The 115,343-nt window shown below is 44.7% G+C and carries 79 protein-coding genes and 3 tRNA genes (1 of these 82 running past the window's edge); 27 read left to right on the top strand and 55 right to left on the bottom strand.

What is annotated here, in order from left to right:
* The 3 genes from priA to DXN04_RS24785 form a co-directional block, all read right to left on the bottom strand.
* Nucleotides 1-1,741, bottom strand: partial view of a replication restart helicase PriA gene (gene priA, locus DXN04_RS24795; RefSeq protein ID WP_116856101.1) — the 5' portion only. The gene continues 707 nt to the left of window position 1, outside the view; 1,741 of the gene's 2,448 nt are visible here — the first part of the coding sequence; its start codon is at nt 1,739-1,741; the stop codon falls past the left edge of the window.
* Complete coding sequence (locus DXN04_RS24790; protein ID WP_116856100.1) at nt 1,738-2,481, bottom strand: lysophospholipid acyltransferase family protein; 744 nt, start codon at nt 2,479-2,481, stop codon at nt 1,738-1,740. Before DXN04_RS24790 ends, priA begins: the two co-directional genes overlap by 4 nt.
* Before the next feature lie 139 nt (nt 2,482-2,620).
* Nucleotides 2,621-3,058: a DUF4258 domain-containing protein gene (locus DXN04_RS24785; protein ID WP_116856099.1), complete on the bottom strand. Its 438-nt coding sequence runs from the start codon at nt 3,056-3,058 to the stop codon at nt 2,621-2,623.
* A 311-nt stretch (nt 3,059-3,369) separates the two neighbouring features.
* Here DXN04_RS24785 and mtaB point away from each other — a divergent pair, with 311 nt between their 5' ends.
* From mtaB to DXN04_RS24770, 3 genes are all read left to right on the top strand, one after another.
* Nucleotides 3,370-4,647: a tRNA (N(6)-L-threonylcarbamoyladenosine(37)-C(2))-methylthiotransferase MtaB gene (gene mtaB / locus DXN04_RS24780; RefSeq protein ID WP_116856098.1), complete on the top strand. Its 1,278-nt coding sequence runs from the start codon at nt 3,370-3,372 to the stop codon at nt 4,645-4,647.
* Nucleotides 4,648-4,767: 120 nt separating this feature from the next.
* A tRNA-Val gene (locus tag DXN04_RS24775) sits at nt 4,768-4,842 on the top strand.
* 34 nt (nt 4,843-4,876) lie between these two features.
* A tRNA-Val gene (locus DXN04_RS24770) sits at nt 4,877-4,951 on the top strand.
* A 52-nt stretch (nt 4,952-5,003) separates the two neighbouring features.
* Here the strand turns inward: DXN04_RS24770 and DXN04_RS24765 are convergent.
* Both DXN04_RS24765 and DXN04_RS24760 read right to left on the bottom strand, forming a co-directional pair.
* Nucleotides 5,004-5,930 (bottom strand): S1C family serine protease, encoded by a 927-nt coding sequence (locus DXN04_RS24765; protein ID WP_116856097.1) that lies wholly within the window; start codon nt 5,928-5,930, stop codon nt 5,004-5,006.
* A gap of 127 nt (nt 5,931-6,057) precedes the next feature.
* Nucleotides 6,058-6,543 (bottom strand): hypothetical protein, encoded by a 486-nt coding sequence (locus DXN04_RS24760; RefSeq protein ID WP_116856096.1) that lies wholly within the window; start codon nt 6,541-6,543, stop codon nt 6,058-6,060.
* 281 nt (nt 6,544-6,824) lie between these two features.
* Here DXN04_RS24760 and DXN04_RS24755 point away from each other — a divergent pair, with 281 nt between their 5' ends.
* Nucleotides 6,825-7,259, top strand: coding sequence for a hypothetical protein (locus tag DXN04_RS24755; RefSeq protein WP_116856095.1), 435 nt, complete (start codon nt 6,825-6,827; stop codon nt 7,257-7,259).
* Here DXN04_RS24755 and DXN04_RS24750 read toward each other — a convergent pair.
* Nucleotides 7,203-9,356 carry a cation:proton antiporter gene (locus tag DXN04_RS24750; RefSeq protein ID WP_116856094.1) on the bottom strand — a complete coding sequence of 718 codons (2,154 nt, stop codon included), beginning with the start codon at nt 9,354-9,356 and terminating at the stop codon, nt 7,203-7,205. The two genes, DXN04_RS24755 and DXN04_RS24750, sit on opposite strands and share 57 nt — an antisense overlap.
* Before the next feature lie 131 nt (nt 9,357-9,487).
* Here DXN04_RS24750 and DXN04_RS24745 point away from each other — a divergent pair, with 131 nt between their 5' ends.
* The 3 genes from DXN04_RS24745 (at nt 9,488) to DXN04_RS24735 (ending at nt 11,406) form a co-directional block, all read left to right on the top strand.
* Entirely contained in the window at nt 9,488-9,796 is a 309-nt protein-coding gene (locus DXN04_RS24745; protein WP_072361060.1) for an ATP-dependent Clp protease adaptor ClpS, read from the top strand.
* Nucleotides 9,796-10,434, top strand: a complete 639-nt coding sequence (aat, locus tag DXN04_RS24740) for a leucyl/phenylalanyl-tRNA--protein transferase (RefSeq protein WP_116856093.1) — start codon at nt 9,796-9,798, stop codon at nt 10,432-10,434. The genes DXN04_RS24745 and aat overlap by 1 nt, the downstream gene beginning before the upstream one ends.
* A gap of 204 nt (nt 10,435-10,638) precedes the next feature.
* Nucleotides 10,639-11,406 carry a hypothetical protein gene (locus DXN04_RS24735; protein ID WP_116856092.1) on the top strand — a complete coding sequence of 256 codons (768 nt, stop codon included), beginning with the start codon at nt 10,639-10,641 and terminating at the stop codon, nt 11,404-11,406.
* Nucleotides 11,407-11,425: 19 nt separating this feature from the next.
* On the opposite strand, the gene DXN04_RS24730 is transcribed toward DXN04_RS24735, so the two are convergent.
* Both DXN04_RS24730 and DXN04_RS24725 read right to left on the bottom strand, forming a co-directional pair.
* The gene (locus tag DXN04_RS24730; RefSeq protein ID WP_116856091.1) at nt 11,426-12,514 is read right to left on the bottom strand and encodes a hypothetical protein; all 1,089 of its coding nucleotides are present in this window, start codon (nt 12,512-12,514) and stop codon (nt 11,426-11,428) included.
* A 357-nt stretch (nt 12,515-12,871) separates the two neighbouring features.
* The gene (locus DXN04_RS24725; protein ID WP_116856090.1) at nt 12,872-13,789 is read right to left on the bottom strand and encodes a hypothetical protein; all 918 of its coding nucleotides are present in this window, start codon (nt 13,787-13,789) and stop codon (nt 12,872-12,874) included.
* Nucleotides 13,790-14,000: 211 nt separating this feature from the next.
* On the opposite strand from DXN04_RS24725, the gene DXN04_RS24720 reads away from it, so the two are divergent.
* Nucleotides 14,001-14,660, top strand: coding sequence for a metal-dependent transcriptional regulator (locus DXN04_RS24720; protein WP_116856089.1), 660 nt, complete (start codon nt 14,001-14,003; stop codon nt 14,658-14,660).
* 9 nt (nt 14,661-14,669) lie between these two features.
* Entirely contained in the window at nt 14,670-16,547 is a 1,878-nt protein-coding gene (locus tag DXN04_RS24715; RefSeq protein WP_116856088.1) for an Nramp family divalent metal transporter, read from the top strand.
* Between the two features lie 148 nt (nt 16,548-16,695).
* Here DXN04_RS24715 and DXN04_RS24710 read toward each other — a convergent pair whose 3' ends face one another.
* The 5 genes from DXN04_RS24710 to DXN04_RS24690 form a co-directional block, all read right to left on the bottom strand.
* On the bottom strand, nt 16,696-17,436 hold the full coding sequence (locus DXN04_RS24710) for a LytR/AlgR family response regulator transcription factor (RefSeq protein WP_116856087.1): 741 nt from the start codon (nt 17,434-17,436) through the stop codon (nt 16,696-16,698).
* Nucleotides 17,414-18,475 (bottom strand): sensor histidine kinase, encoded by a 1,062-nt coding sequence (locus tag DXN04_RS24705; RefSeq protein WP_116856086.1) that lies wholly within the window; start codon nt 18,473-18,475, stop codon nt 17,414-17,416. The genes DXN04_RS24710 and DXN04_RS24705 overlap by 23 nt, the downstream gene beginning before the upstream one ends.
* A 46-nt stretch (nt 18,476-18,521) precedes the next feature.
* Nucleotides 18,522-18,872, bottom strand: a complete 351-nt coding sequence (locus DXN04_RS24700; RefSeq protein ID WP_116856085.1) for a DUF4288 domain-containing protein — start codon at nt 18,870-18,872, stop codon at nt 18,522-18,524.
* Between the two features lie 17 nt (nt 18,873-18,889).
* Nucleotides 18,890-19,645 carry a LiaF transmembrane domain-containing protein gene (locus DXN04_RS24695; protein WP_116856084.1) on the bottom strand — a complete coding sequence of 252 codons (756 nt, stop codon included), beginning with the start codon at nt 19,643-19,645 and terminating at the stop codon, nt 18,890-18,892.
* Between the two features lie 156 nt (nt 19,646-19,801).
* Nucleotides 19,802-20,503: an SGNH/GDSL hydrolase family protein gene (locus DXN04_RS24690; protein WP_116856083.1), complete on the bottom strand. Its 702-nt coding sequence runs from the start codon at nt 20,501-20,503 to the stop codon at nt 19,802-19,804.
* A gap of 132 nt (nt 20,504-20,635) precedes the next feature.
* Here DXN04_RS24690 and icd point away from each other — a divergent pair, with 132 nt between their 5' ends.
* Together icd and DXN04_RS24680 are read left to right on the top strand one after the other, a co-directional pair.
* Nucleotides 20,636-21,901: an NADP-dependent isocitrate dehydrogenase gene (gene icd / locus DXN04_RS24685; protein ID WP_116856082.1), complete on the top strand. Its 1,266-nt coding sequence runs from the start codon at nt 20,636-20,638 to the stop codon at nt 21,899-21,901.
* Between the two features lie 256 nt (nt 21,902-22,157).
* Nucleotides 22,158-23,390, top strand: a complete 1,233-nt coding sequence (locus tag DXN04_RS24680) for an NADP-dependent isocitrate dehydrogenase (protein ID WP_116856081.1) — start codon at nt 22,158-22,160, stop codon at nt 23,388-23,390.
* Between the two features lie 131 nt (nt 23,391-23,521).
* Here the strand turns inward: DXN04_RS24680 and DXN04_RS24675 are convergent, their stop codons facing one another.
* The 4 genes from DXN04_RS24675 to DXN04_RS24660 all read right to left on the bottom strand — a co-directional run bounded on the left by DXN04_RS24675 (nt 23,522) and on the right by DXN04_RS24660 (nt 28,939).
* The gene (locus DXN04_RS24675; protein ID WP_116856080.1) at nt 23,522-25,180 is read right to left on the bottom strand and encodes a L,D-transpeptidase family protein; all 1,659 of its coding nucleotides are present in this window, start codon (nt 25,178-25,180) and stop codon (nt 23,522-23,524) included.
* A 544-nt stretch (nt 25,181-25,724) separates the two neighbouring features.
* Nucleotides 25,725-25,940: a hypothetical protein gene (locus DXN04_RS24670; RefSeq protein WP_116856079.1), complete on the bottom strand. Its 216-nt coding sequence runs from the start codon at nt 25,938-25,940 to the stop codon at nt 25,725-25,727.
* 148 nt (nt 25,941-26,088) lie between these two features.
* A complete protein-coding gene (locus DXN04_RS24665; protein ID WP_147320057.1) occupies nt 26,089-28,056 on the bottom strand; it encodes a putative porin in 1,968 nt (655 codons plus the stop codon).
* 61 nt (nt 28,057-28,117) lie between these two features.
* Nucleotides 28,118-28,939 carry a purine-nucleoside phosphorylase gene (locus DXN04_RS24660; protein ID WP_116856077.1) on the bottom strand — a complete coding sequence of 274 codons (822 nt, stop codon included), beginning with the start codon at nt 28,937-28,939 and terminating at the stop codon, nt 28,118-28,120.
* A 284-nt stretch (nt 28,940-29,223) separates the two neighbouring features.
* Here DXN04_RS24660 and sucC point away from each other — a divergent pair, with 284 nt between their 5' ends.
* Together sucC and DXN04_RS24650 are read left to right on the top strand one after the other, a co-directional pair.
* Entirely contained in the window at nt 29,224-30,438 is a 1,215-nt protein-coding gene (gene sucC, locus DXN04_RS24655) for an ADP-forming succinate--CoA ligase subunit beta (protein ID WP_116856076.1), read from the top strand.
* 432 nt (nt 30,439-30,870) lie between these two features.
* The gene (locus tag DXN04_RS24650) at nt 30,871-31,869 is read left to right on the top strand and encodes a DUF4407 domain-containing protein (RefSeq protein ID WP_116856075.1); all 999 of its coding nucleotides are present in this window, start codon (nt 30,871-30,873) and stop codon (nt 31,867-31,869) included.
* Here the strand turns inward: DXN04_RS24650 and DXN04_RS24645 are convergent.
* The 5 genes from DXN04_RS24645 to DXN04_RS24625 form a co-directional block, all read right to left on the bottom strand.
* A complete protein-coding gene (locus tag DXN04_RS24645) occupies nt 31,866-32,486 on the bottom strand; it encodes a SprT-like domain-containing protein (protein ID WP_116856074.1) in 621 nt (206 codons plus the stop codon). The genes DXN04_RS24650 and DXN04_RS24645 overlap by 4 nt on opposite strands.
* A gap of 5 nt (nt 32,487-32,491) precedes the next feature.
* Nucleotides 32,492-32,878: a hypothetical protein gene (locus tag DXN04_RS24640; protein ID WP_116856073.1), complete on the bottom strand. Its 387-nt coding sequence runs from the start codon at nt 32,876-32,878 to the stop codon at nt 32,492-32,494.
* Nucleotides 32,871-33,101, bottom strand: a complete 231-nt coding sequence (locus DXN04_RS35880; RefSeq protein WP_116856072.1) for an AtpZ/AtpI family protein — start codon at nt 33,099-33,101, stop codon at nt 32,871-32,873. Before DXN04_RS35880 ends, DXN04_RS24640 begins: the two co-directional genes overlap by 8 nt.
* Nucleotides 33,058-33,504 carry a bactofilin family protein gene (locus DXN04_RS24630; RefSeq protein WP_116856071.1) on the bottom strand — a complete coding sequence of 149 codons (447 nt, stop codon included), beginning with the start codon at nt 33,502-33,504 and terminating at the stop codon, nt 33,058-33,060. The genes DXN04_RS35880 and DXN04_RS24630 overlap by 44 nt, the downstream gene beginning before the upstream one ends.
* A gap of 166 nt (nt 33,505-33,670) precedes the next feature.
* Nucleotides 33,671-34,075 carry a hypothetical protein gene (locus tag DXN04_RS24625; protein ID WP_116856070.1) on the bottom strand — a complete coding sequence of 135 codons (405 nt, stop codon included), beginning with the start codon at nt 34,073-34,075 and terminating at the stop codon, nt 33,671-33,673.
* Between the two features lie 263 nt (nt 34,076-34,338).
* Here DXN04_RS24625 and porW point away from each other — a divergent pair, with 263 nt between their 5' ends.
* On the top strand, nt 34,339-37,428 hold the full coding sequence (porW, locus tag DXN04_RS24615) for a type IX secretion system periplasmic lipoprotein PorW/SprE (protein ID WP_116856068.1): 3,090 nt from the start codon (nt 34,339-34,341) through the stop codon (nt 37,426-37,428).
* Nucleotides 37,429-37,620: 192 nt separating this feature from the next.
* Complete coding sequence (locus tag DXN04_RS24610) at nt 37,621-39,987, top strand: transglycosylase domain-containing protein (protein WP_116856067.1); 2,367 nt, start codon at nt 37,621-37,623, stop codon at nt 39,985-39,987.
* A 44-nt stretch (nt 39,988-40,031) separates the two neighbouring features.
* Here DXN04_RS24610 and DXN04_RS24605 read toward each other — a convergent pair whose 3' ends face one another.
* From DXN04_RS24605 to DXN04_RS24595, 3 genes are all read right to left on the bottom strand, one after another.
* Entirely contained in the window at nt 40,032-40,958 is a 927-nt protein-coding gene (locus tag DXN04_RS24605; protein ID WP_116856066.1) for a M20/M25/M40 family metallo-hydrolase, read from the bottom strand.
* A gap of 293 nt (nt 40,959-41,251) precedes the next feature.
* Nucleotides 41,252-41,707, bottom strand: a complete 456-nt coding sequence (locus DXN04_RS24600) for a cysteine peptidase family C39 domain-containing protein (protein WP_158569136.1) — start codon at nt 41,705-41,707, stop codon at nt 41,252-41,254.
* A gap of 130 nt (nt 41,708-41,837) precedes the next feature.
* A complete protein-coding gene (locus tag DXN04_RS24595; protein ID WP_116856064.1) occupies nt 41,838-43,016 on the bottom strand; it encodes a lanthionine synthetase LanC family protein in 1,179 nt (392 codons plus the stop codon).
* A 472-nt stretch (nt 43,017-43,488) separates the two neighbouring features.
* Here DXN04_RS24595 and DXN04_RS34890 point away from each other — a divergent pair, with 472 nt between their 5' ends.
* The 4 genes from DXN04_RS34890 (at nt 43,489) to DXN04_RS24580 (ending at nt 47,089) form a co-directional block, all read left to right on the top strand.
* Nucleotides 43,489-43,659 carry a hypothetical protein gene (locus tag DXN04_RS34890; RefSeq protein ID WP_158569135.1) on the top strand — a complete coding sequence of 57 codons (171 nt, stop codon included), beginning with the start codon at nt 43,489-43,491 and terminating at the stop codon, nt 43,657-43,659.
* Between the two features lie 278 nt (nt 43,660-43,937).
* Complete coding sequence (locus tag DXN04_RS24590) at nt 43,938-45,272, top strand: S41 family peptidase (RefSeq protein ID WP_158569134.1); 1,335 nt, start codon at nt 43,938-43,940, stop codon at nt 45,270-45,272.
* Between the two features lie 31 nt (nt 45,273-45,303).
* On the top strand, nt 45,304-46,374 hold the full coding sequence (locus tag DXN04_RS24585; protein ID WP_147320056.1) for a sensor histidine kinase: 1,071 nt from the start codon (nt 45,304-45,306) through the stop codon (nt 46,372-46,374).
* Nucleotides 46,352-47,089 carry a LytR/AlgR family response regulator transcription factor gene (locus DXN04_RS24580; RefSeq protein WP_116856061.1) on the top strand — a complete coding sequence of 246 codons (738 nt, stop codon included), beginning with the start codon at nt 46,352-46,354 and terminating at the stop codon, nt 47,087-47,089. The genes DXN04_RS24585 and DXN04_RS24580 overlap by 23 nt, the downstream gene beginning before the upstream one ends.
* 155 nt (nt 47,090-47,244) lie before the next feature.
* On the opposite strand, the gene DXN04_RS24575 is transcribed toward DXN04_RS24580, so the two are convergent.
* From DXN04_RS24575 to DXN04_RS24565, 3 genes are all read right to left on the bottom strand, one after another.
* A complete protein-coding gene (locus DXN04_RS24575) occupies nt 47,245-49,644 on the bottom strand; it encodes an outer membrane beta-barrel family protein (protein WP_116856060.1) in 2,400 nt (799 codons plus the stop codon).
* 177 nt (nt 49,645-49,821) lie between these two features.
* On the bottom strand, nt 49,822-51,660 hold the full coding sequence (yidC, locus tag DXN04_RS24570; RefSeq protein WP_116856059.1) for a membrane protein insertase YidC: 1,839 nt from the start codon (nt 51,658-51,660) through the stop codon (nt 49,822-49,824).
* Between the two features lie 138 nt (nt 51,661-51,798).
* Nucleotides 51,799-53,445: a CTP synthase gene (locus DXN04_RS24565; RefSeq protein ID WP_116856058.1), complete on the bottom strand. Its 1,647-nt coding sequence runs from the start codon at nt 53,443-53,445 to the stop codon at nt 51,799-51,801.
* A gap of 349 nt (nt 53,446-53,794) precedes the next feature.
* Between DXN04_RS24565 and DXN04_RS24560 the strand changes: the two genes are divergently transcribed.
* Complete coding sequence (locus tag DXN04_RS24560; protein WP_116856057.1) at nt 53,795-54,310, top strand: acyl-CoA thioesterase; 516 nt, start codon at nt 53,795-53,797, stop codon at nt 54,308-54,310.
* Here DXN04_RS24560 and DXN04_RS24555 read toward each other — a convergent pair.
* The 4 genes from DXN04_RS24555 to DXN04_RS24540 all read right to left on the bottom strand — a co-directional run bounded on the left by DXN04_RS24555 (nt 54,307) and on the right by DXN04_RS24540 (nt 59,656).
* Nucleotides 54,307-54,951 carry an HD domain-containing protein gene (locus DXN04_RS24555; RefSeq protein ID WP_116856056.1) on the bottom strand — a complete coding sequence of 215 codons (645 nt, stop codon included), beginning with the start codon at nt 54,949-54,951 and terminating at the stop codon, nt 54,307-54,309. The genes DXN04_RS24560 and DXN04_RS24555 overlap by 4 nt on opposite strands.
* A 1,076-nt stretch (nt 54,952-56,027) precedes the next feature.
* A complete protein-coding gene (locus DXN04_RS24550; protein WP_116856055.1) occupies nt 56,028-56,609 on the bottom strand; it encodes a precorrin-2 dehydrogenase/sirohydrochlorin ferrochelatase family protein in 582 nt (193 codons plus the stop codon).
* A gap of 21 nt (nt 56,610-56,630) precedes the next feature.
* A complete protein-coding gene (gene cobA / locus DXN04_RS24545; RefSeq protein WP_116856054.1) occupies nt 56,631-57,407 on the bottom strand; it encodes a uroporphyrinogen-III C-methyltransferase in 777 nt (258 codons plus the stop codon).
* 131 nt (nt 57,408-57,538) lie between these two features.
* Nucleotides 57,539-59,656, bottom strand: coding sequence for a HEPN domain-containing protein (locus tag DXN04_RS24540; RefSeq protein ID WP_116856053.1), 2,118 nt, complete (start codon nt 59,654-59,656; stop codon nt 57,539-57,541).
* Nucleotides 59,657-59,954: 298 nt separating this feature from the next.
* Between DXN04_RS24540 and hxpB the strand changes: the two genes are divergently transcribed.
* The gene (gene hxpB / locus DXN04_RS24535) at nt 59,955-60,608 is read left to right on the top strand and encodes a hexitol phosphatase HxpB (protein ID WP_116856052.1); all 654 of its coding nucleotides are present in this window, start codon (nt 59,955-59,957) and stop codon (nt 60,606-60,608) included.
* A 36-nt stretch (nt 60,609-60,644) separates the two neighbouring features.
* Here hxpB and DXN04_RS24530 read toward each other — a convergent pair whose 3' ends face one another.
* The 3 genes from DXN04_RS24530 to rpsA form a co-directional block, all read right to left on the bottom strand.
* Nucleotides 60,645-61,529 (bottom strand): DUF6999 family protein, encoded by an 885-nt coding sequence (locus DXN04_RS24530; protein ID WP_116856051.1) that lies wholly within the window; start codon nt 61,527-61,529, stop codon nt 60,645-60,647.
* A 1-nt stretch (nt 61,530) separates the two neighbouring features.
* Nucleotides 61,531-63,399, bottom strand: a complete 1,869-nt coding sequence (locus DXN04_RS24525; protein WP_116856050.1) for a beta-ketoacyl-ACP synthase III — start codon at nt 63,397-63,399, stop codon at nt 61,531-61,533.
* A gap of 72 nt (nt 63,400-63,471) precedes the next feature.
* Nucleotides 63,472-65,367: a 30S ribosomal protein S1 gene (gene rpsA / locus DXN04_RS24520; RefSeq protein ID WP_116856049.1), complete on the bottom strand. Its 1,896-nt coding sequence runs from the start codon at nt 65,365-65,367 to the stop codon at nt 63,472-63,474.
* 253 nt (nt 65,368-65,620) lie between these two features.
* Between rpsA and DXN04_RS24515 the strand changes: the two genes are divergently transcribed.
* Together DXN04_RS24515 and DXN04_RS24510 are read left to right on the top strand one after the other, a co-directional pair.
* Complete coding sequence (locus tag DXN04_RS24515; protein WP_116856048.1) at nt 65,621-66,505, top strand: rhomboid family intramembrane serine protease; 885 nt, start codon at nt 65,621-65,623, stop codon at nt 66,503-66,505.
* A gap of 68 nt (nt 66,506-66,573) precedes the next feature.
* Nucleotides 66,574-67,800 carry a 4-hydroxy-3-methylbut-2-enyl diphosphate reductase gene (locus DXN04_RS24510; protein ID WP_116856047.1) on the top strand — a complete coding sequence of 409 codons (1,227 nt, stop codon included), beginning with the start codon at nt 66,574-66,576 and terminating at the stop codon, nt 67,798-67,800.
* 191 nt (nt 67,801-67,991) lie between these two features.
* Here the strand turns inward: DXN04_RS24510 and DXN04_RS24505 are convergent, their stop codons facing one another.
* The 15 genes from DXN04_RS24505 to DXN04_RS24435 form a co-directional block, all read right to left on the bottom strand.
* On the bottom strand, nt 67,992-68,756 hold the full coding sequence (locus DXN04_RS24505) for a LytR/AlgR family response regulator transcription factor (RefSeq protein ID WP_116856046.1): 765 nt from the start codon (nt 68,754-68,756) through the stop codon (nt 67,992-67,994).
* Nucleotides 68,757-68,774: 18 nt separating this feature from the next.
* Nucleotides 68,775-70,727, bottom strand: a complete 1,953-nt coding sequence (locus DXN04_RS24500; RefSeq protein WP_116856045.1) for a tetratricopeptide repeat-containing sensor histidine kinase — start codon at nt 70,725-70,727, stop codon at nt 68,775-68,777.
* Nucleotides 70,728-71,277: 550 nt separating this feature from the next.
* The gene (gene cmk / locus DXN04_RS24495) at nt 71,278-71,964 is read right to left on the bottom strand and encodes a (d)CMP kinase (RefSeq protein ID WP_116856044.1); all 687 of its coding nucleotides are present in this window, start codon (nt 71,962-71,964) and stop codon (nt 71,278-71,280) included.
* 88 nt (nt 71,965-72,052) lie between these two features.
* Nucleotides 72,053-75,889 (bottom strand): beta strand repeat-containing protein, encoded by a 3,837-nt coding sequence (locus tag DXN04_RS24490; RefSeq protein WP_147320055.1) that lies wholly within the window; start codon nt 75,887-75,889, stop codon nt 72,053-72,055.
* A 137-nt stretch (nt 75,890-76,026) separates the two neighbouring features.
* Nucleotides 76,027-77,592 carry a T9SS type A sorting domain-containing protein gene (locus DXN04_RS24485; RefSeq protein WP_116856042.1) on the bottom strand — a complete coding sequence of 522 codons (1,566 nt, stop codon included), beginning with the start codon at nt 77,590-77,592 and terminating at the stop codon, nt 76,027-76,029.
* Between the two features lie 15 nt (nt 77,593-77,607).
* Nucleotides 77,608-80,193 carry a hypothetical protein gene (locus tag DXN04_RS24480; protein WP_147320054.1) on the bottom strand — a complete coding sequence of 862 codons (2,586 nt, stop codon included), beginning with the start codon at nt 80,191-80,193 and terminating at the stop codon, nt 77,608-77,610.
* Between the two features lie 86 nt (nt 80,194-80,279).
* Nucleotides 80,280-82,121, bottom strand: coding sequence for a hypothetical protein (locus tag DXN04_RS24475; RefSeq protein WP_147320053.1), 1,842 nt, complete (start codon nt 82,119-82,121; stop codon nt 80,280-80,282).
* Nucleotides 82,122-82,716: 595 nt separating this feature from the next.
* Nucleotides 82,717-84,741 carry an autotransporter outer membrane beta-barrel domain-containing protein gene (locus DXN04_RS24470; RefSeq protein WP_116856039.1) on the bottom strand — a complete coding sequence of 675 codons (2,025 nt, stop codon included), beginning with the start codon at nt 84,739-84,741 and terminating at the stop codon, nt 82,717-82,719.
* A gap of 28 nt (nt 84,742-84,769) precedes the next feature.
* On the bottom strand, nt 84,770-85,567 hold the full coding sequence (locus tag DXN04_RS24465) for a hypothetical protein (protein WP_147320052.1): 798 nt from the start codon (nt 85,565-85,567) through the stop codon (nt 84,770-84,772).
* 43 nt (nt 85,568-85,610) lie between these two features.
* The gene (locus DXN04_RS24460) at nt 85,611-94,277 is read right to left on the bottom strand and encodes an RHS repeat domain-containing protein (protein ID WP_116856037.1); all 8,667 of its coding nucleotides are present in this window, start codon (nt 94,275-94,277) and stop codon (nt 85,611-85,613) included.
* A gap of 22 nt (nt 94,278-94,299) precedes the next feature.
* The gene (locus DXN04_RS24455) at nt 94,300-94,995 is read right to left on the bottom strand and encodes a hypothetical protein (RefSeq protein WP_116856036.1); all 696 of its coding nucleotides are present in this window, start codon (nt 94,993-94,995) and stop codon (nt 94,300-94,302) included.
* Between the two features lie 2 nt (nt 94,996-94,997).
* Entirely contained in the window at nt 94,998-101,441 is a 6,444-nt protein-coding gene (locus DXN04_RS24450; protein ID WP_147320051.1) for a hypothetical protein, read from the bottom strand.
* 10 nt (nt 101,442-101,451) lie between these two features.
* Nucleotides 101,452-102,012, bottom strand: a complete 561-nt coding sequence (locus DXN04_RS24445) for a hypothetical protein (protein WP_116856034.1) — start codon at nt 102,010-102,012, stop codon at nt 101,452-101,454.
* Nucleotides 102,013-102,027: 15 nt separating this feature from the next.
* Nucleotides 102,028-103,110, bottom strand: a complete 1,083-nt coding sequence (locus DXN04_RS24440) for a hypothetical protein (RefSeq protein WP_116856033.1) — start codon at nt 103,108-103,110, stop codon at nt 102,028-102,030.
* A gap of 8 nt (nt 103,111-103,118) precedes the next feature.
* Complete coding sequence (locus tag DXN04_RS24435; protein WP_116856032.1) at nt 103,119-105,425, bottom strand: hypothetical protein; 2,307 nt, start codon at nt 105,423-105,425, stop codon at nt 103,119-103,121.
* A gap of 224 nt (nt 105,426-105,649) precedes the next feature.
* Here DXN04_RS24435 and DXN04_RS24430 point away from each other — a divergent pair, with 224 nt between their 5' ends.
* Nucleotides 105,650-105,922, top strand: a complete 273-nt coding sequence (locus tag DXN04_RS24430) for a DUF4242 domain-containing protein (protein ID WP_116856031.1) — start codon at nt 105,650-105,652, stop codon at nt 105,920-105,922.
* A gap of 209 nt (nt 105,923-106,131) precedes the next feature.
* Here the strand turns inward: DXN04_RS24430 and DXN04_RS24425 are convergent, their stop codons facing one another.
* The gene (locus DXN04_RS24425; RefSeq protein ID WP_116856030.1) at nt 106,132-108,663 is read right to left on the bottom strand and encodes an ATP-dependent Clp protease ATP-binding subunit; all 2,532 of its coding nucleotides are present in this window, start codon (nt 108,661-108,663) and stop codon (nt 106,132-106,134) included.
* Between the two features lie 196 nt (nt 108,664-108,859).
* Here DXN04_RS24425 and DXN04_RS24420 point away from each other — a divergent pair, with 196 nt between their 5' ends.
* Nucleotides 108,860-109,234 (top strand): STAS domain-containing protein, encoded by a 375-nt coding sequence (locus tag DXN04_RS24420; protein ID WP_116856029.1) that lies wholly within the window; start codon nt 108,860-108,862, stop codon nt 109,232-109,234.
* A 98-nt stretch (nt 109,235-109,332) separates the two neighbouring features.
* Entirely contained in the window at nt 109,333-110,241 is a 909-nt protein-coding gene (locus tag DXN04_RS24415) for a ribonuclease Z (protein ID WP_116856028.1), read from the top strand.
* Nucleotides 110,242-110,302: 61 nt separating this feature from the next.
* Here the strand turns inward: DXN04_RS24415 and dapA are convergent, their stop codons facing one another.
* Together dapA and DXN04_RS24405 are read right to left on the bottom strand one after the other, a co-directional pair.
* Nucleotides 110,303-111,181, bottom strand: coding sequence for a 4-hydroxy-tetrahydrodipicolinate synthase (gene dapA, locus DXN04_RS24410; RefSeq protein WP_116856384.1), 879 nt, complete (start codon nt 111,179-111,181; stop codon nt 110,303-110,305).
* 118 nt (nt 111,182-111,299) lie between these two features.
* Entirely contained in the window at nt 111,300-112,253 is a 954-nt protein-coding gene (locus DXN04_RS24405) for an acetyl-CoA carboxylase carboxyltransferase subunit alpha (protein WP_116856027.1), read from the bottom strand.
* A 235-nt stretch (nt 112,254-112,488) separates the two neighbouring features.
* Between DXN04_RS24405 and DXN04_RS24400 the strand changes: the two genes are divergently transcribed.
* Nucleotides 112,489-112,562 (top strand) — tRNA-Asp (locus DXN04_RS24400).
* Nucleotides 112,563-112,765: 203 nt separating this feature from the next.
* Here the strand turns inward: DXN04_RS24400 and DXN04_RS24395 are convergent.
* A complete protein-coding gene (locus DXN04_RS24395; protein WP_116856026.1) occupies nt 112,766-113,635 on the bottom strand; it encodes an S-4TM family putative pore-forming effector in 870 nt (289 codons plus the stop codon).
* A gap of 1 nt (nt 113,636) precedes the next feature.
* A complete protein-coding gene (locus DXN04_RS24390) occupies nt 113,637-114,641 on the bottom strand; it encodes a nucleotidyltransferase (RefSeq protein WP_116856025.1) in 1,005 nt (334 codons plus the stop codon).
* Nucleotides 114,642-115,343 lie beyond the last annotated feature (702 nt).

The raw sequence follows: 115,343 nt of genomic DNA, 5'->3' as shown, positions 1-115,343 counted from the left end.
TTTCAATCTTTTCCGTTCCAAAACTCTTCGTTACCAGCGACTGACTGCCACAGGCTGCACAGGTATGCACGTAAGGATAACGGGTACCGCAGTAATGACAGGTCAGCTGATCCTGGTGCCTGTGATAGGTAAGCGATACATCACAATTCTTACAGGTCGGAATCCAGCCACAGGTAGTACACATCATGAATGGGGCATACCCTCTCCTGTTCTGGAACAGGATCACCTGTTTACCCTGTGCGATGGTACTATGCACCGCCTGAATCAACTGCGGTGAAAAGTTTTCCTGCATCTGTTTTTCTGCCTGCACCTTCTTTACATCTACAATCTCGATCTCCGGCATTTCGAGTCCGCCAAAGCGTTCGCTCAGCTCCACCAATCCATACTTGCCCTGGGTGGCATTAAAATACGACTCCAGCGAAGGAGTGGCAGAACCTAACAAAACCTTTGCTTTAAAAAGACCGGCATAGTAAATAGCTGCATCCCTGGCATGATAACGGGGAGCAGGATCCTGCTGTTTATAAGAGGGATCATGCTCTTCGTCGAGAATGATCAGGCCCAGGTCATGGAAAGGCAGGAGCAGGCTGGAACGCGCGCCCAACAGGATGCTCAGCTCACCACTCTTTACTTTGTGCCATATTTCTACCCGCTCATTGTTATTGAAACGGGAGTGATAAATACCGATTTTATTCCCAAAATGCTTTTGCAGCCGGCGTACAATCTGCGCAGTGAGTGCAATCTCCGGCAGCAGGTAGAGTACCTGCTTGCCATTGGCAATGTACTCTTCAATCAGCTTGATGTACAACTGCGTTTTACCGCTGGAGGTGACACCATGCAATAGCGTAACCGGTTTCTGTTCAAAGCTGCTTCTTATATCCTGCAGGGCTTTATCCTGTGCAGGACTCAAAGTGAAATCTATCTGTACATCTACCTTGCCGCCACCGGGCACGCGGTCTACCACTCTCTTTTCAATCCACACGATTTCCTTATCCACCAGGCCTTTCAGTTGGGCGGCAGAGGCACCTGATTTTTTGAGCAGTTCGCTTTGCAGCACACTTCCCTGTGTCTTTACCAGGTGCAGGTAAGCCAGCAGCAATTCCATTTGCTTGGGGGCTTTGCCCATTGTATTGAAAAGGTTAGCCAGTTCTTCCTCTGCTTCGTAGCGGGCATGGAGCTGAACGTAGTTTTCCTTTTTTTCTTTATATACTTCTTTCAGCTCTTCGTAGATCAGCAGTACCTGCTTTTCGATCAGTTTTTTGATCACAGACAGTACTTCCAGCTTGTCGAGAATGAGCTGCACTTCTTCAATACGGAGTTCTTTGCGGATGTGCAGTGCTTCTGCAATCAGGTATTCATCATCATCCAGGTCCGTGAAATCATCGCCATAGGCTTCGTTGAAGAGCAGGACCGTTTCGCTGGAGAGTTTGAGGTGTGCAGGCAGGGCGGCATTGAGCACTTCCCCTTCACTACACATATAGTAGGCTGCCAGCCATTCCCAGAAGGAAAGCTGGGTAGGATACACTACCGGGTCTTTGTCCAGAAGGTCCAGCAATGGTTTTGTTTTGTAATCAGGCGGGGCCAGTTCGTGAATGGCTTTTACCACACCGGCATACTTCTTCTGGCGGCCTAACTGCACAGCCACGCGGCTGCCCACTTTCAGCGTGTCCAGCATATGATCAGGTACTGCATAAGTGTAATTCTTAGGCAGTGCTAATGGAAGTATGACATCGGCAAATTTCATCGGTAACTTAACAATTCTTTTTCCATGATATCAAACACCTGTTGTTTCAGCGCCGGCAGATCTTCCATGGTCATACCTGCTACACTCACAGGCGGCAGGTATACAATGCGGCAGCGGCCAGGGTTGAGGTGCTGAACTTTAGAACGAGGCAGGCGGTCCTTACAATCCAGGTATAATACAGGTTGCAGGGCGGTCTGGGTCTCAATCGCTATGCGGAAAGCCCCGTTATGAAAAGATGTGAGGGGCTTATCAGTATCGTTGGTAGTACCTTCAGGAAAGATGAGGATAGACACCCCTTCCCTGATGGTAGCAATGAGTTCGCGCACGCTCCGGGAGCGGGCTTTTGCATCAGAACGGTCTACAGGTACAACGGCATGCTTATAGATAAAACCAAACAGGGGTATTTTCTGCATTTCGATTTTGCCCAGGGGGCGGAAAGGCAGACGCATAACACCAACTGCCAGCGCAGCATCGAGGTAGGTACTGTGATTTACGACATAGATGAAAGGAGTCTTGTCTTTACGATCGTATTTATAGATTCTTTTGACAAAGATCCCTACGGCAGGGAACCAGGTGCGTGACCAGAACCACAGGAAATAGTAGATTACATTTCCACCTCTGATTCTACCTAAAAAGGAGGCAAGGAAGATAAATGGAAGTATGAGTAACATGACCCCTACAAAGATAATTGAGGCATACAGGATATACACCCATTGAATTGGTTTTAGCAAAAGCTTCATGATATTTGCCTGTCGTTTTTTCTCAGATGCAAGCCTGAAAATTACAGTTAATTGTGTAAAGATGGAGAATTTTTATTTTATGATAATGCCTGCGGCAGGTAAGAAACTTAGCGCCGTCACAAATATAAGCGGGTGATAATCAGCGGCAATCACACTGCCATTCCTTATCCAGGTCGATACAGGTCACGACTTTGGTTTCTCCATTGCAGGGAGCAAACACGATTCGGAGGTGTTGGCCATCGTCCGAGTATCCTTCCAGTGCATAGGTAGGACAAGGCAGATCCCGTGGATTTGACTTTTCAGTATTGATTTGTCCCCTTTCGAGAATTTCCGCCACTTCCTGTTCGGTGATCTGGCGGCAATCCATGCGGCAGCGGGCATGTTTCGTGTAGGTAAGGCGTGCATGCCTGTCAAGATTGGATGGGTCATTGACCGGGTTCGGTAATGTTCGCTCCACGGTTCCTGGCCTGTTTACCGGTGTGCGGTGTAACGGACCTCTCCACCATTGCTGCTGCCAGGCTAAGAGTAGTAGCAGCGCCAGCAACAACATTGGAATATACTTACCTTTTGATCTCATAGTGTCTCACAGTTGCTTAAAGATTGCATCTTTGAAAGGCAAGCTATACATTTTTAGCAATATATCCCTAAAAATTACCACTTATCCGTCCTGGAATCATCCCCTTTTCTTTCGAAAATTTACCTGGATAGCGTCCTTCTCCAAGTCTCATAAAAAGGAATTACCTTTGCGGGTTCGGTAGCAGGCCGTTCCGGTTCCTACCCTTTATAAACTCATTTTGGATTTTATTTAATTAAATGCCCCCGTTGAATGCTGATGTCTGCGAATGGCTTTTAAAATTAAAGATGAGTGACCAATAAGTTAATAAAACGATGACAACAGCTAAAACAGTAGCTTTCCATACACTCGGCTGTAAGCTGAACTTCTCCGAGACCTCTTCCCTGAGCAGGTTGCTGGAGCAGGATGGCTTTGTGCAGACAGATTTTGAGGGCCAGGCAGATGTGTATGTGATCAATACCTGCTCTGTAACAGAAAATGCCGATAAAGAGTGCCGTTACCTGGTACGCCGCATTCAGCGCAGGGCACCAGAAAGCCGCGTGGTGATCACCGGTTGCTATGCGCAGCTTAAACCAAAAGAAATTGCTGAGATCGAAGGGGTAGACCTCGTACTGGGGGCTGCTGAAAAATTCAACCTGGTAGAGCACCTGAAGAACCTGACCAAGGGCGACAGCGCAACGATCTGCAGCTGCGACATTGAGCAGGTGAATACTTTCCATGCTTCTTATTCCATGAACGACCGTACCCGTACCTTCCTGAAGGTGCAGGATGGTTGTGATTATACCTGTTCATTCTGTACCATCCCGATGGCGAGGGGGAAGAGTCGCAGTGATTCAATTACCAATGTGCTGGAGCAGGTAAGGGAAATCGCTGAGAGCGATGTACGTGAAATTGTGCTGACCGGTATTAACCTGGGTGACTTTGGCAAAGGCCTGCAGGGCGGTAAGAAAAGAGAGGAGACATTTTTTGAGCTGATCACTGAGCTGGATAAAGTAGAAGGTATAGACCGTTACCGGATCTCTTCCATAGAACCGAACCTGCTGAGCAATGAGATTATCGAATTCGTGGCAAACAGTCAGCGATTCATGCCGCACTTCCATATTCCATTACAGAGTGGCAGTAATGATATACTGGGTATGATGCGCCGCCGGTATCGGAGGGAGCTGTATGCAGAGAAGGTGGCACTGATCAAACAGTTCATGCCGCATTGTAGTATAGGGGTTGACGTGATAGTGGGTTTTCCGGGCGAAACGGATGCACATTTCCAGGAGACGCATGACTTTTTACATGCACTGGATGTGTCTTATTTCCATGTATTTACCTACTCGGAGAGAGCGAATACGGCAGCGCTGGAAATCCAGCCTGTAGTGCCTGTACAGGTGCGTAATGAGCGGAATAAGATCCTGCGTAACCTGAGTCATAAGAAGGCAGGCTATTTTGCAACGCAGCATGAAGGTGAAACGAGAAAAGTGTTGTTCGAAAAATATCATAAGGATGGTATGATGGAAGGATATACGGACAATTATATCAAGGTAACAACACCTGTAAGAGAGGAATGGGCAAATAATATTGTTGACTGGAAACTGAGGTAAGTAGCGGCTTTCAGAGGATTGCGAAGAAAAATTTCAGCAATTTTTTAAAAAAAATTTGGCGAAATAAAACAATTTTCTACCTTTGCAATCCTCTCAGACGAGAGAGACACAAAAACAAAAGGGAGTTTAGCTCAGCTGGTTCAGAGCATCTGCCTTACAAGCAGAGGGTCGATGGTTCGAATCCGTCAACTCCCACCTCTTCAAAAGTTCTTTCACATTACCATTAATTGGGAGTTTAGCTCAGCTGGTTCAGAGCATCTGCCTTACAAGCAGAGGGTCGATGGTTCGAATCCGTCAACTCCCACAAAAAGCCTTAGCAAATTGCTAAGGCTTTTTTGTTTTTGGGACAGGTGTTTTTAATCTCCCTTCTCCACCGGTGTCACCCTCAGCTCCTTCATCTCACTCCCCCTTATCACTTTCAAAAACTGCCACTGTCCAATCTTCTCTTCCGTCATCATTTTAAAAAACTGATCCGCCGTCTCCACCATCCTGTCTGCAAATCCTACAATGAGATCTCCATCCATCACACCTGCCTTCGCCGCAGGACTACTTCGCTCCACCTGCGTCACAAACAAGGCCTGCCTGTTCTTCACTTCATGCATTGCTCTCAACCTCGGCACCAGGTCCACCTGCTGCATGGCTACACCGATATAAGCCCGCTTCACTTTCCCAAAACGAATGAGTTGATTTGCGATCGATTTGGCCGTGTTTATACTAATAGCGAAGCATAATCCCTGTGCACCGTTAATAATGGCTGTATTGACTCCTATGACCGCGCCATCGCCATTGATCAGGGGGCCTCCTGAATTACCCGGATTGAGCGCAGCATCTGTTTGAATCATGCTATCCATCATCAGTCCATCAGCCCCTCTTAAAGAGCGCCCTAATGCACTGATCACACCAGCTGTCACCGTATGCTGAAAACCCAGGGGATTCCCAATTGCAATAACGAGTTGCCCGATCCGCAATTCATCGGAATCTCCGAATGGTACTGTGGTTAATTCTCCTGCCTCTATTTTTAACACTGCCAGATCAGTTGCAGCATCCTGTCCTGCAAGATAAGCGGGGTAAGTCCTCCCGTCCTGCAACATTACTTTCAGACGGGTGGCACCTTTTACGACATGACTATTCGTAAACAGATACCCATCTGAAGAAAAGATAAAACCGGAACCTGAGCCACCCACGACATCACCGCGGGGACTGCGCTCCAGTCTTTCGATTTTTACCACCGCCGGACTTACTTTTTCCACGGCGTCGATAATTACCTGAGAATATGTGTCCATGCCAGGAGGAGATCAAATATCTTACCCTTGGGAAATTGGGGACAAGGTGACAGGGGGCTGGGGGTAATGACTGACAAATCAGGTCAGGCTTTCTTTTATTGTGGCTTTTTTACAGGTGAGGGTTCGTCTACCAGAGTTTCCACCATGGTTTTTTAATCGCTGCGGGGATTGGGTCCTTTTCATTTTTGCCATCATGATTCCCCGGCGCATCGGGATCTTCATCATCCAGGTATACGGCTTTCCCGGTTTCCAGCCAGGTTTCATCATAAAACTCGCCGTCATCCCCCTGTACTTTTGCCTGTAAAATATTGGCTATCCGGATCATCTTGGCAATCGTCTCCTCATCCGGGTATTTCGACCCAATGCTTCCCTGTCCATAATCAAACCAGATGGGGTGCTCCGTATCCTGGTAAAAATGGGTGAGCCAGTGGCAATATCCCGGGCTATCATTTCTTACCGTCTTCCCATCCGGCAAAGTAATTTCATAGGCATCTTTCAGTTCCAGCTCCTCATCCAGGTCGATATAAGCCCTCCATTCTTCCAGGGAGATATTGCTGGTTTCCTCCCATTCGGCATAGCTTTTTTTCCTGATAATGTGTAAATAGTATCCCATAGGTCGATAATTAAGATTCTATATAAATATAACTCTAAAAGGGCACTATAAGGTCACTATAAGGGCACCTCAATATCGATGGGATATACAGGTGCCCTTATAGTGACCTTATGGTAATGGTAAAATGACAAAGAAGCATTGAGGCTGGCTTGTAAAAAGGATAGTACTTTATACCATTCAACCCCCACTTATTGCTTCGCCAAAAACATTTATCGCTTCGTCAACGATTATTTTCAAACTGCCTGCTCTTATCCCATAATATTGTCTGCAAAAACAAGCTGATGGCAATCGTAAAAGACAACATCCTTCTCCAGCTGGTCGAAGGCAGCCTGGGCGACATGATCACTATCTACGTCCGGAACGGACAAATCATCATGGCAAAAAAAAGAGGACCTTCCACCTTCCCTCCCAGTTTCGCGCAATTATTAGCTCGTCTGAAAATGAAAATCGCCGTAGCACTGGCAAAAGAGATGATAAAAGACCCGGAGGTTAAAGCCGCTTTTGCAGCCCAGGCGGGTCCCGGGCAAAATGCGTTTAATATGGCGGTAAAGCATGCGTTTAGTCTGCCTATCGTTCAGGAAGCGGAGCTACCACCGCCTAAAAAAAATACCCCGCCTCCACAAAGAGACGGGGCTAAAGATCTATTCACCCAGGAAAACTCACTTCTTCCTGAAAATCTTCTTCATGGCTTTACCCAGTTTCGAGAGATTGGCTAGTTGCTCCTGGATAGGACGTAAGGTCAAATCTTCCGGCTGGATACCTGCCTCGATATATTCGATTTCTGTCTGCTCAGGATAGATCAGGATCAGGTTGTTATTGGTAAAATGCTTTGAAATTCTGGATGCCAGTCCTTCGAGTGAAGGACGATAGGACAGTGTGCCTTTGCGTGCCGCTACTACTACCAGCAGATCATTCCGGGTGGTCTCATAGGACAATGCCGGCAGGTCTACCAGGTCATGCCAGAGTTTGAAACCAATATCCACGGTCTGTTTCAGGTTACGCACCAGGTCTTCTGTAAATTTCTGTGTGGCACCTTCACAGTAAATCATCAGCTTACCCCCTACCTGTTTGCTGAGCAGAAACAGTTTTTCCATATAATGTGCAAATCCTAATTCATACTCGGCATTGCGTGGCAATACCAGCAGGATGCGGCGTGTGGTATTGAGCGGGAATGAGAAATCACATACATACAGGTTCTCCCATACGCTTTGCAATACATTGTCGAGCGTGGAACCGAAGATGGAGCCAAAAAGTCTTTCCGTGGCGCTGGTCTTATCAGTCCAGCCTATGATCACATCGGTAATACCCAGTTCTTTCGAAGCGCGGGCAATACCATCAGATACGTTCAGGTCAATACGTGTCACCACCTGTACCTTGCTTTCGGTCGCTGCGGCATGGGCCACTACGGCTTCCATCATCCTGTTGGTTTGGGTCATGCGTTCCTTCGCCTCTTCATCGTCCTGCACCACGGCCAGCGGGTATACCGGTGTCTTGGCATTCGGATCTTTGATCATGACAGCAAAATCCAGCATCGCTTCCATCTTGCTTGGATTGGCGATAGGAATGAGCATACGTTCGGTCACCACTTCTGCTTCCGGTTGCTTGTCGGATTCAATGATGGCGAGTTTGCGACCGGCACTTTCCGTCACGAAACTACCTACCAAACAGGTAATCAGGATGAGGATCACGGTACCGTTCAGCACATTTTCGTTGATGATGCCCATATTGAATCCGATGAGGATCACGGCAATGGTCGCTGCGGCATGGGCGCTACTCAGGCCAAAGATCACATGCCGCTGCGGCAGGGTATACTTAAACACGAGCTGGGTAAAGGTGGCTGCCAGGTATTTACTGACCAGGGCCATCACGGTGAGCACACCTGCTATGAGCAGTGCTTCGGGGCCTTTAAGCAGTACTCTCAGGTCCACCAGCATGCCTACACTGATCAGGAAAAACGGAATGAACAATGCATTGCCTGTAAATTCGATCCTGTTCATGAGCGGGGAGGTATGCGGGATGAGCTGGTTCAGGGCGAGTCCGGCGAGGAAGGCACCGATAATTCCTTCAACGCCTGCCAGTTCGGCCAGGAAAGCAGCAAGGAATACCATGCCCAGTACGAAGATGAAATGTGATGTCTTATCATCTTTGATTTTCTTAAAGAACCAGCGGCCGATCATGGGGAAGATCCAGAGCACGATGGCTGCAAATACGATCAGGCTCACACTGAGTCTGACCCAAAAATGCAGGTTTAGGTTGCCCGCAGCGGCCCCGGTAATGATGGCCAGGATCACCAGTACGGCGGTATCCGTAATGATGGTACCACCTACTGCCACGGTTACAGCTTCATTCCTGGTAATACCCAGTCTGCTGGCCAGCGGGTAGGCTACGAGTGTATGCGTAGCGAACATACTGGAAACCAGCAGGGTAGCCATAAAATTGAAGTGCAGCAGGTAAGTACAAACGATGTATCCTAAAATGAGGGGTATAAAAAATGTAAATGCTCCAAAAATAAGGCTGCGGTGCTGGTTTTTACGGAATTCGGTCATGTCCAGTTCCAGGCCTGCCAGGAACATAATGTAGAGGAGTCCGGCCTTGCCGAACAGGTCTATACTTCCCTTCTCAATTATTTTAAATCCATGATCACCAATGAGCATGCCTGCAATGATCAATCCTATGATGCTGGGAATCCTGAATTTGCGCAGGATGATGGGTGCCAATAGGATGATGAACAGTACCAGGGCAAAAATAGGTACCGGATCTTTGAGAGGTAAACTGATATCAATCAATAATTTAGTGCCATTCATTCCTATCATAGTTCCTGTTTTCGATGTTCACAATAATAATGATAATCAGTGAGATTGTTATCCCGGATAAAATGGGGTGGAGTTTAATTTAAAATCACGATTCTAAGCTGTATTTTTGTGCAAATTATATAATTCCGGATATGAGCCAGCGTCAGCAAACAGGCACACACACCAAAGAGTGGGAAGATGTGTTGGTAGCAGAGGATGAACAATTTCCATACAGCCTCATCGTGTGGAACGATGAAGTAAATACGTTTGACTGGGTGATCCAGTCCCTGATGGAAGTATGCGGTCATTCGCAGGAACAGGCTGAGCAATGTGCGTTGATTATACATCACAATGGCAAGTATGCTGTGAAGCAGGGTGAATTTACGGACCTGCGTCCGATGTGTGAAGCATTGCTGGACAGAGGGATTAGTGCCACTTTAGAAGAAGCTGTAGAAAGTTAATGCCTGTCTTTTACCTCACAGAAGAGTTAGTTTTTCCTCCCGTCAATTTAGCAGATGAAGATGGTCTCCTTGCGTACGGGGGCGATCTTTCTATTGAACGATTATTGCTGGCATACCAGGAAGGGATTTTCCCGTGGTATAATGAGCCGCCTATTTTATGGTGGAGTCCGGATCCTCGTTTTGTATTATTTCCTGAAGAGTTAAAGTTGAGTGCCAGCATGAAGCAGGTACTGAAGAAGGGGATTTTTCAGATAACCTTTGATGAAGATTTTGCGGGCGTGATAGCGGGGTGTAAGGAGTCGCCAAGGAAGGGGCAGGATGGGACGTGGATAACATCGGAGGTAGAGGAGGCGTATATAGCGTTGCATAAGGCGGGGTATGCGCATTCGGTGGAGTGCTGGCAGGACGGTGAGTTGGTGGGGGGATTTTATGGGGTGATGCTGGGGGATTGTTTTTTTGGAGAGTCGATGTTTGCGAGGGTGAGTAATGCATCGAAGGCGGCGTTTGTGACGTTTGTGCAGAAGGCGGTGGTGTTGGGATTGAGGGTAATTGATTGCCAGGTGTATACAGAGCATTTGGCGAGTTTGGGAGCGAGGTTTATAGGGAGAGAGGAGTTTTTGGGGATTATAAGGGGGTGAGGGGTGTAAAGGTTCAAAACCTGTTGGCTAAACATTCAAAATACGGCATGACGAAGCTGTTATTACAAGATTAAAATTATTGGGAACATTTAACTACGCATTAACCATCTTTTAAGGGAAAAATATTTCCTTGCATGCAAAGCAGATCAAAGGATCAAAAGCACAACCCCAACTAATTACTTCTCACCGCGTTAATTCCAAAATATGAAAGGCTTTATTTGTTCCGTATTCCTGACATTTCTCTTCATCATTAGTTATGGCCAATACGGTGCAAATAAGGGTATCCAGGTTCGGATTGTCCCGATCCCAAAACTTGCAGACAGCCTGGGAAATATTAACGATTATACTACTCCTTTAAGTAGAAAAATAACGGATGTAAATAAAGCACTTAATCAACAGACCTTATCCCTGGTAGAAGAATGGAAAAAAACGGAACTGAGTATTAAAGAAGAAGTGCAAAAAAGAGGGCCTCATAAAATGCGGATATTAAAAAAAATACCATCAGAAAAACTAGAAGAATTAGAGAGAACTTTTCAGGAGAAATTTGTAAAAATCCAAAACAACAAGACACCTGCATATATTGATTCATTGTGCATCAGGCTTGATTATATAAATGGGAAGACCTTGCAAAATTCGGTCGTACATACCCAGGATCTGAGGAAGGATCTGAGTATTCTTGCGAATGATTTTGACAAAGCAGATGCTATGCAACACTTTCTTCAGCAAAGAAAGCAGCTACTCGGAAAATCTTTAAAAGGGAGTATTAATGATACTGCCACCCTCGTGGCATTGGGAGAACAACTAGGCAGGTACCATGAAACAGTTGTTAAGTTAAAACAGCAATTCACCCATCTGCTTGCAATAGAAATAAGGGTTAATAATATATTGGAGCAGGATGTAAATTATCGCTCCTTTATGCAGGAAAAGGTTTTGCTGGGAGACAATTATGGAATTTATGGCAGGATAAGATGAATTAATATGACACCCAAAATTACTTAATAAACCCGGGCTTTTTAGTATCGAAACTATCAATTACACACCTTCCGCCGCGGGAGGAATCGCCGTGCTGCCAGCCTGTCCTTTGAACATGGATAATTTTGTTGTCAAGCTTCATTACCAGCACTCTCAAAATTAAATTCTCCGTCAACACCCCGGCTTCATGCTGATTAGGATAGTTAAAATCCAAAGATCTGCCATGCCCCAATAATTCGTGCCCTGTGATGGTAATAGTACCCGGTATAGGATTATACACCATAGAATCGCCCTCTGCATAGTAATAGTCAAGTACATTCAAGGCAGGTTCATTACTATCTACTATAACAGAATAGGTGCCGGTGGTTGTTTGGATGGTAACGCCAGCGCCTCTTAGGGTTCTGCCAAATGCATCTCCCGGAATACAATGACAGGGATAAGTCTGTATCGTATTTTCCAAATCCATTCCTCCTACATTTAAGCTTTTTCTAAATAGTATTTGCGCTTCCCTTGAGACGCCCTTATTTCCTTTGACATATTCTACCTTATGCTCATAATTTGAATTTATTGTGCCTACTGCTATCTCTAATAAGATTCGTTCATCCTCACTCAATTTTTTCCCCTTTATGGCTTCTGCCAAAGCCGTACTATCTATTAACTTAAAAGCCTTTTTATTCAGTGTTAACAATTTTCTAAATTCAGAAAAATTATCATTCGAAAATATAAATTTAAAATCCCGCAATGCCTTTTTTGCGTCTTTTAATCTCTTTCCAACAATCCCTCTCCCATTCCCGGGTTTGAAGCCTGCCGAATCAATTGCTACACTATTATGCGTACTTATAACTAAATATGGAGCTGCCGCCGGATCACTGATCCTGGCAGTTTCTGGCAGAATAGATGCTGAAGAGTAAGTTACCGGTGGATGCATAGATGCCAGGCGAAATGATATCAGGGATAACATTGCAACAAAAGCGTATTTCATTTTTTTAGAATTGGAATAAACAAAAGGGTTAAACAGCTGATTCGAATTCATAGTACGCGCGCTTACCTGGGCTGGGGGATCAGTTGCTAAATTCATTCCGCCCATAGGGAGATGGGTATTAGCCATAAAGTATCCTTTGGGCAAAGCTCCAGGATTAGTCTTCGAATAATACGAGGTTGAATATCCCCACCGGAAATCTGCTCACGAACCTGTGAATCAAATCATAGTTAATTAGAGTAGGTAAGTATTGCGGCTTTAGGAAAACAATAATCTCTAAGGTGATAACTGCTGATGTTATATGCCCCGTTCAGTAAATATGCTATTGATCGTAAATATATGTATTCACACTGTTAGTCTGGCCGCAGTGGCAATCCCTGACACAGGTGCAAATTCAGGCCCTGATGATCAAGCCTTTTTAAACAATAAAAAAGGGTCGGAAATAAATTCCAACCCTTATTATTCCAATCTATTTTATTCCAAAAACTATTTCTTTTTTGTAAATCCTCCTTCGAATAAACAACGTACACCTCTGTAAGCACCACAACCACCCATTTCTTTCATTGTCAGTTTACCTGAAGAGAACTGGAATGCGATACCGCATTCTGTATCCTTGTCGTTGAATTCACCTTTGTTTGCACTGGTGAAACGTCCTGTACCTGAAATTTCTCCTTTACAACCAGATTCTTTGGTGAAGGAAATAAAGAACAGGAAAGACTTTGGATCCTTTCCATCGCGGATGGACACGATGCTGGATTCGCCGGATGTATAATCGGCGGAGAATTTATTTTTCTTAGGGAGTGTATCTATCGGATTGAAGATCTGCCCAGGAATTGTTTCGCCGGTAGAGTTGGTCATCACCAGGGAGGTTTTACCATTTGGTTCTACAGAGTAGAAGTTTTCGGTAGTAGCGGTATGCCCCGGTGTTACTTCTGTCTCGGTAGTGATCTTCAGCATTTCTTTGCTGTCGAGGGAGAAGTATTCCTTTTTATTTCCTTTGGCACCTATTTTGGCTACCTGAATGCGGTCCAGGTAATGATCTTTTTTATCAAATACGCAGAGGTAAGCAGCGGTATTATTTTTGTCGGCTGCTTTTATGACCAGGTAGTTGATCTTATCGCCCGTGAGGGAGGCTAATGGATAATAGCTCACCTTGCCGGAAGGGAAGTCTGCTTTCGCCAGGGTATCGACCAGGAACCGGTTGATAAGGGCGGTGTCGATAGCGGAGGAATCACCTGATGCATTGCTGAGGGCATCAGGGGTCAGTTTGTAAGGTAATTTGCTGTCAGCAAATGACTGACGGAATTCTTTAAAAGTGATGGCATCAGAGCCTGATTTTTTACCCCCGGATTTGCAGGAGGCGAAAAGACCAAGTGCTAATGCTGCTATCAACAGCTTATTCATGCGTATTTGCTTGTTTATTATGTCCGAAAAGTTAAAGAAAATATTGATATGAACAAAAGTGAAGGGCAAATTTGGGATTTTTTATCGACTATTTAGGGAATTTTAGGACTTATATATGTAATATATCGCAATTGAAAGGGCTGCAGGCAAAGCACCACTTGCATTATTCTAATAAATTATTTAGATTTACCTAAATTTTATTTTTAGTAACATGAATTTGTCGATCGCAGAGGAGAACTACATCAAATCAATTTATAAATTAGAAGAAGGACAGGAAGCTGTGAGCACCAATGCGTTGGCCTATGAGCTGGATACCAAGCCGGCATCGGTGACCGACATGGCAAAGAAGCTAAAAGAAAAGAAACTCATTGCTTACGAGAAATACCAGGGCATCAACCTCACCAGCGAAGGGAAAAAAGCCGCCCTGCAAATTATACGCCGGCACCGGCTCTGGGAATGTTTCCTGGTAGAAAAACTCAGTTTCAGCTGGGAAGAAGTGCATGAACTGGCCGAAGAACTGGAGCATGTACGCAGCGAAAAACTCACCAACCGGCTCAGCGAATTCCTGGGCAACCCGCAGATAGATCCTCATGGAGACCCCATTCCCGATGCACAGGGCAAAATGGGTAAACCCAGGGTACAGACCAGCCTGCACAAGTCGAAAGCCAACAGACTCGAAGTCATGGCTGTCTCGGACAAATCTACTGCCCTGCTCGAATTCCTGAATACGAAAGGGGTACGCTTAGGCACCCAACTGGATGTCATTGAGCGATATGAATTTGACAACTCAATTGAGATTAAGATAAAGAACCAGCCAGCCTTTACCATCAGTGAACAGGTGGCAAAAAGTATTATGGTAAAGCCGATTTAAGCTAATTTTATGAACCATCAGCACACGTCCCTTGGCGAAGTACATCAGAGTGTAGACACTACCATAGCCAGCCCGAGCCGCTGGAAAAAAATGCTTGCCTTCTTTGGACCTGCCTACCTTGTGAGCGTAGGTTATATGGACCCGGGGAACTGGGCCACCGACCTTGCCGGCGGCAGTCAATACGGGTATACCCTGCTTTGGGTATTGCTCATGAGTAACCTCATGGCATTGCTACTCCAATCACTCAGCGCAAGACTAGGAATTGTACGCGGGCGCGACCTCGCACAGGCCAACAGGGAAACCTATCCCCCGGGGGTCAACTTCATCTTATATATCCTGGCAGAAATCGCCATTGCAGCTACTGACCTGGCAGAAGTGCTGGGGATGGCGATCGGGATCCAGTTGCTAACCGGGCTGCCCCTGCAGTGGGGTGTGAGCATTACTGTGTTCGATACCTTTCTGCTGCTTGTACTACAACGCTATGGCATCCGGAAAATGGAAGCCTTTATTATAGCCCTGGTGGCGATTGTAGGGATCTCTTTTCTCACCGAACTGATTATGGCAAAGCCTGTAATGAGTGAAGTGGTGACAGGTTTTGTACCACGGATCCCGGATAATACAGCCCTGTATATCGCCATTGGGATCATTGGTGCGACAGTGATGCCGCATAACCTGTATCTCCATTCTGCATTGGTGCAAACGAGGAAGATCAGGCAGGATGAAGCGGGGATAAGGCAAGCGCTGAAATTAAATTTTATTGATAGTGCCGTTGCATTGAATCTGGCGTTCTTTGTAAACGCTGCTATCCTGATCCTGGCAGCTGCCGTGTTCTTTAAATCGGGCAGGAACAATATTGCTGAGATCCAGGATGCGCATCAGTTGCTCGAAGGACTGTTAAGCAATAAATGGGCACCCATTTTATTTGCAGTGGCTTTGATTGCAGCAGGACAAAGTTCTACAGTGACAGGCACCCTGGCCGGCCAGATTGTGATGGAGGGATATTTAAAACTCCGTATCAATCCATGGCTGAGAAGGTTGCTGACAAGATTGCTCGCCATTGTACCTGCACTGCTGGTGATACAAATAGCGGGTGCTGATAAGGTGGGAGAATTACTGGTGTTCAGCCAGGTGTTGCTGAGTTTACAGTTGGGCTTCGCGGTGATTCCATTGATCCATTTTGTGAGTGATAAAACCACGATGGGGAAATTTGCGGTGAATGTGCCGGTGAAGATCCTCAGCTGGGTGATCACAGCGGTGCTGGTGTACCTGAATACCCGCATGGTGTTTACAGAAGCCATGCATTATATGGAAGACGGTGGTTCGATCTGGGTGGATATCCTTATTACGGTGCTGGGTGTGGGATTTGTGGTGTTGTTATTTATTACCGTGTTTTATCCGCTGGCCACTAAGTACGGTGCAAAGCGTACGGCAAATATACATCCTGCAGCTGCAGTGTCTTTAGAGAATATTAAGATACCGGTATATAACAGGATTGCGCTGGCGCTTGATTTTAGCAGGGATGATGAGGCGATTATTGCCAATGCTATCGCTCATGGAAATGAGCATACAAGGTATTTGTTGATTCATATTGTGGAGAGTGCTTCCGCGAGGTATTTGGGAAGAGAGTCCGATGACCTGGAAACGAGGAAGGACAAGGAGCAGATGGATACCTATGTGAGGCTGATGAAGAATAAAAATCTCCATGCGGAAGGGTTCCTGGGGTACAGGCACAGGGCAGAGGAGATTGTGCGGATTGTGAAGGCGGAGAAGGCGGATTTTTTAGTGTTGGGCGGACATGGGCATACGGGGATTAAGGATTGGATTTACGGAGAAACGACTAACCAGGTGAGGCATAAAGTGAAGATACCTGTGTTGGTGGTGCAGTAAATAAAAACGGATTGCGAACTACGTACTACGATGAAAAAAGGCAATCGTAATACATAATTCGCAATCCATTTAATATTTTAGTGAGCCTGCTTAGCTATTGGATGCCGTGGCCTGCGGCCAGCTTTTTAAATACTACGAAATCCGAAAGCTATAAGCCCAGCGCTGATTTTAATTTTGGATACCCCGTTTTACTCACCGGCACCTTTGCCCCACTCTTCAGCATGGCCAGGTGATTCTCTTTCTCGTAAGGTTCTATCCTTGTCACCTGGTTTACATTCAGGATATAAGAACGGTGCACCCTGGCAAACTGCTGCATGTCCAGCGTTTTCTCAAAAAAGCCCATCGTCTTATTTTTCAGAAAGGCTCCTTCCTGTGTCACTATCTTCACATAATCATCTGCTGCTTCGAGATAATGTATATCCTGTACGGGTATGATCTTAATCTTTCCATTGATCTTCACCACTACCCTATTGCTCTGCAAGGGTGAGCTGGCGGCTGTTTCCAGCAATGCGTCTGTCTGCACGGGTGCCGTGTCCTGTCGTTTATCCAGCCATTTCTGCAAGGCTTTGTCAAAGCGTTCTTTTGAAAACGGCTTCAACAAATAATCTGTTGCATTCACTTCAAATGCCCTGATGGCATGTTCTTCAAAAGCAGTTGTAAAGATAACGGCAGGCAATTCTTCTACCAGTTCCAGCATTTCAAATCCATTGATCTTCGGCATCTGCACATCCAGGAATATAATATCGGGCTGGTGTTGCTGGATGGCTTTTAATCCTTCAAACCCATCGTTGCATTCCTGCAAAATCCGGATCTGTGTATAAGTTCCGAGGTATTCTTTTACGATCTCCCTGGCCAGTGGTTCATCATCAATTATTACTGCTTTTATCATAGAGTTGCGGCACTTTAATCAGTGTTGTGTAAATATTCGCTTTTGCTTCCGTTTCCAACAGGTCCTGTCTTGCAAAGAGCAGGTACAATCGCCGGCGGATAGAGGTTAATCCAAATCCAGTACCGGTCGGCTTCTGCTGCAGGTCAGCATCGTATGGATTCTGCACCTGTATGTAAAGCAGGTCGTCTTTTGCCCATGCCTGTATGGTGATGGTGATCGCCTCCGTGGTATCATACAATCCATACTTGATGGCGTTTTCGACTACGGGCTGCAGGAGCATGGGTGGAATCATCATCTTCTCTACTTCCTGGCCCGCTATTACTTCTGTACTTAACCGGTGGCCAAAACGCACCTTTTCTATGTCCAGGTACCATTGCAAGTATTGCAGTTCTTCCGGCAGCAGGATCCATTGCTGATCTTCTCTCTTCAGGGTACCTCTCAGGAAATCGCTGAGCTTTATTACCATCTCTCTTGCCTGCTGCGGGCGCAATGCGATCAGGGCATTGATAGAGTTCAGGCTGTTGAATAAAAAATGCGGTTGCAGCTGTTGCCTGAGCTTATATAATTCTGCTTCGCGTGCTAATCTTTCGGTGGCCTGTTTCCTGGAGATCTCCTGCCGCTGTTCTTCCAGGTCATACCAGTAAAGGCTTTTGAACGCTACACCTGTGATGAGTAACCAACCAAACAGGAACCTCACCGGCATTGCAAAATGCATCCATTCCAGATAAGGTAAGTTGTCCTGAAAGGTGTATTGCAGTGCCCATGTACTCAGCGAAATCCAGATCAGGGTCTGTGAGGTGGAAAAGCAGAGTACGAAGAAGACCTTTCTTTTTTGTGGCCTGTAATAGGCCAGTGTATAACTGATGGTCAATGCTGCCAGTGCCAGAAATCCAATGTGGATACCGCTGTCTACCCAGGCAATGGAATCCGGAAAATGGAACCAGAACTGCAGAAGCACGGCCTGCACGATCAATGATACATATCCTGTGGCAGCGAAGGACCAGCGAAACGATTTATCTGAAATGAGTTGACTTGCCAATTTTTAATTTTGTTAGTAGGTACATTCTATTGTGAAAATGTTACATTCAGTTAGCATGTACATCTACCGCTCCGTTCAACTGCGCTGCTCTAACCTGCAACCACGAGATATAAGCGTTTGGGTCTTCGGGTTCTTCTATTTTTGAGTACAATTCCATTCCATCATCCAGGGTGTTCAGGCTATTGATTTCGGGTACGTTGATAAAGCGCCATTCTACCAGTTCCTGTTTTTGGTTCTTAAAAGAATATTGCTCCTGCTTTCCGAGTTCACACGCTCTGTTAAAAGCTTCCTGTTTGCTGTTGGCACTGATCAGACGCAGTTGTTCATCGAACTGCGGTGTATGAGTGCCTTTGCCAGTGATGATCTGATATACGATCTTGGCTACAAACCATTGCATAATTTTAATATTTAGAATCAGCTATAACTTTTAATCTCAATGCCGCCGAAGATGCAGCTGCCTTTGATAAGGAGTACCTTGTCAGGGTTACTGCCCAGGAGTTCGATGGGGCGTTTATCTTCTACACCACCGAAGATACTGTTGGTTATAATTTTCACTTCCCAGTTGGAAGGTACTACCAGTTCTACTCCTCCGAATATACATTGGCAATTGAGTTCTATTGCACCATTAAAATCGGCCTGCAAAAGGTTTACATCGCAGCCACCGAAGATGGTAGAGATGCGGCCACCTTTGAATTTCTTTGATACGATGAGGCGGTTTTCGCCACTGAAAAGGATCTGTGCATTGATAAAATCTTCATCTACCGGGAATAGGTCAGGAATCACTTTGGCCTCCGTATCATCCCCGATACCCAGTGATTTCGGGTTACTACCAGGCCGGAATATGATAAAGAGTAAACCGACGATGATTAAGAGTGCAGGCCAGATAAAACGATCGATATCGAATGGCAGGTAAAAATATTCCCTGATGATAAAGACTGTACCTACTGCCATCATGATGAGGCCTGCCACGTTTTTACATTCACTCCTTAACCAGAGGATACCGCCTATAACGATGATCAGCATTTGCCAGGATATTAACCAGGAGGGCAGGTGCAGATCCATATCCAGGTTGTGTAATAAGAGGAATACGCCTACCAGCAGAATTACAACGCCTCTCATGGCTCCGTTCTTTTCGTGTCTTCTCCGTCTGTACGAATCTTTATTTTGCATTGTTTGTTTTCATTTACGATACAAACTTAGAAAGGAATGCCGGGTTAGGAAAGGGGGTTTAGGTTAAAATTGGGGAGATGCCGGTAAGCGGCATGAAAAGGTCGGTGAAATATTTGTTGGAAGGTTGCCAGCCTGCAGGCCGGCAACCAAAATCATTTAATAAGCTGGTGGCGGTGCCAGCATAGCTTTGAGGATAATAGACAGTTTTGCCGCCCACATGCCCATTTCCTGGCCGGAGTAATGCAACTGATCTTTTGCCAGCAGGTGCTCCGGATCCTGCATCACCTCGCGGGTATCGGCAGTGATATCCAGGTATTTTACCTTATGTTTCTTTGCAATCGCTTTATTGGCTTCGTTGTACAGGTCTATCTGCCCTGCTATGTCATCCCGGTCACGGCCTTCGGCATACGGGGTCACGCCCCAGTCAGGCACGGAGAGGACTACTACCCGGTTAGCTTTTCCGCCGGCATAGGCAATGGCCCTTTCCAGGAGTTTGGTAAACCAGGGTTTATAGCTTTCTACCGGAAAGCCCCTATACTGATCGTTCACTCCTATCAGCAGGGTTACGATATCGTAGGTTTCGTTGATAGGGTTTGCTGTCAGCTCATCGTTGAGTTCGATGGTAGTCCAGCCGGTTTTGGCCACTATTTTGGGGTCAGCCACCTGTATTCCACTGTTTTTCAGAATCTTAACGGTCTGAACAGGGAAACGGTCGTTTTCCCCTACCCCTTCACCAATGGTATAACTATCGCCCAGGGCTAAGTATGTATACACGGTAGTATCGTTTGGAGTCGTCATGGGTTTTGCTTTAAGCTGTAAGGTGAGGAACAAAAAGCAAATTAAAAATAATTTGTACATAGGGATAGTTTTTAAACTGTTAGCGGGTTCCTGTTGAAGAATCGCTGGTTTAACATTCTGTTTCGGTCATTAATTAGTACCTTTGCGCTCGAATATTTTACAAAATTACGAACACGTAAAGAAACTAGTTTTATGCCGGCAGAAAAAATATCAATGACCAATGGCCAGTTATCGGTTCCTGACAATCCCATTATTCCTTTTATTGAAGGTGATGGTATCGGGCCGGATATCTGGGCTGCCAGCGTGCGTGTATTTGACGCCGCTGTCGAAAAGGCCTATGGTGGAAAAAGAAAGATAGAATGGAAAGAGGTACTGGCGGGAGAAAAAGCCTTCCAGCAGACGGGTGAATGGCTGCCGAAAGCAACGCTGGAAGCCTTCAAAGAATATCTGGTTTCTATCAAAGGACCGCTGTCTACCCCGGTAGGTGGTGGTATCCGTTCACTGAACGTAGCAATGCGCCAGGAACTGGATCTGTATGCCTGCGTACGTCCTGTACGTTGGTTCGACAAGGTGCCTTCTCCGGTTAAGCACCCTGAGAAAGTAGACATGGTCATTTTCCGCGAAAACACGGAAGATATCTATGCCGGTATCGAATATATGTATGGTACACCAGAAGCTGAAAAGCTGCTGAAGTTCCTGCAGGAAGAAATGGGTGTAAAGAAAATCCGTTTCCCTGAAACTTCTTCCCTGGGTATCAAGCCGGTTTCCAAAGAAGGTACTGAGCGCCTGGTACGTGCAGCTCTCAAGTATGCACTGGAAAAGAAACTGCCTTCCCTGACACTGGTTCACAAAGGTAACATCATGAAATTCACCGAAGGTGGTTTCAAAAACTGGGGTTATGAACTGGCTGTACGTGAATTTGGCGAGCAGGTTTATACCTGGGAACAATGGGAAGCTACCAAGAAAGAGAAAGGTGAAGAAGAAGCTAACAAAGAACTGGCTGTAGCCACTGCACATAAGAAACTGATCGTTAAAGATGTGATCGCTGACAACTTCCTGCAGCAGATTCTGCTGGCACCACAGGATTACTCAGTGGTAGCTACCCTGAACCTGAATGGTGACTACATTTCTGATGCCCTGGCAGCAGCTGTAGGTGGTATCGGTATCGCACCAGGTGCGAATATCAACTACCTGACCGGTCATGCAGTGTTCGAAGCTACACACGGTACCGCACCTCGTTTTGCTAATACCAATACCATGAACCCCAGCTCTGTGATCCTGAGTGGTGTAATGATGCTGGAATACATGGGCTGGAATGAAGCTGCTAACATGATCGTACAAGGTCTGAGCACAGCTATCGCGCGTAAGCGTGTAACCATCGACTTCTACAAATTGATGGACGATGCAACCCTGGTGAAAACCAGCGAGTTTGCGGATGAAGTGATTAAGCACCTGTAACAAAGGTCAGTTTATAAGTTTTTAAGGGGCTGGCTAAGAGGCGATGAGCTTTTTAGCCGGCCCTTGGTGACTATTGGAAAGTGTTTAATGCGGCTTTGGGGCTTCGCTTAAATGCCTACAGGTAAAGGAGTTATTATAAGCGTTGACTGTACTTAAACTTAACACAACACTCCCTTACATCGAAAAACTTGTAAATTGTTCCCACTTATTGTATATTTCGCGATTACTCGTAACTATTTAAAAATCAAACCCGAAAATGGCAGAAAAAATTAAAGTCACAAATCCTGTCGTAGAACTCGATGGAGATGAGATGACCAGGATCATCTGGAAATTTATTAAAGACAAACTGATACTTCCTTATCTTGACGTTGAAATTAAATACTTCGATCTTGGCATGGAGCACCGTGATGCGACCAATGACCAGGTTACTATAGATGCTGCGAACGCGATCAGAGAGGTGGGTGTAGGTATTAAATGTGCTACCATCACTCCTGACGAGGCTCGTGTAAAAGAGTTCAATCTGAAACAGATGTGGAAGTCACCAAACGGTACTATCCGTAACATCCTGGATGGTACAGTTTTCCGTGAGCCAATCGTTACTTCAAACGTACCACGCCTGGTTCCTAACTGGACTGCTCCTATCTGCATCGGCCGTCACGCTTTTGGTGACCAGTACCGTGCTACTGACTTCGTTGTAAAAGGTAAGGGTAAACTGACTATCAAGTTTGAAGGTGAAAATGGTGAAGTAATCGAGCATGAAGTGTACAACTTCAAAGGCGATGGCGTAGCGCTGGCTATGTACAACACCGACGAATCTATCAAGGGCTTTGCACGTGCATGTTTCAACCAGGCACTGATCAAGAAATGGCCTTTGTACCTGAGTACCAAGAACACCATCCTGAAGAAATATGATGGTCGTTTCAAAGATATCTTCGAAGAAATTTATCAGCAGGAATTCAAAGCTAAGTTTGATGCAGCTGGTCTGACTTACGAGCATCGCCTGATCGATGACATGGTAGCCAGCGCACTGAAATGGAATGGTAACTTTGTATGGGCTTGTAAGAACTATGATGGTGACGTACAGTCTGATACCGTTGCACAAGGTTTTGGTTCACTGGGTCTGATGACTTCTACCCTGGTTACCCCTGATGGTAAAGTAATGGAAGCAGAAGCTGCTCACGGTACTGTAACCCGTCACTATCGTGATCACCAGGCTGGTAAGCCAACTTCTACTAACCCGATTGCATCTATCTTTGCATGGACAAGAGGTTTGGAATTCAGAGGTCGTCTTGATAATAATCAGGCGCTGATTGATTTCTGTCATGCACTGGAGCAGGTTTGTGTGGAGGTTGTAGAGAGTGGAAAGATGACGAAAGATTTGGCTGTTTGTATTCACGGTAATAAAGTTGAACACGGAAAGCATTATCTTTACACTGAAGAATTCCTGACGGCATTGGATGATGCACTGAAGGTAAAACTGGGTAAATAATTACGCCACACGTTTGCAATACTGATATGAGACGACGTCCTTCCTTTGTGGGAGGACGTTGTTACTTTATAGAAGTTTGTTTTTAACAGGGCAAAAAAATGGGGCTTTTACCTTCGGTAAAAGCCCCATTTTTATAAGGACATTAATTTTTTCAGCACTTTATCTTCCCCATAAATGTCTTCGTAAAACATCATCTGGCCGTCCTTACCTTCGGCGGTATAATACCTTAAGTAAATAGGGATGCTATGCGACAGATCGATCTGTTTCTTCTGCCCTTTATCCAGCCAGGCGCGTACACTGTCTCTTTTGAATCGTTTATCATCTTTAATCAGGTACATCGCCAGACTATCCCATTGCTGAATACGCACACAACCATGGCTCATAGCACGGTAGGAATTTCTGAACAATCCCCTGTTGTTTGTATCGTGCAGGTATACAGCGTATTTATTAAAGAAATTAAATTTCATGATCCCTAACGAGTTTTCCAGGCCATCCATTTGTCTCAATACATAAGGGAAATAGTTCTTGCTGAACTTTTTCCAGGGTACACTATCCGGGTTCACTGCATTGCCATCCTTATCTATTACTTCCAGGTTCTTTTTCGCCAGGTAATGGGGATCTTTCTGAATGGCGGGCAGCATTTCTTTGATGGAAATACTGAAGGGTACACGCCAGTAAGGATACATCACGAAGTTAGACAACCTGGAATTCAGCAGCGGTGTGCGTGTACGGGGTGCACCGACTATGACACGGGAATCAAGTACGACCTGGCCACTATCCCACACCATCATATGGTAGCCGGGTATATTTACAAAGATGTAGCGGTTGGGTAATGAATCCGGCCATTTGCGCCAGCGGTCAAGGTTTACAGCGGCTTGTATCATCCAGTCATGATAGGATTTATTCATCACCTGGATGGTTTTCTTACCTGCCTGTCCGTCTTCAAATAAGCAAAACTCTTTCTGAAAAGCTTTCACACCTTCTCTCAGCAATGCGGTATCGGAACCATGTCCGTTGGCAGTATCTACATGACCTGTCTGTACCAGGCGGTTTAGCACCAGTTGTTTGAATGCCGGTGTATCCACATAGGCAGTGGGCAGTGAATCCCAATGTAAGGATTGATATTTTGCTTTGAAATTGAGGAGGGCTGCTTTCAGGGAATGATAACCTTCGTAAGCTGGTTCCAGCTGGTGAAAGGTGCCTGCGATGTTATTGTCTTTTATTGCGGTGCTAAGCAGTTGTACGAGTGCAGAATCTGTGAGTACAGAATCAGGACGTAAGGTAATACTGTCGCGCGGCGCGATGCCATAACGGAGATGGCTAGCCATTTTCATAAAGGCATCTGTCATCATCACATCTACTTCTGCCAGCAGTGCCGCGTCTTTGCCGGAACCGGTAGCGGCATGGAGTTGCTGTATGGCAGTATCCAGTGCGCCCTGATGATAAATACCTGCTGGTAATCCTACTTCGTCGGCATGGTCAATGAAATACAACATAGAATCCGCAGCGGGGATCAGTTGTCCATCTACAGACCATTTGGCCTGGTTGGCTGCGAGCTGGTAAAAGTACTGTAACGCAGGTACGCTGTGTACGGGCACTTTATCTTCAAGAGTTTTGTTGTCAGCCGTGTAGCTGAGTCGTTCACCTATTTGTTCCGGTACTACTTCACCTAATTCTTTTACGTCTCTCACTATTTCTCTTTTCCGGAGCTCCCGCTTCTGATGGCAGGAAAACAATGCAAACGATGCTACAAGACATAGCAGTATGTCCCTTACAAACTTATACTTCATTGGCGTTTGAAACAATTAATTAAAGGTACGTATTTGAAAATATTTTTATAGAAGTTATTGACGGGGTCGTAATAATACTACAAATTTGATGCTAACATATCCATGGGGGTTAATTAAAATGCTGATTTACTTACAACAGTTTTTCTTCACAAATAAAGACTGTATGAATTTTAATATTGACACAACTACTTTCATCCTTTCTTCATTAATGCATTAAGAATTCGAACTTCACTACAAAGGTATAATTTAAAAATAAAAAGCTGGTTCGCATGGGGTTTAATTTTGAATTAAAATTAAGCCAGTTGCAGGCATAGCAAATTCCCGCGTACTTGTCTCAGGCAAATGCGCGGGTATTTGTAAAAAGCCAAAAAGGCCCTTAAAGCAGCATTGCAATGCACTTTGTATACAGCACAAAGCACTTACATTACTGCTTTTATAAAGTCAATAACAAGTCAACGCGGAAATTAAAAATGAGTTATTTCATTGGAGATGGTATGGGGCAAAAAGGGTCAGGATTCTCTGATAATGGTGGCGATGTCTATTACTATTTCTCTTCATGATTTTCCTCGATCTGATCAGCGATTGCTAATAACAGAGACATACTGGCTACTTTGGTAGCTTCTGCACGTACGTGCCCATCGAGATCGTGTTCAAAAAATACATCACTGCCATTCAGATTAACTTTAAAGCGGGGGGAATGCCCGTTAATCGGTTGAACTGAGTATCTGTTCCTGTTGTAAACTACTGTAAATGCCTTCATAATTATTCCATTTTACAAGTAAGTTAAACAAATCTTACGCCAGTTGAACGCAGTTGTGGAAAAAAAAGAGGGCATAAACGCGCTAAAACGGTTTATGCCCTTATTTTAGTAATATACTAATTATCAATCCGTTACACTACTACTAATTTTAGTTTACGAACCACCAACGTAACCCCAGTCTGAATTGGAAGTTATTGTAAGGATAATGCGGTCCGGCGAAATTATTTGTAGCAAAAAAGGTGTTCAGGTTCTCGGTTCTAATGAAAGCATTGAACGATTTGATACGGAAATGGAGGAAAGCGGCCAGGTCAGGTGCATAATATTGAACTTTTTGGGTAGTCTGATACACAAATTGACCGATGATGGGAGAGTAATCGTCTGCATCATAGGCTGTCATGTATTTTGCCTCTACGCCCACCATCAGATTCAGGTTGTTAAACAGCCTGTTTTCGTAGGCGATGCGGTGACGGGTCCAAAGGGTTGGAATATTCACCGGTGCTGTACCGTGTACCTGCTGGAAGGTGAAATCTGCATACCAGTTCCAGTGTCTCCAGGTGAACTTCTTGCTGAACATGATTTCCAGCATATTGAAGATCGCGTCTGCCTGTGCACTCTTATAGTAACTACTCATATAGGTGTAATTGCCGATGATGTAGTAGTTGACTGTCAGGTTGTACTTCAGCTTTGGATTGTCTGCGATGAACTGTAATTTAGAGATATTTTCCTTTGCCAGGTTGCTGTTATACCAGCTGTCGTAGTTACTCGAAAAATACTTGTATACATACGAAGGCTCCCTGTTTACGTTCGAGAAGGCCAGTTTTACATTTCCCAGGGTTGGGTTCAGGTACCTGCTTAGCATACCACTCACGCTGTAATCCCCCTGGTTCTCCCCTGCCATGTACAATTCGCCCAGGGCCTGGAAGTCCCATTTCTGGTTTTTGGTCTTATTACGGTATTCCCCGTGCAGGGCCAGGTTGCTAAACTTAATATCTGAATCCAGGAACGTACCTGTGGTATTCTCGATCCTCGCCCCTGCTGTGATGAAGTGGGCCTGGTTGCCCCTGATGGGAAATTGTACCAGGGAGAGATCGTTGGAAATCGTTCTGAAATTGTGCTGTGCCCTGATGGTATCGCCGGAATAAGCCCAGCCATAATGCGTAGTATAGAAAAACGTATCTGGTGTGGGATCCAGGTATGCTACCTGGTCTTTATTCAGTTTGAAGGTGTATTGCACCCTGAATACCGGATCAAATTTATATACGTCTGTCGTATCGTTCACATGGATGGTATCTCCTTTTCCCCAGTCGTAGGACTGCATGAAGAGGAAGCCTGCCTGGTCGATTGAGCTCTTCACCGGGATGGTAGAGTTAAAAAGACTGCTGGTGGTGCTGGCATCATTTCCCAGGTTTACGTCGATAGTTTTACGCTGACTATAGCGGGGATTGTCCAGGTCATCATCGTTCCTGATACCACCGTTTTCACCGTTTGCATACTTGTTATAGAAGTAACTGAGAGTGGCATTGTAGCGTTTATCCCTGGAGTTGTACCTGCCTGTAAGCCGGTAAATGTTGTGATTCGTGGTTTGAGAGCGGAAGTAGCCGGGGGCATAGATCTTCTGGTACTCGAACCCGAAATTGAACCTGTCAGTACGGTTCTGGGTATGCAGAACGCCCAGCTGTTGTTCCTGCTGGCTGCCAATCATATAATTCAGTTCCGAATAGGGGCGGTTTGTATAGTAGATCCTTGCGTTGTCATGATTGAAACCGTAAGGGTCAAAGCTATGAAAACCGGCATCGAAACCTGCCGTCATACGTGGCGTGAAGGCCACCGGGCGTGCCGGCGAGCCATTATTGCCCAGGTAAATGTAGTTCGCGGGCACTCTCAGAAAGGGGCCATTGAAATCGGCGATCGAGGAGTCCATTTTATAGTCAGTGGGTTCTCCCAATCTCCGGTAAGTGATGGTCAGGGTGTCCGGCGCCTGATTCTTAGAGCTGGAGTCCTTTGTCGTCCGGGAGCTACTGCCACCGCTGCCCATGTTACTGAAACGGCTGGTGATCTGCGCCTTTACCTGCGACATTATGACCAACAATAAAAACGTAATAATAAATGACCGCATTCTATGTTTTGTTTCCTGCTTCTTTTGTGCTAGCTGAAAAGTGTGCAATTTATGTAAAACCTTATAACACGCTGATCAGTTCCCTGAAAATAAGTGTTAATTTCGGTTCTGCTGCGTTGGCAGCTTCCAGCACTTCTTCGTGGGTGATCACGTTTTCTTCTTCACGGATGCCGATATCAGTGATCACGCTCATGGCAAATACCTTCATACTACTGTGCATAGCCACGATTACTTCGGGTACGGTGCTCATACCTACTGCATCGCCCCCGATGTTTGCCATATACTGATATTCAGCCCTGGTTTCGAAGGTAGGGCCCTGTACACCTACGTATACACCGGTATGTACCTGGATGTTATTGTTTGCAGCGATCTCTTTTGCCCTGGCGATCAACGCCTTGGAATAAGGTTCGCTCATATCAGGGAAACGGGGACCTAATTCAGCAATATTTGGGCCACGCAGTGGGTGTTCCGGCTGGAGGTTGATATGATCACGGATGATCATGAGATCACCGACTTTGAAAGCGCGGTTCATACCACCAGCGGCATTGGAAACGAGTAAAGTCTTCACACCAAGGGCTTTAAAGACCCTTACAGGGAAGGTTACCTGCTGCATGGAGAATCCTTCATAATAATGAAAACGACCTGCCATAGCTACTACGGGGCGACCATTCATTCTGCCCAGGACCAGGCGGCCACGATGCCCTTCGACGGTCGAGGTAGGGAAATGGGGAATTTCATTGTAAGGAATTTCGATGGCTTCCGAAATTTCACCGGCCAGGTTACCCAATCCACTTCCCAGAATAATACCTACCTCAGGAGTCAGAGACCATATTTTTTTAATATAGTCCGAAGCAGCAGCTATTTGTTGTAACAGATCACTCATTTTTTGAAAATAATTATAGTTTTATGGTGCTGATCCCTGTCATGTTTTTTTAAAGGTAGCGGTCATTTTGAAACTGGGCCACATAATGAATAACTACATGATATCCAACGAATCGTGCATTGTCAGCTGACGGTAGTCAGAGATCACTGTCAGGCACACTGCGGTGTTTTATGCTGACGGTTACCTTTTCGACAGGGTTGCGCAAAGTTATTTTTAAATTCACAAAACACTAGGGTTTTATATTTAAATCATAATGCCCTATTTTAGCGGCAAATTTTTATCAGATGAACTTACATGAATACCAGGCTAAAGAACTGTTGAAGAAATACAATGTTCCGGTACAGGAAGGGATTCCGGTTGATACTCCGGAAGCGGCGGCTGAAGCGTACAAACAATTGAAGGTACAGTATGGTAATGAGTTTGCAGTGGTAAAGGCACAGATACATGCCGGTGGACGTGGTAAAGGTACCATTCGTGGTAAAGAGCAGCGTGGTGTAGCTGTTGGTAAAAATGCGGAAGACGTAAAAACAATTGCCGGAAACATCCTTGGCGGCGTACTGGTAACCATCCAGACCGGTGAGGCCGGCAAACTGGTAAATAAAGTACTGGTGGCTCAGGACGTGTATTATCCTGGTCCTAACCCCGTTAAAGAATTATACCTTTCAATCCTGCTGGATCGTGCAAAAGGTCAGAACGTAATCATGTACTCCACTGAAGGTGGTATGGACATTGAAGAGGTTGCTCACAAAACTCCTGAGAAAATCTTCAAGGAGTGGGTACAGCCTAACATGACCCTGCAAGGTTTCCAGGCAAGAAAGATCGCTTTCAACTTCGGTCTGAGCGGTGAAGCATTCAAAAACATGGTGAAGTTTGTAACTAACCTGTACAATGCTTATGTAGGTCTGGATGCGAGCATGCTGGAAATCAACCCGCTGTTCAAAACCAGCGATGAGAAAATCATTGCGGTTGACTGTAAACTGAACCTGGATGACAACGCACTGATGCGTCATGCTGATCTGGAAGCACTGCGTGATATTTCTGAAGAAGATCCTACTGAAGTAGAAGCAGGTAAATACAACCTGAACTTTGTGAAACTGGATGGTAACGTAGGTTGTATGGTGAATGGTGCTGGTCTGGCTATGGCGACTATGGATATGATCAAGCTGAGTGGTGGTGAGCCTGCAAACTTCCTGGACGTAGGAGGTACTGCAAATGCAACTACTGTAGAAGCAGGTTTCCGTATCATCCTGAAAGATCCTAAGGTAAAAGCGATCCTGATCAATATCTTCGGTGGTATCGTTCGTTGTGATCGTGTTGCACAGGGTGTAATCGATGCTTACAAATCAATTGGTAACATCACTGTTCCTATCATCGTTCGTCTGCAGGGTACTAATGCTGAAGAAGCTAAGAAACTGATCGAAGAGAGCGGTTTGACAGTACAGTCTGCTATCCTGCTGAGCGAAGCGGCTGCGCTGGTGAACAAGGCGGTGAGCGCGTAATTATAGAAATGACTAAATAGCAATAGCGAAGAAAGCCTCTGGTAAAAACCAGGGGCTTTTTTCACTATAGACCATTGCTATTAGTCATTTCTATAATTACGCCCCAAAATAAAAGCTGGCCGAAGGGCCGGCTTTTATTTTGCTAGCATGGTCGCGCGGGGAGCCTAAAGGCACACGGTGATCATTCCATTACAATTTCAACTTCCCATGGTCGCGCAGGAAGCCTAAAGGCACACGGTGATCATCCCATTACAATTTCCCCCCCATGATCTCGCGGGAGCCTAAAAGCATACAGTGATCACATTTTTTGGCACAATCATCACAATTTCTATTTTTGCCTCCACAAAACCCCTACCTTCATTATCCATCCTCATATTACCTGAAACCCCACAGGTAAAGCATCATTTATTACTATTAAACTCAGTCAAAACAATGAAGCGCATCGGCGATTTCTTCCTGTTCTGCTCAGGGGCACATGTGCCTTTACTCCGGCGTGCACCTACAGAAACCAACAAGTATGGGGGTATTGGAGCAACTATTTTCTTCACCGGTTTACTGGCAGCCTTTTCCGGAGGCTATGCTCTCTGGTGTGTATTCGGTCAGTTATGGTCTACTTTATTATTCGGCGCTATCTGGGGACTCATGATCTTTAACCTGGACAGGTACATTGTATCAGGCATGAAAAAGCGCAACAAGTTCAGTAGTGAATTTTTAATTGCACTACCCAGAATTGTACTTGCGATCCTGATTGCCATCGTGATATCAAAGCCACTGGAGTTACAGGTTTTCGGAAAAGAGATCCGCCAGGAACTCATTATCATGGAACAGCAGGTGTTCAAAACCCAGGAAGAGAATGTCCTCTCCCGTTATCAACATCGCATGAATGAGCTGAACGGAGAAATTACATTGCTGGAAAAAGGCATCCAAACGCAGGCCCTGCGCCGGGATACCCTACAGAAAATTGCCCGGGAAGAAGCAGATGGCACGGGTGGTTCAAAAGTGAAAAACCTTGGTCCTATTTACAAAGCCAAGAAAGCAGATGCTGACAGTGCGGAAATTGCCCTGCAAAGGGTCACGCTTGAAAACGGTGCGCTCATTGCCGGCAAAAGAAAAGAACTGGCGGGGATCGACTCTACTTTCAAAGCCACCCTTGCGCAGCTTGACAGGACACACATTGATGGTCTTGCATCTCAGCTGGATGCCCTGGGACATCTGACAGAAAAAAGTACGCCGGTAAGATGGGCAAACTGGTTTATTACTATTCTGTTCATCACTATTGAAACAGCGCCTGTATTTGTAAAACTCATCTCTGCCCGCGGACCATACGATGATCTGCTGGAAGCACATGAGCATGCGTTCATCATTTACAGGAAAGAAAAAATTGAAAAAAGAGAAAGAGAGTACGAGGGCAGGATGATGGTGGTGCGCTAGGCAGCGATGACTTCCACTTCGTATACAGGGCTAAACAGATACATTCTTTTGGTAGCTACTTCTTCACAACGGTAGCGTTTTCTTACTTTTTCACCTTTCCGGAATATTCTTCCATCCTTTGTTTTGAACAATTGATCCAGCGGCAACTGCTCTACCAGGTAATGATTCTCCTTACGGCGGTCATACCTGGTCAGCACCCGCATCAGGTTATCATCCGCACACGAGCTGGCAGCAGGATTCTGGATACTCTGTCTCAGCGCCGCCTCCACATCTGGTGGCAAGTACCCTTTGCCTACGAACTGCTTCAGGATATTTGAAAACTGGTTCTTCCACTCTTTCCCATGCGAGGGCACCCTGTTACTATACAAATTAAAGGTAGTCAGGTGAGCCATTTCATGCAATAAAGTGATAAGAAATGCGTACTTGTTCAGGTTGCCATTGATGCTGATGCGATGGCCGCCCCGGGAGTCGGGATGGCGATAGTCGCCAAGGATACTGGCTCTTTCGCGGGTAATGGTCAGGTGGACCTTAAATTCCTGGATATAGGCAAGTACCTGCTCAAAGGTACCTTCGGGCAGGTAAGCTGCGAGTGCCTGTAAAGGATGTTCCTGTTTCACGACCTTTATTTTTTTCTTTTGGTCAGCTGTTGCAGGCTAAGGGTTTCAATGACCGTATAGACTACATACAGGAACATGAGTATAAAAATAGTCTCTTTGCTGGTATGGGCGCGGTTCAGTACTACATAGACTGTAATACCCACCAGGCATAGCATCATTTTGCTAAGAGTAGAAGCATAAACCCTGCGCACGAAGGCGTTGTTGTCGGCAGATTGGATGCCTTTGCGGTTCATGCTGTAAGAGAGTCCGGTAATAGCGGCTAACGCCAGGTTGCCTATGAGCAGTACATGCTGATGTACCCCTTTCTCCAGCAACCGGGCATTGAAATAAATAAGCGCGCCATTCAATATGATAAAAAGGCCGATAAGCCTATAGTAAAACCTGTCAGTCATTCCTGCGGGTATCTTTGATGATTTGCCACAAAATTACCGCTAATGCCAGTAAAGAAAAAATGATCATGAAAACAGGAATACGCCATCCTGTTCGCTGGTCAAGTTTATAACCGGCAAACACGGCCAATCCAAGGGAGGCCATCATCTGAAATGCAAGTCCAGCGTAGCGATAAAGCTGATTAGGCTTCCTGGAGGACTTTTTCGGTTGCAACGGATTTTCCATGCTTTTCTTTCTGGTTAGCAGCTGCTACCTCTTCTGGCTCCATGTAACAACGGCCATTGAACTTAGCAGTTGGTTCCATTTCAAAATGAGAGGTGTAAACGTCTCCTTTTACCAGTGCATTACCTTTCAGGAACAGCAGGTCTTCTACTTTGATGATACCTGTTACTTTCCCGATAATGTCTGCACTGTTGCAAACGAGATCACCAATGATTTCTCCTTCTGGTCCTACTACGATCTTAGCTTTTGTAGAAACCAGCCCTTTTACCTGACCGTCGATGCGGATGTCCCCTTCGCATACGATGTCTCCCTGAATAGTGGTTCCACTGCCAATAATGTTTACATTGGAAGTAGGCATTACTGTTTTGCTCTCGCTTCTTGTGTTGCGGTTGTTGTTGCTAAACATAGGATTTTAGGTTTTTCAGCTTTTAACTGATTGTAAGATAGTATTATTTATTTGCGTTTTACTAGTGCCTGCAAATCACATCGTTTAAGAAGTTATTCACATTTTTCCCTAACGGTTGTAGTGTCCCATAGCGTATAAGGATGCCCTAATTTTTTAGTCTTCTACTTTAATAAGTACTGTTATCTACTTTAGGCACTTTTATGGTGGTAGTATCCAGCTTGCTGGTTGAAAAGTCCCCACCGATCACCTGCTTGATATCGTCCAGGTATTTATCACGCGCATTGATAGCAGTCTCCAACGAGTCTGTGCGCATCTTGAGCCTGATAAACTCACGACGCTGTTTCAGATCTCCATAACCCGGAATATAATAACGTAAAGGCGTAAATACGACTGTGGCTACGGTAATGGTTACCAGTAATACGAACAATGTGCTTAAGGCCACATAAACGCTCATCCGTGAGAGTTTGAAAGATGTTACCTCTTCATAGGTATTGTCATTCATAATCACCAGACGGTATTTGTTGCCCACCCGTCCCACATTTCTGCCTTTTTTATCGCGCTTGTTAGCCATATCCGCAATAGAACTTGATATAATTTCTGATAATCAACCGGCTAAAGTTAAACATTTATATTATTTACTATGCAAAAAATTGCAATTTGCCGGAATTCAGGGAGTAAAGGTCGAGCTCCCTGAAGAAAGGTTTGGTAACTTATTCATTCAAAATGACTACCGGGCTTCGCGTGAATCCCTATAAAAAATAATTATCCTATCTTTAAAAATAAAATTCCTAACATCTTAGTTATATATAGTTCAGCCTATACACCCTGGCATCCATGAATATTTGCAGATCATTTTATAAACATATATCATACACCGGCCTGGTATTAGTCCTCATATGCGTATCTAGTCTGCAAAAAGCTCAGGCTCAGCGCAGGGATAGCACGAATGTGAATTCGCGCACTACCTCCCGGAATCCACAGTCACAGTCTCAGACCAAGACTATCCAAAGACCACTGGGGCCTAAGCCCGATGACAGGCGTCCACCCTCAGAAGACCTGGCTAAGAAGAAATGGACTATTAAACGGAAACTGGTACAAAATACTATTTCGCGTTACAACTATTACTTCAATGCGAAAAAGAAACTGCGCCTTGTGACGCACAATGTAAGCCGTACCGGACAGGACAACTATAACTACCTCCTACCCTTCTATCCTTACAGCGCAGCGAACCAGGGCATCAGTAAAGGTGACCTTGACTCTGTGATTGAAAAAGCATCTATCAATATCCAGATTCATGACCCACGCAGTAAATGGATGGATGACAGCTACCTGCTGATTGGGAAGGCCTACTTCTTCCAGGGGGAATGGGATAAGGCCAGCCGTACTTTCAACTTCATTAATACCACTTACCTTCCTAAAAAGAAGAACGAGTATAAATCTGTGGTGGGTTCTGTCGAAAAAGACCAGATCAGCATTGCATCCCGCGAAAAGCGCAAACCACCTATCGGCTGGTTCAAGCATACCTACGCGAGGAACGATGCCTTTGTATGGAATGCAAAGACCAGGATCGAAGAAAATAATTATGACGAAGCACGCTCTATCATCAATGTACTGGATCAGGATCCTTACTTCCCGAAGCGACTGGATGGTGAACTGGCTGAAGTAAAAGCCTATAGCCTGTACAAACAGGGTAAATTCCAGGAAGCCATTGAACCCCTGCAAATTGCAGAGCGCAAGAAGGGTAACAGGGATGAAAAAGCCCGTATGGCTTACATCCTTGGCCAGTTATATACCAATTATAACAAGCCGGATTCTGCCATCGCCATGTATTACCATGTGATCAAAACCAAGCCGGATGAGATGATGGAATTCCAGGCAAGGATTGCGATCAACAAGCTGAAAGCCACCATGCCGGGCGGTTCCCTGGAACAAAGCCTTGCTACCCTGGCGAAGATGGCGAAGAAAGAAAAATACCAGAACTTCCGCGATGCGATTTATTATACCATGGCGCAGCTGGTAGCACCTACAGATAAGGAAGCGGCACTTGGATACCTGCGTCAGTCACTGAAAGCAGGTGCCCTCAGCCCCAACACCATGCAAAAGGCACTCAGCTACAAAATGATTGCCGACATCTATTATGAACAGCGTACCTATCGCTCTGCCAAGAGCTTCTACGACAGTACCGCCGCCGTAATGCCCCCTGAATTCCAGGACTCTGCCGTGGTGAACAAACGTAAAAGGGTATTGACAGATGTAGCGGTGAAAATAGAGGCTATCCAGCTGCAGGACAGCTTACAGCGCATAGCTGCTATGCCGGAGAGCGACCGGAAAATCTTCTTAACGAAACTGGCGGTGCAGATCCGTAAAGATGCGGAAGAAAAGGCAAAGAAGGCGAAAGCTGATTCAGTGGCAGCCCTTGCCGAAGCGATGAACAGTACGAATACCAACAATCCTTTTGCAAACAACGGCATCAATCCCAAGACAGGACAAAAATCAGATCAGGGTGACTGGTACTTCTATAATACTGCCAGCAAGTCATCTGGTTTCCAGGAGTTTAAGCGTAAATGGGGAAATCGGGGCAATACTGATAACTGGCGACGTAGCCAGAACGGTATCGCTGTTGTGAAAGAAAATACAGAGCCGCTGGATGAAAATGGTAATCCTATCAGCCCTGATGGTCAGCCCAGGAAGAAAGCGACTCCGGCAGACAGCACCACTGCCGAAAGCCTGGCCGCCAACCTGCCACTGAACCCGGATGATTTATTGAAATCCAATATCATTGCAGAAGAAGCCTTCTATGACCTGGGTAAACTGTATAGCGACGGCCTGGATAATTTAGACCTCGGTATTGAAACTTACGATACTTTATTGAACAGATATCCACATCACCCGAACAAAACTGAGGTGATCTACTCCCTGTATATCTGGCATAATAAACTGAACCATACTGCTTTAGCTAATACCTACCGCCAGCAGATCATGAGCAGCTACAGCGATTCAAAGTTTGCCAGCATAATCCGTTTCGGCGGCCTGAAAGATGAGAATATCGGCAGGAAACAAGAGATCTCTGCCGCGTATGAGCATGTATATGGTGCTTACCTGGATTGTAACTACGAGACGGCACTGCGCATGAAGAAGGAAGCTGATACGACCTTTGGCCTCAACTTCATGCAGCCGAAATTCGACCTGCTGGAGGCGATGATTATTGCGAAGATGGATACCTGCGAATTTGGTAAACAGGTGATTACAACGGTCATGAATAAGTACCAGAATGACGATGCGGTCTATGCCAAGTCCAAAGAACTGCTGGAAGCCCTGGATAACCGTCCGGCACTGGTCGTATACCTCTCCATGCTGGAACTGGAAAAGAAACCGGAAGCACCGCTGCTGGACGAGGATGTGACAATGATCTACCCATGGCAGCGCCCACATCCTGAGCTGAATGAGGCACAGGTGAAAACAGCGACTGCCGATTCTATCAAACTGGCTGCTGACAATGCGAAACTGAAAATTACGCCATTGCCACCGCCGATGAAGACAAAAGTGATTTACAAACTGGTGGCCGATGCCCCTCATTTTGTAGTCATGTCATTCAATAAACTGACAAAGGCGGCGGTAGATAAATCTGTAGATCAGTTTACCAAATACAATAAGGAGCACCACCCTGACCTGAAGATCCAGGTAGGCAGTTATGTAATGAGTCAGACGGAAGTGTTGCTGATATTCAGGCTCTTCCAGAATGAGGACCGGGCGCTGGACTACTATGACGAGATCAGGCTGGGAGCGCAGAAGATCCTGCCGGAAATGCGGCCTTCGGATTACACGATGTTTATCATTTCAAGGGACAACTTCATCCTCATGAATACCAGGAAAGACCTGGAGGGATATAAGAAGTTCTTCGGAGACAACTATATTACAGAGTAAAAGGGACACATATAATGCTACCCGGGAAATCGCTTTTGCCTAAGGCAAAGGCGATTTTGCTAAGGGGGAAGTAATAAAAAAATTTTTAATAGTTTTGTCTTGCTGTTACACCTGATTCCGGCAAAAAAGGCCCGTAAATTGCTATTAGAGACGAGCAATGCGGGCTGACGCATTTTTAATTCAAAATCTTGTATGAAAAAATCAGTTAAAATATTGTGGCTGACTGTGTTGTCGCTGACGGGAGTGTTCATTTTGCTTTTATTGCTAATCAATTTCCGCATCATCGGTAGCATGCCATCCATGGAGACCCTGGAAAATCCCAGGGCGGCCCTTGCCTCTGAAGTGATTGGGGACGATGGTACTATTCTGGGCAAATATTACCAGGTAGACAGATCGAGTTCTGATTATGATGAAATCTCCAAAAATGTGATTAATGCACTGGTAGCTACCGAAGACGTACGCTTTTACGAACATTCGGGTATTGATCCCTGGGGTACGATTGCGATTCCTTTTTACCTGGCTATTGGTAAAAAAAGAGGTTCCAGCACCATCACTCAGCAGCTGGCACTGAACCTGCAGGCGGATAATGCCGATGTACAGCGTTCGAAGAATACAATAAAAAGAGCCTTCCAGAAAATGCAGGAATGGCTGATTGCTGTAAAACTGGAGAGGAACTTTACAAAAGAAGAGATCATTACCCTCTACCTGAATACGGTACCTTTCGGGGACAACGTATATGGTATTGAAAATGGTGCCCGCACCTTCTTCAGCAAAGATGCAGGTCACCTGTCCATCGAGGAAGCTGCTACCCTGATCGGGATGCTGAAGGGTACAAACCTGTATAATCCCCGCAGAAATCCGGTTACTGCCAAAAATCGCCGTAATACCGTGATTGAACTGATGGAGAAGAATAAGTTCATTACCAGTGCAGAGGCGACTGCTGCGAAGAGCACGCCGATCGTACTGCGTTATAATAAAATTGACCATAATAAAGGGCTTGCTCCTTATTTCCGTGAGGTACTGAGAGATGAATTGAAACAATGGTGTAAAGAGCATAAGAAATCTGACGGGACTGAATATAACCTGTACCGTGACGGTCTGAAGATTTATACAACCATCAACCCACGGATGCAGCTGTATGCAGAAGAAGCGGTGGCTCATCACCTGAAAGACCTGCAAAAAGTCTTTGCACAACAGTCAAATATTAAATCCGGCAGTGCATGGAAAGGGCATGAGAACTTCCTGGAGCGTTATATGAAAGAATCAGACCGTTACCAGAACATGGTGGCATCAGAAATTTCGGAAGACGAGATTAAGAAGTCATTCAACACCCCTACCAAGATGAAGGTATTCTCCTGGAGGAGCTTTACTGAGCCAGATCTGAATGAGATTGATACGGTGATGACTCCGATGGACTCTATTCGCTATATGCGTGCTATTCTGCAGGCTGGTTTCATGGCGATGGACCCTGAGAGTGGTGAGGTAAAGGCATGGGTAGGTGGACCGGATTTCCGCTATTTCAAGAACGATCACGTATTGAAGAGCAAGCGTCAGGTAGGTTCTACCTTCAAACCATTCCTGTATTGCTATGCGATCATGAACGGTATGTCGCCAGGTACAAGTTTGCCTAATGAACCGGTGAGCTTCCCTAAATATAACTGGACCCTGAGCCGCAACTCAGAAGGTAGTGTAGGTGGTAATATTTCTATGGCAGGTGCGCTGGCCAAGTCACTGAACCTGGTATCAGCTTACCTGATCAAGCAGTTAGGCCCGGCAGCAGTAGCGGACTTTGCGAATGAGAAAGTGGGCTTTTCTGTAAAGATTCCTGCTTATCCTTCTATTTGTTTGGGTACGCCTGAGATTCCGCTGTACGATATGTTGCAGGCATATACCATGTTTGCAGCACGCGGTATCATCACCAAGCCAATTTATATTACCCGTATTGAAGATAGAAACGGTAACATCCTGGAGACGACTGCTCCTGAGAAACGTGAGGTGATCAGTGAGAATGAGTCTTATGTGATGACTAAAATGATGGAAGGTGTAACTGGTCCGGGAGGTACATCAGCCCGCCTGCGTTTCCGTTATGGTATCAAAGGGCAGGTAGCTGGTAAGACAGGTACAACGAACGATAACACTGATGGTTGGTTTTTGGGCTTTACGCCTCAGCTGCTGGCGGGTGCGTGGGTAGGTTGTGAGAACAACTTCCTGCATTTCAGTACAACTGCCAATGGTCAGGGTGCAAATACGGGTTTACCGATCTGGGCATATTTCTTCCAGAAACTGTATGCGGATCCTACCCTGAAGATAGATCCGAATGCTACGTTTGCGATTCCGGCGGCGATAGACAGCCAGAATTATACGGATACTGATTCTAATCTGCCTCCGGGTGCGGAAGCGCAGGATCAGGGGAATGGCGCGGCTTCAGATTATATTGATGTGGGAGATTATGGAGAGCCAACGAAACCTGCGGAGAAACCAAAGGAGAAACCGAAAGAAGATAATAATTCACAGCCGCAACCTACGCCGAAGGCGGTGTTGCCACCGAAAAATAACTAAGTATAAAAAAAGCTTTTGTCCTGCGACAAAAGCTTTTTTTTTGACTATTTATCAGCTACGTAATGCAGCTCTTTGTACTTCATGGCATTGTTGATGAGCTGGATGGCCAGTTTCAGGATACCTGATTCTTCTTTTGCTTCCACTTTATCAGCATCGTCAGTTGGCTTGTGGTAGTCGTCGTGCGGGCCTGTATGCAGGAAGATCACCGGAACGCCACTGATATAAAAGTTGTGGTGGTCAGAAGGCCCCTTCCCTGCTCCGTCTGTGAAGAACTTGATGCCGGGCTGTTCTGCGCCTTTGAATACTTCTGGCCATTCATCTGCGGTAGCATAGCCACCGATCCCTAAACCACGTTCTGCATTATAACGGCCGATCATATCCATATTCAGCATGAAGTGTACTTTTTCCAGCGGGAATACGGGGTGAGCTACATAATATTTGGAACCCTGCAGGCCCATTTCTTCACCGCCAAAGGCAATGAACAGGAAATTGAATTGTTCCTGCTGTCCGTTTTTTACAAAGTAGCGGATGAATTCCAGTAAACCGGCCACACCGGAGGCGTTGTCATCGGCACCATTATGGATCTGGCCTTCGGGATACTTGCCATCGAACAGGTGTGCAGTACCGATATGATCGTAGTGTGCACCGATGATAATCGTACGGGGGGCACCGTTATCCAGGTAACCAATTACATTCCTGCCTGGAATATCATGATGCTCTTTGCGATCAAAGGTAAAATCCTGGAAATAGCTGCTCCCATTTGCGGGTTGCAGGCCTAACTTTTTAAACTGTTTCGCGACCCAAACGGCTGCTTTTCTACCGCCTTTTTCATCAGTTCCACGGCCTTTGAGTTTATCGGCGGCGAGGTAGTTGACAGTGCTACGGATACGGGCTTCAGAGGGCAGGTAATCCTGCGCAAAGGCATTTACAAAACAAGAGGTGCTGAACACCAACAATAACAATCGCTTCATTAAGACATGATATATAATGAGACCCCAAAAAAACAGCCCTTACTTTTGCAAGCGGAGGGCTGTTATCAATATAATAAGGCCAAAACTACGTGATAACATTTACTTAGGCATATCACAAATGTGCCATTTATGATGTTAAAAATATATTACAATGGGGTTAATAAAAGCCCCTCCTTATTGAAGGGGCCTTTTTTTCGTACAGCATATAGGGGTTAATTTAACTAATGTGCTTTCATCCAGCCGTGGGTTGGATCCAAAAATTTTGTCCCCCCTTATTTGATACACGACAATTGTTAAAAATCCGGTGGTGAGGGGTCCAGGTACAGCATTATGCCATATTCGCCGTCCTGGGTCCATCCTCTCAGAAAATCTGATTTATCTAAAGTAATCAGTCCAGCCGCGGGGTCGGATACATAAATTTTGTCCCCCCTTATTTTATACACGACAATGAAGCGGCGCTGATCCCAGTACCCAATGCAGGGTAGCAGGTCGAGTGATAACAGGTCAGCCAAAGAAACTTTTGCCCCCAAAGTACCAAAGCCTATTTTTCCGGCGGCATCACCGAGATCCTGCAGTGGGCTGCCACTTTCGGCTGTTGCCCACAGGGATCTTACATATTCAGGTGTAAAATTTTTTCCAAAATGCGTACTTAGTATATGCAAACAGGCAGGGCCGTCGTCTGTTTTGCCCCGTTGTTTACAATGGGGAAATGGATGTTTTTTACTCTGCGGATTTGAAGTTTGAATCATATCCATGAGTCTTTTTGCAGGTGATTGGGTAATTATCTAACAATGATGAAAGGCCGGCTATTCTTTTGGTTGTACAGGTGCGTGCACCTGCAATCGTAAATAGTCTCCATTCGGTTTTAGTTTTAGGTGTTTATAAAAGCAGCAGATCTGTCCATGGAAGTTCTTCATTGATCAGGTGGCCCAGCAGGACCAGCGCTACGCCCGGCAGGCCTTCCAGCATACGGGTTTCACGACCTTTGAAGCTTTCTTCGTGCAGCACAACTTCCAGTCTTTTTATTGTTTCATTGATCCAGTAGTGCCATCCTTCGAGATAGCTTTCTTCATTACTGTAACGGTACAACGAATAATAATACTGAGCCAGTCCGGCGGTGCCATTACAGAAGTAAATGTCATCGATCTGCGTGGCTTCGTTGGTTTTGCGCATCAGTGAGCTACCGCCCACGAGATCCGCCATTTGCTTCAGGTTTTCGTCTTGTAATACAAAGGAGGCTTTGTAAAAAAGGGAGACCTGATTGAGATCGCCATAACACCATCCGAGACGGTTGTTATATTTTTTTTCATCTTCTGCTTCACTGGTAGTGAGCGGGAAGAATGACCAGTCTTGTCCTATCAGATCTACTTCACGCAGGTGATGGCGAACGAAGCGGATGCCTTGCTGTAGCAGGTATCCGGTCTTGTGAGGATCTATTTCAGTTTCGTGCAGGGCGGTGAGTACGGATAGGAATCCTGCTTGTCCCTGCGTGAGACTGAAGTTGATCTGGCCATCGCCGAATAAGAAGATATTTCTGAACCAGATGCCATGTTTGGTGACTACACATTTTTCGTACAGTGCACGGATAATATCCCTGAGATAGTTCTCTGTCTGGGACTGTGGCAGCCTGTCAGTAAAGTATTTAATGATGCCAAACGCACCGTGCAGATAATCCAGTTTATCTTCTTTGATCAGTTGTAATGACTGATGATAGAGATAGTCGTCATATCTGGCCAGTTCCTCATCTATGTCTATATCCAGGAGGCCATCTTTGTACAGGAGGTTGATCACGCTGGTGAGGCCACAGATGCCGGTAGCGAGGGAAGGTCCTTCGAGTTCCAGCGTAGCTTTGTTCATGTGATTCAATACTTCGTCCAGCAGCGCATAAGTCTTATCTAAATAGGTATTGTCCCTGTAGCCTTGCCATAAGGAATGATAGTATACGATCAGGCCCAGCTTACCGCCGCTCATCAGTGAGTCATTGTCAGCTGAATGCTGATCTATGAGCTGATGTAGCTGAGTGAGGAGGCTTTCCACTTTTACCGGTTCCTTTACCATTCCTGAATGCTTTTAACAAACTTAGGAAGGATGTGGGGGGTGGGGAAAAAAGATACACGGATTTGGGTTTTGGATGGACGGATTGGGGGGGGGGTGATATAATATAATAAGGGGGAGTATTTTTTGGGGGTGCTATTCTATATGCGTAGATGATTTTTGGATTCGGTTCTATTTGCGTAGTTGGTTCTCTTGATGGGATTCTATTTGCGAATGAGCTTTTTTCAAGTCGATTCTATTTGCGTAGTGATCTGCGCAGGAGTTTTTTTTATGTTTTTCTGGTTTATATCAGACTAAATTTTTACACGGATATGCGTTTTGGATGGATGGATTTGTGTTTTTTGGGGGTTACCTTTTTGTGTTTTCCGTATACGCGGTTACGATAGAAAAAATCTTTTGAAATCCACGTCCTGCGTAGATTCCCTGCGCAGTTGCCCTCTAATTTTGTTATTGTAATCCCTAATAATTGTGAAATATGAAACAGACAAACAACCCCACCCAAAAGAAGACGTTGACCCTGAATAAGGTTACTGTATCTACGTTTAATAACAACGTTTTTAACCCAAAGAATGGTGGTAAAAACCATTTTACATCCGTAATTGATACGACGACTTCTGCTAACTGCCTTCCTTCTGTAACGAAGTAAAATAAGGCGGCACAAGCACAATAAAAAAAACGGTTTTGTAATTCCGGATTTTGATTAATTTTCAAGGCTGAACTAAGAACCCTTCTGGTCGAAGGTCATTTTTAGAACAGCCTTTTTTATTTTTGTACCTGTGCTTATAAACCCTTAAAAATTACATGTTTAATTACCCAGCGTTAATCCGCTTGTTTGGTCTATATTTTTTATTAAACCTTTTTTATCCACTGCTTACTTACGCCCAAACAAAGTCCTGTAATTGCAGGAGTAATTTTGATGAAGTGGTGGCAAAGGTTGAACATAACTATCCGGGATATCCGATTAAAATTACCACTGAAAAAGAAGCTGCTTACAAGCAATTTACTGACAGTCTTAGAAACGTGGCTGATACAGCTAATGCCGTTACATGCTTTTCTTTATTGCAATCATGGACCGGTTATTTTAAAGACAGGCATCTTGCACTCGTTTTTAAGGATATTCCCGAAAACAAAGAACTGATTGACCAGATTTTTTCCAATACTGAAAGCTTTCCGCTTTCGAGAGATTCTTTAGTCAGGAAATGGGCTGTCGCTCCTGACTATCCCCTGGAAGGCATATGGACCTTAAGTGGAATGTATGATGTGGCGGTTATAAAAAAGGATCATGGTTATAGCGGAGTCATTCTAAAAGGAGATAATAAGTACTGGAAACCAGGGCAGGTTAAATTTAAGTTACAAACTGATGGAAAAGAAACCTGGAAGGCCGTCCAGTACAACCAGTATCATATGCCGGATACATTCACCACCTATGTGGATGAAAAAGCTTTTATCATGGATCTTAAAAGCTATAAATGGGAGAAAATTTTCCCAGGGCGGCCAGGTCAGAAATCTATTCCGGCTGATAGTTTTTATTTTTCTAAAACCGACAGCAACAATGCTATATTAAGACTACCCAGCTTTGAATTGTCTTACAAATCCCTCATCGACAGCCTGATTACCAATAACTTACACACGATCACACATACCCCACATCTCATTGTGGACATACGGGGAAACTATGGAGGATATAACCTCTGTTTCGAAAAATTATTGCCGCTACTTTATACAAATCCGGTGATTACTCAGGGCCCAGTGGTAAAAGCAACGGCGGAAAACATTCAGCTGTATGAGATCATGCTTAAAAGTCCGATATTCCCTGATGATAAAAAGGCACCTTTCGTCAAAATGATCAAAAATTTAAAGAAAAATAAAAATGGCTATTACCAGCCTCCAGCAGACACAACCACTTTTCCACAAGTATATGCACAACCTGAAAAGGTAGGTTTCCTGATGGATGAAGGCTGTGCCAGTGCTACAGAATTATTAATTTTGGACGCAAAACAAAGTAAAAAAGTAACTTTGTTTGGAAAGCGGTCAGCTGGAATAGTGGATTATTTAAATCTGGTAGCACCAAGATCTTTGTCCTGCTCCCGTTTTTTACTCTGGATACCCACTGCCAGATTAGCCACCGTACCACAACATCCTATTGATAACACCGGTATTTTGCCAGACGTTGAAATTCCTCCTCATGAGAATTGGATAAACTATGCGCAACAATACCTGGAAAACCTGGATATAAAAATTGTCAATTCTTCAAAATAGAAAGACTTCGGTCCGACAACGGCTCTCTACTGTGCTGTTGCATTTAGGATTATGGGTGCTGTATGCAACAGTGCAGGTAGTATCATCAACTATCATGTTGACAAATGCCTGGCCAGTTTTAGCTGTAACCAGTGTAGTATTTGCATTTCAAGCTGTTATTTTTTATGCGAATGCTGAATGGCTGTTGCCACGAACATTGGAAAAGAATAAAAAGACTCTTTGGATAGTGGGGATAGCCGGCTTTATGGTTTTTATCATCCTCAACAGGTATCTTATTCTTTATAGAATTTATCCTGTTGTTTCTCACGTCGCTCCTCCAACCTTTGATTGGCTCGTACTGGTTAGCATCGCTATCTGGTGGTGGTTTCAAGCTATTGCCCTTTCCACGGCATACTGGTTTGCTAAAGTGTCAATTCAGAAAGAAAGGAAAATCAACTTACAGAAAGAAGAACTCAATCGCAGGGAAACTGAACGTCTTCGACTCAAACAGGAAAAACTTGAACTCGAAGTAGCCTACCTCCGCGCCCAGATCAACCCACACTTCCTCTTCAACACCCTCGGCTACTTCTACAACAAAACCGCCAACTCCCAGCCCGACGTTGCCGAAGGCATCGCAGCCCTCACCAACATCATGCGCTCCTCCCTTAAAAAAAGAGGGCCTGACGGTATGGTCTCCTTAGAAGAGGAAATCGAACATATTGAAAGCCTGATCAGCATCTACTTCATGCGCTTCAATAACAACATCCATGTAGAATACAGCCGGCCTGACAACCTGCATGGTCAAAGAATATTGCCACACATCCTCATCACGCTGGTAGAAAACGCTTTCAAACACGGCGAACTCCATAGTTCCGCTTACCCACTGAAAATCAAACTAAATTTAGACGAAAGCGGCCTCTATTTCTATATCAACAATAAAAAACGGATAGGTCCCAAAGAAATCTCCAACGGCATCGGCATGGAATACGTGCAGCGCCAGCTGGAAAACACCTACCCTAACAAATATTCCTTCGAAATTAAAGATACGGACCTGTTTTATAGCCTGTCTTTACATATTGCTACCACCGAAATTACCTTACATGATCAACTGCTATATAATTGACGACGAGCAACACGCCATAGACCTACTTATCGGCTATGTACAACGTACGCCTTTCCTGAAACTGGTAGGTAGTACCACCGAAGCCCTCGATGCTATCAAAGTGATCAGTAATGAAAAAGTAGACCTGGTCTTCCTGGATATTCATATGCCCAGCATCTCTGGTATTGACCTGCTGAAAATCTTTAATAACCAGACCAAGGTTGTTCTCACCACCGCCTACAGCGAATACGCCATGGATGGTTATGAACATGATGTAGTGGATTACCTGCTGAAACCTATCACCTACCAGCGCTTCCTGAAAGCAGCACAGAAAACGCTCAACATGTTCCAGACCATGTATGTGAGCAAAGGCGAAAGCAATGAAAAAGCAGCACCTGAAGTAGACTACCTGTTTGTAAAATCAGAGCATAAGGGTAAACAAATCAAAGTTAATTTCAACGATATAGATTACATAGAAGGCCTGAAGAATTATGTGGCCTTTCATTGTGATAAGGAAAAGATCCTGGCACTGCTCAAGATGAAGGACCTGGAGCAAACCCTGCCTCCAAGGCAGTTTGCAAGGATTCACAATTCCTTTATTATTTCCCTGAACAGGATTGTTTCTGTGGATGGCAACCAGGTGATCCTGCGTAAACCGGATCAGCAGACGGTGGCGCTGCCTATTGGTATTACCTTTAAGCAGCCTTTTTTTGATATGATTAAACTGAATAAATAGGTGTACTTATAAATCGATAATAAGCGGTATTATTTTCCGAAAAAAATAGATTTGAACAATGACCTTATTTCTATAAAATGACAGAGCTAAACAAATTACTTGTTTAGCTCTATCGGTACTTAATTGACGACCTCCTCAAAATGGACCATCTCCCATTAATTTGATTGAATCCGTTTCTTTTCTTTTTCAATACCCGTTTGTCTTTCCGTTCTTACCTTGATCTTACTATTACCGAACCGGTATGTAAAATTCAGCATGGCAAAACGGGAGTCAAACAAAAAATGCTGCCTGATATTTACCCCCTGGTAATCTGATGCCAATGTAAATTGCTGTCCCCTGAAAATATCGTTTGCACTCAACTTGAGCGTTCCTTTGTTTTTCAATACATTCCTTTGTATGCCAGCATTCAGCACCCAGTAGCTGGTCAGTGAGGCCAGTCCGGTATTCGACCGGGATGAGTAAATCCCATTCAGCTCCAGGGTAAAGAGCCGGGGAATACTAAAAGTATTGTTAGAAATCACATATGCCCCGGGCTTAGACTTTGGCAGGGCGATATCATTGTAATCGTAGACCATGTAGAACAACTGTACAGCGTTCATAGTATTCCACCATTTGGTCACCGCCGTTGAATAAGTGATGCTCAGATTATAGTTATCAAAGGTGGTGACGTTTTGATAAGTTGTAATCAGGACCTTATTATCCCCTGCTTCATATACACCTGCAATTACATCCTTTGTACGGGAGAAACTCAGCGTAGTAAAAAGGTGTTGCTTCCAGGAATGAGATAGTTCTACAGCAGTCGTATTCTGTGGATTCAGATCAGGATTGCCCCGGAAGTAATAATATTTGCTACGAAAGAACAGGAATGGGTTCACGTATTCATACTGGGGCCTGTCGATACTCCTCCTGGCTGAAAGCGAAAAACGCTGGGATGCAGTAGCCAGGTATTGCAGCGTAAAGCCGGGGTATAAGCCGGTATAGTCCTTATTGAATACAGAGGAATTGGTGATACTATTCCCTCTCACACGGGTATTCTCTACCCGCACGCCAGCCTGCAACACCCATTTTTTGAACTGGTTGTGGTAATTGACGTAGGCCGCATTTACATTTTCATCATAGATGAAATGGTTCGTTTTAGTAGGGTCATTTACCCAGGTATCATTCTCCTGTACCTCCCAGCGGATGTCGCTGTCTGTTTTTACGAAAACCGTTTTCAGACCTGCATCGAAGGTACCAATTCTGGTAGGCCGGGTAAAATCAGCGGATACGGAACGAATGTCAACAGATACCGGAGAACTGTTACGAATCACGTAAGGTGTCTGATATACCTTCAGCTGGGTATCCAGGTAGGCGGTATTGAAATTGTCCTTCCAGTGCTGATCGTAATAGGCATAGTCTCCGTTGATGGAGAGCTGGGTGCCAAGACTATCAAAGTTATGCTGGTAAAACAGGTTGGCTGAATAGTTGTTGATATCCGCATGTCCCAGGGTATGCATATTCAACATTGAATCGAAAGGAGCTGCCGGAGACGCATGAAACAGGGTCTGGTCCATCCCATCCCTGTCACGGCTGAGGAAGTTGCCTTTCAGGTCCAGGCCGATGCTATTCTTCTTATCGATAGTATAACTGATACCTGCATTGACATTATGGATATCCTTTTTTCGTACTTCATAATTTTTCTCTTCTATATATTCGGCATCCAGGATTCTGTCAGTATGAGTATCGTAAAACTGTTCGTTTCGCTGGTAATTGTAGCTACCGTATAAGTTCAGGTTATCGTTGCGGTAGTTCAGGTCCCCTCCGGCAGTATAGCGACCATAGCGACCTCCACCGCCTCCGATACTGAGGCTACCATTAGATCCTGATTTACCATTTTTTTTCAGTTTGATGTTGATGACAGCCGAAGCGGCGGCATCATATTTTACGGAAGGGTTAGCAATGAGTTCTATTTTGTCAACGGCATTAGCGGCTGTGGAGAGTAATAGATTTTTGAGCATTGCAGCGGTAAAATAAGATGGACGATCGTTGAGGTAGACCATCACCTTCTTTCCGTTGAGGGTAATGGAACCGTCATCGTCCAGCCGTACACCGGGCGATCGTCGGAGCAGTTCTTCCAATGTATTGCCGGTAGCGAGTGGACTCTCGGCTACATTGATGATCATTTTGTCGGCGGTTTGTTCAATGAGTGGCTTCAGGGCCGTGACCTGGTGGGTTACCAGGTCGTAGGAGACTGAAACCATGCCAATAGCAGGCAGGGCCATAGATTGGGTACTCAATTGAAACGGGCCGCTTGTCTTGTCGCGATAGCCCAGGTATCTCACCTGGAGGCTATAGACACCCGGTTTCAGGTTTTCGAACGTGAAATTGCCCTCTTTGTCAGTCTGGGTGGTTTGCCTGATAGTATCTGTGAGTAATAACACGATGGCAAATGGCAGATTTTGGTTGCTGAGGGAATCGGTTATTTTGCCTGAAACGGATAGTCTGAGTGACTGTGCAGGCAAACGGACCGTGCTGCACAGACAAAAGAATAGTACACTCAGTTGTATCGGTTTCATATAGGGTTATTTATCACTTTACAAACATAAGGTTCAGCATTGATGATTAAAAAATTATTACATCGATTCTTTGATTTAAAGGACAGATTATACGAAAAAAACATCTAATCTGGACGGGTACTCACAAAAAAAAAGAGCCTTCCTCCCGGAAGGCTCTTTTTCTTATAACTCAATTACTTATTTTCCTTTTCTGCCCTGCATATCCTGCTGGCGTTTCTGCATGTCCTCGAGCCGTTCCTGCCATTTAGACTTGGATGCCGGTTTCTTCTTATTCTCCTGGATCTGTGCGTGGATCTTATCATGGTTAATGATAAATTTCTGGATCACCCACTGGAGGAGGATACTGATCACGTTTGACAGGAAGTAATAGAATGTCAGTGCGGATGCCAGTTTGTTGAAGATACCTAACAGCATGATTGGGAAGATGTAAGGCATATACTTCATCACCGGATTGCTCTGATCAGCCATACCACGGTTATTGAACGCAAGCATTAAGCTGGTTGCGGTCATCAGCAGGGTAAACAAGCTGATGTGGTTACCATAGAAAGGTATGTTGAATGGCAGGTTCAGGATTGAATCGTAGGTAGACAGGTCTTTTGCCCAGAGGAAGCTCTCCTGTCTCAACTCGATGGAAGACGGGAAGAAGCTATACATCGCTACCAGGATCGGCAACTGCATGACTGCAGGTAAACAACCTCCCAGCGGGTTTACACCTGCGCTCTTGAATAGTTTCATCTGATCCATACCGAATGCCTGCTGGTCGTCGCCATGTTTCTTACGCAGTTCGTCAATTTCAGGTTTCAGGACCTTCATTTTTGCAGAAGATACATAGCTCTGGTAAGTGAACGGCGCTATCAGTAAACGGATGAAGAGGGTGAGCAGGATGATGATCACACCATAGTTATGAATAAATCCGCTCAGGAAGTTGAACACGGGGATGATCACCCACTTGTTCACATATTTTACGAAAGCGAAGATACCTGTACCCAGCGGGATGATATTTTCCAGTCCGATATCATAAGATTTTAAGGTCTTATAGTGGTTAGGACCGTAATAGATCTCAATTGGGAAAGTGAAATCATGAGCTCTGTCGTAAGGGATCTCCAGGGTAGTGAAAGTCTGGCCTACGATGTTGCCGCTTTCAGGTACTTTGGTATTGATCTCTGCCTTGTCAAAGCTGCGGTCTTTCTTCGCAATGAAAGTAGTGTTGAAGAACTGTTGCTTTACGCTCAACCACTGGATTTTGCTATCCAGTTCTTTGTGATTGGTACGTTGTAAGGTGAAGTAATCATGCTTACCATCCGTAGTTTTGTAGTGCACCTGGTTGTTCAGGCGTTCGTTCTGCATATCCTGTTCCTGCTTGTCATTCTCATTATCCCACTGGAGGGCCAATGATTTCTGACCTGCCGGAATTACGTTTTCCAAGCCTACTGCATGAATATCAAAATCTACTGCGTAGCTATCCTGCTTCAGGGTGTATACAAACTCCAGGTATTGGCCTGGGTTTGCAGTAGCGAGGCGGTACACCAGGGATTGGCTGCCATCGGCCAGCTGCTGTACGTTGCCACCGGCAAAATAGAGGTCTGCAGTATTTAATAAGGTATTATTATTAGCCGGCACCTTCATTGAGATGCGGTTAAAAGAGCTGTTAGCCAGTAATAAAGGAGTGCCTGCAAATGTTTTGAAAGCTTTCAGTTCTACAGTTTCAGGTTGACCACCCTGGCTGGAGAAAGTAATTTTCAGTACTTTATTTTCCAGAACGGCTTTCTGAGCAGTACCGGTAGCTGCACCTGCAAAGGCACCGTATTCGCCCGCCAGCCTGGTGGAATCAGGTGTGCCTGCATTGGCATAGGAGGCAGTGGTATCCGTGTTTACTTTAGGTTTGTTCGCTTCAGCGATAGAATCCTGACGTGCTTTCTCCAACTCAGCGGCATGCTGCTGCTTCGTATTGAAAAAAATGTACCCTACCAGCAACAAACCCAGTAAGCTAAAACCAATGACCGAATTTCTGTCCATTGAAATTACAATTAAAATTTAGGCAGCGAAGGTAAGCAAAATGTGGGGGTATAAATGCCAAAAGGACTATTTTTTAGGTCATTGTGATGTAATGAGCTAAAAAATAGTCCTTTTGGTGGGCATTTGCCGCTAATATTATTATTGTGCTACCTCTTCGGCCACCTTGGTTTTGTTGGTCTTATCCTCAGCATACTGCTTGGCAGCGCCGATGAAATGAACAAACAGTGGTGCTGGTCTTTCCACGGTGCTTTTCAGCTCCGGGTGGAACTGGCAACCCACAAAGAACGGATGGTTTGGCAATTCTACCATTTCCACCAGTCCGCTTTCAGGGTTACGGCCGGAAGCAATCATACCTGCTTTTTCGAAATCGGCCAGGTACTGGCCATTGAACTCGTAACGGTGACGGTGACGTTCGCTGATCTTTGTGCTTTCGTAGATGGCAGCAGCTTTGGAACCTGGGGTCAGGTCACAGCCGTAAGCACCTAAACGCATGGTACCACCTTTGGCAGTGATTTTCTTCTGCTCTTCCATGAGACCGATTACCGGGTGACCGGTTTCAGGATTCATTTCGGTAGAGTGAGCATCTTTCCAGCCGATTACGTTACGGGCGAATTCCACAACGCTCATCTGCATACCCAGACAAATACCAAAGAATGGCAGTTTGTTTTCACGGGCATACTGGATCGCGGTGATCTTACCTTCGATACCACGGTGGCCAAAACCTGGTGCTACCAGCAGACCATCCAGGTTACGCAGTTTCTCAGCTACGTTTTCGGATGTAAGGAATTCAGAATGAATATTTTGAACAACTACTTTACATTCGTTCATTGCACCTGCATGGATAAAAGATTCCAGGATGGATTTGTAAGCATCCTGCAATTCTACATATTTACCAATCAGGCCGATAGTTACTTTAGACTTAGGGTATTTCAGTTTATCGAGGAAACCACGCCATTTGGTCATGTCTGGTTCTTTTTCGATAGGAATACCCAGTTTCTTCATACAGATTACATCCAGTTTCTCTTTCAGCATTTCCAGCGGCACTTCATAGATGGTGCTCATGTCGGTTGCTTCGATTACCGCATCAACGGTTACGTTACAGAACAGGGCAATCTTCTTTTTCAGATCGTTGTACATTGGTTCTTCGGTACGACACACGATGACATCAGGGTGCACACCATTTTCGCTCATCATCTTCACTGAGTGCTGAGTTGGTTTGGTTTTCAACTCTTTAGCTGCACGCAGGTAAGGAATAAGGGTGAGGTGAACGACCAGGCAATCCTGCTCATCCAGTTCCCATTGAAGCTGGCGAACTGCCTCTATGTAAGGGAGCGATTCGATGTCGCCCACGGTTCCACCCAACTCGGTGATAACGATATCATATTTACCGTCTTTGCCGAGCAGGAGAATACGACGTTTGATTTCGTCGGTGATGTGGGGTACTACCTGAACGGTTTTACCCAGGTAGGCACCTTCACGTTCCTTATTAATAACGGTTTGATAAATGCGGCCTGTGGTCACATTGTTGGCTTGTGAAGTAGGAATGTTCAGAAAACGTTCGTAGTGTCCCAGGTCCAGGTCAGTTTCGGCGCCATCTTCGGTTACAAAGCATTCCCCATGTTCATATGGGTTTAATGTTCCCGGATCCACATTGATATATGGATCGAACTTTTGAATAGTCACTCTAAAGCCGCGTGCCTGCAGTAATTTTGCAAGTGAAGCTGCGATAATTCCTTTACCCAATGAGGATGTAACACCTCCCGTAACGAAGATATATTTTGCCATAAAATCTAAAATTCTGTAGAATACTTGACCTAAAAGGGAAGTGCCGGACGACGTTTGGTGTAACCAGTCAAGTAAAAGTAACTTCCGAAGGTCATGCAAAGTTACATAAATTTAATGCGCACCCAAAACGGATTTTCACATTTCACTGAGTGTATACATGTAAAGAGCTAATTATAAGTAGGGTTAGGCGGATAAAAAGCATTTCAAAAAAATCTTCGCGTTCGATAGCAGAGTTTGGGAGTCAGGAGCCTGTGGCTAGCTGTGGCATTGGGAAAAGATGCTTTTAATATATCGCTGCGGCTGGCCGCTTATTTATTTGTAAATTTGCGATCCGAAATAATTATCAAACATGACTCTAACGCCAAAGCGTGCACAGGAATCCCTGATCCAGATGACTGAGCTGGTATTGCCCAATGATACCAATGTATATACTAACCTCATGGGAGGTCGCCTGATGTACTGGATGGATATCGCTGCTGCTCTTGCCAGCATGAAGCATTGCGCTGCCCCAACTGTTACTGCCTCTGTCGACAACATTTCATTTGAGAATCCCATTCGTCTTGGTAATGCTGTTCACATCGAAGCGAAGGTGAGCCGTGCATTTAATTCAAGTATGGAAGTTCATCTGAAAGTATGGGGTGAGGACCCGGTGCAGCAGTACCGTTACAAATCCAACGAGGCTTTCATGACATTTGTGGCCCTGGATCCCAACGGTAATCCCCGCCCGGTACCGCCAATTATTGCTGAAACGGAGGAAGAAAAGAGTTTATACGAAGGTGCATTGCGCCGCAGGCAGCTTCGTCTGATCCTGGGTGGAAAAATGAAGCCACAGGATGCAGAAGAGCTGAAAGCGCTGTTCGTTTAATGCCATTCTTTATAGAATTGTTCGAGGAAAGTTTCCATGAAGGCATGCCTTTCTGCTGCCAGTTCCTTCCCGGTGGTGGTATTCATTTTATCCTTCAATAAGAGCAGTTTTTCATAAAAATGATTGATTGTAGGGGCAGTGCTGTTCTTGTACTGTTCCCTGCTCATTTGCAGGTCTGGTGGAATAGCCGGATCGTATAAAGCCCTGTTTTTGAACCCTCCATAATTAAATGCCCGGGCTATGCCAATAGCCCCGATGGCATCCAGTCTGTCTGCATCCTGCACTACTGCCAGTTCGGGTGAGCTGAATTTCCCTTCATTATGTCCTCCTTTGAATGAGATATTTTCTATGATGGCGATTACATGGGTGATAATGTCCTCCCCTACTCCCTGTGATTCCAGGAACTGACGGGCTTTGGCAGGGCCAATTGTTTCATCGCCGCCATGGAACTTGGCATCAGCAATGTCATGGAGCAGGGCTCCCAATGATACGATTAATGGGTTGACAGGTTCCCTGGCAGCAATTTCCTTGGCAGTATGCCATACCCGATGGATGTGCCACCAGTCATGGCCTCCTTCGGCCTGGGCTAATTCCTGTTTTACATAGGTAACTGTGCTGTTTATCAGTTGATCTTGCGTCATAAGATCAAATATAAGCAGGCTTATGGGGCTAAAAAAATAGGAAAAACGAAGAAAAAGAGAAACGGAAAAGGCATCTCATAAGTGTAAAATGGGTGTAGAGAAGAATGCTTGTTGTATAACCTTCTTTCCATTTTCCATCTCTCCTCCCCGATATTCAGGCATGCAATTAGAATAATCAACAGGGATCTTGCTTCACTAAGATATTCTTCGTTTTTCCTTTTTCCTTTTAATGTTTGGATCTTCGACAGACTAGTTGGTGTACCGGCCCTTAGGTGTTGTGACAAATGGTTAAATGCAGGTTTGCCGGCCGGGCGATCTTAAATTTTGGTTGATAAAATGTTGACCTTAGTTGATAAAATGTATATCTCTTAACAGCTTCCGGATCGATACCTTAACGAGGCCCCTTTTGGGCCTCTATCTTAAGGTATATACTTCAGGGAAGCGGGAATTATTTCTTAAAAATTGGCGCGGCTGAAGGCGGGAAAACCTTTCTTACCGGACTTCGAGGTCAATAACTTTGCTGACCTTTGCTGACCCTAGCCTCGGCAGCCCCCCCGCCTTTTACCGCTACTTATTTTTAATATCAACATGCCCTTTCAGCACATTGATAATATCTTACAGCGCAGATCCGGCTATAATTTTGCTTTCATAGACAGATGCAGCACCCTTAACTGGTTTCGGAATTGTTGTTGACTGGTCTATTCTTGTGGTGGAAGTATTTATTTTTAGTGTGCTACCGAGGCTTGCAAATGGTGCCTTCCTGATGATAACTCTACTAAACCTGTTTCTTGACGTGATTCGCATACTTAGGAAATAATCGCATTATAAATAATTACATCTTTCACTACTCCGCTGTTTAACTGACAATATCTCCTTATCAATTTCGATTTCTAACATAAAAATAATAATCATTATCTAATTTTTAGATAAATCTGGTGCTAAGTATACACATATTTTTATTTACTATATAATATAGAAAATCGACAAGCGTCTTGGTATCTAATCACTTAGATAGAAAATACCCCTTTCAAAGCTATTTAGCCTTTGAAAAGAAACTCATATGTAAAAAATTTTAATTAATCTTTTTTAACCAGTACATCAGTGATCTGGTTAAGTTGTTTTACTTTTTCAGAGAAGTCCCCCTTGATCCTGTCACGGATTAGCTGGAGCTTGTCTAAAATTTCATTCAGGGACCCTGGTAATGCATCCTGCAATACCTCTTTGAGCCTTTTGGCAATGGTGGGAGATTTGCCGTTGGTGGAGATGGCTATCTTAAGGTTGCCTTTCTGAACTACTGAACCCAGGTAAAAATCACACAGTTCCGGTGTGTCAGCTACGTTAATTAATACTTTACTGCATTTTGCCTTTTCCCAGACAAAATAATTGAATTCATGGTCGTTGGTAGCCGCTATGGCCAGGTCTTTCCCAAACATATCACCACAGGAAAATTCCTTTTGCACCAGCGTTACGTTCGGTGCATTTTTGACTAATGCCTCCAGTTCCGGCAGGAACCAGGTAGCGACTACCGTCAGGTTAGCAGTCGGACAATTATCAAGGAGTGCACTTACCTTTTCAAGTCCGACAGCGCCACCGCCTACAACTAATATCTGGAGACGATGCACCTTGAAGAATACGGGAAACAAATGATTCTCTTCCATACGAACCGCTTTAATATAAATTTACACAGCTATTTTCAATTCTGCTGCTATTCTATCCTGCACTGCTATGAACGTTTCATGGAAGCGTACTACCTCCCCCACTATTATAATGGCCGGGTTTTTCAGCTCCTCCCGACGAGCAATGTTTGCCAGATCGGAAACGGTGCCAATGCCAACTTTCTGTGTAGGTAAGGTACCATTCTGAATGATAGCTGCGGGCACATTTCCTTTGCCCTGGGCTACATAGGCAGCGGATATTTCTTCTAATTTACTCATTCCCATCAAGATAACCACAGTGGTATCTGCATGAATTGCATGAACCAGATCGCGGGATAAATCACCATCCTGTGTGGTGCCGGCTACCACCCAAAAACCTTCACTTACGTTGCGGGCGGTAACAGGGATGTTGTTGAAACCAGGTACAGAAATGGCGCTGGTTACCCCAGGTACTACTTCTGTATCTATATTAAACTGACGGGCAAATGTCAGTTCCTCCTGCCCACGGCCAAACACAAATGAATCGCCGCCTTTCAGTCTTACAACACTACCATAGGTAAGGGCGTACTTCACGATCATGCGATTGATCTCATCCTGAGAGTACACGTGCATACCCGCTCTCTTGCCTACAAAACGTTTCAGGCAGTTGCAGGGTGCATGTTCCAGCAGTTCATTATTTGACAATGCATCGTAAAGGATGACCCTTGCCTGCTGTATGGCCTTCAGACCTTTTACAGTAATCAGCTCAGGATCTCCGGGGCCAGCGCCCACCAGGGTTAATTTTGGAGTAATCTGCTGCATAGTGTACTAATTTAAAATGTGATCGGTTTCGCACAACCGTAATACCAACAAGGTTGTATCAAAAGTAATTTGACTTAATAATCTCTCCCTCAGTGCCGGAATTATTCCTGATACAACCTTGCTGATTATCTTTACTCAGCTGGTACCGCAGCAGCTTCCCGTTGCCTTAAAGCCTGCGCCTGCTGATAAAAGTTAGTTGCCTGTTGATAATATGCTTTCGCAAATGTTTCTGATGGCTCATTCTTATTGATCTGTAATACCAGGTCATTGAAACTGCCTTCTAATTCCCATTTGCCTGTTTGTACGAAATGTTTGTCGAAGTCATTGATTACTCCGGTCTGTGTGTTACAAGCTACGCCTTCACCCAGCAACAGCGCTTTTGCCGTCTGTACGAAAGTGGAGTAAGAATGGTAAATGCTGTCAGCATACTGGTTTGCATCCAGTGCTACTTTGCCCCATTCCAGTTTCTCTTCCCCTTCAAACAGCAGGGTTTGTACCAGGTCAATCACTACGCTTGCACATTCTCCCACACCGATTGCGGTAGCAAACTTATCACCCTGGCCCCAGTCGATGAAGTCTTCATCTACCAGAGAAGCCAGATCTGTCAATGGTTTCAGCAGATCGTAGAAGTAACGTTCGCCCTGGCGATCATAGTAATCGTTGAACTTTTCGTTTTCCTGTGCATTCTCTGCATAGTTCTGGAGCAATGTACGCAGTACTTCAGGACCACGCTTACTTGGAACCTTGATCACCTTGTCTGCCACACGGCCTACGCCATTGCCTACGATACCACCACCCAACAATACCTGGAGCGCCGGGAGTACCTTACCACCACTTTTCATGGAGCTACCATGGAAACCAATGCTGGCGATACCATGCTGACCACAGCTGTTCATACAACCGCTGATCTTGATTTTGATATCTTTATTATATACCAGCGCCGGGAATTCTTCCTGGATCACCAGTTCCAGTGCGGTAGAAATACCGGTGCTGCTGGAGATGGCCAGGTTACAGGTATCTGTACCAGGGCAGGCAGTGATGTCTGCGATACTATTGAAACCTGGCTCTGCAAAACCAACTGCTTCCAGTGCACTGAATACATATGGCAGGTGAGCCGGCTGGATGTATTTCAGCAGTAAACCCTGGTTGGCCGTTACACGTACATCATTAGCGATCACCGGGCGCAGGGCTTCTACCAGCTGGCGGGAAACTACTGAGCTGATGTTGCCTAACGGTACACGTACATAGGCAGCAAAGTAACCAGCCTGTTTCTGTTCGAATACGTTGGTTGCCTTCCAGGCTTCGTATTTCTTGGGATCCCTGATCGTATAAGCAGGCACTACTGCATTGGCTGGTGCTAATTCCGCTTCCGGCCATGCTGCTGCATCCACTTCATAGATCTTATTTTTAATCGCTGTAAATTCTTCTGTTACCAGGCGGGTGAATTCTTCAAATCCAATTTTGGCAATGAGGAACTTCATACGCGCTTTATGACGGCTGGCTCTTTCACCATGACGATCAAATACCCTCAGTACCGCTTCTATATATGGAATCAGCTTTTCTGCTTCCAGGAATTCATATGCTACATGTGCAAGGATGGGCTGTGCACCAAGGCCACCACCTACCAGCACTTTGAACCCACGCACTTCTTTGCCATCTACAATACGCACTTTGGGAATTGCTCCCATATCATGCATGAAGGACCAGGCGGTGTCTTTGTCACTGCTGGAGAAAGACATCTTGATTTTACGGCCCATATCCTGGCAGATAGGGTTACGCAGGAAGTAGCGGAAAGCTGCATCTGCATAAGGCGTTACATCAAATGGCTCATCCGGATCTATACCGGCTATATCAGAAGCGGTGATATTTCTTACCGTATTACCACAGGCTTCGCGGATGGTGATGTCATCAGCATCCAATTTTGCCCACAGTTCAGGGGTTTTTTCAAGGCTTACAAAGTGGATCTGAACATCCTGGCGGGTGGTCAAATGCAGGTTACCAGTAGAATACTCGTCTGAAACATCGGAAATTCTTTTCCATTGTTCCAGGGTCATTTTACCATAAGGTAATTTGATACGAATCATCTGTACACCAGCCTGACGTTGTCCGTAGATGCCCCTTGCCAGACGAAGACTACGGAACTTTTCTTCCGGAATCTGTCCTTCCCGGAACAGACGGATCTTTTTCTCCAGTTCTATGATATCCTTCTCTACGACCGGATTTTCAAGTTCTGTTCTAAATCCTTGCATATAATGAATTTTCTTGGTGGTAAATTATTAAGTGAATATTTCCTTATCAGATTAGCGTATAAAAAGGCGAGCTCCATTTAATTGGCGCGATATTTAGCTTCCCTATCCGTATTTCCTACCATTTAAGTAGACTATTACAAAGTTATACATCCACAGCAGAAAACCAAAAGAATTTTGTATAAAATAAAGTTATGGGTCATAATGAAAAGTTATAATGAGGTGGATTCCCCCCAGAGAAATTAGAAAAGAAAACACTCCCTGTATTATCTTTGCGGCGGCAATCTGACAAAAATAAGATATGATCGATACGGTAATATTTGATATGGACGGGTTATTAATCGACTCAGAGCCATTATGGGGACAGGCAATGCGTGAAGTATTTGCATCCGTCGGTGTGGAATTATCTATGGAACTGGCCAGCCATACTACGGGACTGCGTACGGCAGAGGTGGTTGATTACTGGCATAACTACTTCAAATGGAAGGGAAAATCGACTGAACAAGTGACGAACGAGATTATTGATGCGGTGACAGACAAAATTATTAAGAAAGGTAAACCCATGAAAGGGCTGGATTATATCCTGGACTTCTTTGAAAAGCGGAAATTCAAGATGGGCCTGGCATCCTCTTCCCCGCTACGCTTGATCGATGCAGTTACTACTCATTTTGGGATTAAAGACCGGTTCCAGGTAATTTCTTCTGCTGAGTTTGAATCCCATGGCAAACCGCACCCGGCAGTATACCTGAGCTGTGCCAGGGCCTTGGGGAGCAATGCATTGGATTGTATTGCTTTTGAAGATTCCATTACCGGTATGACGGCTGCTAAGGCGGCAAGAATGAAGGTAGTTGCTGTACCAGAAGCCCATAACAGGCATAATAAACGTTATGCCCTGGCTGATGTACAGCTGAATAGTCTGAAAGATTTTAATGACGATATTTTAGGACAATTATAAATAAAAAAGCTCCCGTAATCCGGGAGCTTTTTTATTTTATCCTTTTGCCTGTGCCAGTTTCGCCTGTACCAATAATGCATGCAGTACTTCTGTCGAGAAGCCATGCAACAATAGCCTAAAGGCAGCCCCAGCCATAGGAAGAGGAATCATGGGATGTTTATTATTTAATGCCGTCAGTTTTTCAGGACAATCCATAATTGTGGCGGCGTAAATCCCGATTACCTCATCCAGTTGCAGTGAATTTGTAGCTCTCCAGAAATCGGCATCTGTCAGGAAAAACTGATACACCGGCGTAAAGATTTCTATTGCTGTTCCAAGATCTATAAAGTTCGTCCACTTGTCCCGAAAATTGGCAAAGGGTATTGGTTCAGTAGATATTGCACTGAAATCCGGTTTCTCCTGCTTCATTACTCTCACTCCTTTTTCATCAATCGCCTTATTCAGGTTAATGATGAAGTTGTACAGATTCAGGTCATGTTCCAGGAACAAATTATCCCGCACATCACTTACTGCCAAAGGCTTCAGTGGGTTCATAGGAATATTTTCCGCTCCTCTTACATTATCCTTAATAAAGCGCAGTACTTCCGATCCCAGGTAGAAGTGCCGGAGGATCAGGAAGTTCGCCTCTGGCGTAATCCAGTATTTCATTCCCCAGAAGAGACTTTTATGCAGCATCTTAGGGGCATTGATCAGGTTAGGTATGAAGATCTTAAATACCTGCATCAGTACGATACTCAACCTGGCAAAAGCTTTTATGACAGGGTAAAGGAATTGCCTGCTTTTGGTAGAGGAGTCGTACAAAAACGCTGCTTTCGCATCAGGATCAAAGGGGATACTTTTGTCGAGGAACAATGCGTGCCAATGACTCGGATTGCGGGTGTCATTCTGCATTTTCTCGTAATATTCTCTGGTGTGTATCATATTAAATATTATCCAGTTCTTCTAATTGCATTCTATATAATCTGGCCACTACTTTCGCAGTTTTTACGATCCTGGCAGCCATTTCCTGGGTCAGGAGCTCTGATTGTATCGCGTTTTCAAAGCGCTCGAAGTGGTTATCGTTGCTATCGCTGGTTTCGTGATAAATGAAGAACGATACCTGGTCTGCATTGAGGTGCAGCTGTTGCTGAATAGCCCTTCCCCATTTACCGGAAACACGATTGCCCAGTCCTTCGATGATGAACATTCCACCTAAGAGATCGAATGGATCCGGCTGACTTGCACGCTGGAACATGTAAGCGCTGAGGGCTTCACTTCCAATGTTTTTCTCACCGGTATATAAATCGTTTTCATCTCCCCCACAATTAATATAGTTCTTTTCCAGGATCTGGTAATCTCTGTGTTCGTCTGCACTATGACGGATGAAAGAGGAGCGTACATGGAAGTATTGCATACTTACATTGGAAGCTGCACGTGCGATCCACTGGGAACCATCGATCACCTGCTGTCTTAAGTTGAGCAGTAAGCGTTTGTATTCTTCCATTTTCAGCTGACCGTTGAAGATCTTTTTTACGATCGGCACCTGTTGCAGGGAGCGTTCAAAATCAAACCACACACCGGTGAGTTGTCTTACAAGCCATTCCTGTACGGGCTTTTCCTGGATCCTGATTTCAGGTGCCTTGATAGTGGCAATATCTTCAGTGATGAATCTTTTGCCACCGGGAGCGACCACTTTCAGAAGCATATAGCCGGTGATGAAGCGACCACTTTCAGGCACCATGCAAAGGAGTTGTTGCCCTTCTTCCAGTTTGCCACTGCGCAACAGATCGTCCAGCATCGCGAAGATGGAAGCTGATCCGATATTGCCTGTGGTGTAGAGGTTTGTAAACCATTTATGTGCGGGAATCACTACCCCACCTTTTTCCAGGAGATCTGTGATTTGCTTTTTGAAATGATGGGAGGAGTAATGACATACTAACCAGTCGATGGCATCAGGTGCTACTTTCCCTTCATCTATCAGTTCAAAGAAGCGCTGGATACCTAATTTGACGATGTTATCTACCAGGCCCATATCCTGTTTCAGGTTGATCGCGCCGTCTCTATCAGCATCACTCATGCTGGTATAGTCCAGCCAGGTTTTTGTAATACTGCCATCAGGGGCTTTGTTTCCACCTGTGTACATGCAGACTTCAAACTGGTGAGCATAAGAGCGCAGGTCTACCCATTCGATTTCCAGGGACAACTGGGTGGGTGAGGGTACGGACTGAAGCAACATCGCCCCTGCCCCATCGCTGAGCATCCAGCGGAGGAAGTCAATTTCGGTAGGCAGTTCATTGTCTTTAATAATATGCTGGTGTTGAAAGCGGGATGCCTTGAACATACGGCTGGGAAGTTCCGCGGCACAGCAGAGTGCATTTGCAGCATGTCCTGTTTTCACATGCATAAACGCGTTCTGGATGGCCATGATACTGGATGCACATACGCTCTGGTGGGAGGCAATGGTGCAGGTACCGATACCACTTTCGCCCTGAACCATACTGGCGAAGCCGGGGATGGGCATATCGCTTTGGGTAGTGGCAGTACTGAGGAAATCAATGTCTTGCTTATCAGCCGGGGCTCCATGGAGGCAATGATCAATAGCATGGGCGGCCATTTCCCAGGCCTGATGGGTGGTTTCCTGTTGGGTATTGAGCGCGTAGTAGCGGGATTTGATCCCATTTTTGCGAAGAAAGATATCCTTCATCCTGGATGGGGTGTCGTTGATGCTACCGAGGTACAATTCCATTTCATCGTTGGCTACCGGGGTATTGGGGAGGTATTGTCCGGTGGCAGTGATATAAACTTTATTCATAGGTGAAAAATAAAAAAAAAGAGGCTGTTTCTTTCGAAACAGCCTCATGTTATTTCAACAACCTAAAAATGATTATTCACCATCTTTCTTGTCGCCTTCGTCTTTCTTCAGCTTCTCACGCAGTTCAGCCAGTGCACCCAGATCACCAAGTGTAGCTTTTTCTACCTTGCTCTGGATATTTTTCACAGCCTTACGGGTTTTGTCAGCATCAGCTCTCTTTTCTTTGGCGATAGCTTCTTTCTCTTCGTTCTTAGCTTGTTCCCATACTCTGGTGTGAGATACCAGGATACGTTTTTCGCTGCGATCGAATTCGATGATCATGAATTCTTTCACATCTTCAACGCTGATTGGTTTCTCATCTTCAGTGCGCAGGTGACGGGCAGGAGCGTAAGCTTCCAGGCCGTATTGCAGCTGAACGGTAGCACCTTTCTCATCTTTCTTCACTACAGTACCTTCGTGTACGGAACCGATCGGGAAGATAGTTTCGAAAGTATTCCAAGGATCTTCTTCGATCTGTTTGTGGCCAAGGCTCAGTTTACGGTTTTCTTTGTCGATACCCAGTATAACTACCTCGATTTCGCTACCTACCTTAGTGTACTCACTTGGGTGGTTGAAGCGTTTGATCCATGACAGGTCGGAGATGTGGATCATACCACCGATACCAGTTTCCAGTTCTACGAACACGCCATAAGGAGTGATGTTCTTCACGATACCTTTATGACGGCTGTCCAGCGGGAATTTAGTTTCGATAGTAGCCCAAGGATCTTCAGTCAGTTGCTTGATAGACAGAGACATTTTACGCTCTTCCTTGCTCAGGGTAACTACAACTGCTTCGTATTCTTCGCCTAATTTGAAGAATTCCTTAGCGTTGATTGGAGTAGAAGCCCATGAGATTTCAGATACGTGTACCAGACCTTCTACACCAGGCAGAATTTCCAGGAATGCACCGTAGTCTTCAATGTTCACTACTTTACCTTTCACGCGCGCACCTTCAGTGATGTGAGCAGGTAAGGTATCCCAAGGATGGGGAGTGAGTTGTTTGTAACCGAGGCTGATACGTTTTTTCTCGTCGTCGAAGTCCAGTACAACCACATTGATCTTCTGATCCATCTGGAGTACTTCGCTTGGGTGAGAGATACGGCCCCAGCTGATGTCGGTGATGTACAGCAGACCATCCAGACCACCCAGGTCGATGAATGCGCCGAAATCGGTGATATTTTTGATGGTACCTTCCAGCACCTGGCCTTTCTCCAGTTTGCTGATGATATCCACTCTCTGCTGTTCGATATCGCTTTCGATGAGTGCTTTGTGAGAAACAACTGCGTTTCTGATGGCTTCGTTAACCTTAACCACTTTGAACTCCATTGTTTTGCTAACAAACTGATCGTAATCGGTAACTGGTTTCACATCGATCTGAGAACCTGGCAGGAATGTTTCCATACCATATACGTCTACGATCAAGCCGCCTTTGGTTTTGCTGGTAACAGTACCAGTAACCACTTCGCCGGTTTTGTACACTTCCACGATTTTTTCCCATGCACGTTGCTGACGAGCTTGTTTACGGCTCAGGTGCAGGTTACCATCGCGGTCTTCTTTTTCTACTACTAATACTTCAACGTCATCACCTACTTTCAGACCCGGAATATCACGGAATTCATTCAGAGAGATCAGACCGTCGGATTTGAAGCCAATGTTGATCACAGCATCGGTTTTGGTTAAACCAACTACGGTACCGGTGAGCAGACCATTTTCTTCGATCACCTTAAAGGTGTTTTCGTAAGTCTCGTCGTACTTAGCTTTCTCTTCTTTGCTGTAAGAAGAAACGTTACGTTTGTCTACGCTCCAGTCAAAATCGTCGTGAGCGGTTTCTACAACAGGTGCATTTTTTGTCGCTGTTACTGCTGCGGCCTGAGCTGCAGGAGCCTGTTGTTCAGCGTTTTGTTCGTTAGTAATGTTGTTTTCTGCCAAAACTTAAATTCCACCTATGGTTTTTCCCGGAATTCACATCCCGAGGTTTAAGTGGACGGCAAAGATACTACATTCCCTCAAAAAAAAACCTTAAAATTCAATTCTCAGCTCGCCAGACCTGATTTTCAGGGCCTCCTCCCGCCGGAAACTGTGTCAGTACAGGCTTACATCCCTACAGACTGCTATTTCCGGCACAATTTTTTAGGTTAAAATTTGTGATTTACGAATGCGGATTTTGTACTAATTTTCATGTATGAACGGAACTTCTTTCAGATCAGATATTCGATACTGGCTTAGACAGGGAAACACGATTAACCACTTACTCTTCTGGAACATTGTTGTTTTCCTTGCACTAAATATCCCCCGGGTGATTGCCTACTTTGTACCAGCCATTTCCGGAGTCGACAAGTTGATATATGATCAGATATCTTTACACGCCTTCCTCCCTGTGTTTATTACCAAACCATGGGGACTGGTAACCTATATGTTTTCACATGTTGAAATATTTCATATTTTCTTCAACATGCTGACGCTTTACTGGTTTGGCAATTTATTTCGTTCTTTCCTGGGCAACCACAGGGTACTTCCCCTCTATCTGCTGGGTGGCCTGATCGGTGGTCTTGCCTACCTGCTGGTATTTAATATATTTAAGGCCCCCGATTTAACCCTGATTGGAGCATCTGCCTCGGTAGTAGCTATCCTGGTGGCCTGTGCGACCAAAATACCCAACTATGAGGTAGGGCTTATGTTCATCGGCTCCGTTCGCCTGAAATGGCTGGCGCTTGTCGTGGTAGTACTGGATATCATCTCTATCGGCAAGGGCAATGAAGGCGGTATCGTCGCTCACCTGGGTGGTGCCCTCTTTGGCTTCCTTTATATTAAAATGCTGGATAACGGAACTGACCTTTGCCAGCCCCTCGTATGGCTCTTTAACCGCCGGGTGAGGGTCGAAGCCATGCAAAGCCGTACCCGCCGCTCCTTCAAACCTAAAAAATCTCCGCTCAAAGTGGTGAAAAGCCACCCGGAGGAAAATAAACAGCTCCGACTCGACCAACTCCTTGATAAGATCAATGACAGGGGAATGGAAAGCCTGAGTCCTGAAGAAAAAGCCTGGCTGAATAAAATGAGCCAGGAATAACCGGAAGCTTATGCGCCCAAACACATTTTGGACTTCTCCACATCAAAATGTGTAACTTTGTCGCCAACATGAAAACGTTCAACGTACCTATCATTTACCGGAGTCCGCTCATTACTGCTATTAAAAACAGCCGTAAGAAACAGGATCGCATGAAAAAAGATTTCACGCCTACTGTTCTTGACTTTGGTCCATTAAGAATTTTACTGGCCCGTCACTTCGGCTTTTGCTATGGTGTGGAAAATGCCATCGAGATAGCTTTCAAAACTGTGGAAGAAAATCCCGGTAAAAGGATTTTCCTGCTTAGTGAAATGATTCATAATCCACATGTAAACAATGACCTGCTTGCCAAAGGTGTGCAGTTCATTATGGATACCGCCGGCCGACAGCTGGTACCCTGGGAAAACCTCACCCCCGACGACATTGTCATCATTCCTGCATTCGGAACTACGCTGGAAATAGAAGCTAAACTGAGTTCCCTGGGTATTGCACCCTTACAGTACAATACTACCTGTCCCTTTGTAGAAAGGGTATGGAATAAGGCCGAGCAGATTGGCCAGCAGTCATATACCGTGATTGTACACGGCAAACCCGGACATGAAGAAACCCGGGCCACCTTCTCCCACAGCCGGAGCAATACCCCGACCGTAGTTGTAAAGGATATGGCAGAAGCCCAGCTCCTGGCCACCTTCATTACCGGCGCAAGTCAGGCAGCTGAATTCTATGAGCGATTCAAAGGACAATATTCAGAAGGCTTTGATGTCGTGAAAGACCTGCAGCGTGTGGGTGTGGTCAACCAGACTACCATGCTCGCCACTGAGACCCAGGGAATAGCGGATTATATAAAGAACGTCATCATGGACAGGTATGCCCTGACCGATGAAAATGTAGCCGAACGTTTCGCTGATACCAGGGATACCCTCTGCTATGCAACTAACGATAACCAGAGTGCCGTAACCGGCTTATTGCAGGAACAGGCAGACCTGGCCATCGTAGTAGGCGGATATAACAGCTCCAATACCTCTCACCTGGTAGAACTGTGCGAGGAAAAACTGCCAACTTACTTTATAGCTGCTGACGATCAGATGATTTCGAAGGATAAAATCAGACATTATGATTTCCATCATAAACAGGAATTAAATAGTGATGTATTTTTGCCTGAGAAAGATGTGGTAACAGTGATGATGACAAGTGGGGCAAGTTGTCCCGATGCACTGGTCGAAGCGGTAATAAGGAGGTTGTTATCGTTTTACGGCCTGGAGCAGCAAATAGAACAGGTCATTGAAAATTACAAATAATAAAAAAGACACCAGGCGGTGTCTTTTTTCTTTGGGGCTAATCAATGCTAGTAATGCAGAGAAAAAAAGTTTTATATCGTAATTAGTTTAAACCTGAATCAAAAATAATCTCTTCCTCTCCTGCTGACAAATCACATTTATTATCCGGTATCCTATTCCGGGTAAGTGGCGTAAAACGCATTAAATCTGGTTTAGAATTGCATCGCTTTTTTCAGAAAATCAGCTTTTCGTCTTCTCGATACTTCCACCTGCGTACCGTCACTCATGAGTGCAAAGCCGCCTTCACCCTGTATATACGACTGCATCTGCTGCAAATTGATCAGGTGAGAATTATGCACCCTGAAAAAATCCACATCTGTCAGTAATTCTTCAAACTCTTTCAAAGGTCGTGATACCATCAGGTTCTTTTTGTCTGTAAAAAAGATGCGGGTATAATTTCCTGTAGACTCACACCGGACGATGTTTTGTACCGGCATAAAAACCAATCCGTTAATAGTAGGAAGGGCTATTTTCTTATGCGTCTGGTGCAAGGTTTTCATATTTTGCAGGAACACGTCCAGGGGAGAATTACCGGTTTCTGGCTGCTGCACATTCTTCCTGCTCACACATTTCTGTACGGCATCCTGCAGCTCTTTTACACTGAATGGCTTGAGCAGGTAATCGAGTGCGTTGAACTTGATTGCTTTCAGGGCATACTGCTCATAAGCGGTAGTGAATATGATATCGAAGTTAATTTTGTCAAACAGTTTTAGTAGTTCAAACCCATTCTGGTGAGGCATTTCCACATCCAGGAACACGACATCCGGATGCACTTCGTCTATCAGCTCTTTTGCCGCTTTTACACTATTGACACCGCCTAATACGGTTACCTCCGGGCACTTTTTGGCCAGCATGGTTTGCAGGGCATCTATACAATGCTGTTCATCGTCTACGATAATCGCTTTAATTTCGCTCATGCTATAAAAATCCTGGGTTTAAAATATAAATTCTACAGGCAGCACAATTGTGACCATTGTTCCTGTTGCTCTGCCTTCGTTGTCCTCAAGGTCTGTAATGCTTACAGTGGCTTCTTTGGTATTGTTGATTTTACGGATCAGGTCTATCCTGCCCTCAGTTACTTTCATGCCCATACTACGATGTGTCTGTCCTTTCTTTTCCTTGATCTCCATGGCCTTTTTACGACCTATTCCATTGTCTGTTACCAGGCAGGTCAGGGTCCGGTCTTTCAGGGATACAGCTATTTCAAGTAAGCCTTTCCCGGATTTATGTACCAATCCATGCCAGATGGCATTTTCTACATAGGGCTGAATGATCATGGGAGGTATCATGACCTCTTCTTCATTTATATCGTCAGATACTGTGATTTTGTACTCAAAGATATTATTACAACGTAACTGTTCAAGGTCCAGGTATAAACGCAGCGATTCCAGCTCTTTGTTCAGGGAGATAAAGGTGTACTGGGTATTGTCCAGGATCATACGCATCAACCTGGAGAACTTGGTCAGGTAGTCGGAAGCTTCTTCCTGGTTGTTACTCCAGATGAAGCGGTGGATGGAACTAAGTGAGTTAAAGATAAAGTGAGGGTTCATCTGGGCACGCAGTGAGCGAAGTTCCAGTTGTAAGGTCTGTTTCTTTGTTTCCAGGTTGCGGTGGCGGATATAAAAGAAGCCCCCAACTGCCAGCATGATCAGGAAGCCGGAGAGAGACAACATGTACACGACATTGCGGCGGGTACGTAATTCATTCAGTTGCTTATCATGTTCCAGCATCTTGATCTGGTTGTCCTTTCGGTCCACTTCGTAAATGGCCTGCATTTGGGCGAGTTCCAGGGCTGACTTTTCGTCCAGGATGCTATCCTTGTAAACTAAGGATTTATCAGCACTCTCCAGTGAGCGGCGAAAATCACCGCTGGCTTTGTAATCTGATGCCAGGGCCTTGTAAGCCTCCTGCAGCATATAATTGAAGCGCCAGTGCTGGCTCAGGTCTATACATTCCTGGAAGTATTTGCGGGCATCTTCATGTTTGCCCATGAGGCTAAAGCACTTACCGATGTTCAGGTAGCTTTCAGCGATGTGTATTTTATCGTCCACCCCTACTTCTACCTCCAGGGCTTTGTTCAGGGCATCGAGGGCCTGTGTGTAATCTTTCTTTTCCTTGTAAGCGTCGCCGAGGGCATTGTAGCAAATGGCCTTGCCCATGGCATTGTCCAGCTGCGTGTTTACGGCCAGGGATTTTTTATAGTAGTCGATGGCCCTGTCGAGTTTGCCAAGGTACTGGTAAGCATAGCCCAGGTTACCCAGGTTGATGGCCACACCAAGGTCGTTATTATTTTCCCTTTCCAGCTGGAGTGCTTTCTCGAAATGACTGATGGCATCTTCGTATTTACCGGTGGACAGGTTAATATTACCAATACTGTTAATTGCAACACAAATGTTACGTACATCATTCACCTTTTCAGCGAGTTGTAAGGCTTTGAAGTGATAATCAAATGCTTTCAGGGGTTTTTCCATACGGCGGTAATCCACACCGGTATTGTTGCGGGCAATAGCGCGCAGGTGATCTTCTTTGGTTTCATCTGCGTACTTGATAGCCTTTTCATGGTAGTCCGCTGCCAGGATGTATTCAGAGATATTCCTTTTTGCAATGCCTATTTCATTATAGACGTTAAACAGTGTCCTTGCTATCCTCAGGTGTTGAGCAAGGGTAACGGCTTCCTGGAAAAAAGGGTTTTCAGTTTTGCGTTTGTCGAAATAGCGACCATAGGTCTTTCCTTTTTCTAAGAGCCAATTGACCTTAACGGTATCTCCGCGGAGATTCCGGGCAGAATCGAGTGTTCTGAAAATAAGGGAAGAATCCTGTGCAAATGAAATGTCCACTTTTATCCCCAGGATCAATAAGAGTAATACGAAAGGTAGTAGTTTCGTCATGCAACAGCCAGGGTAATAGGCACAAGTTAAATACAAAAAGCGAAAGGGCGAAAGAATTCGCCCCTTCTTCCTATTAACCGAATACACCTACTGAAAACATGGGACCTGACAGGCAATCCTGCCCGCCCCACATTAAGTTTTTAATAATACCGGCGCACAAAAATGCCCGGGGATATTAATATATTATAGTATTGAGTGTTCTATACGGCTAATAGTAACAGGTCCCTGGATATAGTTATAGAAAGATCGTCCAAAAGACCTTTTATGACTTCTCTTGACCATGTATGGAAAATATCGTTCGACGGCATATTTTTAAATAACCGGGTACAACATTATAACAACAATAAAATGCAGGAAATTCGAAAGGATGTGGAAAAACTATTGTAGGATTATCCGGAATACTCACCGGGATAGAACAAATTTAACAAAGGTTTTTCTAATATTAAAATAAATTCAGGAAGAATATTCTATTTGGCGATGAGGCCTCTGTGGCAGCAGGTATCCGGAGGATAGCCTGCTGTCAGGGCACATGGTACTCATTACTTTTTGCCTAGGACTTCACCATTACGGCATCATCTACCCATTGTAAAACCAGTTTTAACTGGTCTTCAGGAGTTAATTGACTGTTATCCAATATGATAGCATCTTCAGCTTTACGGAGTGGGCTGATTTCGCGGTTGGTATCGATGTAGTCGCGCAGCTCCAGGTTCTCTTTTATTTCATGAATAGTGATGTTCTTGTTCTTTGCATAGAGCTCTTTAAAGCGGCGTTCTACACGGATAGCTGTGTCAGCTGTCATAAAGATCTTGAGCTCTGCATGTGGGAACACGGTTGTACCGATATCACGGCCATCCATAACGATGCCTTTTTGCTTACCCATTTCCTGTTGCTGTGCTACGGCAAACTCTCTTACAGCACCTACGGCTGCTACTTCACTTACTTTTTCAGCCACCAGCATTTCGCGGATCATATGTTCTACATTTTCACCGTTCAGGTTCATTTCGGAGGAACCGGAGAGTGGGTTGTAGACGAATTCCAGTTGGATGTTGGACAATGCCTGGGCTACTTCTTCGGGTTTATTCCAGTCTATACGGTTCTGAATGAAATACAAAGTGATAGCACGATACATGGCGCCGCTGTCAATGTATACATAATCCAGCTCCGCAGCTAACTGTTTGGCTAGCGTACTCTTCCCGCAGGAAGAATATCCATCTAAGGTGATGATAATCTTTTTCAAAACTGTATGAATTAAACGGTGTAAAGGTAAACAAAAAACGCTTCTGCAGGGGGCAGAAGCGTTTTTTTATGAGTGAATCCGGGTAGGATTAGTTGATGACACTTACGACAAAAGTAATGTTACCACCGGTGGTTCCCAGGGTTCTGGTAGAAGGACTTGTAAATACTACCGTAACAGTATTGGTACCTCCATATGCATAAGAAATGGAAACACCTGAATTTAATGCGACTGTTGGATTGACAGATACAGCAGATGTACTGGTAGCCCCAGCTACAGTAAGTGTTACAGTGGTGGAAGATGATCCTGCGATATTGGTATTCCCAGAAATTGTTGCCGTAGTTTTAATAATATTCGTCAGCGCAGTCCCTGCACTCCCCACCTTCACCGTTCCATTCATAGTGGTATTCCCGGTTACAGCCAGTGTTGAACTTAATGTAGCAGCACCACTTACCCTTGCCGTTCCGTTTACATCCAGATTATACTGCGGTGAGCTCGTATTGATACCTAACCTGTCATTATTTTCATCCCATACAAAACTGGTACTGTCTGAAGCTGCTTCTGCTGACGCATCGTAAGTACGCTTACCATATACAATCGCACCTACACCTATTTTGTTGTCCCCATTTGTTAAGATGGCTTTGTACCATCCATTACCGGCGTTAGTAGTCAGCGGGGCTGTTATTCCACCCCATTCTTTAATCGCCATTGTATTTTTATCAAAGTATAACTGTGTTGTATAGGAAGTACCATTAAATGCCATCACGCTCCAGGCATAAGCATTCGTATATTTAGGGCTGTTAGTTGCCGTTCCGCTCACCGGACTTTGCCAGATTTTCATGACAGTAGTAGAACCATCTGCGGTAGCATAAGAGAGGTCGTTGGTAGTAGCTTTAGCGTATGTCGCACCACCATCATTATCTGTATTGGGCTCCCAGATTCCGGTAGTACTATTATACTTCAAAACCTGCCCGCTGGTAGGCGTGGCCGCTGATACTTTCACACCCTGTACCTTACTTGCATTCCAGATTGCAAGTGAGCTATCTGCATACAATGTACCGGCAGTATTCAGTTTGATTGTATTATCCAAAGTCACTTCCTGAGCAGCACCAGAGGTAGTCGCATATCGACCCAACAGTTTCTGTGAATTCACATTCTGGATATCGCTGATGCCCAAAGCTCTGAAAGCAGGTGCTGCAGCAGCTCCTGAAGACGGGCCTGCAAACACGGTATTCGCGGTTTGATTATTAAATGAAGCAGTCAGTGTACCATTTGCTGTTAATGGTGAATTGGTAACTGTGAAGATGGAAGGCATAGACAAACCTACAGAAGTGAGACCTGAGGTAGCAGCACTGGGTGTAGCCCAGGTAAGGCTGGTACCATTAGATGTCAAAACCTGACCTGCTGTACCTACAGCTGTCAAACCAGTACCGCCCTGAGATACAGGTACTGTGCCTGAGATCTGGGAGAATGGTAATGTAGGAATATCTGCTGCTACCAGCGTACGGAAAGCAGGTGTACCATTAGCCCCGTTTGGTGCGGCAAGGATAGTATTGGCTGTCTGGGAAGCCAGTGAAGCCGCAATCGTACCATTCGCTGTAAGCGGTGAATTCGCCACTGTAAATAATGATGGCAATGTCAATCCTACTGAAGTCAGACCATTATCTGCCGCCGGAGACCAGTTGGTACCATCGTATTTTAATACCTGATTGGTAGCCGGTGCTGTAAATGCAACTCTTACTCCCTGTAGCTTGCCTGCATTCCACACTGTCAGTGCACTGTCAGCATACAGGTTACCACCTGCTGTAAATTTCAAGGTATTGTCCAGGCCAATTTCCTGTGCTACGCCAGCTGTAGCAGCATATCTGCCTAGTAACTTAGATGCGCCTACGTTCTGGATTTTAGCATAAGTAACTGCACTGTTTGCGATGGTATTTGAACCACTTGCTCCGGTTACATCACCAGCCAGTGTGACAGAAGGTGTTGCATAAGTAAGACCGGTACCGTTAGAAGTCAATACCTGACCGGATGTACCTACGCTTGTCAGCCCTGTACCACCCTGAGATACAGGCACCGTACCTGTAATCTGGGAGAAGGGTAAGGAAGGAATATCAGCAGCTACAAGTGAGCGGAAAGTTGGTGTACCACCGGCCGTAGGCGCGGCAAATACGGTACCTGCTGTTTGAGAAGCTAATGTTGCAGAGATAGTACCATTTGCGGTAAGCGGTGAACCAGTCACTGTAAACAGAGAAGGTAAAGTCAAACCAACTGAAGTAAGACCATTGTTATCATCAGCAGCCGGTGACCAGTTTGTACCATCATATTTCAACACCTGTCCTGTAGTAGGTGCTGTCGTCGCTACTTTTATACTTTGAAGTTTTTGTGCATTATAAACTGCCAGGGTGGTATCCACATATAAATAACCACTCGTCAGCATTTTCAATGTTTTATCCATTGCCACTTCCTGTCCGGTACCGGTGCCATTGGAATACCGGCCTATCAGGCGCTGTGTACCCATTGTCATATCAGCAGCTACCAGTGAGCGGAAAGTAGGCACAGCATTAGTTGTACCTGTGGAGGGGCCTGCAAACACCAGGTTTGGAGTCTGTGTACTTGTACCGATTGTAAATGTACCATTTGCCGTTAATGTAGCAGGAGATACTGTGAGGAAAGAAGGTACTACTAAGCCAATTGAAGAAATAGAGCCACTGTTATCATCAGCAGCCGGTGCCCAGGTGGTACCATTCCATTTCAGTACCTGTCCGGTAGTTGCGCCGGCCTGTGCGATCTTGGTACCAGTTACTGCTCCTGCAGCAATGGTATTCGAGCCACTCGCGCCGGTTACATCACCTGCCAGGGTAACTGAAGGTGTGGCATATGTTAAACCAGTACCATTAGATGTAAGCACCTGACCTGAAGTACCTACAGTCGTTAATCCTGTTCCCCCCTGTGATACAGGCACTGTACCTGTAATTTTTGAAAAAGGTAATGAAGGGATATCACCAGCTACCAGTGTACGGAAAGCCGGCGTACCATTTGCACCATCAGGTGCGCTAAAGAACGTATTTGCTGTCTGGGAAGCCAGTGAAGCCGCAATCGTACCATTCGCAGTAAGCGGTGAATTCGCCACTGTAAATAAGGATGGTAATGTCAATCCTACAGAAGTCAGCCCATCATCAGCAGCCGGTGCCCAGGTTGTGCCATTCCACTTCAGAGACTGGCCGGTAGTAGCACCTGCCTGCGCGATCTTGGTACCGGTTACTGCACCCGCAGCAATGGCCGGATTAGGGTAAGTGCCTGAGAGATCACCTCCTGCTGCACCAACTGGTGCTAAGCCAGTCAGTTGTTTTTTCAACAGTTTGCCACCATCGATAAGCAGTACGCTATCCTTTGTATTATCAATATTGATTCCTGTCAGGAATACATCCTGATTAGCCGTCAATGTATTTGTAAATGTCTTGGCACCTGCCAGCGTCTGTGCATTTGTATTCACAAAACCACTATTGGTGGCAGTTGCATCCGGTATATTTAATGTATGAGTACCTGCAGCTGAAGTAAAGCCCAATGCACCGGCAGTATTTGTGGTTGCCAGTGATTGCACAGCAATCGTTTGTCCGTTCATGCTGGTGATTGCATATCCCTCAGGCAGCAATGGTCGCCAGTGCCCGTTACTACGGATACACAAACTGTTGTTCAGTGTGAGGTAGATAATCATACCATCGGGAGCTGTACTAATAACACCGCTAGTCGTATCTGAAATTCTGGGTAACAATAAACCCTGAGATTTACTCTCAAGTTCCAGTAGTGCAGATTTTTGCTGGGAACTGGGATTATCACCCAGCTTCAGCTGTTGTGCAAACATCAGCGTGGACCAGAACAGGAATACTGGCAATAGTTGAACGGTTCGGACAAGGAATTTAGTCTTCATAAAAAATTTACCAGGGTTTAAACAAAAACCTATAAATACGACTAAGAAAGCAGGTAGGGTTTTTCATGCCCCACATGCTTTCTCTGCCAATAAGTTATATGCCTTTGTTTAGTTTCAATTCATTTTCTGTTGTCTTATCAATGATCAATCACTATTACTTTGCAGGTATACACTTCTTTCTGTGTGTCTTTTTCTTTCATGACGAGGAAGTATGTACCAGCCGGTAAGTTGTGTACCTCCACATCTCCGGCACCTGTAATCTCCTGTCTACGCATCACCTGACCCCATACATCATACAATTGCATGGTCAGCGTTTTCTTGATACCTCTTACCTTGATCTTGAAATCGCCCCAGTTCGGGTTCGGGTAAACAATTACAGCCACCAGCGGTCCAACTTCTCTTATATCAGAGTAGACGTACTTGCCGGTTTTTGATACTGCTTTGATGCGATAATAGCTCCATCCATCGTAGTCATTTGTATCCTGATAATAGTAACTCAATTTAGTTGTGCTGTTTCCATTAGGTGCTTTGGTAGCTACAGTACCTACCTTCGTAAAGGTTTCTTCATTATCCAGCCTGCGCTCTACTTCAAACACATACATGTTTGTCTCCCTGCTGGTGATCCAGACCAGATCCACCAGTGAGATACTTACACGGTAGGCATTGAAGTCAATAATTGTAGCAGGGGAATAACTGTTGGTATAGTTCGTCTTCTTGGCAAAATAAGCGTTTAGTCCAATGCCCCCGAATCCGCGGGAATGCATGGTAGCTGAAGATGCCATCGGTTGGGTGGATAGTGTTCCTGTGCTCATGTTGTCATTCACACTGTAACGACGCTCCCACTGACTATCCTGGAATAAAGAGATGTAGCTCTCATCCCTGCTTAGATTATATTCATTTCCTTCATCAGCATCCATATGCTGCAGGGTAATAGCTGTTTTCCCGGTACCACCCAGCTCCTGCCCGATGTTCCATGTTTTGTAAACAACAGTATCATAAATAGAAGTACCGGAACTTGCATATTGATATACACTGTCAAATACGCGGGCATGGAAATCTTCTGCCACACCTTCATACTGCACAGCTGCAGGTGAATAATTCGTAGCAGTGCTACCAATTGGGAACATCACCTGTCCTGAGCTGATAGAAAGTTTAGAACGATAGAGGAAGCCTCCGTTGGATCCTGTACCTGTCACAATAAAACGCTTGTCTGAATAACCGGTGATAGTCCCTGTAGATGCTTCGCCGACCATGAGGTTCTGTCCGTTCAGATACACCAATCCATTCGATAAACTCAGGGTATTCCTGATCTTCAGGTCATTGAGGGTATAGAAGATGATACCATCCGGGTTATTGACATCCAGGTTTGGAAAACTCGCTCCAATTTTCGCAGCTACATTGTATCCACCGGAAATAGTTTGTTGTCCGCTGCGACCGGCAAAACGGAAAAAGCCTCCGGTACCCTGAAGGCCGGAGCTGCTTTCATCTTTGAGGGAAGCGTTGAAGCCATTCGTCCATACTTTACCATAGAAATATAGGTTAGCATTTGGGCTCGATCCTAATGACCCCTCATTCGTTATGTTGCCAAATACCCCGACGTTACCGAAATTCCATACCTGCGCACCGGTAGAGATGTAAGTCTCCTGCCCATAGCCGATATGGAACGTAACGCATAAAAGTATCATGGAGAATAAGAACTTCATTATTAACTATTATTGTTAGTAACCTTGGTTAGAACCCTTGTATATTACTACCCAGTAAGTACCTGTACTTTGCAGTGCGGCAGACTGGCGTTCGTCTACATTCATCGTTGTATTTTTACCCAGACTACCAATAAATTCACCAGTTGCCGGTACTACATATACTTTACCATAACCTGAATCAAAGATGGTATTGGAAAATACATAAACCCTGCCCGGACAACTGGAGGCTGCCGGCAGATTAGCTGTTACATTATAAGTTCCACCATTGACGCTGGACATTCTTGCAATCATGTAATGCGTCTCATTAAGGTTTACAGTAACGGCAGCCGTCGGGTTATCGTAACTGGTAATATTTGCAGCAAAGGATCCTGTCAAATGAAACGTGCTGCTGGGCGCAGCTGTATTCACCCCCACACGACCACTTGCATCTACACGCATTGCTTCTGTATTGTTTGTTTTTACTACCAGCGCCTTACTATCCGTAGTACCCAGGAAGTCAGAACCTGGTGAAGTACCGCTGTTACCATTGGTAGACCACTTGGCACCATTGCCGTTACTTCCACCTGATGAAACAGTGGTAGGCACCCAGGCAGTACCATCATATACCAGGTATTGACCGGAAGTAGGAGCAGTGGCAGATACCCGTGTACCCTGCAGCTTGCTGGCGTTCCAGATAGCCAGGGTACTGTCGGCATATAGCACGCCGCCAGTTGTCAGTTTCAATGATGTGTTCAAACTTATTTCCTGTGCAGCTCCTGAAGTGGTTGCATATCTACCCAGTAATCTGCTGGCGCTTACAGTAGGCAGACTACTTGCAGCAGGTGCCCAGTTTGTACCATTGTATGTTAATACCTGTCCGGAAGTAGGTGCTGTACTTGCTACAGCTACGCTTTGCAACTGGTTGGCATTCCATACAGCACTTGTATTATTTGCTTTAATAGATCCGCTGGTGATGCCAAGTGTGGTAGCATCAAAACCAAGGGTAGCAATATCACCACTGCCGCTGTTGCGACCTAATATATTATCAGGAGTACCTGTGCTACCAGTCAGCCGCATCGTTCCTCTTACATCCAAGGTCTGTGCGGGTGTGACACCTGCCATATTGATACCTACTTTCTTTGACTGCATGCGCATCATCTCAGTATAAGATGAATCCACGTAGTAGTAACTCTTAAACAGGATAGGCTCATCCCCATCATCACCGATAATGAATTCAAAACCACCATTATTATTAGTACCACTCGCACCCAGTTCAAAGAAATCTGTTCCTGCAGCAGGACCTTTCAGGCGGAAATTACCGTCACTGGTTGTCCAGAACTTTGGTTTATAAAACTGTACTGTGCTGGGTACATCAAATTGCAAGGCCGACCTCACGAATGTTACACTTTCGTCAGCATTGGTATACTCCGGATAATTCTGCACCAACCCTAACGTAGCACGACGACCAAATTCCAGGAAAGACGTATTGTTGGATTTAATCACCATCTTCACATCATTGGTAGTACCCAGGAATTGTGTGCTGGCATTTACATTGGAGTTACCGGTAATCAACCAGTTATTGGCTGCAGCATTCGATGTCACCACCACATCCCCATTTGCATTTACTGCCAGTGTGTTGGTCAGTGGTGTTTGCAGGGTTGCCGCACCGAGACCCGTTAGTCTTAATCCGGACAAACCACTGGCAGCAGTCGTGCCGCCTACTTCCAGGGTATTGGCTGGTGTAGTGCTGAGGCCAACACCCAGTTTACTGCCTATAAGGCCATTGCCCGTGATAGAAAAACTGGCTGTCTGTGTACCGGTAGATATATTCTGTATATAATTATTAGAACCTGAAGGGATATCAGCAGCTACCAAAGAACGGAATGAAGGTGTACCTGCAGATCCGTTTGGTGCGGCAAATACGGTATTGGCTGCCTGTGAGGTAAAGGAAGCGGATAAGGTACCGGTTGATGTAACAGGGCTTCCACTTACTGAGAATACTGAAGAAGGTAAGGACAATGCAACTGATGTAACAGAACCATTACTACCCGTAGCTTTGGGTATCCAGCTATTGGAAGCTGCATCCCATGTCAGTACGTTCTGATCGGCAGGGGCGGTGGTTGCAATGTTGCGTCCCTGTAACTGGGCCGCATTCCATAAATTAGAAGTATTCAAAGCTGAAATGACACCTGCCCCGGAAAGATTTATTCCGGTTCCGGCACTGAACGCCGCTCTGGCTCTCGCGTCAGTATAGTAAAGATTGACAGATTCTGAAATATCGCTGGTGGTTAAGGAAACAACTGGACCGGTTTGTCCATTTACAGATGAAATAGCATTGGTTTCGTCTACGAGTTTTTTCCATGTTCCATTCTTACGGATATATAATAACTTATCAGGAACATAGTATATAAGCATACCATCAGGAGCAGTACTGAGCGGGGCGACGGTATAGTCAGCAATTCTTGGAAGTAAAAGTCCTTGTTTATCGCTGTTCAGGTCCAGCAGCGCCGACTTTTCAATTGTAGTCGGGTTTTTACCTAACTTCAATTGCTGCGCTTCTGCATATGCTGCAATCAGCACAAGCATGCATAATAGCACAAGCCGGTTTGAGAATATTTTCATAGGTATTAATTGGTTTCACGAATACAGGCCCACAAAAGAGATTAAACAGGAGCAGCATTACTGCTCCTGTTATAAAATCTTATCCCTTATTTCTTGATGATATACCAGTTAGTACCATCCGTTTGAACTGTAATGAAAGTCCAGTCATTGTAAATTACATAGCTGGAACCACCTTCGATGCTGTTAGCACCTGGCATGATAGTAACAGCTTTGTCGATATCGCCACCTGTTTTCTTGATGGTATAGATACGACCCTGGATACCGGCAGCAGGAGCTGGCAGTGTGATCGTGAAAGCACCTGCAGTAGCATCTGCCAGGATGGTATTATCAGCACCAGTTACAGTATAAGCACCGGTAACGGTTTTGATTGCCATCGCTACGGAACCATTTACCTGCAGGGTAGAGTTAGCTACGCTGGAAGAACCGATCGCTACGCTGTCAGCATAAGATTTGCTACCAGCGAAAGATTGTCTTTCAGTAGAAACAACACCTCGTTGAACTGCAGTATGAGAAGCGTCAACTGCGCTGGCATTTGGCAGGTTGAAAGTGACTGTCTTGGCAGTACCATCCGCTACGATATTAAAGTCAGTACCTGCATTTGCAGCAAGCAGTTCCACATCGCTACCGGCAGTAGAAGTAGCACCGGTTTTGATCAGGGTGATTGCATTTGCGATAGCATCAAAGGAGAAGGATTTTACTTCCACATTGTTGCTGGTCTTATTCTGTACGAGTACGTTCAGCGCATTGGTCTCAGTGTTTGCAGCGGTGGAGTTCAGTTTAACTGTACCATCCAGTGTAGCGTTACCGGTTACACCTAAAGTACCACCCACATTAGCGTTACCTGCGGTCAGGTTTAAGTTACCAGCGGTAACGTTTACATTACCGGTTGTAACGTTTACATCTTTTCTGAGTGTAGCCACGTCGGTTACATCCAGTGTACTACCCAGGGTAGTAGCACCAGTTACACCCAATGTGCTGTTCAGCGTAGTCGCACCATTTACAGTTACAGTACCAGTGAAGGTTTTAGCACCTGCAAAAGACTGTGCACCAGTAGTTACAATACCATTTCTGTCAGTAGATGCTTCGATCAGTGACAGTTCGTATTGTTTGGTAGTAGTATTATAATTGATCATGGCACCTTTGGTAGCGTCGAACGTAGTAGCTGCTGCAGTGATCAGGTTAGCTACAGTCAGACTGTTACCAGCCGCCAGGTTCTGGAGGGTAGTCCAGTCAGCGAGGGTCATGAAACCATAAGATTTGGTAGAAGCACCATCCATGATAGGCGCGTTGATAGTCACCTGGCCATCAGCAGCCTGGGTGGTATTCAGCGTCAGCACGGAAGCATCCACGTTTGTCAGCAGATTTTTGAAAGCATAAGCTGGCAAAGATTTTTTCACGATAGTACCATCAGCCTGGATGATCAGTACATCCAGTGCCGCATCAGTGGTAGTAGCGGTTACATTTTTCAGTTGTACCTGGCCATCAGTCTGAACGCTGATTGCTTCAGTAGCATTTGCACGGATGGAGAGTTTCTGCGCATCAGAGGTACCAATGTAGTTGGTAGCAGGATTAGAACCGGCATTACCTGTCAGACCCCAGTTAGCTGCAGCATCAGCGGCGCTGGCAATTTTAACCCATGCACCGGCTTTACGCATGTACACACCGTCTTTAGTGTCATCAGTGCTGTTCAGATATACGATCATACCGTCTACAGCATCAGAGCCGATCGCTGCATCGATGGCAGTAAAATCAGCTAACCTTGGCAGCAACAGACCCTGCTTGGCGCTATTCAGCTCCAGGATAGCAGACTTAGTAATCTGTGAAGGATTATCACCAATTTTCATCTGTGCGTTTGCCGCAGTAGCTGCCAGGGTGATACCACCAGCCAATAAAAGTTTGCGTGAAACGTTGTGTAAAACTGTTTTCATATTAGTATAGGGATAGATAGATTTTTAAATTTTATTTATTTATCCGTTTTCCTTTATTAATTAGTTATTACCTGGCATAAAAAACTCTCTGTTGCACAGATTGGAACTTGCAAGGCTTAAAAGGTTTTCAAGTAAAAAATTGGTTAAAAAGAGGCAAAATGTACTGTCCACTGTTGTTGTGATGTTCACGAACCCGAATATGCAAAGGTTCTACGATTCCTATGGCGCAAATATCTAATATTACTAATATTAGTTAAATGACATGAACGTATCATTTTAATTTTAAATACATATCACATAAGCAATTGATTCTCATTATAAAAAAAGAACATACAATTAGAACCTGCAAAAAACGGCAGATGGATGAGCCTGAATGGGGGGAAATGGGGCAAGAGACGTAGGCAAAACTAACACCTATGTGTTATACTCATTCCATTTTTAGTTCATTTTAGCTAATTATAATGCTATTTTAAGACAAAATAATATCAATATCCGATTATACGTACCACTTTTGTAGAAATACTACTACAGGAAAATTCATAAAAAAAGCTGGTCCTTTTTCAAGACCAGCTTTTTGAGTATTGAAGAAGATGACTTAGTTTTTATATCTGTAGAGGATCCAATAGTTGGTTCCATCACTTTGCAGCTGCACGCTGGCAAGATAATCGGTGATAGTGATAGAAGTTTGACCATCGATCAGACCAGCACCGTCAATTACGATTTTAATTGGGGTGGTGGTGTTGACTGTCTTCTTGATCGTAACAATACGGTTCGGACAAAATGTAGGTTCATACATTTTGATGGTAGTAGTCGTGTTGTCAACAATCAGGTAAGTTACCGCATCACGGGACATATAGTCACTGGCGATGTTTCTGGACCTCTCAACACGGGTAGCCAATGCACCATCAATATTTACACTATAGGTACCATCCCCGGAACCACCAATTATAGTCCTTCCAGATGTATTTAACATCAGCTGACCGGTCTGATACCAGGAATATCCTTCTTCCAGATATTCTGCATCTATGTGGAAACCGTCGTTCTCAGGATGCATACGAACACGGCTGGTATAGTTCTCTGGATTTTCAACCATGAGACCTTTACCAGTTACATATAGATGACCAGGGGTACTGGTGTTATAATCATAGACCTTTATGTTCGCTCTAAGACCCCTTGAATTGTACTCAGTGCTGTTGTCTACATACATGTGCATGCCTACTCCCGTGCTATCATTCAAATTATTATTACCAGTAAGGACAATTGCATTATTCGTAACATTGCCTGTGTCAGTTACATTTTGCAGGTTAGCGACTGTATGAGTTGAACTTGAACCACCGCCTTTGGCAGTGAAGATCAGGTTGCCATTAGCATCGGTTGTAAGCACTGAGTCTCCATTGATATTCTTGTAAGCAGGCAGTTTCACTTTGCCTGAAATAAAAGCGCTACCATTTACCTGCAGCTTATCACCCGTATCAACATTTAAAGTATCCCATTTGAAAGTAGCTGATCCGGCAGAATTTGGACCGATCACTACATTCTGTTTGTAACCACCAATCAATACTACGTTGGATTTATAAGATTTAAGATAGTTACCAATCATCGTCACATTACTGGAAGTATCCAGCGCCTGTGTATAGCTTCCCACGAAAATATTATTGCTTCCTGTACGGGTAGTTGTTCCTGATGTATTACCAATTGCAATATTATAAGTACCTGTAGTCACGGCTCCCAGTGCCAGGGACCCCATACCAATATTTAAAGTACCGGTAGAAACTGCTCCCAGTGTACTACTACCAACCCCAATGTTGGAAGTAGTTGATGAAGCACCAACAAGGGTATTATTACCAATCGCTACACCGGTCCCCCCCGCATTCAGCGCTTTATAACCTATTGCAATGGTACCACTTCCGGTAGTTACATTCGTTCCTGCCAGTACGCCGATCCCAATATTTAAGCTACCGGTTGTTACTTGTTTAAGTGCGTCGCCTCCAACAGCTATATTCCCATTACCACTGGTCAGTGCCTGCAGCGCACCAGAACCAAATGCAGCATTCGTATTACCTGTAGGCCTGTTCATTGAATTATAACCAAATGCTACGTTCCCGGCAGCTGATGCACCTAAGCTCAAACCGGTCTTACCCCCCATAAAAAGGTTATCTACCTGCCCGGCTTTCACCAATGTATCACCATTGCCCAACATAATCAATGGAGAAAGTTTCGTTACATCCTGTGTTAGTGTCAGCGTCTTCTGCGTACCACTCCCATTAATTCTATAATTAGCAACCTGCGCACTATCTAATTGGTTTTTAATATAAGCAGTACTGTTGCCACCGCCACCAATACCACCAACTATCGCTCCCAGATCAAGGGTATCCTGATCGCCAATAGAAATCAATCCACCTCCAAGGTTTAAAAACTGAAGACGACGGAACTCCGTACGCCCCCTTCCTCTGTTGTACAGAAATCCGGGAACCATTTGTGTATGGTTTTCTAAAATAAATTCCGCTGTATCACAGTCGTTGTAGATCCGTACACTATCGGCACGGATCTGGTAAATATTCTGCCCATAGGACGTGAGGGCAAGGCCAAACAATGCGAGGGCCAGTACAAGGATTCTCATGGTATAAGGTTGAGTTTTATTCGGTTTATTATTTATTTACGGGTATGTATTTCAATTTTGATGGTTTGAGTACCTGCTTTTCCATAGTCTGAAAACCATAAAAAACAAATGCTGAATCCTTCGGGGAATAATATGAATTACCCAGTTTATCGTCATCTATCTGAATGTAAGAGATCCGTTGATTCTTGATATCCAGGATCAATGGATAGAAATCATTTGCATTCGCACTTTTCGTTTGCCCCGTCAGCATGTATTTTCTATCAGCACTTACTTTGAGCCTTTCTCCATCGGCATTCTTCAGGATTAATACCGGAGCTGCTGTTGGTTTATCAAGATCCAGGTCATATATTTTAGCCCGCAAATCCTCCGGATCCGCCGGCACCGCCTGGTACTGATAATAATAAAGATGGCTGCCCACAATGTCCATTGGATATCCCTGGATCTTCAGGTTAGTTACCGTCTCTCCTTTTTTATACTGGATATTTTTCCCATTGGCCTTATCCCTGTAACAGGCCCGGCCATCTGTACCCACTATCAACCAGCTCAATCCAGCCCGTACAAATACCTCTTTCTTCCCATTGTTATAGTTATACACCAAAGTATCAGTATTGCTGCCATTCGAATGATAGCAGGTAAAACTATCCGTTACCTGAATCACCTCATTCTTATCAGGACGGGTAGCTATTTTTTTCCAGCTACCATTATATGTATAGAGCGCTTTCTCTTTAGGCACTTCATATACAGCTTCCTGTTGTATAAAACCTCTTATAAACCCCATTTTGGGGCCCTGCTGATAGCTGGCTATCAAGGTAAATAAGCATGACAAAAAACAAAGTTTTCCCATAATGATATTATTTCAGTTACTATTCTTAATCTCCTAAACGGGAAGGAGGTCGTCTCATTCTTCCCTGGTAAGGGATAAATATACGTCCAGGGCCGTCTTTATACAATTTATGTGTATCTATCCATTGCTTTATAAAAGAACCATCTGGTGGAGCTATGGATATTACGTTCCGTTGCTTAACCTGACGGTGCTGTCCAGCTTTTGCTGTTCCACCACCGCCCACAGCGGCAGCTGGTGTAGCAGCGGCGGATGATTTTTCAGCCGCTTTAGCAGAAGGTTTCGGTGCCACTATTTTTGCATTCATATTCTTATGGAATAAATAGCCAGAAGAAACCCCGTTAGCCTGTTCATCCTCAGTAAGGGTTACTGTACCACCAGCGAAGCTACCAGTATATCTGTAAAAAAGTACATCTGACTGATCATCTGCATTCCAGGCATAATTGATAGTTCTCTTATCATAGCGGTTACCCTTTCCTGTATCCATCTCCCATGGTATTGTACCTTCAGGGAAGTCTGATGGTTTCTTTCCAGCAAATTGCCTTCCATCAACAGCATTATCCGAAGGCACAATTACAATCACATGACCATGACCACCAACAACTTTTTGTGCCCCAATTACCAGATCTCCTTTATTAGCAGCCGTCTGAATATCAGTCAGATCAATCGGTTCAAATTCAGTTGATTTAGCCAACATATCATAAATTTCATTCGCAACATGGCCATCAAAGGTGTTTTTCCCGGTTAATGCTGTGTATACCTGCTGCACACCAATATTACATTTTGCTGCACCTTTATTATGCTTCTCATCATCCTTCAATACATATTCCACCGCCATCTTCGCCGCCTTCTTCAACTTCTGTGGATCACCCGTATCATCCCCGTTCGGATCCGTGTTCACCACCGGATTCCCATCAAACGCCACATACGGACTCTGCCCCGGATACTTCCTGAACTCAGGATCTAAACTAAACCACTTACCCAACCTCACATCATACTCCCTGAAAGTGGTCGTATAACTATTTCCATCTCCCGCCACCTCATCATCTCTCTCCATCCCATTAAACCCATACTTATAATCTCCCCTCAAAGCAAATGACCGCTCAGGTTGCATCATACCATAAGAATAATAATCCTGCGCTGACAACACCTCCGGCACAAAGTAATCCACCGTTTGCGTATCCGCACTCACACCCGTCTTCTTATCACTAATCGTTGCCATCACATTCCCTAAATGGTTCGTCAACTCGTAAAACCGCTCTCCCCGCATCAAACTATCCTGCTCCGGAATTGTCGTATCTCCTGTCATCTCCACACCAGGTCTCCACATCCCAATTCGACCCGCTCCATATAAATCCTGCTCATCCCAGATCAACGCACTATCTGCATACTTATAGATCCCCATCACATTCCCCTTCATATCCCTCACATAAAATTCCTTCTTCCCATTCGCATCCTTCCACAACCTGTTACCCATCGGATCATACCCAAACTGAATCGTACTTGTATCCTTCGTGATGCGGGTGATCTTTCCATTCACATCCCACTCTATCTTTTGGATCTTACCCGCCATATCTTTGATCAGATTACCACTCCTGTCATAAGAATAATTATTTGCCTCCTGGTCATCTATATCCTCCTTATAATTATCCTTATCCACATCATCTCTTACCTGCAACAGCTGATTTGTACCATCCTTATATTTATAAGTCAGGTTATCCATCGCCATTTTCTGACCCGTTCCATTTCTCAGGTAAGTGAGGATATTACCATTGGCATCATAGGTCAGCGCTTCTTTATAATCATCACGCGCACTCCAGCTATTGTTTACATTATGCTGCTGAATCTGCATCACCCTGTTCAACTGATCATAGGCAAATCCATATCCCTTCACTGCCCCGCTATCCAGCTTGCTCAATGCTATTGAACTATGCGTAATATTACCACTATACAATGGAATACCCACGCCTAAGGTAGATGGAGACCCATGCCTGTTATCAAATGTCCCGGATGAAGTAATAGGTTTATAGTCATTATCAAAATAACCCAGACTATACCCTATCGCATCCCGGCCAAAATATTCAAATGCTGTTCCCTTCTTACTATCTCCTGCCATATCCTGCTCAGGCCCCAGCTCCACACTATTCAAGCCTTTAGCCCATCCCTGCAGTGTGTAGCTATAATCAAGCCCCTGCACCTGGTACTGACCCAGTTCCATACGGGCCAGCAAACCGTGCAGGTAATACTTGTACGCTACATCCCGCTGCCATACCAGGCCATCCACACTACTCGCAGCCTCTATCACTTTATTGTCCGCATCGTACTGATAACGGTAGAAGAACTGATCCAGTTTCCCCTGCTGATACGCTACCTTGTTCATATTACCACTCAGCAGGTCAAAATCGTAATCCAATCGCTTCATACCCTGGCCCGGTGCTACCGCTTCCAGCTCCTTCATATCCTGCCACAATGTTTGCACATTACCCACAATGTCATAGCTGAAATGTATAGCTGATTCGTAAGTACCATCACCATCCACATCCTGCATGACTGTTGCTAAACGCTTACGCAGATTAGACTGTATAATGTTCAAACCAGGTAATGCAAAATCAAATTGTTTCCTGGTGATCTGTTTATTCGTTCCTGCATCCAGCCAGGTTGCGATTTCTGCATCATGCAATGTATTGACATTTGCGAATGAAGCACCTGTCTTCTCCCCTCCTTCTATCAGCTGGCTCAGGGAATCGTATTTATAATAACTATACCTGTCCCGCTCTCCACCATTCAGCGGATTACGTTGCTCCGCCCGCTGCGTAGCAACCAGCCTGCCCAGTTTATCAAACCAATATTTAGACGTATCCCCATCAGGTGAATATTCCTGTGTGATACTTCCTAATGAATTGAACGCATAAGTTGTTGGCAATGTATGGTCAGGATATACAGGATCATGATGACGCATCCAGCTCAATCCTGATGGATTCACAGTCGACATTTCATAATTCTGGATCCTGTCTGTCACCCTGCTGGTATCATAACCTTCATTCATCGGTGTCCATATCAGCAACCCGCCTTCATTAGCCGGCATCATACAGGTATTATCCCTGTTCAGCACTACCTCAGGATAACGCAGGATCCTGTTGTAGAAACGGAACTGCTTCATATAACCCTTGTAATAATTCCAGCTGTTGTCTATCAGGGCAGCACCCAACCTGAACTCTTCCGTACCACTTGCCACCGGTGCACTACCCAGGGTATCAATCCTGCTGCTGAAAGTAAATGCCACTGCCTTACCATTCACATACACCTGGAATGGCTGTATACTACTACCTGTAGCATTCACCACCACATGTGCCCACTTGTTTAATTGCAGGAAACTACTGATGCCCGCCGTACTATATCCTGTCAATGTCTGGTACAATGTATCCGGATAATAAGCCGGTTTACGGCCTATACGCAGGTACAACCGGTTGTTCTTAACATAACAACTGATACCACGGGTACCATTGAAAGCAGGAATAGTCCTTGTACTATCTATATATCTTTCCGGTGCAGATATCGCTACTTCCTCGGAGAACAATGGCTGATTGCCTGAATAATCTGTTGCCGAAATCCAGTTCTCCACACTAAAGCCAGATGCCAGCCTGTTGCTCAATAATTTATTCATAGGTATATACCCACCATTATTGAAGCGCAGAGTATCTGACACATCATAACATTCCGGCTTATTATAAGGTCTGTCATGCTCCACCTGCGCTATCTGCGCTGCTGTAAGCAGTTTCACACCTGCAGGCGGAATCGTCTTTACCAACTCCCCACTCTGATCGTAATAATATAATGTGTAGTGATATTCATACAGGTCTCCTGTCATGCTCAGCCTAGGCTGCACACTCATACACCTTGACAGGTAGATCTCCTGGTAATTTTCTCTTACCGAATCAATGTATTCCTGGTAAGCGATACCTGCATTGATCAGTGCCAGCCCTAACTGCGAACGTAAACATGCCAGTGAATCAATTTCTACTTCTATTACAGGAGAATGGTTACACAGCCTGTAATTCTCTGCATCTACCAATGGAAAGGCTGCTCCAAAATTGTAATTCAGTCCACATGATATTGCGCCCGTCTGTGAAATATAAGTACCATCTGTGGTCACATCAATAATAGTACTGGTCGGGAAGCGCAACGAATCCACAAAGAAACTCTTCAGTGAATTATAGCTTTCCCTATAACTGACTACCGGCACTCCAATGGGTGAACACCACTGCTGGCGCTTCATTTCAAAGTAATATGCTACCAGTCTTGCATTCACACCATCAGGGTATGCATTTCTAAAGGTAGTCACATAGCCATCCATATTACAGCAATTCAATGCTGATTGCGGACAGGCAAATACACTATCACCAGGTGTCAACCTATTATTGCAAACTACGGGCAGACTATCTTTCGGTGCTTCAATCCGGATACCGCAACGACTGGCCGCATCCATATAAGCCGTATAGCTCAGATTGCGCCCCAGCTCAATATTCAACCAGGTAGTCAGGTTCTGCCTGAATCTGCGCGTTATTGTAGTATCTCCATTCGGATTCGCATAATAATCAGGTTTGAATAACTGGAAGTGTTTATAAGCTGCAGTGAAATCAGCACAAGGAATGTCTGATGAATTCGTCTCCGGTACATTCGTTGCACAATGACTGATGAAGTCCCAATACTCAGCATAAGTCAGGTTGAAATGCAATGTCTGGTTCAGGTAGTTCGTCAGCAGGGTTTCACCCGCATTCGGATGCGCTACCCTGAAGGTGTCTATCAGCTTCCTAATGCTATCACAGCTTATACAATATTTACAACGTAATGCATCAGGCAATACAGTGGGCAATTGTGACGCCGGCACACATTCAGTACCACCACATTTCTTCAGCACTATATCCAGGTCTGCCTGGGTCATTCTGAAGCCAGTACCATATTTCTTTTTCATGAATGCCAGCAATCCTCCTGCTCCGCCCTTCTGTGCATATTCTGCTTGCAATGCAGCGAGGTTCTCACAGGTACATGCATCAAAGCCGGTCGCTGTCACATTATTATCATCCTGCACTTCGTAAGGTAGTGGACTGCTGATGAGCAATGCCGTACAACTGTCATTCACTGCCTGCGGGCCTAATACCCTTACTATCACTTCTTCAAAACTCTTATCCTGGTTTGTTGTACCAGGTGCTATTGTACTTGCACCATAAGGATGTGTCATATCACAACCTTTCTTACACACCTCAATCAGGCCTTGTCTGAGTGCATTGTATTTAGTGGAATCTGTACCATCTACAAGGTTCTCACAATGTTCCAGGGACGACATCCAGCTATCTGCCTGCGCCTCACAATTCTGCTGACAAGCCTGTGCAATCTGTGCATTCAGCTGTCCGTCCAGGCTATCTCTCAGCTCCTGCATGCTCTTGCTGGTCAGCTGAGAGGAGATATTATCGCCTGTTACATCATCCATATACTGGCGGGTCTTGCCTGCATACAGTGCTTTACGGGGATCGTTGTTTGCATAATAATCTTTACATATTGTCATCACACTGCCCAGTTGCTGATAAGTACTACAATCAGGATCTGTCAGCGGATCACATTCCGTCATTGCATAACCGATATAACAGTTCTTACAATTCTTTATCACAGGATCATTACTGCTCTGACGAGCCAATGCTACCAGTTTGGTTTTCTCCTGTGCATAAAAGTTTTTATAGAGGAGCCACTCCAGGTTTTCATCCAGTCCTCCATTACAATCCAGGGGACCTGTACATTGTGAAAATGAGGTGATCGTAGTATCACCGGCACAATACACCAGGTACCTGATCACCTGCATGATGTCTACATCACCGGCCTGCATATTGGTCTGGATCTTTTTACTGAAATGCTGCAATGTACTCTTCATGGTAGCATACTGACCAGCTCCCACTCCACCTGTGGCAAAGAATGGATCCTTATTTAATAAGGCATACGCATCATTACGGTTCCACCAGCCAGAGTCCGCGGCTATCGCAGGGTCTTCTGTCAACAACAGCTGGTTGTCAAATTGCTTGCTGCTGTTAATCATACCACACCACTTATAGAAGCAATATTCAGGATGGTATTTCACCAGTGAGGATGCCCATGAAGGCTCGAAGCGCTGGATAAACTCACTCAGGGTTAAGCTTTGTGGTGTCACCATTTCACCTGCGTCATTCTGTACCATCGCTGCATGACCATCTCCATCAATATAATCTGTCACTGCATTATAAAACCTGAGCACATTGATGGTATCCTCTTTCAGCGCCATATTTTCATCGTACAGTGCATACTGCCCGCCAGGTGATACATCGGAGAGTAATAACTGGTAAGTTTCATCACAAGGATTTCCCAACAAATAGTCCGTACACTTATTCGCGCACTTGTAGTACAAGGTATCGTACAGGTTAGCGGCAAATTCCTTATCACTATTATCAGGATACATATCTTCTGCTTTCAGCAAAGCCAGGTACTTTTCCGTAAATGATTCCCTGGTACCCAATGCAGCCTTACAGGTACTACAGTCATTGTAACAACCCGTCAGGTCAGCCTGCGCAATGAAATTACGCTTGAACTGGTCAAGTGTAAGCACACAGGTATTCTGCTTCAGGTAGGCACTGTCATAGTACTCTGCTGCTGCCTTGCTGGCTCTTAACTGGTAGGTCACCTGGTATTCGCCAATTGGTAATTGCAGGTCAAAACTACCACTCACTTTTGGTGCGGTCGTCGCACAACTGGTATCTATACCACCCAGCGCCGCCGGCAGGGTCACGGTATGAATAGCTACTCCACACTCATCCACCAGTTGTATCAACAGATCGTAATAACAATCCGCACAAATATCCCTGGGATTGTCTTCACAGGAGGCAGTTGTGACAGTTTGTGGGTCAAATGAATAGTCGAAATGATAATCACCAGCCATTGGTATCACCAGTGTATTACTACTGGTAATAGTGAATGCTCCTGCATCTCTGCTGGTATTCTCCGGCTTTGCCAGCTCTTTACTCACCCTTGTAATATTATCTGTAGCACCTGGCAGCCCGTACATATTATCAGGTTTAGGACCTGCCAATGCTGACGCGATGGTATTTCCTTTCATATCCACATAGGATACTGCAATCTGACCATTCTGATCCAGGATCATGTTCTTGGCGTAGTGGCTGGCATTACCAGCTTCTGAACCAAACAACCTGTCCAGTTCTACCTGGTCAGGAGAAGAATAATAATACCGGGTATTATGCCCTTTTCCCAGTTGCAACACATCTCCCAATCCACCGGATTGCCTGATACGACCGGTATTGTCTGGTGTGTAAGACTTGGCTGAAAAAGGATAGCCATTCGCATCCGGGATATACTTATTATAAAAGTCACTGCTAAACGGATTGTTGCTGCTATAGTAACGGCCTGCCCCTGATGTATCGGAAACAGGCTGCGGTAGCACATTACAGGTATCGCCATCTACCCCCATATCCTTATAAGAATAGGGTATTCCCTGCTTATTCAGGTTCATCCTCGGGAAAAAGTGAAGTGCACTATCCATCTCCGGACTTGGCAACATCACAACTCCCTCTCTACCCATTACGTCGTAAATGGTTTCCTGCACAACGGCCCTGTTTTTAGAATTATCCAGTGTCACCATCTGCCTGTTCTTCATGATCCCATCAAAGTAACTGATCACATCCCTGTGCTTACCTTCCTCTGCAAATTCGTTGGTGAACTGGTAGTTCAGGTCGGCAGCATGATCGGCTGCGAGGTGAATAACGCTCTGGCCTTCTGATCCATCTACAGCATAAGCTTTATAAGTCCAGTCACCTTCTTCCAGCTCTCCGGTCAGACTACTGATGCGTGCACCACGCACCCGGTAGATCAAATAACCGGAAGGATAAGGATTATTCAATAAGTACGACTTTGCCTCCGTTGTAATCCTGGTGTTATTGTTTTTGAAACAGGCTTCTATTTCCGCCTGTGAAAGCGCTTTCTGCGCTATCGTCTTTCCGACTGTACTGGAATCATCATAGAATGTCCACTCCAGGTCATAGAACTCTGCACCCGGATAGTCATAATTTACCATCCAGTTGATGCGGATCTTGTGTCCGCTATTTTCAAAAGCATAACGGGTGATGTCACTATTAGCCGTGGTAAAGAAGAACTTCCTTTCCAGGAAGAGTTCATTCTTCACCCTGAATACAGCAGGTAAACTATCCTGCCCGCCCAGTTCAGGGCTAGCTATTTTATTGATCTTCACCCGCACATTATAACCACCCTCAAAGTAATACATGGCCACACCTTTGTAAATACTACCCGCTGCTGTATCGTAGGCTACAGACAATTCCAGCCCATTCAGGTCATGCCCGGAATGATCTTTATCCTCATAATGCACATCGAAGTTCAGGGTAGCATGAAATGGCCGGCCATAATAATAAATGCCGGTATCCTGCCTTAGCTCAAAGGTGATCATATTCTTTACAGAAAGATCTGTTTCCCTTTTTGCCCAGGTCGCAGCATCTGCATACACAGGATCTATTGTACGACACGAATCATTGGCCTTTAGCTTGCCGGTGATCGTTTGCACATATTTCTCCTGTGCATGCACACCGGTTTGCCAGCAGCTTAGCATCGCTACACACAACAGCACCCGTATTAACGTTTTAACAAACATAAGTATAGGTTGATGAGATATCTTATAATTGGTTTACGAGGGTATAATTTTTATAAGCTGTCTGCAGGGCTACCTGACGACCGCTTACACGTACATACCTTTTATCATTATATTGATCAGCTGTCGCTGCAGGCACATGGTAGTCGTATGCAATTTCTACGATCACTGGTTCAGTCGCACTTTGTGCCGGGTCTATCACTCTCATCCAGATCGTGTTGATCAGGAATGTACCGGGATCATACTGGATATGGCAGGCCAGCATATCCGTATCCGGCAACTCCGAGAGCTCCAGCCAGGTAGCATTTCCCCGCATCACCTTCTGCATCCGCACACCTGTTACCTTCATCGCTTCCAGCAATCCACCTACATCGGACAATACATTCTGCATCTTATCCCCCTTCGTAACCGGACTGTTTACTACCACCAGCTTATCATCATTATCCACCGTCAACAGGTATTGTGGTGTCTTCAATATTTCTACAGCACCTACTTTTGCGTAATAGTGATCCTTTTGCAGATGACACACTGCATCCAGTTGATCAATCAGCTGAGCCGGTGACTTTGCACTATACATTTTCAATCTGGCCTTATAGTGCATGTCAGTGATCCTGCCATATTTTGTACAGAGCTGCTGCATATCTTTCCAGGCCATATCCTGTGCAAATACAGGGCATACAAACCACAGCAGTACCAGCAGACATATTATTCTGAGTTTCATCTTTAATGTTTTTTGTAATAGCTACGGGATTCCTTAACAGTCATGATACCTCTCTCCGTCTCACGTTTCAACCGGATCAATGTACCTTCATCATCATACTCATACAGGGTAGCAAAATTGTTTTCATCCAATTCGGCCATCAGCAGGTCTGTACGTGAAGGAACATATACATAGGTTTGCATGTGACTATTGAATGGCTGTATACGCACATCGTCAAACCATGCTTCACCACCTTTCGGGTCCAGGGTCAACAGGAATTGTCTTGCATTGTCAGGCATGACGAAGGATACTTCCACCTTTCTCCAACCCTCTATCTGTACACCCGCACCCTGGCTCACAACTATTGGCTGCAGACTGGTGTTGCTGCCTATCTGCAATACACCTGTGGTATTTGCATTTACATTACTGCTCTTCACCCATACACTGGCGATATACATTTTATTTGCCGTAGGATAGAATTTCGGATAAGTATTATCTACCGTAGCGATAAAGCGGCCCTGACTATCAAATGCGCTGAAACTACCCGGCGTAAATGGCAGGGGAATTTCTCTCTTCATCGTCACCGGCTTGCTAAGCTTCAGACTGTAATTACCTGTATGTGCATAAGCCTGATCAGGCTGTATGCCATGCCAGATCTCCCTGCGGAAATCAAAGTGGCCTTCAATCTTACAGCTGTCAGGCCATACGCCGCAAACCTTTTCAAACTGGTAGTCCTCAAATCCATCAAAACCGATTTCGTGGTAAGCGGCATTTGCTGATACTGCAATCGGAACAGTATTCGCATATCCGAAAATGGCTCCTGAATAAATGCCAATTGCATTCTTCGTTTCTATCTCCTTGCTCTTTGTATCTACCTTTACTGCCTCACTGGTATAAATCCATTTCTCATCCGCAGCCGGACCTGCAGCCTTATACATACCGGCACTTCCGTCATATTGCCAGAACGGTGTAAAGTTGGCATAGTATCCGCTGTTCCTCAGATCTGTCGCACCCTTTGCCTTATTCAGTTCATTGGGCTCCGCCTTTCTATCTACCCTGTAAACGTATTTCTGATAAGGTCTCCAGTTACCCAGCATATTGGTGAAATATGGATTTACCACGCTACCCAGCAGCGTAGGACAATCAGGGACTATATTACAACCCTGTCCATCCAATGAGATGTCTTTAAACTCATGACGCACTAACTGGATCTTCTCTCCACTGGTATTGTTATACCCAAAGGTGCCGTTACAACCACAACTATCGCCGGTATTGTAACTCGTATTACCTGTGTAATACCCGCTTGTACCATCACTGTTCAGCCATGGATAACCATTGATCGCATCGTTCAGATAAGGATGTACATCTTTCAGCACCAGTATATAGGAACCCAGTGTTATCGTATCACCACTGTTGAAGTAGAAGTACTTCTCTCCACACTTCATCCTGTACCTTGGGTGGTTCACATAAAAGCGCAGACTGGCAGGTTGTGATTTATTGAAGAAAGGCTCTGTGAAATAAGAAGACAATGGATAAGATCCACTCAGCAAACCAAAGCTGCGGTGCTTATCAATGATGTTCCTTAATGTAACATTGCTGTTCTTTCCTTTGAAGATATATTGCTCATTCAGCAATTGCCTGTTAGCTGCACTGAGATAAGTACTGTTATATGGTAATGTAGGATCCGCTATTGCAAAAAGGAATCCTGTGATGTAAGACAAGGGACATGTGAGGTTCATCGTATCCATGGCCGGTGGTACTGCATTGATGTCTCTCAGTGCCACCTGCCACTCTTCCTTAAAGGTATTGGCCGATGCATTGATCACCCTGGAGAATGCGCCAATATCTATCTTGCCTGATTTAATCGGGTTGCGCAATGAGGAAACTGCACCCAGCATTGCTGATGACAGATTACGATGCCCCGACCGTACAATCCTCAGCGAAGCATTGCTGTACACAACAAACTCACCCGATTTATCGATCAGTTTCAGTTGACCATCACTGCCTTTCATTACCCAGGCCTGTTGTGTGCCGTTGAGATCGATGACCTCATCTCCTGGAAACAGGATACCTGCTGGTACACTTGTCAGGAAACGGCCTGTATTGTCAGTACTTACCCCTTTCAGTACGACATCTATATTCTGAAATGCCTGCGACATGCCGTTGTACGCCCAATAAGCAGGATAAGTAAAATTATACACCGCATCGTCAAACTCATTCTGTTCTTTCTTCAACAATGGCTCTCCCGTAGTAGGATCCCATGCCATCATCTCAGTTGTAATGCTGGAACCATCCTGGGTCTTGATCTGTTTGTACATGATGCCACTCCGCTGTACCAGCTTCACAGTACTAGTAGAGCGATATTCCCTGTAGTCCTGGTTAAAGCCTACTCCCGGAAATACATATGCACCCGGGAAGAACACAATAGGGAAACTACCAAAGCTCAATCGCAAACTGCCCCCTATATTCTGGGTATACTGCTCACGCATGTCACTGAACATTTCTATGTCCACTCCTACCGATGCATCCTGCAATGAACCGTCTGGTCTTACTAACAACACATTATTGTCCAGCTGTTTCCCGCCCGTTTCATTCACCGTCTTGTAGAAGTATTTAGTACTGCTCATCGGGCTGGTGGTACCCCGCTTGTAGAAAGCTTCCTGCTTTGGCTTACCATGCATATCATTCACCTCAATACTATAACCCTGTGTCAGCACTACTCCTGATTTGAATTTCATCTTCAGGAAGTTGAGCAGCGGACTGGGTTTATAAGGCTTCGCATCTATCGGCAGACTGTTCACAATGGTTGGGAAATCTTTCGCCGTATAAAACTCACTCACATTATAGCCATTCAGGTTCCTGTTGCCATCCTGACCTACGTTATACACCGTCACCTTACTATATCCTACATTACCCGGAGGAAAATAAGATTCACCCAAAGGCGCTTCCATATAGTAATGATCACTCAGCCCTAACGGATTTCCTTTCTTTGTATAAGGGAATGGCTGGCGGAATGGGTTTTCATCATTCCCAATCATGGGCTCATAAGGAGTTACACCACTTGAGATGGTAATATCCTGGCCATTGTAATTGGCAGTGGTAGTATAACTATAGTCCTGTCCAAAGGAAGCATCTTGCCCGGTGCCAGACATCGACTTCCAGTTATCCACCATGCGCAGACTCTTCACACGGCTACCACCACCCAATTTTGCAAAAGAAGGGCTATTCAGCCTTACCCATGAACGGGACAGGTCTATCTGGTCACCAAATTTCTTCCTGCTGGCACGTGTATTGAAATTCTCTACCAGCTCTGACAATTGGGATACAGCTGTAATCAGTGAGCGAATGATGGCCTTAAAGTCGCCCTGATCCGAAGTTTCAGAATTCGGATATGCATACAATGGCAAGTTCATACGCAGGAACTGCCATGCCGCACTTGCAGCAGGATGTGCACCATCCGTTGTCAGCAACTCTACTGCCGCCGTAGTATTATCTACCATCGAAACATTCGTGATCGTACCATAGCCCGGTACATATTCGTAATGCCCCGCATTGTCAAGATTGACATATAACCTGTAATACAGGTTTGTCATCCCTTCAAAATACCGGTACTTCATTTCCGCCAGGTTGCTTACCGGCTGTGGTAGTTTGATTAATAAGCGTCGTGCATTGATCAGTCCCGACTTCTGTCCTGCATTGTCAATACCTTTCACAAAGCACATTTGTTGTGCACGTTTATCCTGCACATATGCATAGTCATCGGCCTCATAGTCCAGTTTGATATGACCACCAGCCGGCAACTCAATATCATTCAGTTGCCACATAGCAGCATAAGCATCTGCCTTTGTTTTGTCCTGGATGGTATAGGGAAACTCATCATTGTTCAGCGCACCTTCGTTAGCCTGGTTATCCTTGTAAGTACCCCAGCGGTCAGCCTGCTTATGGGAATAATTAACGATCGTACCATTGATGGTTTGCTGGTAATTGAACTTGTAAGGTTGCAGGATTCCTTTGCCATTCTTCCCAAAGGTGAAGTACACCTTTCTCAGCGTGAGCTTGCCTTTTTGAGCATTGATGTTCACACCATCCTTCATGACAGCCTTACCTGAATTGTTTGTTACACCCGGGCAGGAAGAATAGTCATACTCAAAATGCACCGTTTTTACAGGCACCGCTGCACTGCCATTTTGTTGCAGATCAGCCTTGGAGTACAATTCGATTCTGTCCAGGTAGCGCTGATGATGATCTGTATCTATACCACCGGTATTATCTTTTGCCCCCATACCATCTTCACGATCTCCCAATATGAACAGGGCGATCATTGTCCTGCCTTCTATAGAGTGGGTATACCAGATCTCCTTAGTCCCATATACATAACTCCCCCTGTCATCCCGCTTATCGCTTCGCATGCTTTCATTGTAGTTGGCTTTATCCTTATCGAATGGTGTTCGCCAGCCAAATAAACCAGCCTGTCTGGTATAATTAAATTTCACGGCATTGCCCAGGTCATCATCACTGATCCCATTGCCGGTTACATCTACATAGTCACTGGTGAGCATGCCGGTAAGCAGGAAGGAATGTGCATACGCAGGCATGATGTCCTTGCTGTAATAGCCATCCCTTCCCTGGTTATTAGAAGCACTGGCATCCTGACTTGTATAACCTACCAAACCAGTATTGCGGTCTCCCTTTGCAGCATCTACGCTAAAAGAAACCTCTTCCTGGTAAGTGTTATATGCGGGAATGCCATAGATATATCTGCTGCCATTATTGTCCAGGACTGTTACCTGCGACATGTGATGAGATTTGGCATTCGTATTCAGCCGGCTGATGTTCTCAATCCTGCTATCGTCACATTGCAACACCAGGGTATTGGCAGGATAACTCTTGATCGTTTTATCCAGGCCATATTTGTTGGCCTCTGATGCAGTGAGATAACTGAATACTGCCTGTCTTGTTTCGCGCTTGTTTCTTTTGATGGCCTGTGAAACAGGTACTACGCCAGACTTTGTTTTCCATTGTGCCAGTGCACGGGTCTTTTCGCCATTCAGACTTGTATTAATACCCGCCACACCCTCTCTCTGAAAAGTAGAATAGTAGCCTGTATCCATTTCTGACTTCTCACCTGAGCGCTTAAAATACGCCGGTTCGAATACAGGGTTAGCAGCATCTGCAGCCTGAAAATCTCCCTTGCTGCTATAGTCATTATCAGATGACCACTTATTGGTCCTGGTGGTCAGCGATTGACCATTCAGATCCACACCTGCCTGAAAATATGCACCGGCACCCACTTCCACACCCAGCGATACGTCTCCGTTCTTATCTTCTGTCTTGGGATCGAAAAAGATTCCACTACCATTCCTGAACACACGGAACTGTCCACTTGTAGACTGATTGCTTACACTGAACAAGTCGTAAGTAGGTACGGGCAAAGGGAGATAGGGTAACTGGTCATTATAAGGCATATCTTTTTCCCTGTTGAAGTCCATCAGGCCATTGATATCACTCTTTCCTTTTTCAGCATGCAGAAAACCATATGACTTGTGGGATGCCCGCTTGTTGGCAACCGTTTGCTTATTATAGTAACCTGTAAAACCCAGTTTTCCATAAACCCCCATGATCGCCGGTCCCAGGCTACCACTCAGTGTATAAGATTCATTGCTGAATGCAATTGTACTGCTGGGCGTATAGGCAGGTGATGCGAAGTTGAATGAAGTCTCGGTAGAGGAAATCTCCTTTCCCATATAATCAGCACTGGCACTCAGTGTCAGGCCTTTGATACCGGAACGGGAATTATAGGAAGAACCTACGGACAAACCGGGAGAAACATCTTTGGTCTCCCCACTCTTTACCTGCATGGAAAAATTCACATTGGCACTTACATCCACACCTGACTGAGAATTGGAGTTCAGGCCTACGGTCATCGCACCAGCACCACTATTCGTTAAACCAATCGTGGCATTCACACCCACTTCCGCACCATAACCCCTGTAGGAATTCTTGAAGATCCCTGCGTTCAGGGAAATCTTTGCTTTACCAAAACCAAAGAATTCAGGACTGGCTACCAGTTTCAAACCGGCAGTAGTATTCTGCTTCATATTGAATTCCTTGATCACCGGGTCACCGTCAAAATCATCCGGGATCCCTCTCATCTGCCGGTTTACCACACCGGGGTTCAGGGACCATCCAAGGCCTACCCAGCTGGCTTCATCGTCCATACCACTTCCTGAGTGATAGGCCATATTGATAGGGTATCCATCTACGCTGATCAGGGGGATGCTATAATTAAAATCACCGGAGAAGAGGTCCACCATATTCTCCGTACCCGCCGGTTCAAATCCCTTCATCTCAGGCTGTGATGGCCCTGTCGTCAATGCATAAACGGCATTGGACAGGAGTAGCTGTGTTCCCAGCACACAAAGCAGGAACATCGCTATAGGTTTTTTATATCGTAAAATTCGATTCATCGTGTTTGGGTTATAATTGGGGAATATGGTCGAGGTCTGCACGCCTGAAAGGGAAAGACCTTGTCGCCAGTCCAAATACCTTATCCGTATACACAAAGTGGAAATCAGACATCTCCTGCAGTGGTTTTTCGAAGACCACTATAAACTCATTGTTAAACTTGTTGGCACCGGCAATCTTCTGATAAAACACACAGGGTACCGTGTCTTTGTTATCAGTCACCAGCATCATGTCATCCTGCATATTGAAGTTGAGGTAGTTCAGCGTATCACCTGCCGGCTTATACACACTATTCAGGATAGAAAAGCGGAAGTACATAAAACTGTCGTACTTCTGTTTCTCCTGCTGAAGTGCAGTTGCAGAAAGCTCACTCCCGTTTACTGACAAGACCTGCAGGGTCGATGGAATGTATTGCAGCTGAAGATGATTGTCCCTGATATCCTGCTCCTGGGTAATCCCATTACCCGGATCATTTACATAGGTTATAAGGTCCTTAGCAGCTGTATTTCGATGGCAGGAGCAAAAAGCCACCACACATGCCAATAAAACTGGCAGGTAATTACAGAATTTCATAGGTCTCTGTCTTTTTTAGTTATCCTGATAAATGAAGCGCATGATCAGCTCCTGCTTATCAGCATTCTTAATTTTTAATAGGTATTGTTTACCGCTGATTAAGCCGGCGGGTTTAATCTCTGCTTTATTATGACCGGCATGCATCTGCACGCGGGGGAGTTTCTTCACACTGTTTTCCGGATTAGCCAGGTCAACAATTTCGTATTGCAGCTGACTATCGTTGTAATAGTTCGTAAATGCAAAACGAACAATGCCATCCGTCACAATGTAAAAGTTCTTGTTCCCTTCGGCAGTCAGTTCCCTGAATGACCCGCCTTGTAAAGTATCCAGCTTATCGTCACACTGAATGCGGAATGTCCAGATTTCAGAGCTGGAGATCAGCACACTACCACTATACACACTTACCTGCCACGCATATTCCTGGCCTTTTACCAGGTCAGGAGACGTAGTTGGATAATTGATATGCTGCTGGCGGAAGTCGCCCTTGTTGATCACAGGACGATTGTTGGCAATCGCAGCTTCAGGTGTTTCATCATCTCCTTTTGGCACTACCACCAGGCGATAACGCATACTGTTTACAAAAGGCATAGGTGGCTGCCAGCTGAAGGCCGGACGTACATTACAGATCTCCGCACCATTGTAAGGGTCGATTAACAATAATGGCGTGCTGGGTTGTAAGGTCTGCTGAAAACAATTTTCATAAATCACAGGAGGCAGGCTGGGTTTTACATCGGGCACACTGACTTCAAAGCAGTATTCATATTCCCCTTCAGGAAATCGGCCTGACTGACTAAGTAAAGCAGCAGCAGGGCTCTCGCCAAAGCGGATACTGGCACTGCGCATTACGCCTTTGTTCAGGGCATTCACTCCCGGGCGTATCGTCAGCGCAGGAACGATAATGCTGACTACACCAGCGGTACTCCCGTCCTTTACAGTGATTTTAAGTGAACCCGTTACCTGTACACCGGTATTCACAATCTGGGCTAAAGACAATCCATCAAGGGTTTGCCCGTTGATGGCGGGTTGGTAGTTGATCAGCACCTGTGCATGCAGCACACTGCCGGTCAACATCGCAATGAAAAATAAGATGTACTTCATAGAAGGGATTATAGGCTATATTTTATACTACAATTGGCTGTCAAAGGCTCTCCATAATAAGAGGAGGATTCCTGTATGTTCAGCTTAACATCTATATAAAAACTGGTTTCTATTTTTTTATGTATAGTAGCAGACACACTCTGGCGGCCACCTACCTGTTTTACATATCCTGTGATACTGTTGTAAATGAGCGATGAACTCAAGCTTACATTGTCTCCTGCCTTATAGCTGATACCTGCTTCCGTATTGAAGCTGGTATTCATGTAAGCAATGACCGAAGGATCGATGGCATAGGTATAAGTATTATTCCAGTACACCAGGTTATCACCAAGGGTTACACTCTGCAGCGATGTCAGGGTAAGGGTTTTGGAAGACAGCATTGAAAAATTCGCATACCTGGATGTATTGTATATCGTGTTGATATTATTGCGATAGATAGTGGTGCCCAGGATCTTTTGCAGGTTCAGGTTCACAGTGACCATGTCTGCCGCATTTTGTAAAATACGCTGGCCATTACTCTTTTGAATACCACGGGTGGGCTGGTACCTGATGCTGATCTGTTGTCCGCCTTTCAGTTTCAGGCCCAGGTCTATCAGGTGACTAAAATTCCACCAGGTGCTGGATGCCAGGGTCGTATAGTGATACTGGCGGATATTGGTCCGGGCATTGATGGTAAACTTCTTTTTCCATACTTTTTTGACCTGCAGGGTACCTGTGTTGGAACCCCTGCTTAAAAACGGATTTCCGGGGTTATAATAGCCTGAAGCAACGTGTGCTAACTCAGCCATCACATTCAATCCTTCCTCCCTAAAATTGCCCGTATATTTGATATCTGCAGCCAATCCCTGGGCAAGGTTACTGCCGCTGATGATATCATGAAAGGCACTCCGCCTGGTAGAAGTATCCATTTCATAAACAGCGTCTTTATATACTGCCGAGGAGCGCGACAATTCTAATTCTACAGCGGAGGAAGCACCTATTTCAAAACGATTGCTCAGTCCCATTACCATCGTATTCTTCTGCGGCACTTCCAGTGTGGTACCGTCACTATAACTCTTGGACTGATGGAAGTTAAAAAGCGAGAAGTGCAGATGATTATCCGCAATTGCCCCCTTCCCCATTCTCAGACCTACGGCGGTATGATCGTTATTGTATAAAGATGTAAATATTGCCCTGGCCTGAATACTGTTCAGGTCTGTTTCCTTGCCTGCCATCAGGAATAAATAGCGTTTCTTCTTTGTCAGGATTTCAATGCTGACACCATTGGTGAGATAGCTATAAAGCGAGAGCGGGCTCAATGAAATGGTATGCTGACCGATGTTTAATTTTTCAATACTCATGAGGAGTTCCTCAAAGCCGGAGAGCTGCAGGTTTTGCTGCGCCAGATCTTTTACAGAAGAAGGTTTGCTCATCAACTGGTCATACTGTTTTTTTCGTTGGGCAGTTTCCTCATTGAGCTTTTTCTGCAGGTCAGAGAGATTGTATTTTGTTTGTAATTCCCTGTATTGATTATAGATACTTACCAGTTTATAATAGGCATCGATTTCTTTTTGCAGGTCAGCCATCTGTGCTTTGTCTGCATTGGATTCCTGTAGTTGCTTTAGTTTCGCTTCCTTTTCCCTGATGGCTTTTGCATAGGCAGCAGACAGCAGGTTACGGAAAATGCCATTGACATTTGCATTGTTGGTATAATCCTTCAGGGTATCAAGTGCGGGGATATTTTTAGACAAACTATTCTTATAATCACTCATCAGACTATCCATACGACTGCGAATGCCTGCTTCTGCCTTCAATTTCATGGATTGCAACAGGGAATCTTTGGGTACCAGCTGATCAATACTCAACTGGTCCTGCAATTGTTTTCGGTATCCATCCAGGAAAGCCTGTTTATCGAAACTTACTTTAAAGGTATTCTTGAATGAATGCCCGTCCATAAAGAGATCCTGGTGCAGGAAACCGGCGTTCAGTGGCATTTTGGAAATAGTTGCCACACCGCTGATCTGCGCGTTGTTCAGGTAATAATAACCTCCTGCAAAGTAGTTCTGATCCAACAATCCTTCGTTGGAGATGCTTACCTTATCAAATGAAATGGCAGGTTTAGCGGGCAATGCCAGCTTCTCCGGCCTTTTAATGGCAGGTATATGGATGTCATGTTTACCGGGTTTTATTTGCTTTAATAAACTATCTGTCTCTGTAATAGGTTGTACAAATGGATCGATCTGTGATCTTATAATACTATCAGTACGACGTCCCTGAGAATACCCCTTTAAATTTAGAAAACAACAATAGCTAAAAAGTAAGAAACCTGTGCACATGGGTTTAAACAATGCGCTACAATTATGCATGTTATGGTATAGGGTCTCTTTTTATCTACATTACCGGGACAAACATATAATAATTTTTCAAATTAAAAATAATAATCATCAATGCTTAACAGAGACTTTATGCGTTCATTACTCAGGTTCAATGGATTAGTAAGTAAAAAGAATAACAATCATTAACTTGCAGGTATAATTTTATCACCCCAAAACTTGTTAACATGCCAAAATTTGTCATCGAACGGGAGATTCCCGGGGCGGGAGACCTGACCCCTGAACAATTGCAGGGTATTTCACAAACGTCATGTAGTGTATTGAGGGAGCTGGGTCCACAGATTCAGTGGGTCCAGAGTTATGTGACGGGAGACAAGATTTTCTGTATTTACATTTCTCCGGATGAGGAGACGATCAGGGAGCATGCGAGGAAAGGAGGATTTCCGGCAAATGCGATTCACAAAATTGTGACGGTGATTGATCCTACCACAGCGGAATGAAAATAAAAGAGGCGGTAAAATTTACCGCCTCTTTTGTAAAATATCAATAAGAGATTTGTGATCTTACTCATTTCACAAACATATGTTAAAAATATATCGTTTAACACGAAAGGGGTAGAAAATGCCCCCTTTTACCATAAAAAAAACTCCCGGGATTTGGTCCCGGGAGCATTTATTGGAAAACATTTCTATCAACTATGGCTTTATTATTAAGCCTCTGATTTCTCGGATTTGTTACTTCTTGAGTTCTTTAAAGTAAAAATCAGTTTCTGATTTTCCTTGTCCAGATCGGCAATCAATACATCTCCGTTGTGAATATTCATATTCAGGATCTCTTCTGCTAAAGGATCTTCCAGGTATTTCTGGATCGCCCTGTGCAGTGGACGGGCACCGAACTGCTGGTCGTAGCCTTTTTCTGCCAGGAATCCTTTTGCTTCGTCGGTCAGTTCCAGGCTGAAGCCCAGGTTTTCCAGACGTTTCAGCACGCTCTGCATAGTGATATCTATGATAGTATAGATATGCTCTTTGCTCAGGGAGTTGAAGATGATCACATCATCAATACGGTTGAGGAACTCAGGAGAGAAGGTACGTTTCAGTGCTTTTTCAATAACTGATTTTGTATTCTCTTCTTCGCTGTTAGATTTAGCATTGGTAGAGAAACCTACGCCTGCACCGAAATCTTTCAGCTGACGAACCCCAATGTTAGAGGTCATGATGATCAATGTATTCTTGAAGTCTACCTTACGGCCCAAACCATCGGTGAGGATACCATCGTCGAGCACCTGCAGCAGGATATTGTAAATATCCGGATGTGCTTTTTCGATTTCATCCAGCAGGATCACGGAGTAAGGTTTACGGCGAACTTTTTCAGTCAGCTGACCACCTTCTTCATAACCTACATATCCCGGAGGCGCACCAATCAGGCGGCTTACAGAGAATTTCTCCATGTATTCACTCATATCTATACGGATCAGAGAATCCTCTGAATCGAACATATAGCGTGCGAGTGATTTAGCCAGCTCAGTTTTACCAACCCCTGTAGGACCCAGGAAGATGAAAGTACCGATTGGTTTCTTAGGATCTTTCAGACCTACGCGGTTACGCTGAATAGCTTTTGTTACTTTGCTGATGGCTTCGTCCTGACCTACTACTGCACCCTTCAGGTCTTCGCCCATGCGGCGCAGTTTTTCGGTTTCGGCCTGTACCATACGTTTTACAGGGATGCCTGTCATCATACTCACTACTTCTGCGATGGCTTCTTCATCGATTGGGTAGCGTTTATGTTTCACTTCTTCTTCCCACACGGCTTTCGCGCGTTCCAGGTCTTCCCCTAGTTTCTTTTCAGTATCGCGCAGGGCAGCAGCTTCTTCGAAACGCTGGCTCTTCACGACTTTATTTTTTTCCTGCTTGATATCTTCGATCTGTTTTTCCAGATCCAGGATGTTCTGCGGAACGTTGATGTTCTTGAGGTGTACACGGGCACCTACTTCATCCAGCACGTCAATCGCCTTATCAGGCAGCAAACGGTCTGTCATGTAGCGGTCGCTCAGTTTTACGCACGCTTCAATCGCTTCCTGGTTATAGCTTACGTTGTGATACTCTTCATATCTTGGTTTGATATTGTTGAGGATCTGTATTGTTTCCTCCACGGTTGGAGGGTCTACCATTACTTTCTGGAAACGACGGTCAAGAGCGCCATCCTTCTCAATGTACATGCGGTACTCATCCAGGGTGGATGCACCAATGCACTGGAGTTCACCACGAGCCAGGGCCGGTTTGAAGATGTTGGAAGCATCCAGGGATCCTGAAGCTCCACCAGCACCCACGATCGTGTGGATTTCATCAATGAACAGGATCACATCTCTGTTTTTCTCCAGTTCATTCATGATGGCTTTCATCCTTTCCTCGAACTGGCCACGGTATTTAGTACCAGCTACCAGTGCGGCGAGGTCGAGGCTAACAACGCGTTTGTCGAACAATACGCGGGATACCTTACGCTGCACGATGCGCAGTGCCAGGCCCTCTACGATAGCGGTTTTACCCACTCCCGGTTCACCGATCAGGATCGGATTATTCTTTTTACGGCGGGATAATATCTGCGATACACGCTCAATTTCCGCTTCGCGACCTACAATTGGGTCAAGGCTGCCACTCTCGGCCAGCTTGGTAATATCCCGGCCGAAATTGTCCAGCACAGGAGTTTTAGACTTCGTATTGGTCTGTTTGGCCTTAGAGGCAAAACTCTTACGCTCATCTTCAAATTCTTCCTCTCCCGGATCATCAAATTCTGCCTTAGGATCAGCAGACTTTACGAAGCCCAGCTCGTTTTTAAAAGTGTCGTAATCCACGTCAAACTGTTGTAAGATTTGTGTACAAACGTTTTCTTTATTCTTGAGGATAGAAAGCATTAAGTGCTCCGTTTCCACGGTGGGACTTTTCAGTGCCTTTGCTTCAAGCACCGTTACACGGATTACTTTCTCTGCCTGCCTTGTAAGCGGGAGGCTATTGATATTGGCGATATTCTTTCCAGTCTTATCTTTTACGGCCAACTCAACCTCCTTACGTAGTTCATAAAGGTCTACATTCAAGGCCTGCAGAATTTTAACAGCTGTCCCTTCCCCCTCTCGGATAATGCCAAGCAGCAGGTGTTCTGTGCCGATGAAATCATTCCCTAAGCGTAGAGCTTCCTCTCTGCTAAACGAAATGATCTCCTTTACTTGCGGTGAAAAATTCTGGTCCATTGTGAGAATATTAAATTATTAAAACCCTTACCGGGACTTGCTTATACAATATTAGCAAATAATTTTGATTTACCTTTACCCTAACACTTTAATAGTATAAAGATCATTGTGAAGGGTAATGAAGTAAGAAGAAGGCTGTTAGTGGGCAGGATTCCGATTACTTATTTACTAAATCTAATAAAACAAAACCTTACGAATGGAATTCAAAATTGATACCAAAGAAAAAATTCTTGTTGTACAGCCGCAAATAAGTTCGCTGGATGCTAATTTGGCAGATGCTTTTGTGAAAGAAGTCTCTGATCTACCAGGTTTAGAAGGCCGCAATCTTATACTGGACCTGGCATTGGTGTCAAATACAGATCCAGCAGGGCTGCAAGCCATTTTAACAGTTTATAACCAGCAGTATGACAGCAGTTTGTCCTGCGCGCTCACCGGGCTTAACAGTGAGCTCCTGGCACAAATTAAAGCTGCTGATGAAAACGTTGTAAACCTTGCCCCTACCATGTTAGAGGCCATTGACCTCGTCATGATGGAAGACCTGGAAAGAGAATTATTAGGCGAAGACGAATAATTTTTGTGTGTTGCATCAGTGCAGCCATTTGGTTCCGGAATGTGGAAAATGGTTCCATATTCCGGAATTTTTGATTTTATAAATACGTATTTTCGGGCATGTTTGCGGTAACCATATTAGGTAATAATTCGGCTCTTCCCACGTTAGACAGGCATCCAACGGCACAGGTAGTCACATGTAACGATAGTTTGCTACTCGTAGACTGCGGCGAAGGCACCCAAGTGCAGATTGCACGCTATAAAATCCGGCGAAGCCGGCTCAAGTACATATTTATCAGTCACTTACACGGAGATCACTACTTTGGCCTGATAGGTCTGATCAATACCCTGAGCCTCCTTGGCCGGCAAGATCCTCTTTATTTATTTGGCCCTCCTGAACTGGAACAGATCCTCAAACTCCAGATGGAATGTGCCGCCACCTCCCTGCAATTCGAGATGCATTTCACCCCTTTACTACCGGAAAATCAAGGTATTATCGTGAATGACAAAGATTTGCAGGTCAGCTATTTTGCCACCAGGCACCGCATTCCCTGCTACGGATTCGTGTTTGATATGCAGAAGAGAAAAAGAAGAATCGTACCCGAACAGGCAAGGGCATATGAAATTCCTGCAGCATATTTCTCCCAATTAGCCGAAGGAGCTGATTACCAGCGGAAAGATGGGGTACTGGTCAAAAATGACTGGGTGACTCTCCCTCCTGCCCCCGGCAAGAAATATGTGTATTGTGCAGATACGATGTATACAGAGGAATTACTGCCCTATGCTCACCAGGCAGACCTGGTGTATCATGAAACCACGTATTTGCATAACCTGGCCGAAAGAGCGGCAGAAAGATATCACAGCACCAGTGTGCAGGCAGCGACTTTAGCGGCCAAGGCTGAGGCTAAAAGACTGATTATCGGGCATTTTTCTTCGAAATATACCGAATTGACTCCTTTCCTGGAAGAATGCAGACCAGTATTCCCCAATACTGACCTGGCACTGGAAGGGGCTACATATATCATTTAACAAATAAAAAAAACGCTTTTACCTATAGGCAAAAGCGTTTTTTATTAAATGCAGTTTCTTTTTACTTAAAACTCTTTACGAAAGCAGCAATTCTTGCCTGCAATCCGGCACTCACCGGCACTACCGGCAGGCGGAACACATTCTCAATCAAACCAGCCTCCTGTAAGAACGCTTTCACGCCCGCAGGGTTGTTTTCTTCAAACATGAGATCAAAAGCTTCCTGCAGTTTGTAATGCAGGGTTCTTGCTGTCGGGAAATCATTCTGTAATGCAGCATGAACCATATCAGCCGTGTCTTTTGCAAAATAATTCGCTGCTACAGAGATCAAACCATCCATACCGGTAGCAATCTGTGGCATAGCCAGGGCATCATCCCCGCTCACCACGATGAAATCTTTCGGCTTGTCACGAATGATCTGCATACACTGAACCATATCACCACTGGCTTCTTTCATCGCCACGATGTTTTCCACTTCATGCGCCAGGCGCAGTGTGGTCTGAGCCGTCATATTACGGCCCGTACGTCCAGGTACATTATAGAGAATAACCGGCTTTGGCGAAGCTGCCGCTACGGCCTTATAGTGCTGGAAGATGCCTTCCTGACTTGGTTTACTGTAATAAGGAGCTACGCTAAGTATGGCAACAGCTTCATCGAGTGGACAGGTTTCGAGACGCTTGACTACATCACGGGTGTTGTAATCTCCAATACCCACCACTACTGGCACACGTTTGGCCACCTTTTCGAAGGTGAACTTCATGATGTCCAACTTCTCTTCTGCGCTCAGTGTAGGTGTTTCACCGGTGGTCCCCAGGGATACTACATAGTCAACCCCGCCGGCAATCACATGATCGATGACTCTTTCTAAAGCATTCCAGTCGATGCTTTCATCTTTTTTAAAGGGCGTAACCAGCGCAACACCGGTGCCTCTTAATTGTTCCATAATGCGTAAAAATTCCGGATAAGAAATTTCAAATAGCCTCCCTGCATCTCCCTTCAAGGGAAATTCCTGAAAGGAGGTGCAAAGATGACAATTTGAAATGGTTTATGTCAAATTATTTTTAACGTTCGTCAAAAAAGCCCATGTTGCTGTATTTGTCAATACGCTGTTCGATCCTGGTATCGGCATCAATCTTTTTCAGTTCTGCCAGCTCTTCTTTGATTTTTTGCTTCAGGATCACCGCCATTTCATCCGGGTTTACGTGTGCGCCACCCAGCGGTTCGTTAATAACACCATCTACCAGGCCAAAATTCTTCATGTGATCGGAAGTGAGCTTCAGCTCCTCAGCCGCCTTTTCCTTGAAGTTCCAGCTACGCCAGAGGATGGTAGAACAGTTTTCAGGAGAAATTACAGTATACCAGCTATTTTCCAACATCAGCACACGGTCTCCGATACCGATGCCCAGGGCACCACCGGAAGCACCTTCCCCGATAATGATACAGATAACCGGCACACGCAGCTTCACCATTTCAAATATGTTGCGGGCAATTGCCTCACCCTGCCCACGCTCTTCAGCTTCCAGACCTGGGTAAGCACCCGGGGTGTCTATCAGCGTTACGATAGGCTTGTTGAACTTTTCAGCCAGTTTCATGAGACGCAATGCCTTGCGATAGCCTTCAGGATTTGCCATACCAAAGTTGCGGATCTGGCGCATTTTGGTGTTTACACCCTTCTGCTGACCGATAAACATGATGGTTTCACCATCCAGGTCAGCAAAACCGCCTACCATCGCCTTATCGTCCTTTACATTCCTGTCGCCATGCAGCTCCACAAAGTTGGTACACATCTTCTCAATGTACGCCAGGGTATAGGGCCTATCCGGGTGCCTGCTCAACAGTACCTTTTGGTAACTGGTCAGATGATTGTAGATTTCCTGACGGGTATGAGCGATCTTCGCTTCATATTCCACCACGGTAGCTGTCACGTCAACACCAGACTTTGCGCCATTCTCTTTCAGTTTTTCCAGCTGATCATACAAGTCCGCAATAGGTTTTTCGAATTCCAGGAATTGCATATTTATGTTATAAATTGGTTAAAGTACGGTGTAAAGATAACGGGTAAAATATTTTTTAAAAAAGATTTGCAAAATTGATTTGTTTGTCGCTATCTTTGCAATCCCAAAACGGGAAAGCGGAAGTGCTTTAACGGAAGGGGATGGATCAGTACCCATTGTACTGAAAGGAAGATGGATCAGTGCCCATCGCACTGAAAGGAAGATGGATCAGTGCCCATCGTACTGAAAGGAAGATGGATCAGTAGTTCAGTTGGTTAGAATGCCGCCCTGTCACGGCGGAGGTCGCGGGTTCGAGTCCCGTCTGGTCCGCAAAGAAAATAAGAAGCTCACGCTAGGCGTGGGCTTCTTATTTTAGTCGAGTAAATAGTCGAGTTCCAATAAACCAAACTATTCCTTTTCAAAAGGTTGTCAGCTTCTCAAAAATAAGCCTTCACAACGTCTTTCTTGCGATTTAACTCAAATTACTCAATACTTTTTCTAATTTATTGAATATAGATTTTCCTATTTTTCTATTATTCCCTATCAGCATTATCCTTCATGGCTTCCTCTAATTCCTTTCTTTTAAGGTTATAGAACCAATCGGGAACAAGTGCACTATCTCTTCTGCTACAATAAATCTTATCCTGAATCTGACGTAAATTCTCCATAGTCAGAACTCCCTTATTTGCTTCTATGGCGTCTACTTGTTTTTTTAACTCTACTGATGCTTTAATAGACTTCATGTTATCCAATACTATTTTTATTGTTAATGCAATTGCTGGTAGCAAAGGAGCAACAATATTTGATATAAATGCCTGGACCGTAACATTATTATTGAAACCAATTAATAATTCTATGGCAAATAATAAAATGCAACAGTATAAACTACTTCTTTTAAATCTTTCACGAAGTTCGCTGTCGTAGAATAAGTTTGTCTCTTGACAACGTAAGATTGCCATATCCTGTGGTAAGTTGTCAATTTTTATATCGTACCAATTTTCTAATGGGCTTTCTGGATCAGAAATATATTTTTTAGCATTCTTGGCGATAATGTGCCTTTCAGCTTTATTGCCGCTGTTAATTTTATTCCAAGGCATATTATAAACATTACAATCAAACTGTTCTTGAATTTTAGCAGCGTTAGTTCGCAGGTTCGATATTAGCCCCCCAAACAACAGAAGATCAAATAATGTTATTGCTAATGATATTAATGAAATATATGCTGCATTAAATGGCAGTTCTTCCTTCTTGATTAACTTCATCCAATTTAAAGCAATAACCACAAATACTGTTAATACTATTTGAATTGTAAATATCATTTTAGCACGTGAATAGAGAAATCTTTGTGCCTCAAGAAGCCGAATATTATCGGGTAAATTTTGCTGCTGCTTAATATTATTCATGTTAATTGGTATATAGTGGAAAATTAGAACCAAAAATTTCTCTCCAAATTGCTATAGCTTGCTCATGGTATCCTGAAAGTTCCAACCGCATTGCTTGGTTTCCTTTATTATAATCAGCTTCCGCACGCCTAGATATTTTATCTTTTTCATCTAATGTAAGGTTATTTAAATCACCCTGTAATCCTTTAGGATCTAAAACAATATTATTGACGGCATTTCGTATATGATTCAAAGCATACAAAAAACCCACTTTAATAGAAGACAACTGAGAAAACGCACCATTAAATTCAAAATAATCTAATACCATATTTTCTAATAAATATGATCCCATTGTAGGCATTGTTGGTCTAACATTCCAGTATTTACATAGTCTTATCACATCTAAAATACTAATATTGTGAGTTCCTTTTACCTTAGCGACACGATCCTTATCTACTCTAGGATCAGTCTTTTTCCAGGCACCCTTTCCATCCGGAATTAAGAAGTATGTTTTACCATTTGGCTCTGGCTTTGTAATAAAACAGGGAACAATATCGTATACCCATTCATAAGATTGTAATTCAAGAACGGCCGCCTCTTGGTTTTTCTTGAAATCAGCTTTTCTATATAAATGAATCTTTGAAAGGTTTTTAATAAATGTGTTAATGACTTTGGTAGAATTTATTCGTCCATTAGCATCTCGAAATTGACGAAATGTTGCAACATCAAATTGATTATGAACATCCGAAGGATTTATACTACTATCATACGTAGATCCTTTAGCATCTAAAACGACCATTAAATCTATATCATCCAATGGTCGTATTTTTGTTTTCCTTGAATAAGAACCATACTGAATAAAAGGAATTATGTTGTGAAGCTCAGGGAAATCTCCATCTGCAGGTAACTTTTGAATTTGCTTAAGCAATTCGTCTTTACTTGTTTTAGCATTGTTGTTTTGATCGGGATCCAAACGAACTGACCTAACTAAAAATTCATCAAACGATTGTTGAACCGTTTTCGCCATAATACAATTTTTGGTGATTAAAAACTATCTATTCGCACCATGCAGATGATAAAAAGGTACTGGGTATTTCTTTCTTCAAAAGCTGGCAGGCAAATTTATTACTTTATTAAGTAGTCCTAACAATTTTAAGCCCCTTCTTTATTAAAAACTTATTCACCATAAGCAAACAATTTTTCCACGTCTAATTATTCTGCCTTAGACAATCCAGTACCATAGTGTATAACGACATTAAATAGTATAAATAATTATAATGAATAATGAAATATTCGTCTCTCCATTTATAAAGCGTTATATTGTAAAAGGACTATTTGAAAGAGACCATAAAACAATGGATATGAAGTGTTTGAACTTGAAGCGGTGGCAATCCTTTTTGACGTTTGATTTGCCAGTTGATTATAATTATATTAATAATTGAATTAATAGAATCCACCAGATTTATCATCATGATTATTTAATAATTCCAATTGAGTCCACTCGTTATCGACTCATAAATGCATTACAGGTGTAATGCACATTTCCATTTTTTACTATTAATAACTATAAGTAGTATTATAACATCTGTTATAACTTCCCAATTTAATTGTGCTTTTCTGGCTATGATTTTTGTAATATGTAAGATTCCCCAAAAATGGTCCGGTGAGGTTAGAGAAAAATCTCTAACTTAAATACAATTATGAAAAAAGTACGATTCACCGAGAACCA

Source organism: Chitinophaga silvisoli (assembly GCF_003412465.1).
In the GTDB taxonomy this organism is placed as follows: domain Bacteria; phylum Bacteroidota; class Bacteroidia; order Chitinophagales; family Chitinophagaceae; genus Chitinophaga; species Chitinophaga silvisoli.
This window is presented reverse-complemented; position numbering and strand designations above follow the sequence as displayed.

What these genes read in the sequence shown, in the direction of transcription:
- DXN04_RS24790 (WP_116856100.1), bottom strand. Translation starts at nt 2,481, where the DNA reads ATGAAGCTTTTGCTAAAACCAATTCAATGGGTGTATATCCTGTATGCC.
- DXN04_RS24785 (WP_116856099.1), bottom strand. Translation starts at nt 3,058, where the DNA reads ATGAGATCAAAAGGTAAGTATATTCCAATGTTGTTGCTGGCGCTGCTA.
- mtaB (WP_116856098.1), top strand. Translation starts at nt 3,370, where the DNA reads ATGACAACAGCTAAAACAGTAGCTTTCCATACACTCGGCTGTAAGCTG.
- DXN04_RS24765 (WP_116856097.1), bottom strand. Translation starts at nt 5,930, where the DNA reads ATGGACACATATTCTCAGGTAATTATCGACGCCGTGGAAAAAGTAAGT.
- DXN04_RS24760 (WP_116856096.1), bottom strand. Translation starts at nt 6,543, where the DNA reads ATGGGATACTATTTACACATTATCAGGAAAAAAAGCTATGCCGAATGG.
- DXN04_RS24755 (WP_116856095.1), top strand. Translation starts at nt 6,825, where the DNA reads ATGGCAATCGTAAAAGACAACATCCTTCTCCAGCTGGTCGAAGGCAGC.
- DXN04_RS24750 (WP_116856094.1), bottom strand. Translation starts at nt 9,356, where the DNA reads ATGATAGGAATGAATGGCACTAAATTATTGATTGATATCAGTTTACCT.
- DXN04_RS24745 (WP_072361060.1), top strand. Translation starts at nt 9,488, where the DNA reads ATGAGCCAGCGTCAGCAAACAGGCACACACACCAAAGAGTGGGAAGAT.
- aat (WP_116856093.1), top strand. Translation starts at nt 9,796, where the DNA reads ATGCCTGTCTTTTACCTCACAGAAGAGTTAGTTTTTCCTCCCGTCAAT.
- DXN04_RS24735 (WP_116856092.1), top strand. Translation starts at nt 10,639, where the DNA reads ATGAAAGGCTTTATTTGTTCCGTATTCCTGACATTTCTCTTCATCATT.
- DXN04_RS24730 (WP_116856091.1), bottom strand. Translation starts at nt 12,514, where the DNA reads ATGGCTAATACCCATCTCCCTATGGGCGGAATGAATTTAGCAACTGAT.
- DXN04_RS24725 (WP_116856090.1), bottom strand. Translation starts at nt 13,789, where the DNA reads ATGAATAAGCTGTTGATAGCAGCATTAGCACTTGGTCTTTTCGCCTCC.
- DXN04_RS24720 (WP_116856089.1), top strand. Translation starts at nt 14,001, where the DNA reads ATGAATTTGTCGATCGCAGAGGAGAACTACATCAAATCAATTTATAAA.
- DXN04_RS24715 (WP_116856088.1), top strand. Translation starts at nt 14,670, where the DNA reads ATGAACCATCAGCACACGTCCCTTGGCGAAGTACATCAGAGTGTAGAC.
- DXN04_RS24710 (WP_116856087.1), bottom strand. Translation starts at nt 17,436, where the DNA reads ATGATAAAAGCAGTAATAATTGATGATGAACCACTGGCCAGGGAGATC.
- DXN04_RS24700 (WP_116856085.1), bottom strand. Translation starts at nt 18,872, where the DNA reads ATGCAATGGTTTGTAGCCAAGATCGTATATCAGATCATCACTGGCAAA.
- DXN04_RS24695 (WP_116856084.1), bottom strand. Translation starts at nt 19,645, where the DNA reads ATGCAAAATAAAGATTCGTACAGACGGAGAAGACACGAAAAGAACGGA.
- DXN04_RS24690 (WP_116856083.1), bottom strand. Translation starts at nt 20,503, where the DNA reads ATGTACAAATTATTTTTAATTTGCTTTTTGTTCCTCACCTTACAGCTT.
- icd (WP_116856082.1), top strand. Translation starts at nt 20,636, where the DNA reads ATGCCGGCAGAAAAAATATCAATGACCAATGGCCAGTTATCGGTTCCT.
- DXN04_RS24680 (WP_116856081.1), top strand. Translation starts at nt 22,158, where the DNA reads ATGGCAGAAAAAATTAAAGTCACAAATCCTGTCGTAGAACTCGATGGA.
- DXN04_RS24675 (WP_116856080.1), bottom strand. Translation starts at nt 25,180, where the DNA reads ATGAAGTATAAGTTTGTAAGGGACATACTGCTATGTCTTGTAGCATCG.
- DXN04_RS24670 (WP_116856079.1), bottom strand. Translation starts at nt 25,940, where the DNA reads ATGAAGGCATTTACAGTAGTTTACAACAGGAACAGATACTCAGTTCAA.
- DXN04_RS24665 (WP_147320057.1), bottom strand. Translation starts at nt 28,056, where the DNA reads ATGCGGTCATTTATTATTACGTTTTTATTGTTGGTCATAATGTCGCAG.
- DXN04_RS24660 (WP_116856077.1), bottom strand. Translation starts at nt 28,939, where the DNA reads ATGAGTGATCTGTTACAACAAATAGCTGCTGCTTCGGACTATATTAAA.
- sucC (WP_116856076.1), top strand. Translation starts at nt 29,224, where the DNA reads ATGAACTTACATGAATACCAGGCTAAAGAACTGTTGAAGAAATACAAT.
- DXN04_RS24650 (WP_116856075.1), top strand. Translation starts at nt 30,871, where the DNA reads ATGAAGCGCATCGGCGATTTCTTCCTGTTCTGCTCAGGGGCACATGTG.
- DXN04_RS24640 (WP_116856073.1), bottom strand. Translation starts at nt 32,878, where the DNA reads ATGACTGACAGGTTTTACTATAGGCTTATCGGCCTTTTTATCATATTG.
- DXN04_RS35880 (WP_116856072.1), bottom strand. Translation starts at nt 33,101, where the DNA reads ATGGAAAATCCGTTGCAACCGAAAAAGTCCTCCAGGAAGCCTAATCAG.
- DXN04_RS24630 (WP_116856071.1), bottom strand. Translation starts at nt 33,504, where the DNA reads ATGTTTAGCAACAACAACCGCAACACAAGAAGCGAGAGCAAAACAGTA.
- DXN04_RS24625 (WP_116856070.1), bottom strand. Translation starts at nt 34,075, where the DNA reads ATGGCTAACAAGCGCGATAAAAAAGGCAGAAATGTGGGACGGGTGGGC.
- porW (WP_116856068.1), top strand. Translation starts at nt 34,339, where the DNA reads ATGAATATTTGCAGATCATTTTATAAACATATATCATACACCGGCCTG.
- DXN04_RS24610 (WP_116856067.1), top strand. Translation starts at nt 37,621, where the DNA reads ATGAAAAAATCAGTTAAAATATTGTGGCTGACTGTGTTGTCGCTGACG.
- DXN04_RS24605 (WP_116856066.1), bottom strand. Translation starts at nt 40,958, where the DNA reads ATGAAGCGATTGTTATTGTTGGTGTTCAGCACCTCTTGTTTTGTAAAT.
- DXN04_RS24600 (WP_158569136.1), bottom strand. Translation starts at nt 41,707, where the DNA reads ATGATTCAAACTTCAAATCCGCAGAGTAAAAAACATCCATTTCCCCAT.
- DXN04_RS24595 (WP_116856064.1), bottom strand. Translation starts at nt 43,016, where the DNA reads ATGGTAAAGGAACCGGTAAAAGTGGAAAGCCTCCTCACTCAGCTACAT.
- DXN04_RS34890 (WP_158569135.1), top strand. Translation starts at nt 43,489, where the DNA reads ATGAAACAGACAAACAACCCCACCCAAAAGAAGACGTTGACCCTGAAT.
- DXN04_RS24580 (WP_116856061.1), top strand. Translation starts at nt 46,352, where the DNA reads ATGATCAACTGCTATATAATTGACGACGAGCAACACGCCATAGACCTA.
- DXN04_RS24575 (WP_116856060.1), bottom strand. Translation starts at nt 49,644, where the DNA reads ATGAAACCGATACAACTGAGTGTACTATTCTTTTGTCTGTGCAGCACG.
- yidC (WP_116856059.1), bottom strand. Translation starts at nt 51,660, where the DNA reads ATGGACAGAAATTCGGTCATTGGTTTTAGCTTACTGGGTTTGTTGCTG.
- DXN04_RS24565 (WP_116856058.1), bottom strand. Translation starts at nt 53,445, where the DNA reads ATGGCAAAATATATCTTCGTTACGGGAGGTGTTACATCCTCATTGGGT.
- DXN04_RS24560 (WP_116856057.1), top strand. Translation starts at nt 53,795, where the DNA reads ATGACTCTAACGCCAAAGCGTGCACAGGAATCCCTGATCCAGATGACT.
- DXN04_RS24555 (WP_116856056.1), bottom strand. Translation starts at nt 54,951, where the DNA reads ATGACGCAAGATCAACTGATAAACAGCACAGTTACCTATGTAAAACAG.
- DXN04_RS24550 (WP_116856055.1), bottom strand. Translation starts at nt 56,609, where the DNA reads ATGGAAGAGAATCATTTGTTTCCCGTATTCTTCAAGGTGCATCGTCTC.
- cobA (WP_116856054.1), bottom strand. Translation starts at nt 57,407, where the DNA reads ATGCAGCAGATTACTCCAAAATTAACCCTGGTGGGCGCTGGCCCCGGA.
- DXN04_RS24540 (WP_116856053.1), bottom strand. Translation starts at nt 59,656, where the DNA reads ATGCAAGGATTTAGAACAGAACTTGAAAATCCGGTCGTAGAGAAGGAT.
- hxpB (WP_116856052.1), top strand. Translation starts at nt 59,955, where the DNA reads ATGATCGATACGGTAATATTTGATATGGACGGGTTATTAATCGACTCA.
- DXN04_RS24530 (WP_116856051.1), bottom strand. Translation starts at nt 61,529, where the DNA reads ATGATACACACCAGAGAATATTACGAGAAAATGCAGAATGACACCCGC.
- DXN04_RS24525 (WP_116856050.1), bottom strand. Translation starts at nt 63,399, where the DNA reads ATGAATAAAGTTTATATCACTGCCACCGGACAATACCTCCCCAATACC.
- DXN04_RS24515 (WP_116856048.1), top strand. Translation starts at nt 65,621, where the DNA reads ATGAACGGAACTTCTTTCAGATCAGATATTCGATACTGGCTTAGACAG.
- DXN04_RS24510 (WP_116856047.1), top strand. Translation starts at nt 66,574, where the DNA reads ATGAAAACGTTCAACGTACCTATCATTTACCGGAGTCCGCTCATTACT.
- DXN04_RS24505 (WP_116856046.1), bottom strand. Translation starts at nt 68,756, where the DNA reads ATGAGCGAAATTAAAGCGATTATCGTAGACGATGAACAGCATTGTATA.
- DXN04_RS24500 (WP_116856045.1), bottom strand. Translation starts at nt 70,727, where the DNA reads ATGACGAAACTACTACCTTTCGTATTACTCTTATTGATCCTGGGGATA.
- DXN04_RS24490 (WP_147320055.1), bottom strand. Translation starts at nt 75,889, where the DNA reads ATGAAGACTAAATTCCTTGTCCGAACCGTTCAACTATTGCCAGTATTC.
- DXN04_RS24485 (WP_116856042.1), bottom strand. Translation starts at nt 77,592, where the DNA reads ATGAAGTTCTTATTCTCCATGATACTTTTATGCGTTACGTTCCATATC.
- DXN04_RS24480 (WP_147320054.1), bottom strand. Translation starts at nt 80,193, where the DNA reads ATGAAAATATTCTCAAACCGGCTTGTGCTATTATGCATGCTTGTGCTG.
- DXN04_RS24475 (WP_147320053.1), bottom strand. Translation starts at nt 82,121, where the DNA reads ATGAAAACAGTTTTACACAACGTTTCACGCAAACTTTTATTGGCTGGT.
- DXN04_RS24470 (WP_116856039.1), bottom strand. Translation starts at nt 84,741, where the DNA reads ATGAGAATCCTTGTACTGGCCCTCGCATTGTTTGGCCTTGCCCTCACG.
- DXN04_RS24460 (WP_116856037.1), bottom strand. Translation starts at nt 94,277, where the DNA reads ATGTTTGTTAAAACGTTAATACGGGTGCTGTTGTGTGTAGCGATGCTA.
- DXN04_RS24455 (WP_116856036.1), bottom strand. Translation starts at nt 94,995, where the DNA reads ATGAAACTCAGAATAATATGTCTGCTGGTACTGCTGTGGTTTGTATGC.
- DXN04_RS24450 (WP_147320051.1), bottom strand. Translation starts at nt 101,441, where the DNA reads ATGAATCGAATTTTACGATATAAAAAACCTATAGCGATGTTCCTGCTT.
- DXN04_RS24445 (WP_116856034.1), bottom strand. Translation starts at nt 102,012, where the DNA reads ATGAAATTCTGTAATTACCTGCCAGTTTTATTGGCATGTGTGGTGGCT.
- DXN04_RS24440 (WP_116856033.1), bottom strand. Translation starts at nt 103,110, where the DNA reads ATGAAGTACATCTTATTTTTCATTGCGATGTTGACCGGCAGTGTGCTG.
- DXN04_RS24435 (WP_116856032.1), bottom strand. Translation starts at nt 105,425, where the DNA reads ATGTGCACAGGTTTCTTACTTTTTAGCTATTGTTGTTTTCTAAATTTA.
- DXN04_RS24430 (WP_116856031.1), top strand. Translation starts at nt 105,650, where the DNA reads ATGCCAAAATTTGTCATCGAACGGGAGATTCCCGGGGCGGGAGACCTG.
- DXN04_RS24425 (WP_116856030.1), bottom strand. Translation starts at nt 108,663, where the DNA reads ATGGACCAGAATTTTTCACCGCAAGTAAAGGAGATCATTTCGTTTAGC.
- DXN04_RS24420 (WP_116856029.1), top strand. Translation starts at nt 108,860, where the DNA reads ATGGAATTCAAAATTGATACCAAAGAAAAAATTCTTGTTGTACAGCCG.
- DXN04_RS24415 (WP_116856028.1), top strand. Translation starts at nt 109,333, where the DNA reads ATGTTTGCGGTAACCATATTAGGTAATAATTCGGCTCTTCCCACGTTA.
- dapA (WP_116856384.1), bottom strand. Translation starts at nt 111,181, where the DNA reads ATGGAACAATTAAGAGGCACCGGTGTTGCGCTGGTTACGCCCTTTAAA.
- DXN04_RS24405 (WP_116856027.1), bottom strand. Translation starts at nt 112,253, where the DNA reads ATGCAATTCCTGGAATTCGAAAAACCTATTGCGGACTTGTATGATCAG.
- DXN04_RS24395 (WP_116856026.1), bottom strand. Translation starts at nt 113,635, where the DNA reads ATGAATAATATTAAGCAGCAGCAAAATTTACCCGATAATATTCGGCTT.
- DXN04_RS24390 (WP_116856025.1), bottom strand. Translation starts at nt 114,641, where the DNA reads ATGGCGAAAACGGTTCAACAATCGTTTGATGAATTTTTAGTTAGGTCA.